We start from the raw sequence: 81,963 nt of genomic DNA, 5'->3' as shown, positions 1-81,963 counted from the left end.
TTCTACCAAGTACCAGTACCATACTTGTAACGTACTGGTTTCGTACTGGTTTGGTACTAATTGAGTACGAAACTAGTACAGCGCCGGGGGTGTCCCCTGGTTGCTGTATTCCGGCAGGACCGCGTTAGCAGGCTGTTGGGATGGTCCAGACGGCTGCGGAGTCTGTGTAGAGGCCTGGTGGGGGCCAGTATTCGTCGGTCTCGGGGTCGTAGAGGTCTGCTTCGGTGAGCTGGTGGTCTGGGTTGTGGCGGTCGAGCCAGTCGTGCCATCTGCGGCGCTGCTCGCGGTGGACGGTGAGCTGTGCGGCGACGTCCTGGTCTGCGCCGAGCCGCTGGGCGAGCTGGGTCAGGTTCGTTGTGTGGGTGATGTGCCAGCGTTTGTCCTGGTCGCGGTGGATCATCCCGAGGGCCGACATCTCTGCTAGGGCCCGTTCGGCGGTGCTGACGCCGATTCTGGCGTGCTGGGCGACCTCTTTGGCTGTGGGGGAGACCCGGCCGCGCTCGATGGCCTCGTAGGCCAGTGCTGCGGCCGGCCCGAGCACGCGGAACACGGCTCGGACAGCGTGGATCTTGCCCTGTCGCCAGCTGAGGTCGCGGGCGAGCTCGCGGTGCTGCTGGGGGAGCTCGATGAGGTAGACGTCGGCGTTGCGGTGTCGGGCGTCGGCGATCTTGGTGACCATGCCGTCGGAAAGCTGTGCCAGGCGCCGCAGGAGGCGGGCGACGGTGCTGTGGTGCTGACCCAAGGCGAGGGCGAAGGTGCGGCAGCCGACGTCGAGGATGTTGGTCTCCATGGTCCTCATGTAGGCCAGTACGGCACGAAGGAGGAACCGCAGCCCGATGCCCTCACGTCCGTACTTCTGGAACCGCGCATCGAGGACCGCGTAGAGCACGTTCTCCAAATCGTTCACAAGCTGATGGATTGCAGCGGCGCTCGGTGCCCCCCCGGTGGGTTCAGTGAGGCTTGTGTCGCTTTTAGGGGCGTACTTCTTTCCCTGGCGGGTGACGGTGAATTCAAGGGCCTTGGTCCACTCCGCTTCGAGGAGGCGGGCGAGCTGGGCGGGGGACTGGTACAGGGAGGCGAGGCCTCGGAACTGGCCTGAGAGCTCTCCGCGGACCTGCTCGAGGGTCCATCCGCACGCGGCGAAGTGGTTCAGGACGGCCATGCGCGCCTCGGACGGTGTGCGGTAGCGGGCTGTGTCGAACAGGCCGGTCTGGGCGATCGTGCGCAGCGGGGACTGCCATCCGCCCGCCGGCCTACAGGAGCTCGCGGCGCGGGCTCCCTGGAACGACTGGGGGGTGCCTGTGGCCTTGGCACGGAGCGCGGCTTCCTGACGGTTGCGGCGCAGTTCGGGGGCGAGTGCCCTGCGGAGCCGGTCGATGTCCTCGGCGGTGTTGCGGCGCCGGAGCGTGTCGTAGGCGGCCGCCAAGGGCGTGATGAGCTGCTGGTACCCCCCACGTTTGTGGAGGGCGCCAGGGACGCGGATGCAGCCGGTGGAGGGGTTCTGGTGGGGGCTCGCATCCATGCTGGGTGCGGTGCGGGCGAGGGCGGCCACGAGCTCGCGGGCCTCTGCGCCGTCCATGGGTTCGGCGAGGGGTACGTACAGGTGGCGGCCGCCGGCGGGGGAGGAGTCCTCGACGTAGCGCAGGCCGCACGAGGCGAGCAGGGTGCCTAGGCGTTCGGCGTCGGCGTTGACGACGTCTTGGGTGGCCTTCGAGGTGTCCAGGTCCAGGCACAGCGTCGTGACGCGGCCCGCCGCGTCGTGGATCAGCACCGCTGCCGGAGCCCGCGGGGGAGCGGCGGTGAGCTTGCGGGGCGTGCCGGGGTACTGGAACTTCCCCCGGACCCACTGGCCCGCGCGGTAGGCGGGCTGGCCTGCGATCAGGGGCGCGAGGGCCCATGCCTGCTCGGGTGTGACCTGCGCAGACGGGGTCGCTATGGCAGACACGCCGACATGGCTGTCCGTCTTGAGATCCCGCTCGGGGAGCACGGCATGTAGACTTGTGGGCATAGCAGGAGGACTCTCCTAGAGGGTGTGACTGTCGGAGCCCTTCACCCGGTCCCGCCAAGAACTTGGGGTGGAGAGCTTTAGAATTTGATATAGGAAGGCCCGCCTAGGCGGGCCTTCCTCGTTTTAACTGGCTTTTGCGATGGGCAACGACTCCGGTAGTTCCTTACGGTCGAACCAGGAAGGGAGTCCGTCCGACTGCATCTCAGCGCGGAGCTGTCCGAGAATCAGTTCCATCGCCTCACTTGCCGAGATCCCTGCGTGCTTTGCCATGAGGAAAACAAGATCCTTGTGTTCCCGTGGCACCGAGGTAACGAGCTGGACATTGTCCAGCGCCGTGCCACGCTTCCGTCGCAATGCAGTACTCATGAACCGAACCTAGCCTTAGGTCTAAGGATTAAGTGGGATCCTGCGCCGTGTCGCCCGGAAGCCCTCTGGAAGCCAGGAGGCGGCGAGGCATTCGGCGTCCACGCCGACTCCGCCGGGTTCCAATGAGAGTCGGCCGAGGAGGGTTCTACCGACCGTCGAGGTAGGTGAGGAGCCTATCTGCCTCGCGGTCGCGCACGTCCCGGTTCAGCCGGTACACGACCCGCTGCCCCTGGCGGTCGCCCTCCGCGTCCGAGTCGACCAGGCCGAGCTCTTCGAGCTCCCGGAGATGGCGGAAGACGGTGTGGTAGGTCGCTTCCAGGTCGCGGGCGATTTGTCCGGATGTCTCTCCGTCGGGATGGCGGGCCAGCTCGCGGATCACGGCCGCGCGGATGGGGGAGACGCCGAATGCGCTCATCGCGGTCGCCTCGGCCGGTCCCATCGGCGTAACCCTTGCATTTCGCGTCACCGTCCCATCTTGCCGCAGGTCCTTGGTTGCTGCCCTTGACCCTAGCATCCATTGCTAGGCAAGTCTAGCAATGGATGCTAGGGTCTTGATCGTCGAGGGGGGCATCCGGGGGTTCCTTTCCCCGCGGTTTGCAAGTATTTCAGCTTCTTGTAACCCCTATGACTGTTTTGTCATTGAGGGCTGGTAGGTGTGGTGGGCAGGGGGTGAATGGGATGAAGCAGGGGATCGGGTGTGCGGTGGTGGCCGGGATGGCGGCCCCACTGATGCTGCTCGCTGCCGTGGTGGTCCTCTCGCCCGGGGACGGTGCTGCGCAGGCGGCGGGCTGCGGCGGAGCTGCGGTGTCCCCGAGAATCTCCGCCCCGACCCAGGCAGCCGGTTTCTCCGGGGAGCAGCTGGCGAACGCCGCCGTGCTGATGGATGACGCGAAGAAGCTCGGCCTGCCGGTGGCCGCGCAGGTCCTGGTGGTGCAGGCGGCGATCGGCGAGTCTTCGCTGCGCAGCATCGACTACACGGACCACACGGGCACGGTCGACGGCGTCGCCGTCACGATCGGGATCCTCCAGCAGGACGACTCCTACGGGCCACGTTCAGACCGGCTGGATGTGGCGAAGGCGGGCACTGGGTTCCTGTCTCGGCTCAAGGACGTCCCCGGCTGGGAGTCGCTGGAGCCGACCATCGCGATCCATCGGGTCCAGCGCAACGCGGACCCCCAGCACTATGCGAAGTACCGCGACGCCGCGCTCGAGGTCGTGCAGGCACTGTCCGGGGCCAAGGTGTCCGCCGGGGAATGCGGCGGCGGTGCTGCATCGGGGGCAGGGGATGACCTGCCGTGGGGCCACGGGCCCGTCGACGTCTCGAGTGATCTGGGCATGTACACGCGCGAGTGCGTGGACTTCGCCCTGTGGCGGGTCAACCAGGCCTACGGATCGACCTCGGCGCCGTTCAGGTTCACCAACTCGAACTTCCGCGGCGACGGCGGCGTGCTGGGCAACGCCGTGACCTGGCTGGACGGCTGGCGGGCGAAGGGCTGGCCGGTCGGGACGGCCCCCCGGCCGGGGGCGGTCGTCTACTACGCCCCGGGCGTCGGTGGCTCCGGCGATCAGGGGCACGTGGCCGTGGTGAAGGCCGTCGACCCGGACGGCAGCTTCCTCGAGGAGGGCTACAACGGCAGCCTCCCCCCGGAGGACCACACCTACTACACCCGCACGGTGCAGGACGGCACACCCACGGCCTTCCTGTACGTGCCGCAGAAGGGATGATCCGCGTGCTGCACAAGACCATGGCCGCCGCGGCCGGGGCCGCACTGGCCCTCGCCTGCGCCGCGTGCGCCCCGGCCGCCCCGACCGCGCAGACGGCCCAGGCACCCAGCGCGACGCCCACACCCTCGTGGACGGCCTCGCTGAGCGGCGGCGACCACGCCCAGGCCCAGAGCGCACCGCCGCTGCCCGTCCCCTCGTGGGACGCCGCCAGTGAGCAGGGCGCGAAGGACACGGCCGCCAAGGCCATGGCCCTGTTCGCCCGGCCCCGGGTGGACCAGCGGCAGTGGATCACGGACCTGGCACCGATGCTTTCCCCGGCTTACCGGACCGAGGCCGAGTACATCAACCCAGCCCGGGTGCCGGTGAGCAGGGTCCTCTCCGGCCCCGCCCTCCAGGCCTCGTCCGGGGACCCCATGACCGTCAAAGCGGTCTTCACGACCGACGCGGGGGAGTGGGCCGTCCTCCTCCACCGCACAGCAGCGGCGCAGCCCTGGCTCGTCCAGGACATCGCCACTGAGGACGCCTGAGAAAGAGGAGAACCCAGATGGCGATCGACAAGAGCAGGATCCGCGACTTCCCCCCGATCAGCATCACTGTCAAGGACGGCGACGGCGGGGAGCTGCTCATCGGAGCATCCCGGCAGACCGTGGCCGGCGGCAGCGAGGTCGAGGTCCGCCGCGAGCTGCTGGGACTGGTCGTCGCGCACGCCCGCACGGGCGGTTCCCCGGTCAGGGTCACCACCCGCGACCAGGAGAGCATCGGCGTGCTGCTGGTCTCCCCGGAAGGGGAGATCGAGGAGGAGTACTCCGAGTCCCTGGAAGAGACGGTGGAGCCGGTGCCGGCCGCTGCGGAGACTCCCAGGCTCAAGCCCCAGGCCTCGCGTGGGGAAGGGCCGGCTGTCGAGCTGGCTCCCCCGGGCGAGGCTGCGGACAGCTTCGACAGCATCGTGAAGAGCCTCGAAGAGGGCGACGCAGCGCCTCCCGCCGAGCCCCCGGCCCCGGCGACGGTGCGCAGGTCACTGCGGGACTCGCAGTCCTTCCTCGCGGTGCAGGACAACATCGAGCCGGCCAGGAAGGGCTGGCAGGGCAAGGCGAACACCTTCGGGCTCTCCCTCGCCCCGGGCGCGGCGGAGCTCGCCGAGCGCGCGGACGAGCACCTCGTCTCCCGCACCTACAGCGGGCCCCGGACTGTCGCCGTGGTGAACCAGAAGGGCGGCGCAGCCAAGACCCCCACCACTGTCTGCCTTGCGGCCGTCTTCGGACGTGCCGGCGGCTCCGTGCTGGCCTGGGACAACAACGAGACCACCGGGTCCCTGCCGTGGCGGGTGGAGCGCGGCGACCACGCCAGCTCGGCCCTGCACGTGCTCGAGCGCGCCTCCCACCTGCTCTCCGACACCGCCCGCGCCGCGGACATCAACGCCTTCGTCCACCGCCAGACCGCAGACAAGTACGACGCACTGTTCTCCGACCAGGACATCGACGGCGAGCACGAGATCACCGCCTCCGAGGTCGACGTCCTGCACGCTGTCGCGTCGAAGTACTTCAACGTGATCCTGATGGACTCGGGCAACAATCACCGGGCCGCGAACTGGCGCCAGATGATCAGCCACACGGACCAGCTCGTCGTCTCCACCACGACGGTGGAGGACAGGGTCGAGGGTGCCCGCCTGACCCTGCAGGGGCTGGCCGGCCGCGACGGGCGCACCGCGCAGCTCGCCGCGGACGCCGTCGTGATCGTCTCCCAGGAGCAGCCCGGGCACGAGAAGCTGGCCCAGCTGCACGCTGAGAAGTTCCGCCCGTACGTGCGTGAGGTCCATGTGATCCCGTTCGACCCGGCGCTCAAGGACGGCGTGATCCACTTCGGTGCTCTCCGTCCCGCGACGCAGCGGGCATGGCTGGCCGCGGCCGCATCGGTCGCGAAGGGCCTCTGATGGCGGCCGCCGCCCGCCATTCCGCCTCGAAGTGGCTCCAGGCCCTCGAGGTCGCACCGGAGCCCGCAGCGGCCCCGGCGCTCCGGGATGCCCCAGCCGGCCCCACGCGGCCGCAGCGGGGCGTGCGATGGGTGTCGGAGGCCGGCGTTCCGCGCACCACGGTCACTGGACCGGCCCCGTCCGTGTGGGTCATGGGGGTCCATGGCGGATCGGGGGAGAGCACCCTCTCCGCCCTGCTCGAGAGCGCGGTGCCCACAGACCACGCGTGGCCGGTCCGTGAGGAGCGCGGCGGCCAGGACGTGGTGCTGCTGGTCAGCCGCTCGAATGCTGCCGGGCTGCGCGCCGCCCAGCTCGCCGCCATCGAGTACGGCTCCGGGGCCCTGCCCGGGGCCTTGGCGGGGCTCGTGGTCATGGCCGATGCCCCCGGGCGGCTGCCGAAGGCCCTCGCCGACCGGCTCCGGCTCGTCGCCGGTGCCGTGCCCCACCTGTGGCAGGTGCCCTGGGTGGAGGGCTGGCGCCTGACCGAGACGCCGGACCCTGCCTCGCTGCCCCCATCGGTGCGCGGCGTCCTCGACAAGATCCGGCTGCACACCGCAGCCGGCAACCAGTGAAGGAGAGTCTCAATGAGGTTGTCAAGCCGCTTGGGCGGCCGCGGGTGCGCGTTGCTCGAAGGGCCTGCCGTCTCTGAGGAGGGCCCAGATCACGTTGATTCGACGCCGGGCGAGGGCGAGGACGGCTTGTTTGTGGCTCTTCCCCTCGGCGCGTTTCCTCGTGTAGTAGGCCTGCGAGAGCGGGCAGTGGTTGGCGGCTACCTGGGCGGAGAGGTAGCAGGCCCGCAGGAGCCGGCGGTCGTAGCGTTTGGGCCGGTGGTGGTTGCCGCTGATCCTGCCCGAGTCGCGCGGGACGGGGGCGAGGCCGGCGACCCCGGCGAGCCGGTCTGCACTCTCGTAGCGGGTCAGGGTCCCGCCGGTGGCGGCGATGAACTCCGCGGCCAGCTGCGGTCCGAATCCGGGGACGCTCAAGAGGATCTCGGCGTGCCCGTGCTCGCGAAATCGGGCCTCGATCAGGTCCTCGGTCTCCTCGATCTCGCGGGTGAGGCGGAGGATGTCCGCGGCGAGCTTGGCAACGAGCATGGCTCCGGTCTTCTGGCCGGTGATAGTGGTGTGCTGGCGGTTCGCAGCCTCGACCGCGGTCTGGGCGAGTTCGGCCGGGCTGCGGACGCCCTGCTTGCGCAGCCACGCCTCGATTCGGGGGGCTCCGGCGCGGCGGATCCCGTCCGGGGTCTGGTATTTCGTGAGCAGCACGAGGGAGCCCTTGCGTCGGGAGTAGTCGAACGCGGTCTCGAGGGCGGGGAAGTACTGCAGCAGATTGGCCCTGAGCCGGTTGAAGGCGCGGGTCCGGTCGCAGACCAGGTCGGTCCTGTGGGATACGAGCAGGCGGAGCTCCACGGCGATCTCGTCCGCGCCGCGGATGGGCTGGAGGTCGCGGCGCATCCTGGCCTGGTCGGCGATGATCGCGGCGTCCTTGGCGTCGCTCTTCCCGTCGCCGCGGTAGGTCCGGGAAGCATGGTGGACCGTCCGGCCGGGGATGTAGAGCACCGGCTGGCCGTGGTCGACCAGCAGGCTGATCACCAGTGCGGCCCCGCCTTGGTTCAGGTCGGTCGCCCATACGACTTCCTCGCTCTCGGCGATGCCGAGCACATCCGTGATCAGGGCCAGCAGTTCGGTCTCGTTGTTCGCGACCCGGCGGGAGAGGACGCGTCTTCCGTCCTCGTCGATCGCCACGCAGTGGTGGTGGGTCTTGCCTGCATCGATCCCTGCCCACAGTCGCGGCACGGGCAACTCCTCGTCTCGTCGGGATGTGGTTCACCCAGCAGACGACCACGCCGTCGTGTCCTTACACAGCGATCGTTCGCACTTCTCAATCAGCGGTCGAGTCATCGCGGGCACCGGGCGGCCAATCTCCTTTAGCCCCAACTACGGCGGACAGAAATGAGCCATACCCGGCGCCCCTGGGTGATGGCGAGCATACAAAGCCCACCAATCACACACGAACAACGTAAGGACAGAACAATGCACCTTGAAGCGCTCAACCTCGCCGCGGACGTCCTGGCCGCAATCCCCAACCCCTCCCCGGAGGAGCCCCCGGGCGGTGCCGGGTTCCTGAAGATCCTCGGCTGGGGCGCGTGGATCGTGTTCGGCCTCGGTGTCCTGGGCATCCTGTTCGCCGCGGGCAAGATGATGATCGACCAGAAGAGCGGGCACGGAGGCGGCCAGCACGCCCAGTCCCTCGGCATGGTCCTCGTCGGCTGCATCGTCGCCTCAGTGGCCTCGGGCATCGTCGGCGGTGTCGTGGCGGCCGCCGGGGGCATGTCATGAGCCAGCCCACCGAAGGCCAGGGCCCCCCTCGGGACCAGAGCCCGTGGACCCGGCCCCGGTTCATCGCCAGCGCCGCCGTCGTCGTGGTCCTCGCCGCCCTGGGGCTCGTCTATCTGGCGCTGCCCTCCCCGAGCAACGGGCAGGACCCTGCGGGCGTCCCTTCGGCGACGGCCACCGCCACCTCCACCGCCCAGGCCGGCCAGAGCGCGTGCGGGCTTCCCGCTGGGGACCAGCGCTACCCGTCCGTGGGCCTGCCCACCAAGTGGGAGCTGCTGGGCCGGGTCGCCGTCCCGACCGATCCCAAGGGCATCGGCCCGGGCAGGACCGACGGGAGCCTGCGTACCTGCTACCAGCACAGCCCCACCGGAGCCCTCTACGCCGCCGCCAACATCATCGGCGCAGGCGCGCTCCCGGGAGGAAAGGCACTCGTCCTCAAGAACCTGACAGCGAAGTCCCCGATGAGGGACCAGGCGCTGGCCACACCATCCCCGAACGACGCAGTAGACCCCTCGCTCAGCACTCAGATCGGCGGGTTCAAGATCGTCTCCTACTCAAGTGACACAGCCACGGTCAGCATCGGCCTCAAGACAACGCAGGACTCCCATACCGCCTACGGCTCGGCCACCTATGCGCTGCGGTGGGAGGGCGGGGACTGGAAGGTCGTCCTGGAGGACAGCACGTATTCGACCTCATTGACCGACCTGAGCGGCTTCGTGCCGTGGACGGGGATCTGACATGCTGCCGATGATCGTTCCCGCGAAGGAATGCCTACCGGTCGACGTCGGATGTGTGGGCGGCGAGCTCGTCAAGAACGCAGCGGTTGCAGCCGCAACCGGCAGCCTGGACCAGCTCCGGGACTCGGTGATCGAGGCGTGGGGGAAATCGATCGCGTGGCTGGGCACCTTCTGGGTGAACGCGGACACCACGCCCGTGATCACTCCGGGCACCGTCGACCAGCAGTCTGACGTGGTGTGGTGGGCGCAGAACCAGCTGTGGTGGTACACCCTCGTCCTGGTGGTCTTCGGCATCCTCGTCGGGGCCGGCCGGCTGGTGTGGGAACAGCGCAAGGAGCACCTGACCGGGATCGTGAAGCAGCTGATCACCTTCATTCTGGTGACAGGCTCCGGGGTGGCGGTGCTCCAGCTGCTCATCACCGGCTTCGACGAGATGGCCAAGGCCCTGCTGGCCAATGCCACGAAGGGGACCGGGTTCGCGCAGAGCGTCGCGGGGATGATCTCCCTGACCGGTGGCCTCGGGGTCCTGCTGGCCATCCTCTTCGGACTGATCGCGGTCCTCGTGTCCCTGGTGCAGCTGGTGATGATGGTGTTCCGCTCCGGGATCCTGATCCTGCTGGCCGGTGGCCTGCCCACCGCGGCGGCGTTCACGAACACCGAGACGGGCAAGCAGTGGTTCCAGCGGTTCTTGTCCTGGCTGATCGCCTTCACCCTCTACAAGCCGGCGGCCGCGCTCTGCTACGCGGTGGCCTTCAAGCTCACCGCCTCGGACATCTTCGCCTCCGCCGATGGCGGAGTGAAGGTCATCGTGGGGCTGTCCCTGATGGTCCTGGCACTGGTGGCGCTGCCTGCGCTGATGCGCCTGGTCACCCCCATGGTCGCCGCTGCGGCCAGCGGGGGAGGGGGCACGGCCGCGATCGGCGCCGCGGCCGGCTCCCTGGCCACCGGCGCGATCGACCGCGCGCTCAGCCGCGGGGGACGCAGCAGCGCTGCCCACACCAGCAACAGCAGCAGCAGCAGCAGCACGAGCAATAGCAGCAAGACCGATCAGCAGGCCTCCGGGGCCACGGCGAGCCCGGCCCAGCCCAAGGCCGCCTCCGCTGCACCCTCTGGGGCGAGCGCGGGAGCAGCGGGCAGCACGGGTGCCGGGGCAGCGGGAACCGGTGCCAGCGGGGCAGGTGCCGCCGCCGGCCCGGCCGGGGTCGCAGCGGCCGTCGGCGTGCAGGCCGTGAAGAAGGGCGCAGCCGCCGTGCAGGGCGCCGCAGAGTCAGCAACGGGCGAAGGCCCGTCCGGAAGCGGGGGGAAGTAGGGATATGAGCGAGCAGACCACATACACGGAGCCGACGTACGGGAACTGGCGGCGGCCGCGCACCGCGGGCGTCGGCAGGCTGGGCGCGCTGGAGACCTGGGCCATGATCACGGCGCTGCTGGTGCTGCTGTTCGTGTTCCGTCTGGCCGGCCCGGTCTGGGGGTTCATCACCTTCCTCGTGATGGGCGTCGCTCTGGCGGTGTTTACGGTGCGGGACCGGCACGGGCAGTCCCGGATCAGCCGCATGGTCGCCAAGCGCGCGCACAGGAATGCCGTGGGCCGCCGTACGAATCTCTACCGCTCCGGCCCGGTGGGGCTGGTCCCGTCCGGGACGGCGCAGCTGCCGGGTCTTCTGGCCAAGTCGCAGCTGCACCAGTTCACGGACTCGTTCGACCGGGCCTTCGCCCTGGTCTTCATGCCTGACACCAATCACGCCACGGTGGTGATCGAGTGCGAGCCCACGGGGCTGGCCCTGGAGGACCCGCAGACGATTGACGCCTATGTGGCGAATTGGGGCGGCTGGCTGTCCGATCTGGGCAAGCAGTCGGACGTCGTGGCGGCGTCCGTGACGGTGGAGACGGCCCCGGACTTCGGGGTCCGGCTGCGCCAGGCCGTGGACACCCGGCGTGACCCGGATGCCCCGGAGGCGACGGTGCAGATGATGGAGGAGGTCAAGGCGACCTTCCCGCAGTCGGCCCCGGTGACCCGGGCCTTCCTCGCCGTGACGGTCACCGCGTGGCGGCAGGGCGCTCCGCGTCCCCGCAAGGTCGAGGACCTGGGGATCGATCTGGGCGCACGGCTGGGCAAGCTCACCGAGCACCTTGAGCAGTGCGGGGCCGGCGACGCGCACCCGGTCACCGCCCAGACCCTCTGCGAGGTGGTGCGCAGCGCCTACGATCCCGCGGTGGCCCGGCACATCGCCGCCGCGCACGCCGAGGAGGTCACTCCGTCGCTGTCCTGGAACGACGTCGGCCCCATCGCCCACAACGCCGGGTGGGAGTGGTACCGGCACGATTCGGGGTTCTCGAAGTCGTGGGTCATGTCGGTGGCCCCGCGGGGGGAGGTGTTCTCGAACGTGCTGGAGGCGATCCTGTCTCCGACCGGGGACGTGGACCGGAAGCGGGTGACGTTCCTCTTCCGCCCGGTGTCGGCAGCGAGGGCGATGGACGTGGCGGAGAAGGACGTCAATGCGGCCAAGAACCGGGCGGCCTCGACCGGCACGCCGAACTTCCGGGCCATCGACGACTACGCCAAGACGGTCCAGACCGCCAGGGAGGTCGCCAAGGACGCGGGGATGCTCAACTTCGGTGTGGTCATCACGGCCACGATCCGCAACGCGGAGGATGCCCTGGCCGTCAGCTATGGGGTGGAGGACCTGGCCGCGGAGTCCCAGCTGACCGTCCGGCCCGCCTATGGGGCCCAGGACACCGCCTTCGCCGCGTCGCTGCCGCTGGGGCTGGTCCTGCCCGACTACGTCATGGTCCCCTCCAAGATCCGAGAGGCAGTCTGATGAACCCGCTGAACCTGCTCCCCAGGCCCGTCCCGCGCAGCCGGCACTTCGGCCCGCTCAAGCGCGGGTACCGGATTGCCGGCGGCGGGTATGCGAACCTGCTGGACCTGCCCCCGGAGTTCCGCGGCTCGTCCCGGCAGGTGTGCGGGCTGTGGCCGTTCTCCTCCGGCTCGGGGGCCCCGCTGGCGGGGGCGCCGCTGGGCCAGCAGATGATCACCGGCCAGGTGGTCGGGCTCGACCACTTCGGAGCCTTCGAAGAGGGCCTGATCCCCAACCCGTCCGTGTACTTCATGTCCAACCCGGCCCTGGGGAAGTCCACCGCCGTGGGGAAGATGTGCCTGTGGCTGGCCTACCGGGGCGTTCCGAGCATGTACCTCGGCGACGTCAAGGGCGAGCACGTCCTGCGCACGCGGAAGGCTGACGGGAAGGTCAACCGCCTCGGCAGCGGGCGCGGCTACCTGAACCCGCTGGACCCTGGGGGCTCGGCCGGGGCGGTCGAGCGGCTGACTGGCACGCTCCGGGAGGAAGTGGCCCGGGGCGCGCACGAGCAGCGCAAGGCCCTGATGATGGCCCTCATCACCGTCTCGAGGGAGTCCAAGCCCTCCGAGCAGGAGGACCTGATCCTGGGCCGGGCGCTGGAGATCCTCTACGACCGGCACGACGGCGTGCCGGTGGTGCGGGACCTGGAGAAGCTGATCGCCGAGGCGCCGGCGGACCTGCGCACGGTGGTCCTCGACCGGGGAGACATGGACCGCTACCTCGACGCCACCGACGCGCTGCGGACTTCCCTGATCGGCATCGCCACCGGCTCCGGCCCGCTGGGGGACATGTTCTCCCGGCACACCACCGAGCAGCTGGATATGACCCGTTCCGTCTGCTTCGACCTCTCGGCGCTGCCCGACACGCAGCCGCAGAAGCAGGCCGCCGGGCTGCTGGCCTGCTGGTCGGTCGGGTTCGAGGCCGTGAACACCGCCCAGGTCCTCGCCGACGCCGGCCTGGAGCCGCGGCGGAACTACAACATCGTCCTGGACGAGTTCTGGCGCGCCCTGCGGGTCGGGCGCGGGATCGTGGACAAGGCCGACTCCCTCACCCGGCTCAACCGCAACGAGGGGGTGGGGCAGATGATGATCTCCCACACCCTCAAGGACTTCGAAGCCGTGGCCGACGAGACGGACCGCGCGAAGGCCAAGGGCTTCGTCGAACGCTGCGCCATGGTCGTCCTCGGCGGGCTCGGCGCCAAGGAGCTGTCCGAGGTCGAGCACTTCCGCCGCCTCACCCGGCAGGAGAAGCGCCGGGTGGAGTCCTGGGCGGACGTGAAGAAGATCACCACCAACCAGCACGGCAGGACGGCCCCGTACGGGCGCGGGAAGTTCCTGGTCAAGCTCGGCCAGGCCCCCGGAATCCCCGTCCAGATGCGCCTGACCGGCGTCGAAGACAGGATCTCGGACACCAACACCCGGTGGGAGAGCCTGCGCAAGCAGGGCGCCTCCACCGAGGAGATCGAGCGGGAGATCTTCGGAGAAGAGGGGCAGGACACCATAGAAGGAGCAGACAGTGCAGCAGCGTAGGACCTCGCACGTCGCCCCGGGCACCTGGGCCCTGTTCATGGGCATCGGCCTGGTGGTCGCCGTCGTCCTGGTGGTCGACGCCGGAGTGTACGGCGGGTCGTGGGTCAGCCGGGACGGGCAGAAGCTGCCCCTGAACCCGATGGAGGCCCCCTTCGGGCTGATCGCGGGCCGCCTCCGCTGGTCGGCGGCGTCCACAGGCTGCCTCGCCGCCGTCCTGGTCCTCATGGCCCTGCTCGTGGCCCTGGTGGCCTGGTTCCGCGTCCGCGCCGCCAAGGGCCGCTCCCGCGTCGACTACAAGGCCGCGCAGATGGGACGGGGCAAGGACATCGCCATGCTCACCGAGCGGGGCGCACGCCGCGCGGCCAGGCGCTTCGGGCTCACCTGGCCCGGGATCTTCCTCGGGATCTCGGTCGCCGGGCTGTCCCGGCTCGTGGCCGACGTCGAATCCGTGGCGCTGTCGATCTTCGGCCCCCGCCAGGGCAAGTCCACCTCCCAGGTCATCCCGGCGGTGCTGGACGCCCCGGGCGCGGTCGTCTCGACCTCGAACAAGCCCGACGTCATCGACGCCACGCGCCTGCCCCGGCGCCTCAAGGGCACCGTATGGGCGTTCAACCCGCAGAAGATCAGCCCCGACCGGGCCAGCTGGTGGTGGAACCCGCTCAGCTACGTCGTGGACGACGAGCACGCCCAGAAGCTCGCAGACATCTTCAAGGTGGCCGGCCGCGGGCCGAACACGAAGGGCGAGGACCCCTACTTCGACAACGAGGGCCGGGACATGCTCGCGGCCCTGCTGCTGGCCGCCGCCCTGGGGAAGAAGCCGATCGTGACCGTCTACGACTGGATCACCGGCGGCAACGTCGGGATGAAGGAGCCCCAGGCCATCCTCGCCGCCGCCGAGGACGGCAAGTACGCCGCCTACGGCTTGGCGCTGGAGGCGCAGCTCCAGCTCGACCCGGGCCAGCGCGACGGCATCGTGGGCACCGCCAAGGCCATGTGCGCGGTGCTCAAGTTCACCGGTGTCCGCGACTGGGTGAACCCGACCGGCCCGGACGACGCCCGCCCCCAGTTCAGCCCCGCCCAGTTCGTCCGGGGCACGGACACCCTGTACCTGCTCTCCAAGGAGGGCGGCGGGTCCGCGGCGGCGCTGACAACCGCGCTGACCGTCGCCGTGGCCGACGCCGCCGAGGCCCACGCCATGACCCAGCCCTTCCGCCGCCTGCCGGTACCGCTGGTGTTCGCCCTCGATGAGATCGCCAACGTGTGCGTCTGGAAGGACCTGCCCGACAAGTACAGCCACTTCGGCTCCAAGGGCCTGCTGCCCATCGCCTGGCTCCAGTCCTACAGCCAGGGGGAGGAACTCTGGGGCGAGAAGGGGATGCGGAAGATCTACTCCTCCGCCACGGTCAAGGTCATCGGCTCCGGCCTGGACGAAGAGGGCTTCCTGCGCCAGGTGTCCTCCACCCTCGGGGAATACCGCTACGACACGGTCAACGTCACTGCCGGGGACCGCCGGAGCGTGTCCACGAGCCCGGACGGCGGCAAGGAGCACATCTGGACCGTGGGCGACCTCGCGGCCATGCCGATCGGGCGGGCCATCGTCAAGCGCGCCGGAGCGCCCGGGGCTCTCATCAAGACGGTGCGGTGGATGGACACCCCGCACGCCGATGCCGTCTGGTTCTCCCTCGACATCAACGACCCCACGCCCGAGAGCGCGAAGAAGGCGGCAGAGGCCCAGGCCCGGCGCACCGCGTGGACGCCGTTCGAGCGCCTGGTGCTAGGCCGCACGGGCGAGAAGCCGGACGCCCTCGTGGACGCCTACCGGGCCGCACTGAACATGCAGCAGAACAGCAGCCTGCAAATGCAGCAACCCATCAACACAGTTCCCCAGCCGATGCCGGCGAAGGCCACGGCTGCCTCGAAGTGGCTTCAGGCGGCACGCCATGACTGAACGCTCCCATATGCCAGAGCCGGTCGACGCCTGGGACGAGTCCCCGGAGGAGGCCGCGGCGGCCGCCGCCGTGGACGGCGGGGAGGACGGGCGAGGCTTCCTGCTCAGCGTCACGGACGTCCTCGCCCAGATCGCCGAGGAAGCCGAGCCCATCAAGGCCGGCCGCTGGCGGTCCCTCGTCATGCACGGCAAGGCACCGGCCCCACTGGACTGGGAGCCACCCCAGTGGGACTACGACGCGGTGGAGGCGTGGATCCACCGGGCCCTGGAGGGCGGAACACTCAAGCCGGCCCCGAAGGCGACTTCCGAGGCGGTCCCCGAGCCCGAGCTGGTGTACGGGTCCACAGCGGAGTGGGTGACCAAGTTCCTGGTGCCGGTCTACCGGCGCCAGCTGACCGCCACAGGGGACAAGACCACCTGGTGCCCGCAGTGGTGGAAGCACGCGGAGGCGATCATCCGCCTCGAGGCCCTGTGGCGGGCGTGGGAGCACCTGCGCCTGGACGGGCGCACCGGCATGAGCGTGTGGCTCAAGGACCATCTGGACCACCATCTGCCGGTCCTCACCGACGCCACCAGCGGCCCGTTCAACGGCTGCAAGCCGGACCGGCACGCGGAGAGCCCCCTGGGCCAGTTCCAACTGGTGGCCCCGCCACCGGCGCTGTTCCCCGACGTGCGCGAATCCAAGGATGAAGGAGGGACCCAGTCATGAGCACTCACCACTCAGACGGCGTGGGCGAGGCAGTGGACGACATGCTGCGCCAGGCGGTCATGGTCGCCGCCCGGATCGGCGAGATCGCCGCCCGGGCCAGGCAGGACCACCTCGCCCAGGCCCGTGCGGCCTCCGAACGGGCAGGCCGCGAGCTCGCGGCCCGCTTCGAGGCCGAGCGCGGGGCGGCGCGCGCCTCCCTCGCCGGGGCCCGGTCCGACTCCTGGTGGGCCGAGGCCGACCCGGAGCGGATCGGGGCCGCGTACAAGACGGCCGTGTCCTGGGCCGGCCAGGACGCGGAGATCGACCAGATGCTGCGGCACATGGACGAGCAGCTGGCCGAGCGCGGCGTGCACGTCACGGCCTCGATGCCGGGCCGGGTCACCGACCTGCTGCGCTCACGGCAGTGGGTCGCCGAGCACGATCCGTTCATGGACGGGGCGTGGACCCGGGAGATGAGCCAGGCCCGCAGCCCAGAGGAGCGGGACCGCCTCAACGTCGCCCTGGTCAGCGCCTGGCTGGCCCGTCCGGAGGCACAGCAGGCCGACGCCGCTGCCAACGAGCTGGAGGCCGCGAAGGCCTGGGCCGCCTCTGCCGACCCGGAGCGGTTCGCGCAGTGGACCCGCAGCCACGCCGCCGCCGACACGGTGGCGGCCGCGCGGTCCGACGAGGCCGAGCTGATCCGCCGCTGGAAGGCCGAGACAGGCCAGCCCGCCGAGGCACAGGCTGCGTCCGTGGAGGCAGACAAGCTCACCGGGGATGCCGTGCGGGAGGCCGGCGCCGCGGACGGCCACCGTGCGGACGGCGACCGGGCCATAGGCCGATCCCAGGGGTGGGAGGGGGTGGCGGACCTGGACGGCCCCTCCGAGGAGGATCTGGTGTGGGCCGCTCGGCAGGAGCAGCAGCGGGAGGAGTCCGGGGCGCACGATGAGTGGGACACGGCACAGCGGCGCGGGGAGTTCGCCGCCTCCCTCCAGGGCCTGGCCGACCAGACTGCCGTGGACGCCCGCGTGCTCGCCGACGTCAGCCAGGGCACCCATCCCCGCCAGGCCGTCGCCGCGGCCCCGCGCGACGCCCCCGCGGCGCGCCCGAACAACAGCGCTGCCCGCAAGGCCCAGCTGACGAAAGGAAGCCGTTGATGCAGCTGAGCGCGAAGGGCTGAGCCCTGAATCTCGCCATCGGGAATGACAACTATCCCTGCGCGTCCTATCGGCTGGCTTAGCAGCCATCACAGGCCGGCAGCACCCCGCTGCCGGATAACGACCGTCCCCAGCATCCTCTTTCTTGGCTGGGGGCGGTCGGTTTTGCGGGCGCCATTCTGTTCTGAACACGCGCTGAAGGGGATCCCCCATCGCTCAAGCCGGGAGGACAGGTCAGAGCGCTTCGTAGCTCTGCCCGTGGGGGCCGACGAGTGCCCGCGGCACACCGTCCACCGCGACGACGGTTCGCCCACTGATCGGCCCGGTGAGCTGACCGGTGATGCTGGGCAGGACGTGCTCGCCCTCGTTGCTGATCCACGTCACGTCCGGCATGGAGCGCATGAGCTCGACGAACCGTGTGCGCCGGTCGGGTTCGAGGTAGACGAGCACGGCGCTGTGGAAGACGACGATCCTCGAGCCGCGGGGTGCCTGGGCAACCAGCGAGGGGACCGTCTCGAGCAGGTCCCCGCGCAGCAGTGCCGGCGGCTCGGCTGCAGCGATGGCCGCGGCAGTGCCGAGCCTGGTGCGCCGGGCGTCGTGCTCTGGCCAGACGAGCGCTTCGAGCCACTCGACCTGGGCCGGGTCGCCGGCGTCGAGAGGGTTGAGGTCGACGCCTGAGCGGGAGACGACCTCGGGCAGCCGGCGCGGGACGCTCACCGGGTCGATGCGGCAGGGCAGCTCGACCGCGCTCGGCCCCGCAGGCGGGTCGAGCGAGACGATGCCGTCCCCGGTGTCATAGCGGTAGCTGTACCTGTCCGGATAGAGGCACAGGCCAGCCGAGGCCCCTGCCTCGATCAGTGCCAGCGGCCCCTCAAGCTCGCTCAGCACCGGCAGCAGCACCGCGCACCGGCCGGCTTCATTGGTCTGCGTGGACCGTTCCCGGATGACAGGCTCCACCTCGGCCCAGTGCAGGACGAGCCAGGAACGGAACTCCTTGTAGGGGGCCGCTGCCGCGCCCTTGAGCCGTGCGGCTGCGAAGACGAGGTTCGGCTGGCGCTTGTGCCGTGGCAGCGACTCGATCAGTCCCAGGACATCCGGGTCCTCGGCGATCGAGGCCGCCCAATCGAAGTAGACGGGCGAGACGCCCCGCGCCTCGACATCCGCGAAGATGCGGTAGACCTCCGAGGTCGCACTCTGCATGAGCCCAACCTATGCCACTGGCTTGCACCCGGGCGCTGCGCAGCGCCAGGCCGACACGCCGACCGACTAACGCCTCACATTTCCGCGCCCCGGGAGGGCCTCCATTCACTCAGTGCACTCGGTATTTGAAGCCGATGTGGGAGCCTGCGAAACCGAGGCGCTCGTAGAAACGGTGAGCGTCGCCACGGGCAGCATCGGAGGTCATCTGGACCAGATCCACAGCAATAGATTCCGCTGCCGGGCCGACGGCCCACTCCATCATGGCTGTACCGATCCCTGACGAGCGCCGTGCGCTGCTCACCCGGACAGCCTCGATCAGGAGGCGGGTTGCGCCCCGTCTGGCCATCCCGGGAATCCTCGTCAGCTGCATCGTTCCGACGATGGCCCCGTGCCCGTCCTCCACAACGACCACTTCGTTCGAGGGATCGGCGAGGATCTCCGCCAAGGCCCGCCGGTACGCCGCCCGGTCACCCGCGGCGGCGACGTCGCCGCGGGCAGCGCTGGTCGGATCGTCCGAGAGCAGGCCCATCAGCTCATCAAGATCGTCCTCTGCCGCACGCCGCAGTGTCACCTCCCCGCTTCGGGTCTCGAGGGCGACAGGCAAGTTCAGCGATGCGAGCATGGCTTCACGTTCCCATGAACGACGGCGCGCCCACGGCATTGCAGGGTCGCCGATGGGCACGCCAGATCACAGGCAGGCAGATCGGCAAGGGCCCTCCTGACCAGATCGCGCGCGGCACCGTGCTCGCGCACACCGGGGCGCTCGGCGAGGTCTGCGGCCACTGCAAGGCGAGGGACTTCGCGGCCTCGGAGGATGCTGGCGTCCTTGACGACGTGGAGAAGCACGTTGGCCGGCGCCTGGCGGCGCCATGCGTCGCCCGGCGCCGTTCAGTCGGCGCGGCCGCGGCGTCCCGCGCGCTGCGCGAACTCGTCGAGCGCCCGGAGCACCTCCTCGGAGCGCCAGTTGCGGCCCATCCTGTGCTTGTTCACCCCCACGACCACGCCCGCCTCCTCGAGCAGGCCCATCGCCCGCCAGGCCGTGGTGGCGGAGAGGCCGAGCTCCTCCTCGAGGACCCGCGAGGTGACCACCGGCTGGCGCTCCAGCAGGTCCATGACCTTCCAGACGGCGTTGTCCCCCCGGGCGGTGACCTTCCCGTTCCAGCCCTCGCGGGCCTGGGCGATGTCGGCTGCCAGACGCCGCCCGTTCTCGATGGCCCGGAACGCGGCCGCTGCTCCCATGCGCACGATCTCGTCAGGCTGGCCCTCGCGGTAGGCGTCCAGTGCCCGGTGGTAGGCGCGCACGTCGACGAGCAGCCCGGCGGAGATCGGCACCGTCACGTTCCGGGTGAGCCCCTTGCCGCGCAGGATCGCTTGGAGGAGCGCGCGCCCGGTGCGGCCGTTGCCGTCGGTGAACGGGTGGATGGTCTCGAACTGGGCGTGGGCGAGCATCGCGTGTGCGAGCACCTGGATGTCGTTGCGGCGCACGAATTCCGCGAGGTCCTCGATCAGGCCGGGCACGCGCTCGAAGCGCGGCGCGACGTAGTCGGCGCCGACTGGACTGCTGGCGCTGGTGCCGATCCACACCGGCTCCTCGCGCCAGCGGCCCGCCTGGGCCGGGTCGGCGTGGGCCATGAGGGCCCGGTGCATGGCGAGGATGCTCTCCGGGGTCGTGTCGTCGGCCGCGGCCAGGGCAGCGCGCATCGCCGCGACGTTGTCCACGACGAGGGTCGCGTTGCGCTTGGAGGTGTCGCCGAGCTCGGCCATGGCGACGCTGCGCGCGCTGGCCGAGACGTTCTCGATCATCGACGAGGAGACAGACTCGGTGCGCAGCAGGACCGAGGCGAACGGCGCGAGCCCGGACCCGAGCTCGGCGTCGAACTCGCGCACGGCCACGGCCGCGTCCTCGAGCTCGGCCGCGAGCCTGCCCGAGGGCGCGTAGGACGCCGTGCCGATCAGCGCCGGCACCGCGGCACGGTACCTCGCGGTCCGCTCCCCCAGCGCTGCGCGCGGGCCGAACTCGTGGCGGCTGGTCCACTCAAGCGGCTCATCCACAACAGGGGGCCACGCCGCTGCGGGGACTTCCTGCACGGTCATCCGCCCTCCAACCTGAGAATCCATTCCGACGATCTTTTCAACTACCGTCCTAGTTGAAAAAATTCTAGCAGGATTTTTTCAACTGGTTTCGGACATGAAAACCGCAAGCGGACTCCGTTCCATCTGCGCGAGGCACAGGTCGGCCGCTCGAGGTCGGGGCATTCCGCCGTGTCGTGGCCGCACAGCTGTGCCGAGGGGTCCCCATGGCCGACTATGGGGCCATGAAGAAGCTCCTGCTGATCGTCCTGTGCTTCATCCTCCCGCCCCTGGCCGTGTTCTTCCACGAGGGCCTGACCCGCAAGGTGCTCTGGGCCATCCTGTGGCAGCTGCTCGGCCACGTGCCCGGCATCATCTACGGCATCTTGGTCGTCACCAAGGATCCGGCCAAGTAGGCCTGCGAAGGCCGACAACCAGAGGAGGCATTCCTGTGTTCGAGGAAAGGGTCGAGGGCGAGGACCTCGTCAGGCGCATCGAGGGACAACACCCAGTATCTGGAGCGTGTGGAGGAATACGACACCGAGCGGGTCGCTGAGATCCGCTCGGCCGGTCGGGCAGCCGGCAGGAACCTCGGCAGGAAGGTCACGACCCACCGCACCCCACCGCGCGACGGAGTCGTGGTCATGTACGTCGGGATCGCCGACTTCACCGATGAGGAGCACGAGCGGATGGACCGCCAGTCGGCCGAGCTCGTCAATGAGGCGCTCAAGCACAGCGGATGGCCGCCGACCGGCTGAGATACCGACCGGCGCGAGCGGAGGCCCACTGACGGATCGCTGAGCGAATCGTCCATCTGCCCGATCAAAGGATCGTCGGCTAGTGGTCGGTTCCGCCACGGAAGTGAGCGAGGGCTTCGGCAAGTGTCGGAGAACCCTGGTCTGAGCGCCGGCGAAGGAACCCTAGGATGTCCCAGACCTCAGGGGATTTCAGATCCTCCCGGTCCAGAACGAGAACCGGGAGGCCCCACGCGTCGACATTCCAGCGCCAGGACGACTGCTCCTCGCACAGCAGGTCGCCCACGTAGTAGGCAACCTCGGCCATGATGGGGCCGTCGATCTGGATCTCCCGGTTGGTGATGGCGCGGTCGAGAACCTCGACGCCGTCCGCGCCGCGCAGGCTCAGCCCGTGGAGAGCCGCCCACTGGACCAGGAGCGGATAGGAGCCGATCCGGGGCACGTCGACGGTCCTGAAGCGGTCGGGCTGGTCCGGGTCGACCGGCTCGTACGCGGCATAGCCGCGCTTGGGGTAGTCCCCACCCCACGGGCGCGGCAGGCGCCTCATCCGGCGACCCCGATCAGAGTCCACGCGGCCAAAGTACCAGCGACGAGCACCATTCCACACGCGTCCGGTGCAGGATCGCCGAACGGCACGCGGACCTTCGGTTCCGGTTCCGTCCTCAGGGGTGCTGTGCTTCCCCTTTGCCGAGCATGAACCCGAGATTCTTCCTCAGGTCCTCGGCGGATTTTGGATCGAGGACCAGGCTGAGGTTCCTTGTCCCGTCCTGAGGATGAGTCGTCTCGACATCGAGCTCGATCATGTTCCGCCCATCGAACGTCTTCGCGACGTGATGGGCAACCACCTTGGGCGGAACGTCGGCACCCATACGGAGGTAGTGAGTCCTGGAGTCCAGGAGCCACATTTCACCGCCCATCAGGCGTCTGAGATGTGCATGGCAGACAGGTGCCTGCTGCAGCGGGGCGAAGTTGTAGGTGAAGACATCACTGGACGAATTGGGGCAGTGGAGCACACGGCACTCGGGCATGCCGTCAACCTATTCCGGTTCTCCTTGGCTCGCCACGTGCTCTGCCTTGGATTAGTTCCTCAGTACGGGGACGGATCCATAATGAGGGGCTGTAAGCGGGCAGCGCTACGGATGTTCGGGGAAGGCGCCCGCGGTACGCCAGGCCTCGCCGGAGTCGTCGAGGTCGAGCTTGCAGTTGCGGAGTCTGGCTATGAAGTTCCGCCGGGCGGAGAAGTCATTGGTCAGCTGGACGTAGTTGAGGCCGTCGATATCGCTCAGGGGTCTGACGTCCCCTACGCGGACCAGGACGACGCCCTTCTGGTTCAGTGCCATGGCCCAGCCGGCTTCGAATACGACATTCTGGCGGGCCTGACCGTGCGGGACAGCCTCGCGGGGATTGTCGGTGGGTGTGCCGTATTCGGGCTTCACGCGGCCGAGGTCGTCAGGCGTCATCAGCACGACGACGGCGTCCGCCATCTCGATGCCTGCACGGACGATGTCCAGGGTATGCGGGCTTCCGCTGTCGACTCCGCGGAGGGCGTCGGTCCATGTGACGATTCGGAGATCGAGGGCGTCGAGGAACTGCGCCAGGGCCTTGTAAGCCTTGTCGTCCCTTCCTCGGACGACGAAGACGTAGCGTTTGGTCTTTGCGGCGTGGTCATAGGCCGAGGCGTGCGCGGGGGCTGTGGTCCTTGGTCTCTTGAATGACCTCCGGTCCGTGGTGTCGGTTGCCGTTCGCTTGGACGCTGGGGCCGGGGCGCTGCCTCCGGTGTCGCGGTCGAGCTGCCTGTAGAGGTCCACCGACTCGGCGCTGCCGCGGCGGAACGCGGCAGACATTCCCGATTGGGGGAGCCTGCATATTCAATGAGGTCGACCAGGTCGTCGCTTCCGCGGGCATTGAGCTCCCTGACGAGATGGGTGGCCTTGCGCATCTTGTTGGGGCTGCTTGACGGGTCGAGGGGAGCGACGTCAAATCGGAGATAGAGCCCCTCGATGATGGAGTGCGTTGCATTCAATTCGAGCAGCCGCGCAAAGGCCTGTTGCGTTGCTCCGCTCAGTACCGCCATGGTTCTCCCCCGAAGTCGATTTGCTGAACCGATACTAAGGCCGGAGGGACCGCGTGCTTCGGACCAGGGGAGGCACGGGTCTGAGAGGCGCCCCTTAGCCGGCCGACCAACGCGCCGTGCGGCACCTCACCATGTTGCCAACCGGCTCGGCGCCGACCAGAGGAGCGTTTACCCGGCGCGAGGACATGTCCGGTGAAGGTACGACAAGCGCACCTCCGAGTCACCGAAGCACCGCCTCATGAGTGGTCCTGAGTCAAGCCCCGTCACCCTGGTCCTCGTTCTGGTTGACATAGTCACTCGGGGAGCGTCATGCCGAAAGACTAGGCGTTTGGAATGACATCCCTCAGCGTCCGCGTCCGCGGTCCCTCTCGGGGCCTGCGCTGCGTGCGCCGGACTGGGTCTGCTCTGGGGCATTGCCGGGGGCAGTGGTCGGGGCGTCCGGGAACGACTGGGCGACGAGGCGTTGCACCGTCTCCTCCTCGCTCTCAACGCGTGGTGCGGCGGCGAGCCAGCGGGACCCGGCGGCCGGGGCCTGCTCAGTCGCGTGCTGGGTCTGGAGGGCCTGGAGGTCTGCTCGGACGATGGTGAGCTTGTCCATGGCCGCGGCCCTGACACGCTCGGCGTCGCCGAGTCTGCCGGCGGTCTTGTGCATGTCGTGGATGGCGCGCATGGTGTTGCGCAGTTGCGCCAGCAGCAGGGCGTGGCCGGCTGCCGTGGACGGTCCCACGGAGGTCTGCATCAGCAGCATGCCCGCGCCCTTCGCGCTCGGCATGGGCGCGTGCTCGACCCCGGGCGGGAAGCGGCGCAGCTGGGCCGTGCGGGCCAGCGCCTTGGCGGTGGCCGCCAGCGGACCAGGCACCGCCTCGGTGCGCAGGCTCCAGGCGGCGAAGGCACCGGAGGTTTCGCGCGCGGCCTGGGCCCAGAGGGCGTCATCGTCGAGCGGAACCGTCTTCATCCGCTCGTAGAGCTGGCCGACTTCGGCGGTGGCCTTCTCCCACTCGGCAGCGGTGGGCTCGTGGACCTCGCGGCCCTCGGTGGTCGGGCGCTTCCCCTGGGCGGCCGCCTGCCATTCGGCAAGGGCTGCGGCCACGGTCTCGTCCGTGACGTTCCAGCCCTTGCGCAGCTGCGGCAGGGTCAGGTCCCGGGCGATCTTTCCGCCGCCGAACCACACCGGCCTCTCCGCCCTGCTCTCCGGCCGGAGGGCGACTGAATAGCCGGCAACGGCCCCGGTGCCGCCCTGGGCGAAGCGGGGTCGCACGAGGACCCCGGAACGGCGCAGGCGCCGGACGAACTCGGCCTCGTCCATGCTCGCGGTGGACGCCGCGCGCAGGACCCGCTGGAGCCGGTCACGGTCCAACTCTGCCGCGCCCATCGCGACGGTCCGCTCCCGTTCCTTGGGGTGGTAGCCGCGCTCGGCATGCGGCCCGCGCACGACACGCAGACCGTGCTCCTCCTCGAGCTCCGCGCAGGCGTCCTGGGCGCGCTTGAAGTCCTTGTGCTGGCTCCACCGGGTGCCGTCCTCCCGGACCATGGAGACCGCAACGTGGATGTGGTCATTGCCCGCCTTGCTGGACCCATGGTGGATGGCAATCCACCGGCACGGCGGCTTGCCGTCGCTGCCGGTGAAACCCATCTTCTCCGCGAAGCCGTGGGCGATCTTCCCCCACGCTTCATCACTGAGCTGTCCTTCATCGGCGGACAGGCTCAGCGAGACGTGGAAGACGTGCCTGGCCCCTTCCTTGCCGGCACCGAAGACGGACTTGGGGATGTCCATCTCGCGGCCGAGAGCAAGGGCCGAGTCGGCGTCCAGGCGCTGCCCGACCTCGACACTGACGATCGACTCGGACGCCGCGAGCAGACGCTGGTCCCTGTGTTCGTTGGAGCGACCCGGGCCCACCAGGTAGTTGATCAGCCCGACCATGCGGTCGCCCTTGGTGACGTTCGGGATCATGGGCGCATCACCTGCACCACGGCCTCGTCAATGCGGGCCATGAGACGACGCGCAACGGCCACCGCCGCGGCGGCGTCATCGGGGAATTCCCCGGTCGCATTCGCGTGCCGGGCGATCTGGTTCATGTTGTTCGAAACAGCCCCGAGAAGGGTCCGGATCCCGAGCAGCTCCTGCGCGAGGTTGCGGCGGTCGAAAGCAGTCTCCCCCGGCTGGGCCATGGCGCTCTCGAACAGCAGACGCGGCGCCGTCACACCCTGCTGCTCGGCCTTGACGACGACGGCGGCCTTCTCCTCCGGGGAGCACCAGACCTTGATGTACTCCGTACGCCCGCCCTTCTCGTTGTCACGGCGCGACTTGCCGAGGCGGCGTACCGTCTTGGCCTCGCCCATGACGCTCCTTCCGGCCCAGCGCAGCGACCCCAATCCTCGGGGACTCACACGCCAGTGTGCCAGAAGCCCGACCCCAGGTCGAGCTTCCAAGCAATTTACGGGCACGTAAATGTATAGCTTGCTCCTCCCCGGGGGATCCGTCGGTTTCCGAAACCCTCGGATCGGCGACCACAAAACCATGCCGCACAGGGGGTGCTTCGTTAGGCTGGTGCCATGGACCTTCAGCAGATCGAAGAGGCCGCGAACCGCAAGCTGGAACAGGACCGGAACGACCGGATCACCGCCGTGCGCGAGTACGCTGCGGCTGCCAAACGCAGCGCTGAAGCCCGCGCCGAACTCGCCGCCGCCGACGAGGACCACCTCGCCAAGTACCGCGCCGCCATCCGGCACGGCTGGACCGAATCGGACCTGAAGGGATTCGGCATCGAGCCGCCCACCAAGAAGCTCGGCGGCCGGCCCCGCAAGCCCCGCACCGCGCCCCGGTCACGCACCCCCGAAACCGTGCCGGAGTCCCCCGCAGTCGAGCACTGACCGCTGCCGTCCTGCCGGCCGCCGTGGTCACCTGAAGAGGGCCTAGGACGAGGCCCTGGGCGGCCGGCATGGGGGACGGAGCGGAGGGGAACCGGCGGACGGTTCCCTCCTTCTAGGACGGCTTCATTCCGCGGACGCCGAATCGTGCGAACCATGCGGACGGGCCCACAAGGATTCCCGCAGCACCCAGCCCGCGATGACACAGACGCGGGTCACACACTGCCGACGGCTACCGCCCCCGGCCGAGGTCCCTCCGCTGGGCCGGGGTGTGCCCCTTCGCTTCCTCTCCCGAGCGTCCCCCGCCGCCCCGGGCGGCGCGCGGGAAAGTGACCGCCACGAGCCCCGCAAGGGCCCGCGTCTCCTCGTCCAATCCGTCCGGCTCCGCCGCAGCGGCGGGCTCAGCCGGGCCGCTGCGCGCGGCGATCGCAGCGTCCACCCGTTCCACCTCAGCACGGGCGGCCGCGAGTGCCTCGCCGTGCTTGAAGGGCCGGTCGAGCATGGCCTCGGCCTCTGCGATCTTCCCCTCGGCCTCCGCCGCCCGGTCGGCCGTTCGCTGCGCGAGCCGCGGCAGGCCCGCGACGCGGTTCTCAAGCTGGCGGATGGTCCCGAGGTCGGCCTTGATCAGGGCGTCCCGGTCGAGCTCGAACGACGTCCGCGGCACACCGTCCAGGCTCAGCTCGGCGGTCGGCTTCTGTCCCGGGAACGGGGCGATGAGCCGGGCCCGGACCGCGTGCCCGCCGACCTCGGCGAGAACGCCGAGGTCGGTGCGCGCGTACGGGTTGATCACGTGGTGCGAGTTCGCCGCAGCCCAGTCCTGCACGGCCGCGGCCGCCTCCGTCCGTGACGTGAACCGCGCGCCCCGGACGGTCATCGCGAACGCCTCCCCGGACGTGTCCACCGCCCGCTCGGCGGCGGCCTCGATGAGGGGCAGGTCCGCCGTTGCCGAGGCGAGGGCGGTGCGCTCGGCGGCGCGGGTGTGCTCGACCGCGACGAGGTTGCGGTGGTGGGCCCGCTCGAGCCTGGACAGCCGGTTGTACTCCTGGTCGGCGTTGGCCTTCTCCAGCACCAGCGGGTTGCCCGAGGTGATGGCCTTGGCCTGGGCGAAGGAGAGCGTGTTGTCCCCGATGTCCTCGATCTCGCGCACGTCGAGGCGGCCCTTCATGATGGCGTTGATGAAGCGGCTCTTCCGCTCCAGCCCCTGCCACATGAACGAGTCGAACGACCCGACAGTGACGAACTGCGAGATGCGCACCTCGGGGTTCTGGTTGCCCTGGCGGATGATCCGCCCGTGGCGCTGCTCGACGTCGGCCGGCCGCCACGGGGCATCCATGTCGACCAGATGGACCGCGCGCTTCTGGATGTTCGTCCCGACGCCCATCTTCTGCGTCGAGCCGACCAGGACCGCGATGTGCCCGGCCCTCGCCTCGGCGAACAGCCGCGCCTTCTCCGAGTCGTTCTTCGCCTCGTGCATGAACCGCACCATGTGCCCCGGCACCCCGCGCACGACAAGCTGGCGCTTGAGCTCGTCGTACACGTTCCACCCCTGGCCCGGGGTGCCCTGGTCGCAGAAGACAATCTGCAGAGCACCCGGCACGGGGTCCGGCTCCCCCGTCGCCGGATCCGTGTACACGGCGTCCTTGTTCTCGGCGTAGACCCGGGCGATGAGCGCCGCCGCGGCGGACGCCTTCGTCTCCCCGAAGGGCTCCAGCACCGGGTCGACCAGGCGCATGTCCAGGGCGGCCTTGCGCCCGTCCGTGGAGACCTTGAGCATGTTGTCCTCACTCGGCTCCACACGGCGGGCCTCGATCGCGTCGACGCGCTCCCCGATCCGGGCGATGTACTCGGTCAGCTCGGGGGTCGGCTCCACCGGGTGCAGCTCGGGCGCCCGGTGCCCGTCCACGGCCCGCTCCGCCAGGGCGGGGACGGGGAGGTGCAGGTCCTCGGCGGTCTTGACGTCGGCGAAGGTGTGGAACAGGCGCAGCAGCTCGGGCACGTTCTGGAACTTCGCGAAGCGCGCCTTGAGCTTGAACCGGTCGCCGCCGGCGACGGAGAGCTCCATCTCCTCCACGACCTGTCCGAACGTCGCCGCCCAGGTGTTGAAGTCGCCGATCCCTGCGTCCTGGAGCAGGTCCGGGCGCAGGTAGCGCTGCATCACGTACATCTCCGTGACCGAGTTCGCGATGGGGGTCGCGGTCGCCCCGGTGATCACCCGCCGGCCTTCCCGGGAGCGCAGGTACTCGGCCTTCATGTGCAGGTCGGAGGCGCGCTTGGAGCCCTGGATCGCCGCACCCGGGATGTTCGAGGGCGTGTCGAGGTTCTTGTAGTCGTGCAGCTCGTCGACCACGAGGTAGTCGATGCCCGACTGCTCGAAGCTCAGCCCCGGATCGGTCGGCTTGTCCAGCAGCGCCTTGACGGTCTCCTCGCGGGCGAGGATCCGCTTCTCCATCCGCTTCACCAGCCCGGCCCCGGCCATCCCCGCACCCTGGGCATGGGCCTTGACCGCTTCGAGCTCGGCGCGCAGCCTCTCCAGCTCGCGTTCGGTGTAGGAGGCCTGAGCCTCGTCGCTGAGCGGGAGGCGTTCGAAGGCGGTGCGGGTCATGATGACCGCGTCCCAGTCGTTCGCAGCTACGCGGGCGACGAAGCGGCGGCGGCGGTCCTTGGCCAGGTCGTCGATGGAGGCGGCCAGGATGCGGGCCTGCGGGTAGAGCTGGAGCCACTCCCGCCCGAACTGCTCGAGCATGTGGTTGGGGACCACCACGGCAGGCTTGTTCGCCAGGCCCAGGCGCTTGAGCTCCATCACGCCCATGACCATCTCGGCCGTCTTGCCCGCACCGACCTGGTGGAACAGCCCGACGGCGGGCTCGGCGACCATGCGGGCCACGGCCGCGCGCTGGTGCGCCCGCGGGGTGAAGTCCTTCGCCAGCCCCGGCAGGGTCAGGGCCTGCCCCTCGGCGGTGTAGTCGCGCAGGACGATCGCGTTGAACCTGTCGTTGTACTCCCCCAGCAGCCGGGTCGCCCGTTCCGGGTCCTCCCAGACCCATTCGCTGAAGCGCTCCTGCAGGGCCTGGGCCTTCTCCTGCGCCGCGGCGGTCTCGACCTGGTTGATCACCCGGCGCCCCTCTGCCTCGTCGGTGGCGCGGACGGAGCGCTGTTCGAGCAGCTGGGCGAAGATGTCGGAGGCGGGCATGCGTCCGGTGCCCCACTCGCTCGTGGCCAACAGGGAGTGGCGGCCGGCCTTCACGTCCCACATCGAGCCCGTGCCCACGACGCTCGCCCGGGGGTCGGCGAGGATCTCCTGCAGGAAGGCCTGGTGGTCTGCCGGGCTGATCCACACCGCGCCGATGCGGGCCTCGACCTCGTCCATGCGCAGCGGCTCCGGCTGCACGGCGCGCAGCGCCGAGACGTTGCCGGCGAACCGCCCGTCGGCCTCGGCGGCGGCCTCGGCCTCGCGCAGCTTGGCCCGCACGTTCCCGGACAGGTACGCGGCCCGGGTCTCCAGCTCCCCCGTCTTGGGATCCTCGTAGACGGACTCGCCGAGCCGGGTGCGGGCGTCGGCCTCATCGGTGCCCAGCAGGTGCGCGACAGTGGCCAGGTCCACCTCCCCGGTGGTGTCCAGGGTGATCGCGAGGGCGTCCTCGGCCGTGTCCGCGCCGAGCACGGGCCGGCGCGGGGCGACCTGCCGCGCTGCCAGGAGCGGGGCCTCCTTGGCGGTGCCGGTGCTCTCGTCGTACTCCTCGAGGGCGAAGACGACCGGGCTCCACGGGTCCTGGCGGAACTTGGCCACCGCCAGCGGCACGCGCCGGCTCATGATCGGCTCGCCGTCCTCGTCCACCCGCCCCGTGGGGGTGAGCTTGAACCTGTTCACCGGCCCGTAGGCGGCCGTGTACTCCCGGTACTGGGTCCGCAGCCGCTTCGCGTGCGGCGTCGGTCTCCGGGGTGTCGTCGACATCGGCCGCCTCCAGCTCCAGCAGGGACCGGACGGAATCGCGCAGGCCGAGCAGGGCGGTGAGCTCCTCGGCCTGCGACCCCGCCTTCACCCGCGCGCCGCCCGATGCGGTGACGGTGAGGCCGGGGACGGGGAAGTCGATGTGGGCGCCGTCCTGGACGACGGTGAAGCCTGTCTCGGTGCGGGTCAGGTGGCCTTCCCACATGCCCCGCTCGGCGGGCACCCATGCTGCCCGCTCGGCGGTCTGCTCCGCGCTGCGGGCCGTCATGCCCTTCCCCTCGGCCAGGGCCCAGTCGGCGATCCCCGTCAGGGCCTCCTCCAGGCGCGCCGGGATGGCGGAGAGGTCGTCCGTGGTCAGGGTCAGCGTCGCCTCCCCGTACATCCCGTGGCCGACGTGCAGGTCCCCGAGGAGGTGCTCGGGGTGCTCGTCGAAGTACGCGTTGACCCGGGTTGTCTGCCCGTCGATCCGCTTGGCGTGCACCGTCTCCCACAGTGTGCTCGCCGGCTCCTGCCCAGGCTCGCGGCGGCGGAAGACCAGCAGGTCGGTCAGCGCCTCCGTGCCGGCGGCGCGGCGGTGCGCCCCGGTGGGCAGGCGGACCGCGCCGATCAGGTCGGCCATCGCGTTCATCTCCCGCCGGGCGGCAGGGTTCCCAGCGTCCAGGGTGAACGACGACGACAGGACCGCCACGAGCCCGCCGGGGCGGGTCAGGGCCAGGGACTTGATGATGAAGTGGTTGTGCATCGAGTGGCCGCCCGCGTTGTGGCGGGGGTCGTGGAGCACGAGGTCGGCGAAGGGCACGTTGCCCACGACGGCGTCGAAGTGCCCGGCGCGGTAGCGGGTGTCGGCGAACGACTCGTTGCGCACCTCGGCGTGGGGGTAGAGCTTCTGCGCGATCCCGGCCGTCACCGGGTCGAGCTCGACCCCGGTCATCCTCGCCCCCTCCGGGGCGAGGCCGATGAACGTCCCGGCCCCGGAGCCGGGTTCGAGGACCTCGCCCTCGGTGAACCCGAGCCGGGCCAACGTGCCCCAGACAGCCTTGGCGTAGGCGGCGTCGGTGTAGTGGGCGTTGATGGTCGTCCGCTTCGCCGCGAGGTACTCGCGCTCGCTCAGCAGCTCCTTCAGCTCCCGCCGCTGGACGGCGTGCTCGGGCCGGTCCTCATCGAAGATCTGCCACACGCCCTGCGCACCCCAAGAACCCCACCGCGCCAGGCGTGACCGCTCATCCGCAGTAGCCGGCCGGTCCTCGGCCTGCAGCGCGCGCAGGGTACGCAGCGCCTCGAGGTTCGCCTCGACCCTCGCCTTCGCACCCGATGGGGCGAGGTCACCCTGTCCGGACGGAACGAAGCGGTCTAGTCGAGCTCGTCCTCCTGCGAGCTCTGGTGCTCGTGCCGGTTGATCCACGCCAGCAGGTTCGAACCCGGGTCGCCCGGGTCCTCGTCCTCCTCGTCCGGCTCCTCCGTCTCGGGCGGGGCCAGGATCTCCGCCCGGGCGACCTCCTCGGCCTGGTTCCGGGCCGCGTTCAGCCGCCCGACCTTCTCCAGGTACGCCTCCCCCGGCACGTCCGGTCCGGCGATCTTCACCTCGAGGTCCAGCACCATCTCCATGGCCAGCTTCCCCAGGCCCGTGAAGAATGCTTCCGGGTCCTCCAGCGCCGCGTACCTCCCCGGGCACGCCTGCTTCCACATCGTCTCGGCCTGCCTGCCGTACCTGTTCATCCCGCTCCCCTTCCGATGCTCCCCACAATGCCTCCAGGTCGAAGCTCAGCTGCCCCTCGACCCTCTTGCCGGTCTTCCTGGCCACGCGGCCCCCTCCGATGTCGGCTGGCGTCTCCGCCCGCCACGCTAGCCAAAGGAGGGAAACAGGCCGTGTCACATGAACCACACCTGCAATGCCCGGAGCCTGTCGGCTGGGTTATGACAAGCTATCCGGGGTTATAGGAAAAACCCAATAGCTGCGGATAAGTCTGTACAGTGTCACTGTGGAACCGCAGCTGAACCCCTACAACCCCGGATCCGGCGTGCCTCCGCGCTTCCTCGCAGGCCGCGAGGCCGAGATCCGCGCCTTCGACCTCCTCGTCGCCCGGACAGAGCTGTCCATGCCGGCTCGGCCCATGGTGCTCAGCGGACTCCGCGGCGTGGGGAAGACCGTGCTGCTGAACCGGCTCAAGGGCATCGCCGACCACCACGGCTGGCTCACCCTCAAACTCGAGGGCCGGCCCGGGGAGGAGGGGGCGCGGGACATCCGCAAGGCGCTCGCCCGCGAGCTCCAGGTCGCCTCCCGGCGCTACGTGTCCCAGATCGGGGTGGGGCCGGTCAAGGCGCTCCTTCGGACCGTGACCTCCTTCAGCGCCACGATCGGGATCGAGGGGATCTCCCTCGGCGTGGACGTCGACCCGGCCCGGGCCAGGACCGGGCACATGGACATCGACCTGCAGGACGTCGTCGAAGACGTCGGGGCAGCTCTGCGCGGGCTGCGGAAGGGCTTCGCGGTGTTCATCGACGAGATGCAGGACGTCGACGACGAGCTCCTGGCTGCCCTCGTCACCGTCCAGCACCACGCCGTCCAGAACGAGCTCCCGTTCTTCGTCACCGGCGCCGGGCTGCCCAACCTCCCCGCGCGGCTCGCCGACGCCCGCAGCTACGCCGAACGGCTCTTCGACTACCGCCAGATCGGCAAGCTCGACCCTGACCAGGCCGCCGAATCCCTCACCGTCCCCGCCTCCCAGATGGGCCAGTCCTACAGCGACGACGCCCTCGCAGCCGTGCTGGAGGCCTCGGGCCGGTACCCGTACTTCATCCAGGAATTCGGATCCGCCATGTGGGAAGTCGCCACCACCAGCCCGTTCACCGGCGACGAAGCCCACGAGGCAGTCCGCATCGGCCAGCAGCGCCTCGACGCCGGCTTCTTCCCCTCCCGCTGGGACCGGGCCACCCCGCGCGAACGCGACTACATGAACGCCATGGCCGCCGACGGCGACGGCCCCTCCACCACCGGCGCCATCGCCGCACGCCTCGGCAAGAAGGTCACCAGCCTCGGACCCACCCGCGCCCAGCTCATCTCCAAAGGCCTCATCTACCCGCCCGAATACGGGCAGGTCGCCTTCACCGTCCCCGGCATGGCCGGCTTCATCGAACGCCAACACCAGGAACTCGACGAGCTCGGGTGATGCACGGGGCTTGAGACCGGCCCGTCAGGCCGTCAGCGTCGATAAATGTCAGAGGGTCCGATTATCTTCCGCCTATGGATCTCATCTCCGACCTCAACCAGTTCCTCCTCTGGTCTCAGACCCCCCTCGGAGCAGTGGCCGTCGGCAACCTCACGGCGGCAGCGGCCACCGGCACGGCCCTGGCCATCGTCGGTTCGATCAGGTCGATCCCACGTCGCTTCGAACGGTGGCTCGAGCGAAGGGCGGCACGGCTGTGAGGCGCGACCAGGCCCTGGCCTGTGTCACGTCAGGTGACCATCGTCAGGCGTCTCGGCGTCTGATCGCCTCGATGTAGGCCCGGCGAGCGGCGTCACTGCGGGAGCGATCATGCCGGGAGGCAATGGAGACGCCTCTGTCGTGCCGTGTCGGGCGGCCCTTCCACGCTTCGAGCATTGCCTTGCCGGCATCGGCCCGCGCGGCTGAGACCAGGGTTTCATAAGCAGCACCGATCTCTGGGTCTGCATGGATGTCGAGCAGGGCGCAGTAGTAGGACAGCCGCGATTGGATATCGCTGATGTGGGTTGTGATGCTCTGGCGTGCTGAAGCGGAGCCGTCCCGGCGGCGCACAAGATACGGCGCTTCCAAGTAGTCCTCGACTGTGCGCAGCGCTTCGCTGTAGATCTCTGCCCGTCGTTCCTTCCGGGCAGCCGCCTGCTGGATGCTGTAGCCGATGACGGCGACGATCGCAGCAAGGATCGCGGCGATGACAGTCGCAATACCGTCCCAGCTGATCGGCTCCATCACCGCTGTCGCGCCGACTGAAGGAAATGGCGTCGGAGTCGGAGTCACTGTGTCCTCCCTCGATAGCCGTGGGGCGCCTCCGGTGCCAGCCATCTCCCTCCCCGGTGACCTCCACTGTGGCGCCAGTAGGTTTCGAAGAAGAGGTGGTCGCCGGCAAGGTCGAGGAGCGCGAGCAGGCCGGCCTCTGCTGTCCAACGCCGCTCAGGGGGATCTCCCGGGTAGAACAGGCAGAGGCTGCCATCGGGCATGCGGTGGGGCGAGGCCAGCCCACTGTCTGCGAACACCCGCGGATAGTCCTGGGGCTCCAGTCCGTAGGTGTCGTACAGAGGGCTGGCCTCGAAGCGGATCTCAACTGGAACGGGCTCTTCGCGGCCGGGGATGTCGAGCCCTTCGTGCCGGTAGATGAGGTAGCCCGGATGTAGGTGAGCCGTGACGGTGTGACCGTAGTGACGCCGGGCATTGCGCTGGAACGGAAGCCTCCAGACCGGGTCAGCACCGTACCACGGGCGAACTATGCGCCCCATGAGCGGATGTTTCCACGGCTTCGGCCTGCTGACGAACCCGTTCCCGTCAGGAGGGCAGGAGCGCCGAAACTCTTGCTGTCCTTGCTCTTCTCGTCGAGGACCCGGCGTGCTTCCTCGCCCATCACGGCGGTCGCACTCGGACGCGGCATCACTTCGGGGTCGTTGAAGAACTTGGCGAGCTCATCGTGGGCGAGGACCGGGTAGCCGGCCTGCTCGTACTCGATAGCGCGGTCGAGGTTCTCCAGTGCGCGGGTGAGACGCCGGATAGCTTCCGTGCGCGTGCCGTTGAGTTTGATGGGCTTCGCCGCGACGCCCGCGGGGTCGGGTGTCTCTCCACGGGAGAGCTGGGCGATCGCGTGGTCAAACCATCCGCGCAATCCGGGAATCAGTGCAGTGGGGGCCACGATGCAGTCGAGCGCAAGTGCCTTGATATTCCAGGAACAGAGCAGCTTGCCGTTGCTGCGGTTCCAGTGCTTCAGCAGTCGCACTGTGCGCGCGAAACGTGCCTGTGTGGCCTTATTCGCGATGCTGATGAGTTCGGTGTGCTTCTCAGGGTGGGAGCGGTCCCAGCTGTCGAACCGAGGGATGTAGAGGCCCGCGCCGCCGGGGTTGTCGAGGGCGACGATCACGTCTGCGGTGAAGTCCGGTCGCCCTGGGGCGACCGGGTCGCGGAACCGCACGAGAAGGGAGCGCTTGCGGCCCTCGACCTCGACTGCGAGGTCACCGTACCGCCCTTTGAGCCCGTGGCGGATGGCCTCTGCCGCGCGCTCCTTGAGCGCTTTCGGTCCGCGCTTGCCCGGACCGTACTCGTGGTCGGGGTCAGGAATGACGACCCCGAGGTCGACGTCGGTGAGCGGCGTGAGCGCGTCGCCGTGGGCGATGCTGCCGTTGAGGTAGGTACGGCTGCCGGTGAATTCACGGCGAAGGGCAGCGCCGACTGCAGAGCGGCGCTCCCGTGCTTCGTCAAGTTCCTCGGCTGAAACCTCGATCCTGGACCGGGCCTCGTTGGCGAGGTGTTCCAGAGTGATGGTGGGGCTGATGACCGTCATGGCTGCGTTCTTCCTCGCCGGATTACTGAGGTGGTGTGACTCGCCGGCGCCGAGTTCCACGCGGAGCACCGCTTCGATGCTCCACCAGGGACAGACGACGTAATTCGCTTCGGCCGCCGCTGCCCATCTCAGGCGCAGTCCCGGCAGGGACCAGTCGCGCTGTCGAAGAGGTGGATCGGCTGCATCAGGTAGCAGGACGGACAGGCCCTTTCACGCAGCCGGAAGCTGCAGTTGCACTGGCCGCACTCAGGGCACAGCGGCACGCCGCACTGCCCACAGGGCGGGTCGAAGGTGCGGAACTCGTATCCGCAGGCGGCGTGCTCGCAGATCCTGAACACACCCTTGGGGCTGCTGTCCTTGCGGGGCAGGGAGAGCTTGCGCCAGGCTGCCCGCTCGCTCACCGAAACGACGACTGTCATACCGCCCAGGTCAGCGGCCTGCGCATAGAGTTCCTGCCCGCGGATTCCGTCGCGGTACAGGAACTCGGCCTCGCCCTCGACGGTGCGCCCTGGGGCGCGCAGTGCGGCCTTCACGATGCTGACCCGGGACTGGTCGCTGCCTCGACGAAGCGGGGGAAGTTCCCGCGAGGAGGAGAAGACCACGGTGCCGCTTTCGTCGAGCAGGGTCACATGGCCCGGGGTCTGGAGGGTCAAGGCCGCGCGCACGCAGACGGCTGCCCTGGAGACCTGTGGAGCAGCCCTCCATAGGGACAGCACGCTGGCCGCTGACGGTCCCTCGTCAGGGATGTGCAGTGCGACCAGTTCCTTGGGCAGCAAGATGGCGGAGGCGAAGCTGTCGCAAGCTGCATCTTCCAGTGTGACTCCCCCGTCAGGTTGCTGAACCAGGCCTTCCATGAGGCTGTAGACGCTTTGCTGGAGGTGGTGGCCGTACTCGTGAAGAGCCGTGAAAGCTCGTCGACCGCGGCTTGCGGATTCGGATATGACCAGAAGCGGCGGCGTGCCGTCGGTAAGGTATCCGCCCGCGACACTGCATCCGGAGGCTTCGATCTCCTGATCCGGGACTAGACGGAGACCGACGTCGTCTCGCGCTGCCAGGGTGCCTATGGCGTCATCGAATAGCTGTGGGCGGAGCAGCGGGTCGGAAGCATCGAGGTGTTCGAGCATGGCAGCCACCTGCTTGACCACCAGCCTCCTGGGGATGCCGGCTGGGGCGCGCTCACTGCTCATCGGAGTCCGCCGCGAAGATGGTGTCGAGCCGAAGGTCCCAGTTGGTGGCCTTACCGCCGGTCTGGCGGGCCGCCAGAGCCCACGTCTGGTACGCGAGATCCCGGTAGGCGGTGGGAGCGTCGATGCCGCGCTTGGCCGCATAGGCAAGGATCTGGTGAAGTCGTCGCGGGTTGTCCAAGCAGCCGACGAGATCTGGTGGGGGCACAGGATTTCTGGTCAAGAGCTCTTCTGCAGACGCCCCCATCACAGGCGCAAGCCTTTTGGCCTCCTCGAGGGCGAGGGGCATCCGGCCCCGCCAGATCGCCAATGCCTTCTGTGGTGTCGTTCCGAGCAGGTCTGCGACCTCCCGGACTTCAAGGCCAGCCCGTTGCATGGTCCGGCTCAGTTCGCCTGACCCGTCCTCGTACCATCGGGCAGCGGAGAGTTCTTCCATGGCATCTTCGAGCAGTGCCCGGTACATGCGCACCTGCTCGGGGGCGGAGGGGTCTGCGCCGGCTGCTGTCTGCCCGGCGGCCAGGGCTGCCGCGGTGTCATGGTCCAGCTGGCCGGCGAAGCGGTCGAGGACGACGGCGGGCAGAGTTGTTGCCAGGCCAGCCCACGCGGTTACAGGAACGCCGAGTGGGTTGGCCTCGGCGCTGATGCAGGTGGTTGTTGCATCGGCGTAGTCGGGGTCCAACGACAGCGGCAGCGCAGTGATCCGGTGATCGGCCCCGATGATGGCGACGAGCTGCACGTGGCGGTTCCACCGTGCACGCCAGATCTGCCCGGCGGCCACATCCGGCGGGACTCCTGTCCATGCTCTACGGACCGGTCCGGGAACTGTGACTCCTGAGGCTGCTTCCTCGAGCCTGGACTTCGCCTGTGGGGCGTTGCGGGTCACGTCTGCTCCTCTCCAAGGGACCGTGGGGACGGTCCCACTTGGGACAGACGACGTGAGTCGGAGCCGTCCGCGGCGATCGCGCCCAATCGCAGAACGATTGCCTCGCGGTCTTCGTCATCGATGGTCGCCATCCTGAGCCGGTCGACCAAGGCGTCGCTCAAGGCCTGTGTTGCTGCACGCCCCAGACTGGTCGCGGCGCGCCGCTCCTCCAGGCTCTGCCCGAGAACGGGCAGGAGCTTCCGTTCCTCTGCGCTCAGTGCTGCCCAGAGCTGCTCAGCCCGCTCCTGAACGCCGAGGTCTTCTCCCGAGTCGCTGTCGACGCTGACCAAGGCAGCTGCCGCTGCGTTGGCTGAGCCGTCGGGCATCTCGACGAAGACGGGCGGTGCCAGAAGTGCGAACCGCCGTTCGACAACTTTGGCAAGGTCCTCATCACGGACCGAGCCGTCCGCATGGTCGATCACTCCATGGCACACCGAGGTAAGAGCGATGACTGTGCGCCGAGGCGTACGGCCAGCCGTGTTCCAGCTCAGAATCTGATGCCCCCGGACACGGGCCGCTGCCTCGTGCAGCTCGTCAAGGTCCCCTTGCCACAGGCCCATTGCACGGTGCAGTAGTGCCCAGGCAAGGATGCTCCCCACATCGTGCGGCCGGACAAAGCGGCTGTCGTCTGCAAGGAGGTTGTCCAGCCGGCGACGGAGCTTGCCGCGCTCGGTTCCCTTGGCCTGATCGACGAGGAAGTTCCGAACCGATGCCACGAGCATCCGCTCCAACGACGCTTGGTCGGTCGCTTGCAGGTAGCAGCCGAGCACGAAGACCTGGCCACGCTTGGAATCCTTCGCGAACATGTCCGCGAGGAGATCGTCCACGGCTTCGCGGCTCCAGCTCCTGTATTCCTCCGGTGGAGGAAAGGGCGACGTACGCGTCACCTGCGCACCGAGCTGACGCAGCAGCGCAATCGTCTCGGGACCGCCCGCATCGCCGCGCCGGCCAATTTCATCGAACGCGCTCATGAAAGTCCTGCCCCCCATCCCCATCAGAATTCTCGCAGGCCGGTGCAACCGGCATTGATACGACACACGGGCTGTCGCCTTCCTCAGGCGGCGGCGGGCGGCCCCGGCGCTCGGACGACAGGTGAGGCGGTCTGCAGAAACCCTCGAGCACCAAAGGTCGCGCGGTCAATTCAGCACCGGCGCCGTACGACGGCCCAGTACAGGACCCGCTGCGGAGCACTGAAGCGGCCGATGAGACTACCGCCTCCCCGTCACACTCAGCAGCGGACAGCATGCTCTCCCGAGCGGTTCCTGTGACTTACTTGTGAAGATCAGTCGGGTGGTTTACTTTTCAGTCATTCACTTGTTCTGGCGGCTCATTGGGGAATGATGATCCGCCCGCCTTGGGGGAAGGCCCTTTTTCATGGTCTCGTTCAACGTGGCTCGTTCGCGCCCATTTTCTGCTCTGACTGCCGTTATCGGCACCGCCGTTCTGATGCTGGGCCAGCTCGGCGTCACGGGAGCAGGCGCGGCGTCGGCCTCTTCTTCCGCCGCGGTCTCGTCCACAACGGCGTCGTCTGATGCAGCCCCGGAGGCGGTCGCGCTGTCCCGGGCGAAGAAGAGCGGGGCCGCTGTCCGGGTCGACGCCCTCACCACTGAGACCAGGATCGTGGACGCGAGTCCGGACGGCACCCTGACCGCCACCGTGTCCTCGGTCCCGGTCCGGATGCGCTCGGGCGCAGGGTGGTCGGACATCGACCTGAATCTCGCCGACGACGGCACGGAGGTCCGGCCGAGAATGGCCCCCCTCGATGTGCGGTTCGGCCGAGGCGGCGACGCACGGATGAGCACGGTCGGGGACCGGAAGGGCCACAGCGTCGAGCAGTCGTGGCCCTACGGGAAGTTGCCGGCCCCGATCCTGTCGGGGGACCAGGCCACGTATCCCGACGTCCTCCCGGGAGTGGACCTCGTCCAGATCGCGGGACGCGACCGGATGGGCCAGGTATTCAAGGTCAAGACCGCAGCGGCCCTCGCCGATCCCCGTCTGAAGGACCTGCGCGTCCAGCTGCGGGCGACCGGAGCGGCCCTCGAGCCCCACGGCGCCGGCGGTGTCGCCGCCCGAGGGACCGACACCGGAACCGTAGAACTGTCGGCGTCGAAGGGCGCCTGGTGGGATTCCGCCTACCCGGACACGGATGCCGCAGATCCTGGCGGCCCGGGCGTGTCCCACCCGTTCGACCTCGGACTGGCCGCCCACGGGCAAGGCGCCTTCTCCACCGGGATCGCGTCGGCGGTAGGCGATCCGAAGGGACTGTCGTTCCCGCTCTACATCGACCCCGACTTCACCAACTCCCGCAGGGACTACCTCTACGTCGACTCCGCGTTCCCGACCACCTCCTACTGGAACGGGCAGTACACCGACGGGAAGGTCAACCTCGGGTTCCTGCCGGCCGCATGGGACACCACGTACGGCGTCAACCACAGCGCCCAGGGCTTCTACCAGTTCGACTCCTCAGCGAGCCTCGGGGCAGTGATCCTCGCGGCCCGGTTCAACGTCACGGACGTCTGGTCGTCCTCCTGCACCCCGACGATGGTGCGTGCATTCGTCACCTACGGCGTCACTCCCTCCACCACGTGGAACAACCGGCCTGGGAAGATCCAGCAGCTGGATGCGAAGTCGTTCGCCAACGGCAACTCTGCCAGCTGCCCCGCAGCCACAGTCGGGTTCGACATGATGGCTGCCAAGGACAAGCTGCCGACCACGGGCCAGTGGACAGTCGGCCTCTACGCGGACAACGACAACTGGGACCAGCTGACCTGGAAGCGGTTCGACAACGGCGCCACCATCACCGTCCAGTACGGTCACCCGCCGACCACGCCCAAGGTCACCGCAGTCAGCGCATGCAACACGTACTGCACCAGCGACACCGCAGCCGGGAAGAGCGGCTACACCCGCACCGCCGGGCCCGTGTTCACCGTCAGCGGCTCCGATGTGGACGTCAACGATGGCTGGATCACCGCTTGGATGTCCGTGACCAAGGAAGGCGAATCGAGCGCGCGCTGGTGGATGGCCGCGGGCCAGCCGATATGGCTCTCCCCCAGCGCAGGGTCGGGATCCTGGGGATACGGGTCTACAGGGCAGGGAACGAACCAGCCGCTGCCGGACGGCCACTACAAATTCTCGGTCACACTCGTCGACCAGCAGGGCCTCGTCTCGGGCAGCACCGACTACTGGTTCTGGGTCGACACCGCTCCCCCTCCCGTACCGCAGATCACTGCCCCGACGGAGCTGTCCACAGGAACCGACGGCAGCGGCGTCGTCGGATCGACCTCGTACAAGTTCACCATCACTGAACCCGCCGGGTACGCGGTGAAGGGATTCGTCTACGCAGTCACGGACTCGAAGTCCGACCCGGGCGCACCCGACGCAGCCATGTCCTGCAATACGGCCAAGAACGCATTCGTGATGGTGTGCCCGAACAAGAACAGCACCACAATGAACGTCGCGGCCATCGACGTATCCACCACGCTGAGGGTCTGGGCGCTCGACGCCGCCGGGAACATCAGCAGCTGCACCGCCGCCGCCTGCCCGACGGGCCCGAACAGGTCCGCGGCCGGATCGGTGGCCTTCTCAGTCGGCAAGACCGCCACGGCCCCGACGAAGGCCATGAACGTCACCGACTCCACGACGGGGGCGGCAAGGACCGGAATGACCGTCGGCTTCGACGGCCTCAGCGGACCCTGCGCGACGGAACCGGCCAGCACTGACGCACCCGAGGGCTTCAGCTTCAGCGGCGGATACAGCTCCGGCACCGGCGGAGCGGCCGTGAACCCGTCCCAGTCCTTCACCGCCTCGGTATGGGCCTGCCCTTCCGGGACCGGCCCCTCGACTGTCCTCGCACAGACCGACAGCTCAGGGAACAGCCAGCTGCGCCTCGGCCTCGCCGCCGACGGGCACTGGGCCCTGACCACCCGCGCCGGGAGCGGGACCGAGACGACGGTCGAAGGGACAGGAACCGCCACAGCAGGGCAGTGGGCATTCGTCAACGCCCAGTACGACCTCATCAATGCCCAGATGCGCATCACCGTCGCCTCCGGGAACAGCCGCGACACCTGGGTCGTGGCGGCCGCCAACCCGCCCTCGGCACCCGGCCCCGGCACCCAGGTCTACCTCGGCAAGGCAGCCCCCGGCTCCGCCCAGTCCTACACCGGCCTAATCACCCGTCCCGTGCTGACCCAAGCCGTCCTGACCGCACAGCAGGTCCAGGACCTCTGGACGAGCGCAGTCGGCAGCACCAGCCAGGTCCTCTACTAGCAGCGGCAGAACCCGAGGAAAACACATGTCGAGGAAGTCCCGCACGTTCCTGGCCACCGCGGTCGCTGCGTCCATCGCAGTGCTGACCGCCTCCGCCACACCGCCTGCACTGGCCGTCGCCGCGCCATTCCACGCCCCGCCCATGTGGCAGTCGCCCGCCATCCCGGCGGTCCCGGCGGCCCCTGTCCAGGGCACGCTAGACCCGCTGACGAGCCCCTCGGCTCCAGGCACCCAGGCCACCGTCGCCGGGCCCTCCCCCGCCACCGTGCCCCACATCGAAGGCGGACACGGATCCGCCCGGGTACCCGCCGCGGCCCCTCCGGCCAACAGCTCCGGATCCGGAGACTTCGCCGTCCTCCCCGGCAGCAGCACCGGCTCCTGGGGCGTGACAGGGCAGACCGGCGGGTTCACCTGGTCCTACCCCCTCCAGGTGCGGAACGCCCCGGCGGGCCCGACTCCGCAGCTGGCGCTCTCCTACGACTCGACCCGCGTCGACGGACTGACCTCAGCGACGAACAACCAGGCCTCCGTCGTCGGCGACGGATGGGGACTGGCCGGAGCCGGCCGCGTCACCCAGCGCTTCACCCCCTGCACCGACCAGGGAATCTCCGGCTCCTACGACCTGTGCGGCAACCAGGGAGGGCAGCGCGTCTCCGTCAGCTTCGGCGGCCGGTCCTCAGAACTGGTCAAGGACGCAGCCACCGGCACCTGGCACCTCGCCAACGACGACGGGACCCGCGTCGAATACCTCACCGGCTCCACCAACGGAACCTTCGACGGAGGGTACTGGAAGCTCACCGACCCTGCCGGCGTCCAGTATTTCTTCGGCATGAACAGGCTGCCCGGCTGGAGCGCGGGCAACGCCACCACCAACTCCGCGGACACCGTCCCCGTCGGGGCCGCCGACCCCTCACAGCCCTGCGCGGCGGCATCGTTCGCCGCCTCACTCTGCCAGCAGGCCTACGGCTGGAACCTCGACTACGTGCTCGACCCCTCCGGGAACACCCAGGCGTTCTACTACGCCCAGGACACGAACTACTACAAGGCCCAGAACGGGACGGGATCGATCCTGCCGTACGTGCGCGCCTCCCGCCTGAACAAGGTCGACTACGGCATGCGCTCCGGGGCCGAGCTCACAGCACAGGCACCCCTGCATGTACTGTTCACCTACGACGGCCGCTGCACCGGGGTGGACTGCTCCAAGGGCAACGACATACCCACCGGGCTCTCATGCCCGGCCGCAGGGCCCTGCACCGTCTACTCCCCCACCTTCTACACCGACCAGAGGCTCACCGCCGTCCAAGCGGAGACCCTCGTCGGCGCCTCCTACCAGGGCGCCGACAAATGGACCCTCGCCCACTCGATGCCCGACCCCGGCGACGGCACGAAGCCAGCCCTGTGGCTGGGATCTCTCACGCACTCGGGCATCGACACCAGCACCGGCGGGTCCGCGCTCACCGACCCGGCCACCGTGTTCTCCGGCCAGACACTGCAGAACCGAGTCTGGGTCTACGACGGAGTTGCACCGCTGAACCGCTTCCGCCTCACAGGCATCAAGTCACCGACCGGCGCCACCACCGGAGTCTCCTACTACGGCGCCGACTGCACCCCGTCGTCCCTGCCGGCCTCCCCCCAGTCCAACACCCGCCGCTGCTTCCCGCAGTGGTGGACCCCCACCACCCCCATCGTGCAGGCAGCGCGCATGGACTGGTTCCACGTCTACCCCGTCCAGGCCGTCACCATGGACGCAGGACCCGGCGGCGCCGGCTCCCTCACCCAGACCACCACCTACACCTACATCGGCAACCCCGCCTGGAAGTATCCCGAACCGCACTACCGCACCGACCCCGCCAGCTCGAAGATGACCTGGTCCGTCCTGGCCGGATGGTCCCAGGTGAAGGCAGCGACCGCCGGATCCACGGTGACCACCGTCTATCTGCGAGGACTCGACGGAACCCCCTCAGACACCGCTGGCGGCACCAACGCATCGACGGTGACCGCCTCCGACGGCACCATCGTCACCGACTCGCCCTGGTTCGCTGGACGCATCCTCGAGACCCAGACCACCCTCGGCAGCGGAGGTTCCCTGCTCAAGGCCACCGCCACCCTCCCCTGGGCCTCGGCCCCCACCGCCACCGGCGCCGCTTCCCTCGGCGGCCCCACCGCCCGCCACACCGGCACAGGCAGGATCTGGACCAAGTCCGCCGTCGCCGCCGGCTGGAGGACCACCAGCACGACCACCGTCTTCGACGCCCTCGGCCGTCCCAAGGCCGCCTCCGACCAAGGAGACACGGGCACCGCCGCGGACGACATCTGCACCACGACCGACTACGCCACCGGCACAGCCAAGAACCTCCTCACCCTGCCTGCGGCGACCAGCGTCTACGCCAACGCCTGCAACACCGACGGCACCCCCGCCGGGAACCTGCTCAAGTCCGCCCAGACCATGTACGACGGCGCCACCTCGGCCCTTCCCGGAACCAACGGCTACGCCGAGCCCACCCGCGGCCTGGCCACCGCGACCCGCGCAGCCTCAGCCGTCTCCGGCAGCGCAGCCACAGCCTGGCAGTCCGGCCCCGCCATCGCCTACGACGCCCTCGGGCGGCCCACCACCTCCACGGACACCACCACCGGCACCGCCAGGACCACCACCACCGCCTATACCCCGGCCACGGGGCCGGCCACGTCCACGACCAGCACCAACGCCCTCGGATGGACCAGCACCGTCACCTACGACGCAGTGCGGGGCAACACCCTCAAGACCACCGACCCCAACGGCTCCGTCACCGAGAACACCTACGACGCCTCCGGCCGGACCACAGCTGCCTGGGATCCCCTGCGGCCAAGGGCGACCAACGCAACACCCACCACCGCCACCACCTACACGATCTCCCAGACAACCCCGTCCTGGATCAGGACCACCCGGGTCAACAACAGCAGCGGCACCACCGACACCTACACCATCTACGACGGACTCGGCCGCCCCCGCCAGACCCAGACCCCCTCCCTCACCGGAGGCACCGTCGCCACCGACACCTTCTACAACGCCTCAGGCGCCAAAGCCAGCCAGCGCAACCCCTACTACGTGTCCTCCAACCCCGACGGGACCCTGATCCTGCCCACCCTCGCGGTGCCCTCCTCCACCCTGTATGACTACGACCCCGCCGGGCGCATCACCCGCACCCGGAACATGGCCTGGGACAACCAGCTCACCTCCGAGACCGACGTCTCCTACACCGGCACCGACACCACCACGACCACAGGAACCGGCACCACCGCCGCAGCCACAGCCACCACCGACGCCGCCGGCCGCCTCACCGCCAAGACCACCTGGCACGGAACCAGCCCCACAGGCGCCGCCGACACCACTCGCTACTCCTACGACCGGCTCGGCACCATGAACCAGATGACCGACCCGGCCGGCAACGCCTGGACCTGGACCACCGACCCCCTCGGCCGCGAGACCTCCCGCACGGACCCCGACACCGGCACCACCGCCACGGCCTACGACACCTCCGGCCGCAAGGCCACCACCACCGACGCCGCCGGGACCGTCACCTCCTACACCTACGACACCCTCGACCGCGTCACCAACACCTCCACAGCACTGGCAGGACAGCAGGCCAAGACCCTCACCACCACCACCTGGGACACCGAGAAGAAGGGCCAGCCCGCCTCCTCCACCCGCTACAACGGGCCCAACCAAGACCAGGCCGTCACCACCGACTACTCCTCCTACAACGCCGCCTACCAGCCCGGCGACATCAAGCTCACCCTCCCCGCCGCCTTCGGAACCCTCGCCGCCACCTACGACACCACCATCAAGTACGGCGCAGCCGGCCTGCCCACCATCAGCTACGTCCCCGCCGCAGGACCCCTGCCCCGCGAGGGCATCCAGAACACCTACAACGCCCTCGACCTGCCCTCCGGGCTCATCTCCCAGTACAACGTCCGCTACGCCACCAACGTCGGCTACAACAACCTCAACGCCATGGGCGGCTACGACCAGAACGACACCTCCACTGGAACCGCCGGCGCCGACACCATGGGCGCCACCACCGTCCAGTACACCTGGGACGCCACCACCGGCAACCTCACCACCGCCCAAGCCTGGAACAGCGCCAAGGGCACCACCACCGACCTCGGCAAGACCGACTACTCCTACGACCCCACCGGCCGGCTCACCTCCACCACCACCGCCTACCCCACCCGCACCAGCCCACCCCCGGCAGACCGCCAGTGCTACACCTACGACTGGGCCAACCGCCTCTCCCAGGTCTGGGCCACCTCCGCCGCCGACTGCACCGGCGGCTTCAGCCCCACCAAAATTGGCGGCCCCGCCCCCTACGCCCAGGCCTACGAGTACAACGCCACCAGCGACCGTTCAAAGGCCACCCGCTACAACGCCGACGGCACCATCGCCGCCACCGAGGACTACACCTACGGAAACGGCGGCCCCCACAGACTCACCAGCATCAAGCGCACCACAGGCTCCACCACCACAACCGACGCCTTCGGCTACGACCCCGCCGGACGCATGACCAACCGCGCCGGCCAGGCCCTCGCCTACACCCCCGACGGCAAGATCGCCACCGCCACCGGCACCAGCACCATCCCCGCCAACCCCAACCCCGCCGCCCCCACCGGCTCGCCCAAGACCGCAGGCACCGACAAGACCGGAACCCGCTACTACACCGCAGACGGCACCCTCGCCGGCATCACCGACGGGACCGGAACCACCGCCCTCATCGGCAGCACCACCGTCTACGCCCCCACCACCGGGCCCACCACAGCCACCCGCAGCTTCACCTTCGCCGGCAGGACAGTTGCCCAGCGGACCGCCACCACCGCCGCAACCGGCTCCGCCACCGCCTTCATCACCGCAGACCCCCTCAACACCGCCCTGACCATCACCGGACCCACCACCGGCGGCGGCACCAACCCCATCCCGACCACAACCCGCCGCACAGACCCCTACGGCCTCACCCGCGGCCCCACCATGACCGGCACAGGGAACCAAGCACTCACCGCAGCACCCGCCGCAGCCACAGGCCCCGGAACCAACGGAGCCAACCCCGCCGCGTTCTCCGCAGCCACCGGCTACCTCGGCGGCACCGCCGACACCGCCACCGGCCTCACCCACCTCGGCGCCCGCGACTACGACCCCGTCCTCGGCGCCTTCACCGCCCCGGACCCCGTCCTCGACCTCAAAGACGCCCGCAATTACTCCCCCTACGCCTACGCCAACAACGAACCCGTCAACACCTCCGACCCCACCGGCCTCTGGATCGGCCTCGCCCTCGCCGACGACGGCATGAGCTGGCACTCCCCCACCGCCAACGTCACCCCAGGCCAATGGCACCCCGCCCCCGTCTACCCCGAATACCTCAACCCCTTCCACCCCCTCCGCACCTACAACCCCGGCACCTACGTCAACAACTCCTACGCCGGCACCTACTACCCACCCGCCCCCGCCTACACAGCCCCACCGCCACCACCAGCCCCCGGAAACACCCACACCGTCTCCGCACAGCGAACCACCACGCCCGCCCCCGACCCCTACCTCGCCCAGCACAAATACGAAATCGCAGCCACAGCCCTCGCCCTCGTCGCCGGCGCAGCACTCTGCGCCGCCACCGCAGGCCTCGGCTGCCTCATCGGCGCAGCCGTCCTCGGCGGAGCCCTCACCACCACCGGCTACGCAGCAGACACCAACTGGACCGCCCCACCCGACGACCTCGCCACCCACTTCCTCGAGGACACCGCCTGGGGCCTCGCCGGCGGGGCCGCAGGCAAAGCTGTCGGCACGATAGCAGGAAGACTCGGCGGTGCTGCCAGAGGAACATCTGCCCTCGGCCGTGACGCCGCCGAGTCCTGTCTCAACAGCTTCACTTCAGACACCCCCGTTCTCATGGAGGACGGCACACGTAAACCCATCGCCGAAGTGAGGGTCGGCGACCGCGTCATAGCCACCGACCCCGAAAAGGGAACTACCGCTGCAGAGGACGTCCAAGCACTCATACGCCACAGCGGGCCCCACGACATGGTCGACATCACTCTCGTCGACGGCTCCACACTCCACTCCACAGACGGACATCCGATCTGGAACGCCACCACCAAGACGTTCACCGACGCATCCGACCTCAAAATCGGAGAACAAATCCAAACCACCGGCGGCGCTCTCCTCCCTATCGCGGGGCTCAAGCGATACAAGGCGGAGCTAACCGCATACAACCTCCAGATCGACAAGATCCACACCTATTACGCCGGCGAAACGCCGATTCTGGTTCACAACTCGTGCTCGCTATACCAGAAACTTGGGCCAGATGGCGAACATCTAAAGTACGGCATCAGCAACAATCCATCAACCCGATATACCGCCGCACAGTTGAATGGCGGAAGCCTCAAAATTTTGGCCACTGGTGAGCGAAGAGATATGCTCGCCCTAGAGCGAGATCTCCACTCCACCCTGCCTATTGGCCCGGAGGAGGGCCAGTCCATCTATGTTCAGATTCAAATCAAAAAGGGCCTGCTGCCTCCCCCGTACTAAGGGATAAAATGTACTACCTAACGTTGCAATGGGATGTAAATTCACCAACAGATCTCGATATCTTGATTGATATGGAAGATCGGTTAATTGATGAAGGGTTAGGCTCTGCGGAGGTCGACGGCCACGATATTGGCGCCGAGGAGATGAATATCTACATCACTACGGCAAATCCACAGGAGACGTTTAGACGTGTCCAGGAGATTCTTCACGACCGGCCTCGCGGAAACGACCTTCGAGCCGCCTACCGTGATCTGAACGGAGCTGAATACATAGTTCTATGGCCTAAGGGACTTGACTCATTTTCGGTCACTTGATGAACCTCAGGATGCCATGTGGCAGAGGAGTACCACGTCGCTCCGGCGACATTACACTCGGCCGTCACCTGATACCAACAACTCTCCGCGGCGGCGTGAACGGCCACGGAGGAGCCCCGAACCTGGCAGCGGCCTTGTAAACACCTCGTCCGTCACCCCATCGGACCTCACAGAGCTGGCCACTTATCAGGAACGTGATTTGAGCATGAAGGTAAAGTGCGTGCCATGCGAATCCAACCGTCTTGTGACAAGCGATAATTCAGCTTTCTACGCCACAGATAACTATATGAGCTTCAATCGAACCAGGTGACACGATGGGTTCTGCAGAACGATCGAGCGGCGTCTCTCCTCCATTCCTCATGTTCATGGCTGGAATCGAAGGACGTGGCTACAGAGCACTGGGCTGGTTGGACTCTGGCCTGGCGGTTCGTCCTGCACCTTTCCACGTGGTTCTGCAGGGGCAGAGTGAGGGTGACTTCGATGGCTGGACAAAGGCCGGAGCGAAGCTTCACCCGCTTGCCTAAGGCGGCCCACTGTCATCGTCGTATCCGGACCTTCGTCTCGTAATAGGTTCCTTTGGTGAGCGCTCGGCCCTGCAACCCGAAGGGGCTTGGATGGGTGCCCGGGCCTGCCCTATTGCTGGGTGCGGAGGGTGCTGTAGGCGAATTCGACGAGGTAGTCGTTGAGGGCGTGGGAGGCCTTCTCTGCGGCGTCGGCGTCGCGAGCCAGGACGTGGCGCAGGATGGCGAGGTGCAGCTGGGCGCCGCGAGCCATCTCCCCCTGCTCGTCGCGCACGTGGGCGAGCCAGAAGCGCCGGGAGAGCCCTTGGAGCGGCGCCATCGCGTCGGCGAGGTACTCGTTGTGGCTGGCTTCCACGATCATCTGGTGCGTGTCCTTGACCGTTTCGGCGTACTCGGCGAGGGAGAGCCTGTCTGCCTGGAGCAGGTCCACCATGGCCTGCATCCGGGCATGGTCCCCCCGGCCGGCGTTCTGGCAGGCGAGTCGGACGGCAAGAGCCTCCAGTACCCGCCGCAGCTCGAGCATGCGCAGCTGCGCCTCGACCGAGGCCGGCGGGACCAGGACGCCCTTGTTCGGATGGATCTCCACCATGCGGTTGCGGGCCAGCTGCTGGAGCGCCTCCCGCACCGGCGTGCGGCCCAGCCCCGTCTTCTCCATCAGCACGGCCTCGGACACGAGCGAGCCCGGCGGGAGCTCTTGGAGGACGATGAGCCGCTCGATCTCCTCGTAGGCGTGAGCGGCCTTGCCTTGCTGCATCATGCGTCCACTCTAGCGGGAACCCTTGTGCAACCGGTATATCGGTCGCATACTGGTGTAGCCCAGTTCACACCCACCCTTCCCACCCCAATAGATCCGAGGTCTGCAATGGCGAAGACCGCCACCGTCGAACGGCGTTCGATCGACTTCATCCCACCGGAGGAACGGCACGGTTCACCGCGGAGCCTGATGTTCGTCTGGTTCGCGGCCAACACCTCCATCACCGCCGTGGTCACCGGCGCCCTGTTCGTCATCCTGGGCAACAGCGCGCTCTGGTCCATCCCTGCCATCATCATCGGCAACGCGGTGGGCGGCTTCTTCACCGCCCTGCACTCCGCGCAGGGGCCCAAGCTCGGGGTGCCGCAGATGATCCAGAGCCGGGCCCAGTTCGGCTACTTCGGCGCGATCCTGCCCTTGGTCCTCGCGCTGATGATCTATGTGGGCTTCTACGCCACCGGCCTCGTCCTCGGCGGGCAGGCCATCGGGACGCTCTTCCACGTCCCGGCCCAGATAGGCGCGATGGTCTTCGCGCTCATGTCCACCGCCTTGGCGATCGTCGGCTACCGCTGGATCCACAGGTTCTCCCACGTCGCCGCGGTGCTCAGCGCCGTCGTGTTCGTGATCCTCCTGGTCCGCATCATCTCGGATGGGAACATCCGCGCAGTCGCCGAAACGCCGGCGTTCGACGGCGCCGCCTTCGTCCTGGGCATCTCCCTCTCGGCCTCCTGGCAGCTGACCTTCGGCCCGTACATCGCCGACTACTCCCGCTACCTGCCCGAGAGCACCCCCAAGAAGGCCACAATCGGGTGGACCTTCCTCGGCAGCGTCCTCGGCGGCTCCCTCGCCATGACCCTCGGCGCCCTCGCCGCCGCCCTGGGCGGGAAGGCCTTCGGCCACGACCAGGTCGGCTACCTCGCCGGACTCGGAGGCGCTATCTGGCCGCTCGTCCTGCTCGCGGTCATCCTCGGCAAGCTCACCGGCAACACCCTCTCCTCCTACGGCGGGTACATGTCCCTGGCCACCATCGTCACCTCCCTCGCGGGAAAGGACCGCGTCGGGACCCGGGCCCGCTCGGCCTACGTCATCGTGATCTCGGCCGTCTCTCTGGGCATCGCCCTCGCGGCCAGCAGCAACTTCCTGGTCAACTTCACCGACTTCCTGCTGTTCCTGCTCTACTTCATGACCCCGTGGTCCGCGATCAACCTCGTCGACTACTACTGGGTCCGGAAGGAGCGGTACCGGATCTCGGAGCTGTTCAAGCGCGACGGCGAGTACGGACGCTTCAACAAGGGCGCGTTCATCGCCTACGCCGTCGGCGTCCTCATCCAGATCCCGTTCATGAACAGCTCGCTCTACGTCGGCCCGATCGCGGACCTGCTCGGGGGCGCCGAGATCGCCTGGATCATCGGGCTCGTCGTTGCCGGCGGCCTCTACTACCTCTCATCCCGCGCCGTACGGCTCCAGACGGCCGACACCGTCCGTGCCCACAGCGCGAGCCAGCACACCCAGAACCCGGCGCCCGCCGCCGCCGCCCTCGAGGAGACCCTGTGAAGTACGACCCGTCCACCGAACGCGCCCCCCTGCAGTACTCGCCCTTCAAGAGCTGCACCGTCCCGCGACCCATCGGGTGGCTCTCGAGCGTGAGCCCGGACGGCGTGGAGAACCTCGCCCCCTACAGCCAGTGGCAGAACCTGACCTTCGACCCGCCCATGGTGATGTTCAGCGCCAACCAGTACCCGGACGGTCGCCGCAAGGACACAGTGCTCAACGCCGAGCAGACCGGCTGGTTCGTGTGGAACATGGCCACCTACGACCTCCGCGAGGCAGTCAATATCTCCGCGATGGCCCTGCCGTTCCAGGAGAGCGAGTTCGACCGCGCCGGCGTCACCAAGCGCTACGCCGAGCTCTCCCCCACGCCCATGGTGGCCGAGAGCCCGGTCCACTTCGAATGCCGGTACCTCTCGACCCACCGGATGACCGGCAACTCCAACGTCGGCACCATCGACATCGTCTTCGCCCAGGTCGAAAGGATCCACATCAACGACGACGTCATCACAGTGGACGGCCGCCTCGACATCGAGAAGATCCGCCCCCTGGCACGCATGGGATACCACGACTACACGTCCATCACCGAGACCTTCGAGATGAACGTCCCAGAGGCCTCAGAGGCCGAGTCGTACGGACTCACAGGCCATCCCGCCTGAAATCCCGGAGACCCGCGGCCCCTGCTCTCCCCCCTGGGCAGGGGCCGCGGCCCGTCCAGCTCTTGCCCGCCAAGATGTCTGCGGACTCAGCACCCCTCGCGTCATGGTTCCTTTAACGAGACGGGCATGCGGGCGGTCCTGCCTGCGGCACTCTCGGTCCATGCAGGCGGTCGCCCCGCCCCGGCTTTTGGGGGGCGGTCGAGACGGGGCGCCGAGTGCCAGCTCCCCATCCCGAAGGCGGCAGGCCAGCACACTTCGAAGGTAGGGCCGGCGCGTGAAGCCAGCCAGAGGCCTTCGGCCCCCTGGAGATGGATACCGGCACCGCTCGGAGCCCCTAGCATCGGTCGATCAAATCCCCATCCCCTCCACTCTCCGAGCTTGCTGGACCTTCGATGAAGTCCCGAGCCAAGCAAGTCTCAGCAATGTGTCCCGCTCAGCCGGTCTCGGAACAGAGCGGTGCCAAACCTTTGATGGGACAGGTCTTGCATGGCATGCGTTTCGAGACATAGAGGTTTCGAAACGCCAGTTGCCGGATCCTGAGAAGGAGTCGGCTGCCGCCCGTATGGTGTCCTTCGCCGAACTGGTGCAGCGCAGCTGCGTCGAGCAGTTTCCTGCGGTCAGAGGTGCGCCCGATACCCGAGTCCAGCGAGCTCCCTTCCAAGGTCAATTTTCCAATTATCTTTGTCGATGTAGACCAGTCCGTTGATATCACCAGGAAGTTCTACCCCGAAGTTTAGAACAATGACATTTTCGCGTTTGAGTTTGCCGTAGAAGTATCCGAGTTCGAACACGACATTTTGACGAGCCCGCTCTGCAAGATCGCTCGTCGGCGTGCGTTTGGCCCGCGCTTCGTCGTCCGGTGTCATGAGGACGATCGCACATGCTGCGTCCTTCGAGTATGACTCGAACTTCTCAATCAGCGTGTGGCCCTTGTTGAGCTGCTTCATAAGGATGATGGGCTTCACCCCGGTCAATTCGTGAACCCAATCAGATACACTAAGCACTGCCATTTCATCGTGGCCGTGCACCAAGAAAATTTCCTTGGGAGGAATCTTGGTAGTTCCAGCTTTAAGAATCTCCGCCTTCTCCTGAGCCGTTACTTGAACCCCTAGCGTCGGATGTGCCTGAGCAAGTTGCCCTGGCTGCCAAGCCGGGTTCGGCCTCGTTCGCAGTGACGGCATTGCGACAGTTTCTTTCCCATCATCTACCAGCTCGAAATCCTCATTCAGAAGATACCCTGCTGACTCGATGGCTTTGCGAAGGCGGACACCAGCGCCCGTGTTCTCCAATCGGCCTTGCGAGTACCGTCCGTTTGAGAATTCCCGGAGGGCTTCGAGCAGTCCGCGCATGAGGATATAGGCTTGGCCGTCGTCTGCGGCCATGAAAGCATCTACAATTTTTCGCTCCTTGCTAACATCCGGCGTAGGGGTGAGACCGGCCGCAGCAATCTTCCGGTCGATAACTGTATGCCTTGGGCCCTCACCTCCAGTCCAAAACTCTGCAAAAGCGTCTACAAGGGAGGGGCCTAGATTCCGGCCCGACTGCGCGGCCTCAGATGCGGGAAACATCTCATAATTATTCATGACCCGTCCCGACTTGCACAGGAACCGGTTGCGGCGTGTGGAGGAGTTGGCCGTCGAGCCCGAGATCGGACTGCATGCCGGCGTCGCGAGAGGCGCAGTGACCTCCTGGCACGACCGGTCGCCGTTGGTGCCGATCGCGGGCCTGACGGGTGAGAGCTGTGGGGGCCTCGTGCACGCGAAGGCAACGTCCGGTAGCGGCCCTCGGGGGATATCTCGGGAGCCTCGCGCCCTTCCCTTCGAGGAGCTACGGAGGCGCCCTCTGATTCCCATTTGCTGCCCGATCGCAAAATGCCCAGTGAAGGCGCGCTAAGCGCTACGCTCCGGACCGTCTTGGAACCCATCGAGATACTAAGGCGCTGGTAGCGTTCCGAGGGCGGGAACCGCACATACGGTCCTCCGCCCTCGGCGGGTGCTTCGATTAGCCTCAAGCGAGGACGTTAATCCTCAGGCGGCGCGCCAGTGGTCTGGATTCCCCTTGTCCGTATTCCGCACCCGGGCGACGAGCGGACGGTGACCGAGCTGCCTCGCAGCGTTGATCGCCTGCTGCTGCGTGGGATATTCCCTTCCGGTGACACTTGCCCCATGCGCGTACTCAAGCGCATAACTGGTGGCCGCTGCCGAACTTCCCTTCGGCAACGGCTCGACGAACACATTGGACATTGTGATGCTGCTCCTCCCCAGTGGAGGCACCTCGTACAGGTGCCAGAAAGGTTCTACCACGGGGCTGCTCGATGACGAAGAGGCCAGACCAGACATCGAAACCCGACGACGGAAACGTGCCTTCATCTGACGGGTGGGGTTCCTCGTCGTCGTACTTCCCCATCAGCTAGGGGTGCCCTTACCAATGGAGAAAATCAGGCGCCTAATCGGCCAGGTACCGCCACCAACAGGAACTCGTCCTGCTCCCTCAACTCCAGCGACACCGGAGTCCACCACCCCCAGATACTGCGCAGCAAACCGCACATGCTCGGTGTGGTCTTGGACAATCGCCCTCCGAGCGGATCGCCGCAGCGCCAACTCCGAGCTCTGGCCCGTCGCCGCACTCGTTGACGGCGAGGACGCTATGTCGGGTCCGGCGCCAACCCGAGCCACGTCAGGGTGCACAGAGCCCGAGTCATGCCGAGTACGCCGCTCCCTCAAGCTTCCAGAGAATCCTCCGGCGTATCAAGAGAGTCCTCGGAACTATCACTGCTCTCGCCCAAAATTTTACCGCCGACAAAAACCACCCCGAGGGCGAGTGCGGCACCAGCCCCCAACAGTACCTTCTTAAGAACCGCATCCAAGAACTTCTTGTTTTCACTGTCCTTTTGGAACTCCAGCCTTCCAGTCTGCTGGATTTGCTCAATCAGGAACTTCTTCTCCTCCCAGCTCAGGCCCTCCTTGTTGAGTTCCCCCCGCAAGATTTCCCTGATTTCTTGAAAGGCTCGATGAACGTGTTCTTGGCTTTGTTTGTTTGCTGCGAGCGTAGACTCGTGCCGTTTCTCCATCGCGTCAACAGCGTCCATGGCGAACTTCGTGAATTCAGGGAACTGCTCGATGATCTTTAGCGCCACTTCCGTATCCATGTCGGGCATCATGGCTGCGAACTTGATCATCTTGCCCTTGGAGAGATTCCTCCATGACTTGATTCCAAGCGCCTTCTTGATCTCATCTTCATCGTCGTATCGCATGCCGTGATCATCCATCGCGCTGTCGGTAACGCCAAATCCTGGCAGCGACCGACCAATGACAGTTGACGAGTGATAAGGCAGGGGCCGTGGCCAGCAAGCCGGTTAGCCAGCGTGGGTCGATCCCAGCGTCCTTGGGTGGCAGCGCCTTTCTACGTGTGGCTGGTCTCCGCGCGAAGGACTGCTCCTTTGCACGGAGACCTGGCTGGTGCGGATGTTGAAAGTCTGAACTCCCCAGTCCCAAGACTCCTAGCGTCTCGTATCCCTGAGGATATGAGACGTCTCGCCGGCCAACCTCCCCCGCGGAAGCAATGCGCCTGTTTCCCGCGGAAGCCCACGAGACTGCCGGCCAATGGTGATTCTCATAACTATGTCTTGCAACCTCGTGGTTGAATCGATGTGTTCATCGTCGGTTACGAGACACATCGGAGCAGTCCATGACGAAGCTGATCGGCTACGCACGCGTTTCGACCCGGCAACAGTCCACCGACCGGCAGCAGGCAGACCTCCTGGCCGCCGGTGTCCGCCGCGACGACCTCTACATTGACCAGGGCGTGTCCGGGGCCAGGGCATCGCGTCCCCAATTCGACCGGGCGCTCGAAGCGCTCATCGAGGGCGACACCCTCGTCATCACAACACTGGACCGGCTCGGGCGATCCACCCAGAACATGCTCGCCTTCGCCGACGCGCTGCGCGCCCGTGGTGCTGGCCTGCGCGTGCTGAACCTCGGAGGCGGCGACGTCGACACCAAGACACCCATGGGGTCGATGCTGTTCACGATCATGGCCGCCCTCGCCCAGATGGAGCACGAGATCAAACGCGAACGCATCATCGACTCCGTCAGCAAGCGGCGGCAAGCCGGCAAGGACCTCGGCGGTCGACCACGCCGGATCACCGACAGCCAGATCAGGAACGCCATCCGCTTGGTCGAAGGCGGGGAGCCAGCCGCGCAAGTCGCCCGCGACCTCGGAATGTCCCGGGCCACTTTCTACAGGCGATCGCAAGCACTCAAGGGCTAGCGACAGCGAGCGATCACAGGAACACCGCCAAAGAGCGGCCAAATCCAGAGATTCCCTTGAATATCAATGAAAGGTCGAGGCCCTGAATGTCGCGAGCATGACTGCGTGGAGCGGGCTAGGCAGCCTGGTGGACAGTATTCCGGTACTCGCGGCGGCGTCAGAACAGCTGGGAGAGAGCCTCAGCGACGGCGGCTCCAACCATGGTGGAGACTGCGGCGAACATAAGGGCGATGACCGAGGCGATGGCCTTCTCGGGACCGGACCGCGTCTCTGTGCCCGTCCTGCCGGTCTCCTCGATGATGTCCATGCTCTCCTGTTTCCCGTTCTGCGGCTCTTCGCGGTTCGTCGGGAAACGGGTTCGTGGCGTAGAGCGTGAAGGGGCTCGTGGCCCTGCTGGAATGGGTGTTGTCTAAGCATCCGACCGTCAGGAACCACGAGCCTTGATCGAGCCTACGTCGGGGCAGCCCTGTGCTGCCACCGTGATCTTCAACCTGCCCGAATACCGCGTCCTCTCCGCTGCCGTCACCGCCCTCGGGCTCCGCCGGGTGGTGGTCGAGTCCGCCGGTGTGGTGTCGGGGTGCCCGTCCTGCGGCGTCCTCTCGGAACGTGTCAAGGACACCCGCTTCCAGCGCCTGCGGGATGTCCCAGTAGGTGGTCCCGCAGTGGTGCTGTGGCGAAAGCGCAGGTTCTTCTGCGACGAGCCTGCCTGCCCCCGTGGGTCGTTCACCGAGGCCACCGGCCAAGTGCCCCGCCGCGCGCGTTCGACCGCGCGGCTGCTGGGCGCGCTCGTCGATGCAGTGGTCGCCTCGGGCCGGGCGGCCGTCGAGGCGGCGGCGGCGCACGGGGTGTCCTGGTGGCTGGTCCAGAAGGCCCTCGACGCCGCCGTGGCGACCCTGCCGGACGTGGACGCGCTCGCGCCGAAGCGGCTCGGGATCGACGAGCACCGCTACCGCTCCGTGCGGTTCTTCCGCGCCGACGAGTCCTCTCCGTGGGTGCGGGTCGAGCCGTGGATGACAACGATCGTGGATCTGGACACCGGTCAGGTCCTGGGCATCGTGGACGGCAGGGACAGCGAGGGCGTGGGCGAGTGGCTCTTCGCCCGGCCGCTGGCGTGGCGGCTCGGGGTCGAGGTCGTCGCGATCGACCCGTCTGCGGCGTTCCGCAAGGCCCTGCGCATGTGGTTGCCCCGCACCGCTGTCTCGGTCGACGCCTTCCACCTGGTCTCCCTAGCCAATCAGGCGGTGACCGAGGCCAGGCAGCGGCTCTCCCAGGAGGTCCGGGGCCGCCGCGGACGCGCGCTCGACCCGGGATGGGCGAACCGGCGCCTGCTCCTGCGCGGGGCCGAGACGCTCTCCGACCGGGCAGTGGCACGGCTGCGGACGGTCTTCGACACGGACGACCCGACCGGGCAGCTCAAGGCGGCGTGGGAGGCCAAGGAACAGCTCCGGGCCCTGCTCTCCTCCGGCTCGCTCGAGGAGGCCGGGGACCACCTGCGGATCCTCGAGGGCCTCGTCGGGGCGACCCCCACTCCGGAGACGAAGCGGCTCCTGCGCACCGTGACGCGGTGGTGGGCCGAGATCGAGGTCCTGATCGTCACCGGCGCCACGACCGCCAAGGTCGAGGCGAACAACACCGCTATCAAGAACATCAAACGCACCGGCCGCGGCTTCCGCAACCCGGAGAACTACCGTTCCCGTATCCTGCTCAGGAGCGCCGCTCAGACAGCGGCGTGACACTCATCCAGCAGGACCATTCCCGCGGAACCGCGAAGAGCCCGTTCTGCCGTAGTCGAAGCCGCTCGTACGGCAACGGGGCCGCTGCGCCGGTCCTGCCGCGCGGCCTCTCTACGTCCGGGCGGCTCCGTCATTGATCGCTCGATTCGTCTTCGGGTAGTGGTGTCCCAAGGTCTCGCATCCGCCCGGGCTCAGGCCAGCTGCGTCGGGACGTTGACTGCGGCAACCAACCCGTGCAGCAGGCAGCAGCGCCCAGCCCGGTGCCGGCCGGGCGCCCGCGGCCTCAGGGGCGGGCCGGGGCGCCGTCATCGACGCGCTTGGCCGCACGCTCGGCAGAGACCGGCCAGATGCCCGAGGACCAGAGGCCGGAGAAGTCCCTGTCCCGGCTGCCGGGTGCGGGCGGAGAATGGGAGGAGCGCAACCGCCCTCAAGCAGCCGGGGACCTCCCGCGCACAGAGAGGGCCCGCGGACGACGCCGTCCGCGGGCAGGCAAGGCAGATCCTCATGCTCCCCCACAGCAGGCAGCCCCGCGCAGCCGCCCTCCACCCCGTCGACCGGGCACCGCGGTCCCTGCACGACCATGAACCCCCGGCCCAGGCCCAGGAGGCCTCCCCGGCCGTGCGGCGCCAGCGCACCCGCCTCCTGCGCGAGCTGCGGCAGGCCGGCCTCGGCGACACCGAGGCCCAGGCCGAGGCGTCCCGGCTGCTCGCCGGCGACATCTGGGGCGGCTGAGCACCGCACCCTCGCATGAGCCCATCCTCGGTGTCTGCCGTCGGGGATCGTCCACTGCTGCCCGGTGCTCCGGGGAGGAGTCAGAGGCCTTCGGCGTGGTCGATGCGGCGGTGGTAGCGCATCCCTGCCGTGCCGCCGAGGACGGCGCTGGCGAGGGTGATGAGGGCCGTGGTGATCAGGACAATGGTCCCGCCGGTGGTCAGGGTGCCCTCGTCGACCGGGATCCGGGGGAAGCTGTTCAGGCTGGACAGGACGTTGAACCGGGCCCCGGCGGCCGCGGCGAGGGCCGCGACGAGGATTGCGATGGCCACTGCCCACAGCCACACTGCAAGGCCCTGCCTGGCCCCGTCGAAGCGTGCCATCCGCCCGGCGACGTAGCCGCCGCAGTAGTAGGAGACGAAGAGGATCACGGCGACGATGGCGGCCCCGATGATGCCCACCGTCGGGGCCGTCTGGCCGCCGGCCAGTTTCGCGGGGTCGGTCTGGGTGCCGAGCGCGAGGCCGGCCCCGGCCGCCGTGAGGAGGGCGGTCAGGAGCACTGACATCCCGGTGGCGGTGAGCCAGCCGAAGAATGCGGCCCCGGCCTTGATGCCGCCGAAGCGCCTCCTCTGCTCGGCGTCCAGCGCCTCCCTCTCGGATTCCCATTCCTGCGGGTCCTCGGGGCTGCGGTGTTCAGGGCTCATAGGGGAACCTGTCTTCCGGTGGTGGCCGGTTCCTGTTGGGTCCAGCCGGGGTGCAGTGCCTGGGAGAGCAGGGTGGCTTCTTCCTCGGGGCGGTACCGTCGCGGTGCCTGCGGCGCTGCCGGCACAGCCACGTCCCGAGCCTGCGTTCCTGGACGGGGGCGCTGCGGCCGGTCGAGGGCAGGCGCCCGTGCGTGGCTGCGAAGTCGACGAGTCGGTCCAGCTGGCGCCGGAACTTGACCCCGGCCGGCCCGGGACCGCTCCCGGCCTGGGACCGGTCCGGGACAGGTGCGGGCGGCGGGGCGAGGAGCACGGTGGTCGCCGGCGGGGCAGGCCGTGGGAGGCCGGTGAGGACGCGCAGCTGTTCCAGCAGCTCTCCGAGCTCCTCCGGTCCGAGCGGCCAGAGGGCAGGGGCGCCCAGGAGGGATGCGGGAAGGGACCCGGCGCGCACAGCGCCCGGGACCCGGTAGCGCCGGTCGGGGCGAGGCCGGCCTCTGTCCCGAACTGGATCATCCGAGGCTCCGGAGGGGAAGGGCAGGGCCGCCGCCCGGCGCACAGGAGCCCGACCGCGGCTCGATGGGCAGGAGCCGGTGCCGGGGGTGCCCGGTGGGCGGCGGGGGCGCGTTCCCGGCATCCATCGTTCAGGCCGCCCTCAGGGGCCGGACCCTGTACAGGTGCTCGAGCAGGGCCTGCTCGGGGTGGTCCGGGTGGGCGTCGATGAGCCGGCGCAGGCCGTCCTTGGCCTCTTCGGACAGGCCCGGGCCTGCCAGGACCTCGTGGATGATGCCCAGCACCTGCAGGGCGAGGTCTCCCTCGCCCCGCAGGTGCTCCAGACGGTGGTCGACGGCTCCGGCCGCCATGGTCTCCATGCAAGGAGTCTCGGACGAGGACCTGCATCCTGTCCATAGGGCCCTAGCGGATTACGGCCTGACCGTGTAAAAGGGCCAGCGGCCTCCTGGCCCCTTCTCCCGCAGCGCAGCGCAGCGCCGGGGCGGCCGGCCCGGGCCGGCCGGGGCGTACTCATCCCGGGTCCGGACGGGCTGCCCGGCGCTTCCTGGCGGCGGCGCGCCTGACTGCTTCGGGGAGCCTGCGGGCGCCGGTCCCCTGGAGCGCGGGCCCGCTGCCCTGGGCGTGCGGGCCGCCCGCCCGCGGGCCGAAGGTGGCCAGGACGACCCCGCCGAATCCCGGGAGCGATTCCCGCGCCTCCATGCACACCTGGATTCCCCTGCCGTCCACGATCCCCGAATCCAGGACGGTCACATCCGGACCCAGCGACCCGATCCGGGCGACCGCACGGCGGGCCGAGTCCCCTTCGCCGACCACCTGCATCCCCTCGTGCTCCAGGAGGCGCCGGACGTCCTGCCTGGCCGCCTCGTCCCGGATCAGGAGGAACACCCTCACGCCCGCGGCACCGGCACGCTCGTCCCCAGCGGCCACGCCCACCTCCCTGCTGCTCGGAACGGACCCACAGGTCACCGCCGGGGACGCCGGGGCACTCCCCGGCATGCCTCCTGCTGGACATCCGGCGAGGTGACCCTACGCAAAGGAGCAGGCCGGACGCCATAGCAGGACCGGGCAGGGGGCGCCGGACAGCGGCCCCGCGCCTTGGCCGGGCCCTGGCAGGCGGGCGGACCGGGCGCACCGCTCCTCCTTCCCCGGCCGCAGCCCGAGGTCTTGACAGGGCCGTGGAGGGCATTTCTAATCTGGTCATCTGGTCTGCCCGCTGAGGGGCAGTGCCGCGCCGTCGGGCAGGCCGCCCCCACGGCGGCGGCCGCGGCGGGGAGCACGGCCATGCCGAGCGGAAGGAAGACGCCATGGACCATGCATCGCCCTACCCCGACGAGGCCATCCGCACGCTCCTGGGCATCGAGGCCGTGCCCGAGGAGATCCGCGGTCAGCTCGAGCACAGCGCCGGGGGCACCTACACCGTCAGGTGCACCGCCCTCCAGGCAGCGGTGCAGGCGCTCCCGGAGGAGGCCAGGCATTCGATGAGCGAAGAGCAGCTCGTCGTCCTCATGCTCGGGGTGGCCGCCGCAGGAGAAGCGGACCCCAGCTGACCGGCGCCCTCCGCCGTCCGGCCGGGCGAGCCGGGCCGGCACGCCCGGCCGGTCCGGTCCGCCTACCCATGCCGTAGGATGGCTGCAGCGAAGCCCTGGCCACCCCCCAATGGCCGGGGCTTCACTATGTCCCACTCCCCTGAACGCCCCCCTCCGGGTGACTGGAGCCTCGGGGCAGGTTCAGGGACAGGGGTCCAGGGCCGGGGGCTCGGTCCCAGCGGCGGCCGGGGCTGCCAGGACCGCGTCCTCCATGCCGCCGGCCACCGTCTCCTCTGCCGCCGGCCCGGCCGGCCCGGCTTCCGCGCTGACGCCGTCGGAGCAGGCGGGGTCGAGGGCGAGGCGTACGGCGAGGACGCCGGAGAGCTGCTCGAGGAGCGCTGGGAACTCGCCGGACCCGACTGCGGCGCCGATCTCGTCCAGGGCCGCGCCGACGATGCCGTCGAACTCGGCGGACGCCTCGTCCATCGCGGCCAGTCCCTGGGGGGACATCACGATCAGGAGGCGGCGCCGGTCCATCGGATGGCCCGTGCGCAGGGCATAGCCGCTGCGCTCGAGCCGGTCCAGCAGGGGGTCAGGGTCCCCGATCCCATTCCGAGCCGGGTGCCGAGCTCCCTGGGCTGGATCGGCCCCTCGCAGTAGATGTGGGCCAGGGCGAGGTAGTCGCTGCGGCCCAGGCCCAGCCGTCTGGCGTAGGACTGGCGGACCACGTCCCCCACCTGCATCAGCCGGCGGATCGCCCGCGCCGCACTGCCCGGGCCTGCCATCTCTGCCACTCTGCCTCCCTGGCCTCCGCCGGCCGCGCACGGGCCCACCGTCGCGGGCCTCCGGCTCTACCCGCTACGGTATCCCCGTCCTGCCGCTGCCGCACGGGGCGGCGGCCCCGACGCACCCTGGACCGACGACAGGCACCGGGGCCGAGCGACGGGGGATTGCCCCGCACCGCGGACGAGTCGATAATCAAGCAAGCCGTAAACCGATCAGTCGGACGCGGCCCCCGGGGCGGTTCCCGCTCCTGCCGTCGAGAAGGGGCGGACCCGGTCCCCTGCCCGGTCCCCGGGCAGGGCCTGGAAGCCGCTCGGCAGATGGGACCTGGAAGAGCTGATGAGGGAAGCCGAGAGGATCCGCGTACTCGTCCTGGCCGCCTGCCGGCCGCTGCGGCAGGCGCTGCGTCAGGCGCTCGAGCACGAGGGCATCGACGTCGTCGGCGAGAGCGCCTCGGGACGCGACGCCCTGGCCCTGGTGCGGGCGCTCGCCCCGCAGGTCACTGTCGTCGACGAGCTGCTGGTCGACGGCGATGCCCGCACGGTGTGCCGAGACCTGGGCGAGGCCGGCACCTCCACCGGCTACGTCGTCCTCAGCAGCCAGGACCCCGGCCCCCTGGCGCTGCCCGGCGACCCGATCCTCGTGCCCCGCCGGACCGCCGGCGGCGAGCTGCCCGAAGCCGTCCGCACGGCCGCCCGGCGCTCCGCCGCCGCCCTCGCCACGGCCACGGCCACGGCCACGGCCACGGCGGGGCGCCCCGCGGCGGCCGGCCCGATCCACCGCGACATCCTCGCCATGCTCCAGGACCTGCGCTCCAGAGGCTCCCAGCAACTCGCCGTGCTCGTGGACAGCTGGGAGCCGGCAGTGAAGAGGCACCGCCCCACCTCCGAGCGCACCGGATGCCCCTGCGCCGCGTGCGGGGCCCCATGGCCCTGTCCGCTCCTGCTCGACATCGTCCAGGACCTGAGCTGATACGGCCCGGACGCGAAGCGCGACGCACCGGCGCCCCCAGGACCGCCGCGGACGCCAGGGCACCGTCCCCTGGATCCTGGAATCCGGCACTGCCGCGGCGCTCCCCAGCGCCACCGTGCGCGGACAGCCGGCCGATGCGCCGGCCGCTTCCGGGAAGCGCGCCGCACACACTAGGAGCCGCGGCCGGGCGGCTACTGCCCCTGGACCGCCCGGAGCCGCGCGGCGAACGACCGCACGGCCCCTTCCAGCAGTGCCGAGAACCCGTCGAGGCTCACCGCCACCCCCGCCTCCGCCATCACAGCGGAGAGGACCTCGTCGAATTCCGCGGAGGCGGCCTCCATGACAGCCCTCCCCCGCGGGGACAGCTCTATGAGGAGGCGCCGCCGGTCCCGGGGGTACCTCGTCCGGACGGCATACCCCCGCTCCTCGAGCCTGTCCAGAAGGGGCGTGAGCGTTCCGGACCCCATCCCCATCAGGACCCCCAGCTCCCGAGGCTGGAGGGGGCCACTGCTGTAGATGTGCCCGAGCGCCAGGAAGTCGCTGCGGCCCACACCCAGCCCCGTCGCATAACACTGCCGCACGACACCGCCGAGCTGCATCATATGGCCCAGCGCGCCCGTGGCAGCCCTGGCCCGCACCGGCTCCAACTCCGACTCCGGCTCATCCTGCTCCCCCATGGCGCCTGCCCTTCATCCTCGGGAAACGGAAGACCCCAGCCCAAGGCCCAACCTTAGTTGCCGAACCTGAAGGCCCCGAGGCCTTGCACACGGTGGACGCCTGCCCCACGATGGTGCAAGAGTCGATTTCCGATCGACTCGAAAATCGGCCTAACGCAAGCGTCCCCGCACGGGGCCGGTTGCGGCAGCCGGCCAACAGTGAGCGCGCCCGGTCGGCGCGCCCCTCTCCTGGGGCCCGCGCCGGGGGCATGGACGGGGATGTCCCCGGCCCAGGCCCGCACAGCACCACCGAGCACGCAGGAGGACAGCATGCCGCTCCCCCCAGCCGGGACCCGAGCCGCCATCAGCGTGTTCATCCTCAGCAGCCACGACCTCCTCCGCCGAACACTATCCGAGCTGCTCGGAGAGGAAGGCTTCGACATCGTCGGGGAGGAGGGCACGGTCGCTGCGGCCGTCCCGGCCGCAGCGAGGACCGCACCGCACGTCGCGCTCCTGAGCAACCGCCTCACAGACGGCACAGGGATCGAGGCCTGCCGTGCCCTCCGCGAGGCAGCCCCCAGAACCCGCTGCATCATCCTGACGACCTACGACGAGCAGAAGGCCCTGCGCAGCGCCGCCCTCGCCGGAGCCGCCGGATACCTCCTGCAGAGCCCCCGGGCACCCCGCCTCATCGATGCCATACGCCGGGTCGCAGCAGGCGAACAGCTGCACGCCCCCGAGGCGGCCCGGGCGGTCCTCCAGAGCCCCTCGACCTGCGCGCTCCTCAAGGGCGCGACCGAACACGAGCGGGCCGTCTGGTCCCTCATCGTGCAGGGCAGGACGAACACCGAGATCAGGAACCAACTGGCCCTCACCCCCGAGGCATTCTGCGCCTGCCTCTCAGCCCTCCTCGCCAAACTCGGCTACCGGCCCGCACCCCACGCCGTGGGACCGGCCAACCCGAGCTGAGAGGCGCCCCCTGCCTCCGGAGAACAGGCCGGCCGGTGCACGCGAGGGGACCCAGCGGTGGGGCGCCGCTGCCCGACCGGTTCCTCCACTGCGGCCGCCAGGACGTGACAGAAGCAAGGGAAAGCAGAACATAGGCGCGTACACGGCAAGCGTTACACATCCTCGGGCGGAGACCGTGGGAGCTTGGGGTCCTCCCTCGGGTGTCACAGAAACGATCGATATCTTTACTCAGACCCTGATGTTCAGCGTCGCGTTCTAGACTGATAGAGCAGCGCCCCGGCCATCCCCCCAAAGGACCGGGGCGCTGTTCTTCGTCCCAAAGCGCCTCCCGCTGTGCCACAACCCATGCGGTCCCACCTTCTGCTCGACTCAGCATCCGGTGTCGAGTTCTGGAACGTCCTCAGCGCCCACTTCTGTGCGGATCCAGGCCAGCAGAACGGCCGTGCCACAACCCTTCGTAATAGGCACAGCCCATACCCCACCTCGGCCCAGCCACGGAACGCCGCGGCACAGGCACCGACTGGCCTGTCGGATCAACTGCTGAAGTCCCCGCATAAAAGGAGAGGCTCGGCAGGAAGGCCTGCCGATGCGCCCTTCGCTTGAGCCTCCGCGCGGACCGGAACGAACAAGGTACTGTTTGCTCCATGACCCACGATGGGCCCGGGGGAGCCGAGGACGGCGCGGCTGACAGCATGGAGAACATAGTTCCGCAGGCATTCGCGCGTCTCCACATGGAGGGCCTTCAGTTTGCCAATGCTCGGATACCGGTCGATTCCCTGGCCGAACTCCTCCGGTACCAGCAGAGCGTTCTCACAGCAGCCACGTCAGCTTGGCGTAGTGCTCACCCTAACGATCCCGTGCCTGAAGACTTTGCTGAAGGCATGCATCTGACGCTCAGTGACGTTGAGGACGGCAGCGCAACTTCCGTCCTCGAACGACCCCAGGCTCGTGCATACGAAAAATACAACGACTATTACGAGGCCGGCCGCGTTGATGTCGAGCAAACCCTCGAGCACCTGCACGAGTATCTGGTCGTCTCACCAGAAGATCGGTCGAAAGCGGACGTAAGCGGTTTCTATCTCCTCGATGAGCCCGCATTTCTCAATCTCGGCGCAAGCATGCCTCTCGGATCAAAATTCGAAATTCTTACGCCCAGTTTGAAGGACGGTATTGAAGTTTCTTCTGAACTGCGAGAAATGGTTATGCTACCCTTCGCCGAAAGAAGACAGACTATATCGGACCCGCCAAAGCCCGCTCGCCGGGTCGAAAAGGGCGGCGAGATAGCCGGCCACATCATCAAAGTGAACGCTGATACTCGTAGCTTCTCGATGGTGACTGCCAAGTATGGCGGAATCCAGGTCAGAGGAACGTACAAGAAAGACTCGCTGACCGCCGACATTCGCCAACTGTTGGAGCGGAAAGAGCACGGCCCATTAGCCCGAGTGAAAGGGACGCTCCACTTCGAGGGCGAACGGCTGGAACGGCTGGACAACGTTACCGAGGTCCAGTTGCTCGAGACAGGCAAGAACCCATGGTCGAATCGGTTCTTCACCCTGGCGGCACTCGGGGCTGGTTGGGAGGACGCCGACGCTCAGGCCGGTGCCCCTATCGCCTTCCCGGCGCTAGACGCTGCAGGCCAGATCCTGCTTGAATGCGAAAGCATTGACCGTGTGCTTCCTGGCATCTTTCCGCTGACTGATGGTGGCGTGCAGCTCGAATGGGCCACTTCTCAGAGGGTGACGAGTATCGAAATTTCCCCTGATGTCCGCTTCACTTTGTTTGACCTACTCACTGAAACCAATCAAGTAGAAGAAGAAGAGACAGCGAGCCTGCAAGACGCTAAAGATTTCGCAGCAAGGACCAAGGAATGACAAAGTACGCAGACCTCTTGCCCGAAGAAGTGCAGCTGGATGGCGGTTCGGAACTCCTGTACCGTCAGATCACTCCACCCCTCATGGACAAGGGCAAACCGTCTAGTACGGCCTTTGGCCCTGCAACGGCAGATGAGGGTAAGCCTTCGTTCGCGCGCGAATCGAAGACGACTCCTCAAGACGCACGAGACTGGCATACAGCCAACGCCGCCAAACCGTCGCTGGGAGTATGGGCCTGCTCGGTTGAGGAGGTTGATGCTGCGAATACGCGTGCAGTAGATGATTCAGGAGTCCCGCCCCAGCCACAACAAAAAGTAGCCCCTGGACACTGCTACGTCGACTACCGTCACCTGGATAAGAAGGATGAACGGAAAGTTCGAAGTGCGCTTCTCGCGAAGGCTCTCGCACGCGAGGAGATCGCAACCGATGGCACCGGAGAGGCTGCTGCTGTCGCTTAGCGATTCGGCGCCGACCTCTCTGAGACTTCTAAGTCTTCGGAGTGCCTGAGCCACTGCGGCTCGATCGTGCGCCGGGTGATCTGGTCGGCGTTAGTCCAGAAGTCGCGGGCCCCGCGGTAGTACGAGATCTCCCAGAGGACTTGGACTTGGACGTGCTGGTCGGTCCATGCGAGGGCGAAGCCCTTCTGGGTGCGCTCGGGGCGGCCGTCGTCGAACGTCAGCCGTACCCATACCGGCATCGGTGCCTGCGCGCGGCTGACCTGCCCGGGATCGATCGCTGCGGCGGGGATCACGACTGGGTTGGGTTCAGAGTCGCCGCGCTGGTTCAGGGCGCTCACACCGGGAGTCCCCTCAGGAGATCTTGATCTGGATGAGCTGCCAGCCCTCGGGGATCTGTGCCTCGAGCTTGGGCCGGCCGTCTTCGTAGTCCTCGGCCTCGACTGTGATCTCGCGGGTTTCCGAGGGACGAATGATTCCGGTGATCTGCACTGACCAATCCTAGGCCTGCGTACCCAGCAGGGCGGCGGCTCGGGTTGGCCGCCCCTCCCCAGCCCCCCGGGTAGGCTGCAAACCACGGTCGAAGGAAAAATAGGGGGGACCACTGTGGCGGAAGAGGATGCGGACACGGAGGCGGTTACCGCCCGGGCTCCGGACGAGGACCGGTCGCCACTTCACTAGCGGCGTCCCACCATTCTCAGCTAACCGATCTCGATCCTGACCGCCGTCGGGTCGAGGTCGGGGCGAAAACGCGCGAGGCGGACCGAATGCCTGAAGGCGACACCGGACCTGGCGGAGTCCGCCGAAACCTCCACGACGACCGGCTCCACGAGCGTCAGGCGCACGGGACCGCGGTCGCGGGCGAAGCGGTCAAAGGCTGTGGCCGGCACTTCCTCCGGCCAGGGGTGCCCGCCGGCCGGGGGTTTGAGGAACTCGGCCGCAGCCGACGCCTGCACTGCCGTGAGGAGCGCGGTGCGGCCCGTGAACCGCAGCCGGCCGTCGGTGTCCCAGGCGCCGAGGACGAGCTGACGCGGCCGGGACCTCGGCCCAATTACCGCGCCGCAGAGGGAATCGGTGTCGTCTCGTCTCTTGATCTTCGACCACGCCCTCTCCGCACCCCGGTAGGGCTGGCTGAGCGACTTCGCCATCAGGCCCTCGATGCCGGTGCGGGCGAGCTCGTCCCACCAGCGCATGGCCTCGGCCCTGTCGGTCGTCGCGTGCGAGAGCTCCAGCGGCGGCGAGAACCCTGCGGCGAGTTCCTCGAGCAGCCGCCGCCGGTCGGACAGCGGCATAGCCCGCACATCCCGCCCGAGCACCGCGAGCACGTCGAAGGCCACAAACGAGGCCGGCTGCTCGGCGGCCAGACGACGCGCGGTGGCGGGGCCGGCTCCCATGCGGCGCTGGAGGGCGTCGAAGTCCAGCCGGTCATGGCCCCAGATGACGGCCTCGCCGTCGAGCACGCACCCGTCCGGGGGGACCTGCTCGGCTGCGGCCGCCGCGAGCTCAGGGAAGCGCGCTGTCAGGTCAGTGCCGTTGCGCGAAAAGAGCATGACCCCGTCATCCTCGACGACGAGGGCGACGCGGAACCCATCGAACTTCGACTCGTACAGGGTCTCCGCACGGGTGGGGACGGCCGGGACGGCCTTGGCCAGGGCGAGCTCGAACGGGCCGCCCAGCGTCCGGGACCACGGCGATGGCATAGCGGGGTGGCCCGTCAGTCGCGCCCGAATCCCTGCCGTTGCAGCACGGCGGTGTACGACCCGTCTTCTTCCGTCTGCCAGCCCTGATAGCCGTAGCCTGCAGGGATCCATGGGAGCACGAAATCGAGTCCCCTGAGGTGAAAGCCGCCCTCACCCTCCCAGCTGAGCGGCCCCTCATCCATGATTCGCATCGAAGCGTCCCAGATGCGCACCCACCAGGTCCCATCCGGTTGCTGCCGCACTGTCATGCTGATTGGCTCAGCTTGCTTTCTCATGCGACTCAAGCTATCCGCGCTGAGCCCTGCTCGGCTATTATCTACGGCCCGACGTTGTTGTGCCGGCATCTTTCCCGACGCTCAGCTGCGCGGCAACCTGTGCAGCAAACACGGGGTCGTCGTGGATGCGCGAGACGACGTCGTCAGCGATCTTGTTGACATCCAGAGGTCCGGTGTACTCCGGGCTTTTCATGGAGGATCGGGAATCCCCGGCGGTGTAGGCGCTTTGCCCGTCGTCGCCGTAAGCGGTGAGGACGTGGTCGAAGACGAGTCGAACCTTCGACGTGAAGACGTTGGTTGTGTAGGGCTTTTCCGGCAGCTCTTGGTCCAAGACACGGCGGATCGTGCTGTCAACGTCGTTCATCACGTCGACCTTGCGGCGCCAATCTTGGACGAGCTTGTCGTGGAGATGATCGAGGAGCTTCTTGGCGCTGGCCCTCACCGTGTCGCGTTCATCGTCGGTCAGCACGGGATCGGGCTGGGTCAGCAGATCGAAGATGGCGAGCTCCTCTTCGGTCATGCCTTCTCGTGCCGACCGTTCCTCCTCATGGGTCAGCGTCTGTGACAGTTCGATCAGGCGTCGGAGGTACTCGTCGATGTTCACGCTTCCGGCGTTGTACTCCGTGATCAGCTCTTCGATGCGCTCGACGAGTTCGTACCGGGTCGGGTTGCGGGTCGCTGCTCCGATGGCACGTTGCCGGAGCAGTTGAGCCAGCCGGTCGGTCTCGGCTCGCTTGCGGCCTGCGAATTTGGCAGCCAATCCCTCGAAGTCGATCAACGACAGGTCGATCAAGGGGTCGGCCTTGATCCCCTCGGCGGCTGCCCGGATGACGTACTCCTCCGCACCGACCGATCGGTCGAGCAGGGCGTCCACCGCATCAGTGACTGCTCCGAGGTCTGCATCGGGCGGTCGAGTGACTTCCGCGATGCGTTCAGCGAGGACGCGGATTGCGGCGACGTTACGCTGCTGGGCGGCTGCCTTGGGATCTGGCAAGAGGGCTTTGAAGAGCTTGCGTACTTGGCGGGCTTTCTGCTGGAAGTCAGTTGTGGTGTCTTCGTCCACTAGCAGCGCCTCGACGGCGGCGTCGCGCTTGGCGACATGATCGAACCCTTCCGCATCGCGCATGGCGGCAAGATCCACGCCTGCGCCGGAGCAGAACTCGAACAACTCGGCTACGGCGGCATCCAGCTCGCCCGAGAGCGCATCGATAATCTCGATGGGCTGCTGACCGGTTCCCGCGGCTCCGTAGATCGCGAGGGCCTTCTCGAGATTCCGGAAGACGCCGACGTAGTCGACGATCAGGCCGTTGTCCTTCTCTGGGAAGACACGGTTGGCGCGAGCGATGGTCTGCATCAGGGTGTGGTTCTTCATGGGCCGGTCGAGGTAGACGGTCGAGACGCTGGGCGCGTCGAAGCCGGTCATCCACATTGCGCAGACGAACACTAGGCGCAGCGGGTCTGCGGAGTCCTTGAACTTCTCGGCGAGATCCTCCCGGTTCATCCGCTCGCGGTGCGGCCGGATATCGAGTCCAAGGTCGTCGAGCATCTTGAGTTCGTTCTGGCTCTGCGAGACCACTACTGCCATGTCGGTGGTCTCCATCAGTTCGATCCGCGACGCAAGCCAGGGTCGCTCCAGTTCAGGAAGCGCGTCGTGCTCGGCCCTCAGCTTCTCCAGATGCTCAGCCCAGGCCTCCTTGACGAGGTTGTACATGCGCACGGCGGCGGCCTTGTCGAGTCCGACGTACATCGCCTTACCGCTGAAGCCGCGGCCGACGAAGTGGGCAACGAGATCTTTCGCGATAGTCCTCAGACGATCGGGACGTGTCAGAAGCGTGTACTGCGTGCCGAAAACGCGCGCCAGCTGGCCCTCCGCGGCCTCGTCGAGCTCGGCTTCTTCAAGGAGTGCGTCGAGTTCGTCCGAGAATTTCTCGTTGACCAGCTGGAGTTCGGGGATGCGGTTCTCGTAATAGAGCGGGACCGTCGCCCCGTCCTCGATGGCGTCGCGGAAGTTGTAGATGCTGACGTAGTCACCGAACTGCTCACGGGTCGCCTGTTCCTCGCCGGCGATCAGCGGGGTGCCGGTGAAGCCCATCATCGAGGCGTTGGGCAGCGCCGTGCGCATATTCAGGGCAAGCGTGTCGTACTGGCTGCGGTGCGCTTCATCGGTGATGACGATGACATCGGACCGGTCCGAGAGCACCGGCATCTGCCGCTCCCCGAGGCCCTTGGACGGCTGAAACTTCTGGATCAGGGTGAACACGTACCGGTGATCAGCGGCCAGCAGTTCGCGCAGATGCGCGACGGACTCCGCGTGCACCCGGGCCTCGGGCGAGATAGCTCCGGCGTCGGCGAACTCTCCATGCAGCTGGATGTCGAGTTCGGTGCGGTCCGTGACCATGACGAAGGTCCACTTCCCGGGCACCAGGCGCAGAACCTTCTGGGTGAACCACAGCATCGACAGCGACTTGCCCGAGCCCTGGGTGTGCCAGAAGACACCGAGGCGTTTGTCCTGCTCCGCGCGTGCCCGATCGAGGTTCTCGATCGCTGCGTTGACCCCGAGATACTGGTGCGAACGTGCCAGGACCTTGATCAGTCCGCCGGGACGCTCCATGTACGCGACGAAGTTCTCGACCAGGTCGAGCAGCACCACGGGATCACAGGTGCCGCGCAGGGCGGTCTCCAAGGCGATCGCGCCGCGGGTCCCGCGGGCATCAATCACTTTCCAATCGTTGAAGAACGCCCACGGCGAGTACGTCGACCCAACTTTCGCGGCACTGCCATTCGAAAGCAGCACGAAGCAGTTCGGTATGAACAGCTGCGGGATCGTGTCGCGGTAATCGGTCAGGTTGTCGTCGTACGCGGACCTGACGGGCTCGTTGGGCTCCTTGAACTCCATCAGCACCAGCGGGACGCCGTTGACGAACAACGCAAGGTCAAGGCGGCGGCTGTGAAGGTTGCCCTTCACCCACATCTGCCGCACAGCCAGAAGGTCGTTGTTCGAGGGGCTTCTCAGATCGAGGTAGCGGAGCGTCCCGATCTGCTTGTCGCCGCTCTGGTCCGTCCATTCGGCTCGGTAGCCGTCACGCAGCAGGTTGTGGACTTCGCGGTTGGCACGCACCCGGTCCATGGCCGAGCGGTCCTTGAGGAGAACCTCGATGGCCTCGTTGATTGATGAGTCGGGCACCTCTGTTGGATTGAGCTTGCGCATCGCGAACCGGAGCCTATGCGTGAGCACGACCTCATGCTGGGAATCACGACCAAGGGTACCTTCGACTCCCAAGATCTCTTGGAAGGCGTCAACGGGGGTCCAGCCAAGCTGTGCCAGCAACTCGATGCTCGGCTTCTCGACGTAGAAGTACTCCGGACCGGTGGGCGTCATGTCATCACGCCGCCAGTTCTCCGAGCAACTCGTTCGGGCTAAGCATCGACATGTCGATCTGGCCCGTCACGAGCTTCGGCAGCAGAAGGTCACGGAGGGCTTGGAGGCGTTCCACCTCATTCAACAAGACTGCTATCTCGGCGAAAAGTGGTTCCAGCATGCTTTCAAACTTATCTGCGAGGTCTTGCGGGGGCAGAGCGATCAAGTATGTGTCGAAGCACTCGTTGCGCACACGCTGGCGACCGCTGGCTCCACTCATGCTCGCGATGGCATGACCCCGGAAGCTGTCTTCTCGTGCAAGGCAATATGTATATGCGGATCCAACGAGCTGGCCGCGTAGCACGATGAATTCGGTCGATCCGAGGCCGACCTCACCTTCAGCTAGCGTCTGCACAAGTCCAGTCTTCCCATTCTGCAAGCACGGCGTGATTCGAGCGAACAGAGTGTCGCCTCGCTCGAACTTAGCACCGGAACCGCTCGACCGAACCTCGCTCGGACGGCATCCCATGCTCTTTTCATCGAGGTCACCCATCGCGATGAATGGATGGCCGACGGTTTTGTCGAGCTTGATACGCGGGTTGATGATGATCGCCCTCGAGGCGGGAAGAATCTGCCATCTTTCAGGAACCGGCCCGAGAGCGGAATCGACCAGTGGCACATCCGCGTGCCCTGGGTAGCGGAACTTCAGGAACCATTCACGGAAGACAGTCCTTGCGATGTCCTCCAGCACCTCGGCCCGGCGCCGGCTGTTCTCGATCAGGTCGTCGATCGCCCCAAGTATCTCAGCGGCATTCGCCTGATGGCGAGCATCTGTTGGCATTGGCTCAACATTCAGCTTGCGGATGTCTTCAACATTCAGATGTCCGACGGTTGCCCCGCCCGTCTGTGCTCGCATCACTCCCTGCGCGTCGGGCCCCAGCAACCAGTAGTGGAGGAACCTCGGGTGCACCTTGGACGCATCTGGCCGAATCAGAACCGTACGCTGGCCGAGGCACACCAGCGGCTGTTCAGGAACGCGGACCACGTCCCCGACTGGCGCTTCTCGAGCAAGGATGAGATCCCCGGTCTTCGGCCGCATTCGCCGAGTCCAGCCGGCATACGTTTCGGCACTGACGGGTTTCGTCGCGGTCATCACAAGGCGACCGCCCTTCATGGCCTTCGTGCCTACGGAGTAGGCGTATCCATCGCCCTCAGGCGCCGTTTTGTGCTCGCAGTCAACAATTGCTTCTGTGATATCAGATAGAAGCATCGTTGTCCCCCAGAATTCCAGCTACCGCTGCGTCGATCTTCCCGCGGAGAATTTCGGCCTCATCGCTCAGCATCGTGAACTCCTCGTGCAGCGCCTCAAGGTCTCCCATGAAGTCGACGTCGCTCTCGTCAACCGACGCGGTGCCGGTGTACCGTCCGGGGTTGAGGCTCCAGCCTTGGGCCTCGATCTCGGCGCGAGTTGCGACCTTGCATAGACCGCCGATGTCAACGTACTTCCCGTCGGGGAAGTGCTCGCTGAGCAGGGCGTCGCTGCCATCAACGATCTCGACGTCTTCGCCCCGGTAGAGCCGCACAACGTTGGCCAGGAACTCGATTTGCTCAGCCTTGAAGTCGCGGTGTGCGCGGTCGATCTGGTTGTAGATGTGCCGGGCGTCGAGGAACAGCACGGTGTCTTCACGCTGGGTGCCGGCCTTGGCCTTGTCGAGGAACCACAGAGTCACCGGAAGCGTGACCGTGTAGAAGAAGTTGGAGCTGATGGCGACCATGACGTCGACGGTTCCCGACTCGATCAGCTGCTTGCGGATCTCCCTCTCCGAGTGGCCCGCATCTCCGGCGGAGTTCGCCATGACGAAGCCGGCGCGGCCCTTTGGCGAGAGCGCCGCGTAGAACTGTTGAATCCACAGGAAGTTGCCGTTGTCGGCCTTCGGCACGCCAAACGGGAACCGCCTATCGCCCGCCAGCTGGTCCTTCTTGATCTTGTCGACGTTGAAGGGCGGGTTTGCCATCACGTAGTCGAATGCTCCGACCGCGCTGTGCGGGTCTTCGTAGTAGCTGTTGGCCTGGCGGATATCCCCTGAGAGCCCGTGGAGTGCGAGGTTCATCTTGGCCAATGGGACAGTGTCGTCGGTCTTCTCGGCCCCGAAGACCGAGAGCTTACGGCTGGCGGACTCGTGGTGCCGCTCGACGAACTTCGCGCACTGGACGAACATACCGCCCGACCCACAGGCCGGGTCGAAGACCCGCCCCTGGAACGGCTCTAGGATCTCAACGATGAGGCGGACGATGGAGTACGGCGTGAAGTACTCTCCGCCCCTCTGCCTTCTTGCGCTGCGAAGTTGGAGAGGAAGTCCTCGTAGATGAAACCGAAGGCGTCGCCTTCGAGCTGGGTGGGCAGCGGTGCGAAGAGCCGCAGCAGCTCGATCAGAGTCGAACGTTCCAGCTTCTGGTAACCGCGCGGCAGGATGTCCTTGAGCTCGGGGTTCGCTTCCTCGATGGACTTGATGGCTTGGTCCGTGGCTTTGCCGACATCCTCGCCCTCCGGCAAGTCGACAAGGCTCGACAGCCTCGCCTCGTCGGGAACATAGAGCACCGACTTCGCCTTGTAGTCGGCGATCGTTACGGGGTTCCTGGCACTGGCTCCGGCTTCGACCTCACCCCGTACCGCTTCGAATCGGCTCTCGGCGTACGCGAGGAACACTAGTCCGAGCACCGGGTCGCGGTACTGCCCCGGCGTGAGTTTCGAGTTGGCTCGAAGCTCGTCGGCGGCAGCCCAAAGAGTTGCCCGCACCCGGGCAAGATCGGTCGTCTTCACGACGACAGAATATCGGCGAGGAGCGACACGCCAGCCACGCTCCCTCCGCTCCCCAAACGCGTCGTCTTCCTATGGCGCGTCCCGCGTGGCAGGAGCCAGCGGGGGGCACCGGCGGCCTGGGTGGGTGCCGCAGGTCATGGCGTCGGCTGCATCTCAGACTCCATCATGCCCTGCTGCCCGGTAGCCCTGTTGGGCGATGGCGTTCTGGGCTTCGGAGAGGTGTCCGCCGAGTTCGGCGGCGAGGTGGGCGGCGAGGCGCATGTGTCCGGCCGCTGCGGCGACGTTGAGGGCGGGGTCGGCGCCGTCGTCCTCGTAGACGTCGTATTCGGTGAGGGATCGTTCGAGGCCGTCGGCGAGCTGGTTGAGGGCCTGGGCGAGCATGTCGCCCGTGGCGCCCTTGAGGTTCCCGAGCACCCGGTACACCGTGGGTGCGGGCTGGGTTTCGCTGTGGTGGCAGATGGTGCGGACGGACTCGTAGATGGCGTCGGCTTCCTGGACGACGATCGGGTCCTGGTCTTCGCTCATACCGTGCTTCCTCCGGTGATCGGGTGGGTGCGCCTCTGGGGGCAGCTTAGGGCCCGGGGCGGACAGCCCCGGGCCTCTGGCCGGGTTCAGGAGAAGCGGAACCAGGTGCCGCGGTCCGCGTCGCGGAGGGGCTCGCGGGAGGCGAGGTAGTAGGCCGCGTCGGGGTGGTGGCCGGCGGTGATGTAGTGGCCGGGGTTGACGGGCCCGTGGGTGTAGGCGTTGGGGTTCTCGAGGACGGCCCAGGGCTGACCGTGCTCGGCGGCCTGGGCGGCGGTGTCGAAGCTGTAGTCGGTGTCGGCCTCGATGGGGTCGGGGACGGCGGTGTACTCCTCGGTCCACCAGCGCGCGCCGGTTCCGGTGGTCGTGTCGGTCTCGTTCAGCACTGTGCTGTCCCTTCATCTGGTGTGGGTGCGGGGGTCTGGGTGCGGCGTCCGGGGCGAGGGGTGACGTTCACGGGGGCGAACTTGGTGCTGGCGCCGAGCTCGTCGACGTCGAGCTCCTGGCTGGTGCGGGTCTGGCCGTCTTTGGCCTGGTAGGTGCGCTCGGCGAGGGTGCCGGTGGCGATGACGCGGGTGCCCTTGGCCAGGGACGCGGCGGCGTGCTGGGCGGCTTCGCGCCAGAGGGTGCAGCGGACGAATACGGTCTCGCCGTCCTTCCACTGCCCCGCCTCGCGGTCGTAGGTGCGCGGGGTGGAGGCGATGGTGAAGTTGGTGACGGGGGTGCCGGCGGGGGTGCGGTCCAGCCGGGGCGCGGCGACGAGATTGCCCGTGACGGTCACGGCCTCCCCCGCTGCGGGGCGGGCGGCCTGCGGCTCGGTCTCGGTGTCCTCGTGGACGTGGTGGGTGAGCTCCTCGGCGATCGCTGCGGCGGCCTCGCGGACGGCGGCCTGGACGTGGGGGTCTGCGTGGGGCCAGTAGCGGGCTTCGCGCAGCTGGGCGAGTGCGTGCTGGAGGGCGTGCACCTGGGGGTGGGTGCTCTGTGCCGGCGGGGCCGGTGTCGTGGGCTCTGGCTGGGTGGTGCGCCCTTCGATCCAGGCCCGGTCCTGTTCCTGCGTGTACTGGGTCACGGTCTCCTCCTCCCGGTTCACTGTCGGTCTTAGGCGGTGGCGCCGAGGGCGGCCGCGGTCGCTTCGATGCAGTCCGGGCGGAAGCCTGACCAGTGGTTGTGCTCGTCGACCACGACCACCGGCGCCTGGGAGTACCCGAGGTCCTCGGTCACATACTCGAGGGCGGCGGGGTTCTGGGTGACGTCGACCTCGGTGTACGCGAGGCCCTTCTTCTCCAGGGCCTTCTTCGTCATCGTGCACTGCACACAGGCCGGCTTGCTGTAGAGGGTGATGGCGGGGGTCGTGTTCTCCATGGTCGCAGTCCTTGGTTACGTAGCAATTATGGTTTCGTTCGCCTGATCCGACCGGGAAAGCATTCTTCCCCGTCTCCATGGTTCAATTCTAGTTTATGGCCGCGCAATTGTGAAGCCTGTCCCCGCATCTTTACGGGCAAATTCTGGTGTGTTCGAATGCATTAGGCGCTTCGTTGCAAATTCCCTCTTCCCGACCGTTGGTGAGACCGTCATATCCGGCCGCATGGCCACCCCTGCGGGAGTCCTCGGAATGAAGCCGCCTTCCGGCAGCCTGCCCCGTGGTCCGGGTGGGTTCGGCGCCTGACCTGGGCACGAGCCACCGCCCTCGCCCGTCCTGAGCCTTGCTGTCATTTCCGAGTTTCAGGGGACGGAAAAGCGGGACGCCGCAGTCACTACAATTTCTTGGGTTCCAGCGATCCGCATTTATATGGCGCCCCGCTTCTTGTTTTCGAAATCTAGGGGAGCCGGACCGGAATGCGGGGCTACGAGCACCAGTCCGTCGCACAGAAGATGGCCGATCATCGGTCATCACATGGTTGTCTGTCCCACTATTCGGAAGAACCTGCGTGACCAACCGCAGACTCGCATCCCTACGCTGAGCCTGAGGTGACGGCGAAGCCCCCGGCCAAAGGGGACGGCTGGGGGCTTCGTCGTTCTTGCGCGTCTACTCCCCCGGCGAGGGGTGTGATTGCGACGGGATCGACAGTAGCAGCCGCACCTTTGCGGGGCGGCAGGGTTGCGCGACCCACCCCAGCAATCGAACGTGTGTATTGGGTATCTGCTTAGCTGAAGTGCTCTCTGTCCCCGATGTCCTTGGCAGGGGGACGGGCACTCGGCATTATTGACCTCCTATGAGAGCAGTTCTGCGATCGGCGCACAGCAGTGACGTCGACCTCGACACTTACGAGCCGGAGGATCCCACCGACGATGGTGTCTGGGTAAGCCTGATGGTTGGCCCGGCCGACGGCCCCGGCGAGGAGTCATTCGATGTGCTCGTGTGCACTCCGTTGTGGTTGCGTCGTGTGGTCACGGAGCAGGGCCCTCGGGTGGGTCGCCATCACCTGATCGTCGAACCGCTCGATCTGGGTGTGGCAGTGGACTTCCTGCGAAATCAGATCAACTCTGTCGAGGGTCCGGATTGGCCGACCGTGGGTGAGAAGATCGCGCGGCTTGGCTACTGGGAGTTCGAGGATTACAGGCCCAGGCCCTGATCAGCTGGTCTGACTGCCGATGACGTGTAGCCGTTGATCGGGCCAGATCGGCCCTTGTGCAGTGCTCTGGGGTCTCTGGCCGCCAGAGCTGTCGTGGGGGATGACGAGGTCTTTCAGCGGCGCGGGGTCGGTGTTGGTGGCCTGCTGGAGGAGCCGGTAGAACAGCAGCCCGCGGCTGGTGGATGTGCGGCGGTTGAATCGGAAGGTGAACTCGTCGAGGTAGTAGGCCAGCTGTTCCCGTGAGATGCCCTGGTGGAGGGTGCCGTCGATCCAGCGCTTGAGCTGCGAGGCCGCCATGTGGACCGCCGGCATGTTCACGTGCGCCGGGATGTCCGAGCCGAGCTGGGTGAAGTACTCGTGCTGGTAGCCCAGGTCGGCGAAGCGCCGCAGCTGCCTGGCCCCGTCGGTGCGGATCGTCGAGCCGGGAGCGACGACGCGCTGGCCGAACTTCACCAGGGCCAACCTGCGGTCGGTCGGCCCGGGCTCGAGGCGGATACGCCCAATCCGGTTGTGGTCCAGATGCTCAGCGGCGATCAGGACCGAGATCTTGTCAGGGCCGATGCCGGGCATCCCGCGGTGGACACCGCCGATGAAGCTCTCGTCGACCTCGACCAGCCCGGAGAGCAGCTCCCGGTCGGGGCGGACCATGGCGCGGCGGAGCTTGTGCATCCAGGCCCACGCCGTCTCATACGAGCCGAACCCGAGGACGCGCTGCAGCCCGAGGGCGGACACGCCGTTCTTCTGTGAGGTCACGAACCATATCGCCGCGAACCAGGTTCGCAACGGCGTGCGGGTGCGGTCGAAGATCGTGCCGGCCGTGACAGACGTCCGGCGTGAGCACGCCTTGCACATCCACAGCCCGGCACCAGTGCGCCAGTATTCGCGCCCGCCGCACTTCGGGCACACGAAGCCCTCCGCCCAGCGCAGCCGCGCAAGGTACTCGAAGCAGGCCTCGTCGGTGCTGAACCATTCCTGGAACTGCCCGAACGTCTTGGGGTAGTCCACGCCCGCTCGAGGCACTTGCGGCGACATGTCGGCCATGCACATAGCCTACTTCAGCTAAGCAGATACCCAATACGTGTGTTCTACATTTGAGGGGTGAGCAGGCCGCGTCGTGATCGGGTGTGGCCGCGGCCGCAGACGACGCGGCACGCCTGGTTCAAGGACACACAGGACCCGGGGGTCCTCCCCCGGCAGGTGCTCGTCGTGTCCTGGCGTCGGCACAGCTACCGATGGTCTGCGCTGGTGGTCTACTGCGTGGAGGTCGAGGGCAGCGAGGACCCGGCTGTGGTGCAGAGGTGGGTCCCTGCGGAACGGCTCAGGCCGGTCCGCGCTGATCCGAACGAGGCGTTTGGGCTGCGCTGAGGCTCAGTGCAGCCTGTCTCATTCCCCGCCGCGCTGTTCGAGCGCCTGGGCCTTGCGGGGCGACAGGTGCCAGTGGAGCCCCAGTGCCCGCTCGAGGAGCTCCTCAGCATGGGGGTGCAGGCTGCCGCCCTCGCGTGCCCTGCGCTGCCGCCACAGCCAGGCCCCGAGGGTCCTCTCCCCCGTCGGGGCTGTGGGCGCGGCACTGGGAAGCCGGCCGTGCTCTGCCTTGAAGGCGGCCACGCGCTCGATATGGGCCGTGAGCCGCCGCTGTTCGCGGGGCGTCAGCTTCGGCGCTGGCGCCGGTTCGGCAGAGGCTGAGGCTGGTGCCGGCGGCGGGCCTGCGGCCAGCCCGCCCAGCTCGCGCAGCTGGGCGAGCATGCGCTCCCGCTCGATGCGGTCGAGGTCAGCCATCGACCTCGCCGGCGGCGATGCGCTGCGCGGCGCGGCGGTACGCGTCTGCGATGAACTCCTCGAGCATCGCCCGCTCGATCCGCCACTGGCCGCGGCCGCCGATCTGGATCGCGCGCAGCTCCCCGCTCCGCACGAGCGCAAGTGCCTGGGACTGCGAGATCTGCAGCTCCTCCTGGATGTCCTTCAAGGTCAGAAATCGTGGGCCGGGCGCAGCCGCGTCCGCAGTCACTTACGGGCTTCCCAGGCTTCGATTCCCAGGTCGATCAGCCTGTCCAGCATCCACTGGAAGGATCTGTCGTCTTCCTTGCGCATGGCATCGATCTTGGCGTGCCGCGTCGGAGTCATGCGGTAGTTGAACCCCTTGGACTTGGGCTCCTCGGCCGTCGGTGAGGCCGATTGCTTGGCCGGCTTCTGCGCGTCTTTCGGGGCAGCAGTAGGCCCGGTTTCTGGCGTCGGCTCAGGTGCGGTGTCCGGGGTCGAGGAGAACGTAGCGATCCGGGCTTCCTGTTCGGGATCGAGGGATCGGCGCCGTGAGCGCAGTTCAGGCTTGGCCATCGACGATCTCCTTCACGAGCACCTGGAATTCAGCCTTGGCCTTGTAGTCGGTCCATTCGATTACACCCTTGCCCACTCGCATCACGTCCTGGTAGGCCTTCCGGTCGTGGAGCACGGCGTCGTAGAAGGGAATCTCGGGAAAGTCTCCGCTGACGTAGGCGCGGGCCTCTTTCAGACGGCCGTCGCTCCAGTTCTCGATGCGGTTGAACACCCCGCGGACGTTGAGCTGAGGATTGAAGGTCTTGAAGTCCTCAAGAAGCCCTGAGACCTTCTCCAGGGAGTCGAGGTCGGGCTGTGAGGTCGTAGCGGGGATGATGAGCAGATCCGAGGTGACTCCGGCCTGACGGAACTCCTGCGAATCGTGGCCGCCGACGTCAACCAGAACGGTCCCGTAGGCTTCCTCGAGGTCCATCAGGGTGTTGCGGATGGCTCCGCGCAGCGGCGTGACGGTGACGTGGGGGCATTCGGGGCTCCGCTCCCCCCTGTCGCGCCCCCAGGTCTCGGACGTGGCCGTGGGATCGGCGTCGACAATGACGCATCGAACCTCCTGCCGGGCCAACTCGGCCGCAAGGTTCACCGTAAGGCTGGACTTCCCAACCCCACCTTTGGTTGAACCAATCGTGATGATCACCGCTCCCCTTCCATGAACATTTGGTACTTGATTAGTACCAGTACCGTACCTGTTTCGTACTTGTTTGGTTCCGGTTTCGTACGAGTACGGTACTGACCTGGGTTGAGTCTATCCCCCTCAGCTG

General features: G+C 67.8%; 78 protein-coding genes and 1 pseudogene. 32 read left to right on the top strand and 47 right to left on the bottom strand.

Annotation, left to right across the window (positions count from 1 at the left end):
* Window positions 1-124 precede the first annotated feature (124 nt).
* Together SA2016_RS20575 and SA2016_RS22555 are read right to left on the bottom strand one after the other, a co-directional pair.
* Window positions 125-1,945, bottom strand: a complete 1,821-nt coding sequence (locus SA2016_RS20575; RefSeq protein ID WP_141305547.1) for a hypothetical protein — start codon at window positions 1,943-1,945, stop codon at window positions 125-127.
* Between the two features lie 574 nt (window positions 1,946-2,519).
* Window positions 2,520-2,789 carry an ArsR/SmtB family transcription factor gene (locus tag SA2016_RS22555; protein ID WP_169803113.1) on the bottom strand — a complete coding sequence of 90 codons (270 nt, stop codon included), beginning with the start codon at window positions 2,787-2,789 and terminating at the stop codon, window positions 2,520-2,522.
* A 299-nt stretch (window positions 2,790-3,088) separates the two neighbouring features.
* On the opposite strand from SA2016_RS22555, the gene SA2016_RS20565 reads away from it, so the two are divergent.
* From SA2016_RS20565 to SA2016_RS20550, 4 genes are read left to right on the top strand one after another with little or no spacing between them, the layout of a single operon-like run.
* Complete coding sequence (locus SA2016_RS20565) at window positions 3,089-4,099, top strand: CHAP domain-containing protein (RefSeq protein WP_229711013.1); 1,011 nt, start codon at window positions 3,089-3,091, stop codon at window positions 4,097-4,099.
* Window positions 4,100-4,104: 5 nt separating this feature from the next.
* Window positions 4,105-4,626: a hypothetical protein gene (locus SA2016_RS20560; protein WP_141305548.1), complete on the top strand. Its 522-nt coding sequence runs from the start codon at window positions 4,105-4,107 to the stop codon at window positions 4,624-4,626.
* A gap of 17 nt (window positions 4,627-4,643) precedes the next feature.
* On the top strand, window positions 4,644-6,029 hold the full coding sequence (locus SA2016_RS20555; RefSeq protein ID WP_066503184.1) for a MinD/ParA family ATP-binding protein: 1,386 nt from the start codon (window positions 4,644-4,646) through the stop codon (window positions 6,027-6,029).
* Window positions 6,029-6,640, top strand: a complete 612-nt coding sequence (locus SA2016_RS20550; RefSeq protein WP_066503183.1) for a DUF6668 family protein — start codon at window positions 6,029-6,031, stop codon at window positions 6,638-6,640. The genes SA2016_RS20555 and SA2016_RS20550 overlap by 1 nt, the downstream gene beginning before the upstream one ends.
* Window positions 6,641-6,661: 21 nt before the next feature.
* Here SA2016_RS20550 and SA2016_RS20545 read toward each other — a convergent pair whose 3' ends face one another.
* Complete coding sequence (locus SA2016_RS20545) at window positions 6,662-7,864, bottom strand: IS110 family RNA-guided transposase (protein WP_066503181.1); 1,203 nt, start codon at window positions 7,862-7,864, stop codon at window positions 6,662-6,664.
* A 237-nt stretch (window positions 7,865-8,101) separates the two neighbouring features.
* Between SA2016_RS20545 and SA2016_RS20540 the strand changes: the two genes are divergently transcribed.
* The 8 genes from SA2016_RS20540 to SA2016_RS22550 are packed head-to-tail and all read left to right on the top strand — an operon-like array spanning window position 8,102 to window position 17,321.
* Window positions 8,102-8,407, top strand: a complete 306-nt coding sequence (locus SA2016_RS20540; protein ID WP_066503179.1) for a hypothetical protein — start codon at window positions 8,102-8,104, stop codon at window positions 8,405-8,407.
* A complete protein-coding gene (locus SA2016_RS20535; RefSeq protein ID WP_066503175.1) occupies window positions 8,404-9,141 on the top strand; it encodes a DUF8175 domain-containg protein in 738 nt (245 codons plus the stop codon). Before SA2016_RS20540 ends, SA2016_RS20535 begins: the two co-directional genes overlap by 4 nt.
* Before the next feature lies 1 nt (window position 9,142).
* Window positions 9,143-10,450: a TrbL/VirB6 family protein gene (locus SA2016_RS20530; RefSeq protein WP_066503172.1), complete on the top strand. Its 1,308-nt coding sequence runs from the start codon at window positions 9,143-9,145 to the stop codon at window positions 10,448-10,450.
* 4 nt (window positions 10,451-10,454) lie between these two features.
* Window positions 10,455-11,960 (top strand): SCO6880 family protein, encoded by a 1,506-nt coding sequence (locus SA2016_RS20525; protein ID WP_066503170.1) that lies wholly within the window; start codon window positions 10,455-10,457, stop codon window positions 11,958-11,960.
* Window positions 11,960-13,528: a putative type IV secretion/conjugal transfer ATPase gene (locus SA2016_RS20520; protein WP_066503168.1), complete on the top strand. Its 1,569-nt coding sequence runs from the start codon at window positions 11,960-11,962 to the stop codon at window positions 13,526-13,528. Before SA2016_RS20525 ends, SA2016_RS20520 begins: the two co-directional genes overlap by 1 nt.
* On the top strand, window positions 13,515-15,476 hold the full coding sequence (locus SA2016_RS20515; RefSeq protein WP_066503166.1) for a type IV secretory system conjugative DNA transfer family protein: 1,962 nt from the start codon (window positions 13,515-13,517) through the stop codon (window positions 15,474-15,476). The genes SA2016_RS20520 and SA2016_RS20515 overlap by 14 nt, the downstream gene beginning before the upstream one ends.
* A complete protein-coding gene (locus SA2016_RS20510) occupies window positions 15,469-16,185 on the top strand; it encodes a DUF4913 domain-containing protein (RefSeq protein WP_244932805.1) in 717 nt (238 codons plus the stop codon). The genes SA2016_RS20515 and SA2016_RS20510 overlap by 8 nt, the downstream gene beginning before the upstream one ends.
* Window positions 16,182-17,321 (top strand): hypothetical protein, encoded by a 1,140-nt coding sequence (locus SA2016_RS22550; protein WP_066503160.1) that lies wholly within the window; start codon window positions 16,182-16,184, stop codon window positions 17,319-17,321. Before SA2016_RS20510 ends, SA2016_RS22550 begins: the two co-directional genes overlap by 4 nt.
* A gap of 234 nt (window positions 17,322-17,555) precedes the next feature.
* Here SA2016_RS22550 and SA2016_RS20500 read toward each other — a convergent pair whose 3' ends face one another.
* The 3 genes from SA2016_RS20500 to SA2016_RS20490 all read right to left on the bottom strand — a co-directional run bounded on the left by SA2016_RS20500 (window position 17,556) and on the right by SA2016_RS20490 (window position 20,615).
* On the bottom strand, window positions 17,556-18,521 hold the full coding sequence (locus SA2016_RS20500; RefSeq protein ID WP_066503158.1) for a DUF2332 domain-containing protein: 966 nt from the start codon (window positions 18,519-18,521) through the stop codon (window positions 17,556-17,558).
* 109 nt (window positions 18,522-18,630) lie between these two features.
* Complete coding sequence (locus SA2016_RS20495; RefSeq protein WP_066503156.1) at window positions 18,631-19,143, bottom strand: GNAT family N-acetyltransferase; 513 nt, start codon at window positions 19,141-19,143, stop codon at window positions 18,631-18,633.
* A gap of 266 nt (window positions 19,144-19,409) precedes the next feature.
* Complete coding sequence (locus SA2016_RS20490; protein WP_169803112.1) at window positions 19,410-20,615, bottom strand: Fic family protein; 1,206 nt, start codon at window positions 20,613-20,615, stop codon at window positions 19,410-19,412.
* A gap of 203 nt (window positions 20,616-20,818) precedes the next feature.
* Here SA2016_RS20490 and SA2016_RS20485 point away from each other — a divergent pair, with 203 nt between their 5' ends.
* A complete protein-coding gene (locus SA2016_RS20485; RefSeq protein ID WP_066503149.1) occupies window positions 20,819-21,007 on the top strand; it encodes a YqaE/Pmp3 family membrane protein in 189 nt (62 codons plus the stop codon).
* A gap of 108 nt (window positions 21,008-21,115) precedes the next feature.
* Window positions 21,116-21,349, top strand: a complete 234-nt coding sequence (locus SA2016_RS20480; protein WP_066503145.1) for a hypothetical protein — start codon at window positions 21,116-21,118, stop codon at window positions 21,347-21,349.
* 79 nt (window positions 21,350-21,428) lie between these two features.
* Here the strand turns inward: SA2016_RS20480 and SA2016_RS20475 are convergent, their stop codons facing one another.
* From SA2016_RS20475 to SA2016_RS20455, 5 genes are all read right to left on the bottom strand, one after another.
* Window positions 21,429-21,917: a hypothetical protein gene (locus SA2016_RS20475; protein ID WP_218918329.1), complete on the bottom strand. Its 489-nt coding sequence runs from the start codon at window positions 21,915-21,917 to the stop codon at window positions 21,429-21,431.
* Between the two features lie 91 nt (window positions 21,918-22,008).
* Complete coding sequence (locus SA2016_RS20470; protein WP_066503140.1) at window positions 22,009-22,374, bottom strand: hypothetical protein; 366 nt, start codon at window positions 22,372-22,374, stop codon at window positions 22,009-22,011.
* Window positions 22,375-22,479: 105 nt separating this feature from the next.
* Window positions 22,480-23,190 carry a TIR domain-containing protein gene (locus SA2016_RS20465; RefSeq protein WP_066503137.1) on the bottom strand — a complete coding sequence of 237 codons (711 nt, stop codon included), beginning with the start codon at window positions 23,188-23,190 and terminating at the stop codon, window positions 22,480-22,482.
* 573 nt (window positions 23,191-23,763) lie between these two features.
* Window positions 23,764-25,371 carry a relaxase/mobilization nuclease domain-containing protein gene (locus SA2016_RS20460; protein ID WP_066503134.1) on the bottom strand — a complete coding sequence of 536 codons (1,608 nt, stop codon included), beginning with the start codon at window positions 25,369-25,371 and terminating at the stop codon, window positions 23,764-23,766.
* Window positions 25,368-25,760 carry a plasmid mobilization protein gene (locus SA2016_RS20455; RefSeq protein WP_066503124.1) on the bottom strand — a complete coding sequence of 131 codons (393 nt, stop codon included), beginning with the start codon at window positions 25,758-25,760 and terminating at the stop codon, window positions 25,368-25,370. Before SA2016_RS20455 ends, SA2016_RS20460 begins: the two co-directional genes overlap by 4 nt.
* Before the next feature lie 213 nt (window positions 25,761-25,973).
* On the opposite strand from SA2016_RS20455, the gene SA2016_RS20450 reads away from it, so the two are divergent.
* Window positions 25,974-26,291 (top strand): hypothetical protein, encoded by a 318-nt coding sequence (locus SA2016_RS20450; protein WP_066503121.1) that lies wholly within the window; start codon window positions 25,974-25,976, stop codon window positions 26,289-26,291.
* Between the two features lie 229 nt (window positions 26,292-26,520).
* Here the strand turns inward: SA2016_RS20450 and SA2016_RS22730 are convergent, their stop codons facing one another.
* The 3 genes from SA2016_RS22730 to SA2016_RS22425 all read right to left on the bottom strand — a co-directional run bounded on the left by SA2016_RS22730 (window position 26,521) and on the right by SA2016_RS22425 (window position 31,953).
* Window positions 26,521-29,889: a helicase-like domain-containing protein gene (locus tag SA2016_RS22730; RefSeq protein WP_503413214.1), complete on the bottom strand. Its 3,369-nt coding sequence runs from the start codon at window positions 29,887-29,889 to the stop codon at window positions 26,521-26,523.
* A complete protein-coding gene (locus SA2016_RS22430) occupies window positions 29,849-31,414 on the bottom strand; it encodes a class I SAM-dependent methyltransferase (protein WP_229710899.1) in 1,566 nt (521 codons plus the stop codon). The genes SA2016_RS22730 and SA2016_RS22430 overlap by 41 nt, the downstream gene beginning before the upstream one ends.
* 173 nt (window positions 31,415-31,587) lie before the next feature.
* Window positions 31,588-31,953, bottom strand: coding sequence for a TnpV protein (locus tag SA2016_RS22425; protein ID WP_229710898.1), 366 nt, complete (start codon window positions 31,951-31,953; stop codon window positions 31,588-31,590).
* A 263-nt stretch (window positions 31,954-32,216) separates the two neighbouring features.
* On the opposite strand from SA2016_RS22425, the gene SA2016_RS20435 reads away from it, so the two are divergent.
* Both SA2016_RS20435 and SA2016_RS20430 read left to right on the top strand, forming a co-directional pair.
* Window positions 32,217-33,404, top strand: a complete 1,188-nt coding sequence (locus SA2016_RS20435; RefSeq protein WP_066503116.1) for an ATP-binding protein — start codon at window positions 32,217-32,219, stop codon at window positions 33,402-33,404.
* 74 nt (window positions 33,405-33,478) lie between these two features.
* A complete protein-coding gene (locus tag SA2016_RS20430) occupies window positions 33,479-33,661 on the top strand; it encodes a hypothetical protein (RefSeq protein ID WP_066503113.1) in 183 nt (60 codons plus the stop codon).
* Between the two features lie 43 nt (window positions 33,662-33,704).
* Here the strand turns inward: SA2016_RS20430 and SA2016_RS20425 are convergent, their stop codons facing one another.
* Window positions 33,705-34,184, bottom strand: coding sequence for a hypothetical protein (locus SA2016_RS20425; RefSeq protein WP_141305551.1), 480 nt, complete (start codon window positions 34,182-34,184; stop codon window positions 33,705-33,707).
* Between the two features lie 143 nt (window positions 34,185-34,327).
* On the opposite strand from SA2016_RS20425, the gene SA2016_RS21675 reads away from it, so the two are divergent.
* Window positions 34,328-34,606 carry a hypothetical protein gene (locus SA2016_RS21675; RefSeq protein ID WP_066503107.1) on the top strand — a complete coding sequence of 93 codons (279 nt, stop codon included), beginning with the start codon at window positions 34,328-34,330 and terminating at the stop codon, window positions 34,604-34,606.
* 89 nt (window positions 34,607-34,695) lie between these two features.
* On the opposite strand, the gene SA2016_RS20415 is transcribed toward SA2016_RS21675, so the two are convergent.
* The 4 genes from SA2016_RS20415 to SA2016_RS20400 form a co-directional block, all read right to left on the bottom strand.
* On the bottom strand, window positions 34,696-35,757 hold the full coding sequence (locus SA2016_RS20415; protein WP_066503105.1) for a nucleotidyltransferase domain-containing protein: 1,062 nt from the start codon (window positions 35,755-35,757) through the stop codon (window positions 34,696-34,698).
* 128 nt (window positions 35,758-35,885) lie between these two features.
* The gene (locus tag SA2016_RS20410; RefSeq protein WP_066503103.1) at window positions 35,886-36,902 is read right to left on the bottom strand and encodes an ImmA/IrrE family metallo-endopeptidase; all 1,017 of its coding nucleotides are present in this window, start codon (window positions 36,900-36,902) and stop codon (window positions 35,886-35,888) included.
* Between the two features lie 31 nt (window positions 36,903-36,933).
* On the bottom strand, window positions 36,934-37,677 hold the full coding sequence (locus SA2016_RS21865) for a helix-turn-helix domain-containing protein (protein ID WP_066503101.1): 744 nt from the start codon (window positions 37,675-37,677) through the stop codon (window positions 36,934-36,936).
* A gap of 143 nt (window positions 37,678-37,820) precedes the next feature.
* Window positions 37,821-38,834, bottom strand: a complete 1,014-nt coding sequence (locus tag SA2016_RS20400) for a hypothetical protein (protein ID WP_066503200.1) — start codon at window positions 38,832-38,834, stop codon at window positions 37,821-37,823.
* Window positions 38,835-39,309: 475 nt separating this feature from the next.
* On the opposite strand from SA2016_RS20400, the gene SA2016_RS20395 reads away from it, so the two are divergent.
* The 3 genes from SA2016_RS20395 to SA2016_RS21670 all read left to right on the top strand — a co-directional run bounded on the left by SA2016_RS20395 (window position 39,310) and on the right by SA2016_RS21670 (window position 48,993).
* On the top strand, window positions 39,310-42,129 hold the full coding sequence (locus SA2016_RS20395; RefSeq protein WP_066503099.1) for a LamG-like jellyroll fold domain-containing protein: 2,820 nt from the start codon (window positions 39,310-39,312) through the stop codon (window positions 42,127-42,129).
* Window positions 42,130-42,154: 25 nt separating this feature from the next.
* Window positions 42,155-48,679: an RHS repeat-associated core domain-containing protein gene (locus tag SA2016_RS22545; protein ID WP_066503097.1), complete on the top strand. Its 6,525-nt coding sequence runs from the start codon at window positions 42,155-42,157 to the stop codon at window positions 48,677-48,679.
* Between the two features lie 71 nt (window positions 48,680-48,750).
* Window positions 48,751-48,993 (top strand): ABC transporter, encoded by a 243-nt coding sequence (locus SA2016_RS21670; protein ID WP_169803111.1) that lies wholly within the window; start codon window positions 48,751-48,753, stop codon window positions 48,991-48,993.
* A 633-nt stretch (window positions 48,994-49,626) separates the two neighbouring features.
* Here the strand turns inward: SA2016_RS21670 and SA2016_RS20385 are convergent.
* Window positions 49,627-50,271 carry a GntR family transcriptional regulator gene (locus SA2016_RS20385; RefSeq protein ID WP_066503095.1) on the bottom strand — a complete coding sequence of 215 codons (645 nt, stop codon included), beginning with the start codon at window positions 50,269-50,271 and terminating at the stop codon, window positions 49,627-49,629.
* Window positions 50,272-50,376: 105 nt separating this feature from the next.
* Here SA2016_RS20385 and SA2016_RS20380 point away from each other — a divergent pair, with 105 nt between their 5' ends.
* Window positions 50,377-51,819, top strand: coding sequence for a purine-cytosine permease family protein (locus SA2016_RS20380; RefSeq protein WP_066503092.1), 1,443 nt, complete (start codon window positions 50,377-50,379; stop codon window positions 51,817-51,819).
* Window positions 51,816-52,472 (top strand): flavin reductase family protein, encoded by a 657-nt coding sequence (locus SA2016_RS20375; protein WP_066503088.1) that lies wholly within the window; start codon window positions 51,816-51,818, stop codon window positions 52,470-52,472. Before SA2016_RS20380 ends, SA2016_RS20375 begins: the two co-directional genes overlap by 4 nt.
* A gap of 617 nt (window positions 52,473-53,089) precedes the next feature.
* Here SA2016_RS20375 and SA2016_RS21170 read toward each other — a convergent pair.
* The 3 genes from SA2016_RS21170 to SA2016_RS20370 form a co-directional block, all read right to left on the bottom strand.
* Window positions 53,090-54,040: a TIR domain-containing protein gene (locus SA2016_RS21170; protein WP_169803110.1), complete on the bottom strand. Its 951-nt coding sequence runs from the start codon at window positions 54,038-54,040 to the stop codon at window positions 53,090-53,092.
* 459 nt (window positions 54,041-54,499) lie between these two features.
* Window positions 54,500-54,715, bottom strand: a complete 216-nt coding sequence (locus tag SA2016_RS21165; protein ID WP_084249848.1) for a hypothetical protein — start codon at window positions 54,713-54,715, stop codon at window positions 54,500-54,502.
* A gap of 476 nt (window positions 54,716-55,191) precedes the next feature.
* The gene (locus tag SA2016_RS20370) at window positions 55,192-55,725 is read right to left on the bottom strand and encodes a hypothetical protein (protein ID WP_066503197.1); all 534 of its coding nucleotides are present in this window, start codon (window positions 55,723-55,725) and stop codon (window positions 55,192-55,194) included.
* A gap of 434 nt (window positions 55,726-56,159) precedes the next feature.
* Here SA2016_RS20370 and SA2016_RS20365 point away from each other — a divergent pair, with 434 nt between their 5' ends.
* Window positions 56,160-56,741 carry a recombinase family protein gene (locus SA2016_RS20365; protein WP_066503081.1) on the top strand — a complete coding sequence of 194 codons (582 nt, stop codon included), beginning with the start codon at window positions 56,160-56,162 and terminating at the stop codon, window positions 56,739-56,741.
* Window positions 56,742-56,898: 157 nt separating this feature from the next.
* On the opposite strand, the gene SA2016_RS21665 is transcribed toward SA2016_RS20365, so the two are convergent.
* On the bottom strand, window positions 56,899-57,048 hold the full coding sequence (locus SA2016_RS21665; protein ID WP_157089158.1) for a hypothetical protein: 150 nt from the start codon (window positions 57,046-57,048) through the stop codon (window positions 56,899-56,901).
* Window positions 57,049-57,181: 133 nt separating this feature from the next.
* On the opposite strand from SA2016_RS21665, the gene SA2016_RS20360 reads away from it, so the two are divergent.
* A complete protein-coding gene (locus SA2016_RS20360; RefSeq protein WP_066501183.1) occupies window positions 57,182-58,474 on the top strand; it encodes an ISL3 family transposase in 1,293 nt (430 codons plus the stop codon).
* A 504-nt stretch (window positions 58,475-58,978) separates the two neighbouring features.
* Window positions 58,979-59,206 carry a hypothetical protein gene (locus tag SA2016_RS20355; RefSeq protein ID WP_066503079.1) on the top strand — a complete coding sequence of 76 codons (228 nt, stop codon included), beginning with the start codon at window positions 58,979-58,981 and terminating at the stop codon, window positions 59,204-59,206.
* Between the two features lie 80 nt (window positions 59,207-59,286).
* Here the strand turns inward: SA2016_RS20355 and SA2016_RS20350 are convergent, their stop codons facing one another.
* The 4 genes from SA2016_RS20350 to SA2016_RS20340 form a co-directional block, all read right to left on the bottom strand.
* Window positions 59,287-59,889: a hypothetical protein gene (locus tag SA2016_RS20350; RefSeq protein ID WP_066503077.1), complete on the bottom strand. Its 603-nt coding sequence runs from the start codon at window positions 59,887-59,889 to the stop codon at window positions 59,287-59,289.
* The gene (locus tag SA2016_RS22695; RefSeq protein ID WP_371326672.1) at window positions 59,879-60,520 is read right to left on the bottom strand and encodes a helicase associated domain-containing protein; all 642 of its coding nucleotides are present in this window, start codon (window positions 60,518-60,520) and stop codon (window positions 59,879-59,881) included. The genes SA2016_RS20350 and SA2016_RS22695 overlap by 11 nt, the downstream gene beginning before the upstream one ends.
* A 7-nt stretch (window positions 60,521-60,527) precedes the next feature.
* Entirely contained in the window at window positions 60,528-60,755 is a 228-nt protein-coding gene (locus SA2016_RS20345) for a hypothetical protein (RefSeq protein ID WP_066503075.1), read from the bottom strand.
* Window positions 60,756-60,906: 151 nt separating this feature from the next.
* Entirely contained in the window at window positions 60,907-61,323 is a 417-nt protein-coding gene (locus SA2016_RS20340; protein WP_169803109.1) for a response regulator, read from the bottom strand.
* Between the two features lie 377 nt (window positions 61,324-61,700).
* Here SA2016_RS20340 and SA2016_RS20335 point away from each other — a divergent pair, with 377 nt between their 5' ends.
* On the top strand, window positions 61,701-61,943 hold the full coding sequence (locus SA2016_RS20335) for a hypothetical protein (RefSeq protein WP_066503064.1): 243 nt from the start codon (window positions 61,701-61,703) through the stop codon (window positions 61,941-61,943).
* Window positions 61,944-62,123: 180 nt separating this feature from the next.
* Here the strand turns inward: SA2016_RS20335 and SA2016_RS20330 are convergent, their stop codons facing one another.
* Window positions 62,124-62,432, bottom strand: coding sequence for a hypothetical protein (locus SA2016_RS20330; RefSeq protein ID WP_157089157.1), 309 nt, complete (start codon window positions 62,430-62,432; stop codon window positions 62,124-62,126).
* 5 nt (window positions 62,433-62,437) lie between these two features.
* The gene (locus tag SA2016_RS20325) at window positions 62,438-62,716 is read right to left on the bottom strand and encodes a winged helix DNA-binding protein (protein WP_066503058.1); all 279 of its coding nucleotides are present in this window, start codon (window positions 62,714-62,716) and stop codon (window positions 62,438-62,440) included.
* A gap of 328 nt (window positions 62,717-63,044) precedes the next feature.
* Here SA2016_RS20325 and SA2016_RS20320 point away from each other — a divergent pair, with 328 nt between their 5' ends.
* Window positions 63,045-63,677, top strand: a complete 633-nt coding sequence (locus tag SA2016_RS20320) for a response regulator (protein WP_066503056.1) — start codon at window positions 63,045-63,047, stop codon at window positions 63,675-63,677.
* 191 nt (window positions 63,678-63,868) lie between these two features.
* On the opposite strand, the gene SA2016_RS20315 is transcribed toward SA2016_RS20320, so the two are convergent.
* The gene (locus SA2016_RS20315) at window positions 63,869-64,354 is read right to left on the bottom strand and encodes a MarR family transcriptional regulator (RefSeq protein WP_066503047.1); all 486 of its coding nucleotides are present in this window, start codon (window positions 64,352-64,354) and stop codon (window positions 63,869-63,871) included.
* A gap of 309 nt (window positions 64,355-64,663) precedes the next feature.
* Between SA2016_RS20315 and SA2016_RS20310 the strand changes: the two genes are divergently transcribed.
* The 3 genes from SA2016_RS20310 to SA2016_RS21655 all read left to right on the top strand — a co-directional run bounded on the left by SA2016_RS20310 (window position 64,664) and on the right by SA2016_RS21655 (window position 67,631).
* Window positions 64,664-65,302, top strand: a complete 639-nt coding sequence (locus SA2016_RS20310) for a response regulator (protein WP_066503040.1) — start codon at window positions 64,664-64,666, stop codon at window positions 65,300-65,302.
* 857 nt (window positions 65,303-66,159) lie between these two features.
* Window positions 66,160-67,173, top strand: a complete 1,014-nt coding sequence (locus SA2016_RS21660) for a hypothetical protein (protein WP_141305723.1) — start codon at window positions 66,160-66,162, stop codon at window positions 67,171-67,173.
* Window positions 67,170-67,631, top strand: coding sequence for a hypothetical protein (locus tag SA2016_RS21655; protein WP_141305724.1), 462 nt, complete (start codon window positions 67,170-67,172; stop codon window positions 67,629-67,631). Before SA2016_RS21660 ends, SA2016_RS21655 begins: the two co-directional genes overlap by 4 nt.
* Here SA2016_RS21655 and SA2016_RS20300 read toward each other — a convergent pair.
* The 11 genes and pseudogenes from SA2016_RS20300 to nrdH form a co-directional block, all read right to left on the bottom strand.
* On the bottom strand, window positions 67,628-67,969 hold the full coding sequence (locus SA2016_RS20300) for a hypothetical protein (RefSeq protein WP_066503036.1): 342 nt from the start codon (window positions 67,967-67,969) through the stop codon (window positions 67,628-67,630). The two genes, SA2016_RS21655 and SA2016_RS20300, sit on opposite strands and share 4 nt — an antisense overlap.
* 13 nt (window positions 67,970-67,982) lie before the next feature.
* Window positions 67,983-68,120 carry a hypothetical protein gene (locus tag SA2016_RS21860; protein ID WP_169803108.1) on the bottom strand — a complete coding sequence of 46 codons (138 nt, stop codon included), beginning with the start codon at window positions 68,118-68,120 and terminating at the stop codon, window positions 67,983-67,985.
* 209 nt (window positions 68,121-68,329) lie between these two features.
* Entirely contained in the window at window positions 68,330-69,328 is a 999-nt protein-coding gene (locus SA2016_RS20295; RefSeq protein ID WP_066503034.1) for an ATP-dependent DNA ligase, read from the bottom strand.
* A gap of 14 nt (window positions 69,329-69,342) precedes the next feature.
* Window positions 69,343-69,603 carry a hypothetical protein gene (locus SA2016_RS20290; RefSeq protein ID WP_141305725.1) on the bottom strand — a complete coding sequence of 87 codons (261 nt, stop codon included), beginning with the start codon at window positions 69,601-69,603 and terminating at the stop codon, window positions 69,343-69,345.
* Window positions 69,604-69,640: 37 nt separating this feature from the next.
* On the bottom strand, window positions 69,641-72,982 hold the full coding sequence (locus tag SA2016_RS20285; RefSeq protein ID WP_066503028.1) for a type I restriction endonuclease subunit R: 3,342 nt from the start codon (window positions 72,980-72,982) through the stop codon (window positions 69,641-69,643).
* Between the two features lie 4 nt (window positions 72,983-72,986).
* The gene (locus tag SA2016_RS20280) at window positions 72,987-74,231 is read right to left on the bottom strand and encodes a restriction endonuclease subunit S (protein ID WP_141305726.1); all 1,245 of its coding nucleotides are present in this window, start codon (window positions 74,229-74,231) and stop codon (window positions 72,987-72,989) included.
* Window positions 74,218-75,758, bottom strand: a pseudogene (locus SA2016_RS20275) (type I restriction-modification system subunit M). Before SA2016_RS20275 ends, SA2016_RS20280 begins: the two are co-directional and overlap by 14 nt.
* A 177-nt stretch (window positions 75,759-75,935) precedes the next feature.
* On the bottom strand, window positions 75,936-76,307 hold the full coding sequence (locus tag SA2016_RS20270; RefSeq protein ID WP_066503023.1) for a hypothetical protein: 372 nt from the start codon (window positions 76,305-76,307) through the stop codon (window positions 75,936-75,938).
* A gap of 86 nt (window positions 76,308-76,393) precedes the next feature.
* Window positions 76,394-76,690, bottom strand: a complete 297-nt coding sequence (locus tag SA2016_RS20265) for a hypothetical protein (RefSeq protein ID WP_066503021.1) — start codon at window positions 76,688-76,690, stop codon at window positions 76,394-76,396.
* The gene (ssb, locus tag SA2016_RS20260; protein ID WP_244932823.1) at window positions 76,684-77,373 is read right to left on the bottom strand and encodes a single-stranded DNA-binding protein; all 690 of its coding nucleotides are present in this window, start codon (window positions 77,371-77,373) and stop codon (window positions 76,684-76,686) included. The genes SA2016_RS20265 and ssb overlap by 7 nt, the downstream gene beginning before the upstream one ends.
* 29 nt (window positions 77,374-77,402) lie before the next feature.
* A complete protein-coding gene (gene nrdH, locus SA2016_RS20255; RefSeq protein ID WP_066503020.1) occupies window positions 77,403-77,666 on the bottom strand; it encodes a glutaredoxin-like protein NrdH in 264 nt (87 codons plus the stop codon).
* An 851-nt stretch (window positions 77,667-78,517) separates the two neighbouring features.
* Here nrdH and SA2016_RS20250 point away from each other — a divergent pair.
* Window positions 78,518-78,877, top strand: a complete 360-nt coding sequence (locus tag SA2016_RS20250) for an immunity 8 family protein (protein WP_066503018.1) — start codon at window positions 78,518-78,520, stop codon at window positions 78,875-78,877.
* Here the strand turns inward: SA2016_RS20250 and SA2016_RS20245 are convergent, their stop codons facing one another.
* The 5 genes from SA2016_RS20245 to SA2016_RS20225 form a co-directional block, all read right to left on the bottom strand.
* Entirely contained in the window at window positions 78,878-79,918 is a 1,041-nt protein-coding gene (locus SA2016_RS20245; protein WP_371326671.1) for an IS1595 family transposase, read from the bottom strand.
* Window positions 79,919-80,260: 342 nt separating this feature from the next.
* Complete coding sequence (locus SA2016_RS20235) at window positions 80,261-80,653, bottom strand: helicase associated domain-containing protein (protein WP_066503013.1); 393 nt, start codon at window positions 80,651-80,653, stop codon at window positions 80,261-80,263.
* Window positions 80,646-80,840, bottom strand: coding sequence for a helix-turn-helix domain-containing protein (locus SA2016_RS20230; protein WP_306505433.1), 195 nt, complete (start codon window positions 80,838-80,840; stop codon window positions 80,646-80,648). The genes SA2016_RS20235 and SA2016_RS20230 overlap by 8 nt, the downstream gene beginning before the upstream one ends.
* Before the next feature lie 38 nt (window positions 80,841-80,878).
* The gene (locus tag SA2016_RS21650; RefSeq protein ID WP_141305546.1) at window positions 80,879-81,208 is read right to left on the bottom strand and encodes a hypothetical protein; all 330 of its coding nucleotides are present in this window, start codon (window positions 81,206-81,208) and stop codon (window positions 80,879-80,881) included.
* Window positions 81,195-81,839 (bottom strand): nucleotide-binding protein, encoded by a 645-nt coding sequence (locus tag SA2016_RS20225; RefSeq protein WP_066503007.1) that lies wholly within the window; start codon window positions 81,837-81,839, stop codon window positions 81,195-81,197. The genes SA2016_RS21650 and SA2016_RS20225 overlap by 14 nt, the downstream gene beginning before the upstream one ends.
* Window positions 81,840-81,963: the final 124 nt, after the last annotated feature.

Origin of the sequence: Sinomonas atrocyanea (genome assembly GCF_001577305.1) — a bacterium.
Lineage (GTDB): Bacteria > Actinomycetota > Actinomycetes > Actinomycetales > Micrococcaceae > Sinomonas > Sinomonas atrocyanea.
Note: the sequence above shows the minus strand (reverse complement) of the source record. Positions and strands in the feature narration are given on the sequence as shown.

Coding starts and splice junctions, on each gene's coding strand:
- SA2016_RS21165 (WP_084249848.1), bottom strand. CDS start 54,715: ATGTCCAATGTGTTCGTCGAGCCGTTGCCGAAGGGAAGTTCGGCAGCG.
- SA2016_RS20520 (WP_066503168.1), top strand. CDS start 11,960: ATGAACCCGCTGAACCTGCTCCCCAGGCCCGTCCCGCGCAGCCGGCAC.
- SA2016_RS22695 (WP_371326672.1), bottom strand. CDS start 60,520: ATGCCGGGAACGCGCCCCCGCCGCCCACCGGGCACCCCCGGCACCGGC.
- SA2016_RS20250 (WP_066503018.1), top strand. CDS start 78,518: ATGAGAGCAGTTCTGCGATCGGCGCACAGCAGTGACGTCGACCTCGAC.
- SA2016_RS20525 (WP_066503170.1), top strand. CDS start 10,455: ATGAGCGAGCAGACCACATACACGGAGCCGACGTACGGGAACTGGCGG.
- SA2016_RS20315 (WP_066503047.1), bottom strand. CDS start 64,354: ATGGGGGAGCAGGATGAGCCGGAGTCGGAGTTGGAGCCGGTGCGGGCC.
- SA2016_RS20380 (WP_066503092.1), top strand. CDS start 50,377: ATGGCGAAGACCGCCACCGTCGAACGGCGTTCGATCGACTTCATCCCA.
- SA2016_RS20540 (WP_066503179.1), top strand. CDS start 8,102: ATGCACCTTGAAGCGCTCAACCTCGCCGCGGACGTCCTGGCCGCAATC.
- SA2016_RS20295 (WP_066503034.1), bottom strand. CDS start 69,328: ATGCCATCGCCGTGGTCCCGGACGCTGGGCGGCCCGTTCGAGCTCGCC.
- SA2016_RS22425 (WP_229710898.1), bottom strand. CDS start 31,953: ATGAACAGGTACGGCAGGCAGGCCGAGACGATGTGGAAGCAGGCGTGC.
- SA2016_RS20385 (WP_066503095.1), bottom strand. CDS start 50,271: ATGATGCAGCAAGGCAAGGCCGCTCACGCCTACGAGGAGATCGAGCGG.
- SA2016_RS21665 (WP_157089158.1), bottom strand. CDS start 57,048: ATGGACATCATCGAGGAGACCGGCAGGACGGGCACAGAGACGCGGTCC.
- SA2016_RS20425 (WP_141305551.1), bottom strand. CDS start 34,184: ATGGAGCCGATCAGCTGGGACGGTATTGCGACTGTCATCGCCGCGATC.
- SA2016_RS21170 (WP_169803110.1), bottom strand. CDS start 54,040: ATGTTTCCCGCATCTGAGGCCGCGCAGTCGGGCCGGAATCTAGGCCCC.
- SA2016_RS20460 (WP_066503134.1), bottom strand. CDS start 25,371: ATGATCCCGAACGTCACCAAGGGCGACCGCATGGTCGGGCTGATCAAC.
- SA2016_RS20270 (WP_066503023.1), bottom strand. CDS start 76,307: ATGAGCGAAGACCAGGACCCGATCGTCGTCCAGGAAGCCGACGCCATC.
- SA2016_RS20280 (WP_141305726.1), bottom strand. CDS start 74,231: ATGCTTCTATCTGATATCACAGAAGCAATTGTTGACTGCGAGCACAAA.
- SA2016_RS22555 (WP_169803113.1), bottom strand. CDS start 2,789: ATGAGCGCATTCGGCGTCTCCCCCATCCGCGCGGCCGTGATCCGCGAG.
- SA2016_RS20450 (WP_066503121.1), top strand. CDS start 25,974: ATGGACCTTCAGCAGATCGAAGAGGCCGCGAACCGCAAGCTGGAACAG.
- SA2016_RS20485 (WP_066503149.1), top strand. CDS start 20,819: ATGGCCGACTATGGGGCCATGAAGAAGCTCCTGCTGATCGTCCTGTGC.
- SA2016_RS22550 (WP_066503160.1), top strand. CDS start 16,182: ATGAGCACTCACCACTCAGACGGCGTGGGCGAGGCAGTGGACGACATG.
- SA2016_RS20310 (WP_066503040.1), top strand. CDS start 64,664: ATGCCGCTCCCCCCAGCCGGGACCCGAGCCGCCATCAGCGTGTTCATC.
- SA2016_RS20365 (WP_066503081.1), top strand. CDS start 56,160: ATGACGAAGCTGATCGGCTACGCACGCGTTTCGACCCGGCAACAGTCC.
- SA2016_RS22545 (WP_066503097.1), top strand. CDS start 42,155: ATGTCGAGGAAGTCCCGCACGTTCCTGGCCACCGCGGTCGCTGCGTCC.
- SA2016_RS20495 (WP_066503156.1), bottom strand. CDS start 19,143: ATGCTCGCATCGCTGAACTTGCCTGTCGCCCTCGAGACCCGAAGCGGG.
- SA2016_RS20430 (WP_066503113.1), top strand. CDS start 33,479: ATGGATCTCATCTCCGACCTCAACCAGTTCCTCCTCTGGTCTCAGACC.
- SA2016_RS20470 (WP_066503140.1), bottom strand. CDS start 22,374: ATGCCCGAGTGCCGTGTGCTCCACTGCCCCAATTCGTCCAGTGATGTC.
- SA2016_RS20320 (WP_066503056.1), top strand. CDS start 63,045: ATGAGGGAAGCCGAGAGGATCCGCGTACTCGTCCTGGCCGCCTGCCGG.
- SA2016_RS20370 (WP_066503197.1), bottom strand. CDS start 55,725: ATGCGATACGACGATGAAGATGAGATCAAGAAGGCGCTTGGAATCAAG.
- SA2016_RS20400 (WP_066503200.1), bottom strand. CDS start 38,834: ATGAGCGCGTTCGATGAAATTGGCCGGCGCGGCGATGCGGGCGGTCCC.
- SA2016_RS20535 (WP_066503175.1), top strand. CDS start 8,404: ATGAGCCAGCCCACCGAAGGCCAGGGCCCCCCTCGGGACCAGAGCCCG.
- SA2016_RS20355 (WP_066503079.1), top strand. CDS start 58,979: ATGCTCCCCCACAGCAGGCAGCCCCGCGCAGCCGCCCTCCACCCCGTC.
- SA2016_RS20510 (WP_244932805.1), top strand. CDS start 15,469: ATGACTGAACGCTCCCATATGCCAGAGCCGGTCGACGCCTGGGACGAG.
- SA2016_RS21650 (WP_141305546.1), bottom strand. CDS start 81,208: ATGGCCAAGCCTGAACTGCGCTCACGGCGCCGATCCCTCGATCCCGAA.
- SA2016_RS20345 (WP_066503075.1), bottom strand. CDS start 60,755: ATGGAGACCATGGCGGCCGGAGCCGTCGACCACCGTCTGGAGCACCTG.
- SA2016_RS21670 (WP_169803111.1), top strand. CDS start 48,751: ATGGAAGATCGGTTAATTGATGAAGGGTTAGGCTCTGCGGAGGTCGAC.
- SA2016_RS20335 (WP_066503064.1), top strand. CDS start 61,701: ATGGACCATGCATCGCCCTACCCCGACGAGGCCATCCGCACGCTCCTG.
- SA2016_RS21655 (WP_141305724.1), top strand. CDS start 67,170: ATGACAAAGTACGCAGACCTCTTGCCCGAAGAAGTGCAGCTGGATGGC.
- SA2016_RS20565 (WP_229711013.1), top strand. CDS start 3,089: ATGGCGGCCCCACTGATGCTGCTCGCTGCCGTGGTGGTCCTCTCGCCC.
- SA2016_RS20395 (WP_066503099.1), top strand. CDS start 39,310: ATGCTGGGCCAGCTCGGCGTCACGGGAGCAGGCGCGGCGTCGGCCTCT.
- SA2016_RS20350 (WP_066503077.1), bottom strand. CDS start 59,889: ATGAGCCCTGAACACCGCAGCCCCGAGGACCCGCAGGAATGGGAATCC.
- SA2016_RS20500 (WP_066503158.1), bottom strand. CDS start 18,521: ATGCAGAGTGCGACCTCGGAGGTCTACCGCATCTTCGCGGATGTCGAG.
- SA2016_RS20290 (WP_141305725.1), bottom strand. CDS start 69,603: ATGAGAAAGCAAGCTGAGCCAATCAGCATGACAGTGCGGCAGCAACCG.
- SA2016_RS20530 (WP_066503172.1), top strand. CDS start 9,143: ATGCTGCCGATGATCGTTCCCGCGAAGGAATGCCTACCGGTCGACGTC.
- nrdH (WP_066503020.1), bottom strand. CDS start 77,666: ATGGAGAACACGACCCCCGCCATCACCCTCTACAGCAAGCCGGCCTGT.
- SA2016_RS20330 (WP_157089157.1), bottom strand. CDS start 62,432: ATGTCCCCCCAGGGACTGGCCGCGATGGACGAGGCGTCCGCCGAGTTC.
- SA2016_RS20550 (WP_066503183.1), top strand. CDS start 6,029: ATGGCGGCCGCCGCCCGCCATTCCGCCTCGAAGTGGCTCCAGGCCCTC.
- SA2016_RS20555 (WP_066503184.1), top strand. CDS start 4,644: ATGGCGATCGACAAGAGCAGGATCCGCGACTTCCCCCCGATCAGCATC.
- SA2016_RS20415 (WP_066503105.1), bottom strand. CDS start 35,757: ATGACGGTCATCAGCCCCACCATCACTCTGGAACACCTCGCCAACGAG.
- SA2016_RS20465 (WP_066503137.1), bottom strand. CDS start 23,190: ATGTCTGCCGCGTTCCGCCGCGGCAGCGCCGAGTCGGTGGACCTCTAC.
- SA2016_RS20455 (WP_066503124.1), bottom strand. CDS start 25,760: ATGGGCGAGGCCAAGACGGTACGCCGCCTCGGCAAGTCGCGCCGTGAC.
- SA2016_RS20490 (WP_169803112.1), bottom strand. CDS start 20,615: ATGACCGTGCAGGAAGTCCCCGCAGCGGCGTGGCCCCCTGTTGTGGAT.
- SA2016_RS20245 (WP_371326671.1), bottom strand. CDS start 79,918: ATGGCCGACATGTCGCCGCAAGTGCCTCGAGCGGGCGTGGACTACCCC.
- SA2016_RS20235 (WP_066503013.1), bottom strand. CDS start 80,653: ATGGCTGACCTCGACCGCATCGAGCGGGAGCGCATGCTCGCCCAGCTG.
- SA2016_RS20285 (WP_066503028.1), bottom strand. CDS start 72,982: ATGACGCCCACCGGTCCGGAGTACTTCTACGTCGAGAAGCCGAGCATC.